Source organism: Streptomyces deserti (genome assembly GCF_054782695.1).
On the sequence record NZ_BAAGRZ010000023.1, the window covers coordinates 1 to 112,969 of the forward strand.

Below are 112,969 nucleotides of genomic sequence, written 5' to 3' on the forward strand. Positions count from 1 at the left end.
CGAGCAGGCCAGACCCTTCAAGTGGACCAAAACCGCAGACCAGATCATCGACCGCATCTGCCGCTACTGCGACAGGATCTCCGGACCGGGACACTAGACGAAGAGCAGCGTCAGTTGACGCGCGCGGGCAACTCGGCGAGACCGGTGTCGAGCATGATGCGCTCAATCGTGTCAGGGAGGGAGCTGTCGGCTCCGATGACGGTCTCCAAGCCACCGGGGAGGAGATCGCGCTCGCGGTACCAGTCACGTAGCTCCCGCTCGGTTACCTGGGACAAATAGTCGGGATCGGCCTTTGAGGCATGTCGGGTCAGCGTCTCCTCGATCGGGATATCGAGGTAGTAGCAACGCGAGACTCCGCGGTGGTCGCCGAGCAAACCCACGAGCATGTCGCCGTATCGGTCGGCGTACAGGATGCCCTCAACCACCACGTGGTAGCCAGCGTCCAGTGCGTAGCGGGCGACCGCGTCGATCAGCCCGATGTTCGCGCCGCCAGGCACGTCACGCTCCCTCAGCACGATCCGCCGCAGGTTGTCCTGGCCGACCAGTGCCAGGCCGCGGCCGAACCGGTCGCGGATACCCGCCGCTACCGAGGACTTGCCCGACGCCGAGTTCCCTCGAATGACCACGAGCCGGGTCTGTTCACTTCCAACGATCATTCGGGGCACGCTATCGGCCCCCAAAGAACTGCGGCGCAGTGTTCGAACGAGGTCAGTGACCACCCGTACACAAGCGCGGGTCTCGCGGGTGAAGAACGTGTCGCTCGGCGAAACCTTCACGTAGCGACGGACACCATGGCCGTACTCCAACGCCCATACACGGGACGGCGGACGGTCGTGGGAGACGTCTTGCACGTCCACGGCCGACCCGATGCGCTGTTCCGCCCAACTCCTGAGCTCGGCGGGGATCGGGTCTGCCGCCCTCATGCCCACCACCTCGCGGATGGGCACGGTGCGAGCGCGGGTCTGGCGCGGCGGCGTGCTGGTACGGCCCGGGCCTGAGCGAGGTGCACGGGTTCTCCTCCTGATGAAGGTGTGAGAGTGGGACTGGTGGCTGCCGACGGCTGGTCAGCGGTCTTGGGACAGCTCCAGCAGCTCGGCGAAGGTTCCGCCGGCGTGTACGAGGTCGTCGTAGAGACTCTGCTCAATGATCCGACCCTGCTCCATGACGACGATGTGGTCCGCGATCTTCGTGTTCTCCAGGCGGTGGGTGACCACAATGGTGATGCGGTCGGCGGCGATGGCCTTGATCTGCTCGAAGATCTGGTGCTCGCCGCGCGGGTCCATCTGGGAGGTGGGCTCGTCGAGGATCAGGAGGCCGGGACGGCGGTACAAGGCCCTGGAGCAGGCGATGCGCTGCCACTGGCCGCCGGAGAGTTCCGATCCGCCGAAGACCTCGCGGGACAGGAGAGTGTCCAGGCCTGTGGGGAGGTCCTCGACGGCTTCGCGCAGCCCGACCGCGTCGATGGCCTCCCACACCGGGGTGTCGTCGTGGGTTCGGGGCTGGCCGAGGGTGACGTTTTCGCGGACACGCAGCGGCCACTGGGCGAAGATCTGCGGCACCAGACCGGTGCAGCGCCAGACGGTCGCGGGGTCGACCTCGGCGAGGTCGGTGCCGTTCCAGGTGACCTTGCCTTTATCAGGCAGGTAGATCCCCGTGAGGAGCCGGGTGAGCGTGGACTTCCCCGAGCCGTTCGCTCCGACGATCGCGAGGATCTGGCCACGCTCCAGGGTGAGGGAGACACCGTCCACGGCGGGCTTGTCCTTGCCCGGGTACTGGTAGACGACCTCGTCGAGCCGGATCTCCTCGACCGGCGTGGTGAGCTTGCGGGGGCCGCGCTTGGGGGCGCGGGCGGCGGCGGCGTCGAGGAAGGCTTGCATGTCGCTCAGGTACAGGCTGGTGTGGAAGACGGCGGCACCGTTGATGACGACCTGGGAAAGAGCGGCGAGGGTGGTCTGTACGGCGATGACGGCCGTGGCGGCGACCGCGAGTGCGATCCGCCCGGTCACGGCCAGCCACGCGAGGGCTCCCCAGGTCGCGACAAGGAAGGCACCGCCGGCCAGCGAGGAGAGCAAGGCGATGCGTAGGGTGCGCGGCGCGGCGGCCAGGGTGCGCCGGTCACATCGATCGGACAGAGCTCGGTACCAGTAGACGAGGTAGTCCGTCATCGAGTTGGCACGGACCTCGTCGCCGTACTTCGGCGTGGTCGCCCACCAGCGCATCATCCCCCTGACATTGCGGTCCGCCACGTTGGCGTAGTGGACCTCGTAGTCGACCCGGGCGGTCAGGACGGCGCCCACACCGGCTGGCAGCACGGCGAGCAGGAGCAGCGGCAGCATCAGCACGTTCAGCACCGACAGCACGCCGCCGGCCGTGATCATGCGGATCATTGCAGACATGAACCGCTGGGCATCGGTGACCATCACGTGGGTGCGGATCACCCCCATCTCGGCCGCCTCGTGCCGGTCCGAGAACCCCTCCTCCGCATACGCGGCGGCCTCGACCCTGCACACTGCCTCAACCAGGGCGGTATCTGTCTCCGTTGTCAGCCGGGGCGTGATCCGCCGCTCGGCGTACGTGGCCACCGCTCCCGCGCCGCGGCCCAGCGCCGCGGCGAGCGCCACCACCAGAAGCGCGGGCAGGGCACTGCGCAGCCGGGCGGCGACGGCATCGTCCGAGAGGATCGGTTCCATGGCCTCGGCGGTCGCGGTCAGCAGGACGGCAGCCGAAACACCGGTGAGCACCTGGCAGCCGAGGAGGAGCTGCACTGCGCGACGGTCGGTCCGCCACGACAGCCGGGCGATTCTGCCCAGGACGGCCGGGATCTGCGCGCACATCCGCCGGAAGGAGACCTCGGCGAGTGGGTTGACGGAGTACTGCCCGCTGTAGGTGATTTCCGCTGGCGGTGGCGGAGGCGGCGCAGTGGCCTGCTGCTCTTGTGTATCGGCCGAGGTCAACGTGGTCCCCCTTGACGGTCGTCCGGCGTGGTCGTCAGGCTCAACGACCCGGCCGTGATATCGAACACATGTATTTCGGTCGCTCTCGAAATCCCGAGATTGAGCGCGTGGCGGAGCGTGGACGATGCATCGACCCGCCTCCGGCCACAGGAGTGCGAGGCATGGGGCTTGGCCGAAACGCCGAGGTTCCTCTCGGCGGCTTACAGAAGGCTCCGAAGCGCGCCCCTCGGCCTTGTCCACGGCTTCGGCGAGGGCAAGCTCGCGGTGCAGCTACGCTCGCCGAGCCAACCCTGCATACCGAGGAGGCGTTCCAGCTCGTGCATCACCTGCCGGCCGTCCTCGTCAGCACCCACTCTCCTGCAGGACCAGGTTCGGGGCTAAGCTCGCGAGCTTCTCATGTCCGAGTCGCCGCCTGTCCGCGCTTCGCCTCCCGTTCGATTCGAAGTTCCAGTTAAGGATGTTCAGGGTGGTGGCCATGTGGCAGTGGTCCCTTCGTCAGTACCGCGGTCTGGGCTTCGCTGGGCTCGTGCGGCCCGGTGTGTGGTCGGTGGGGCCTGCTCCCCAGGCGCCTGCGGGTATAGCCACGGTGCTGCCGTCCGGCCGCGCGGGCATGACCGACTGGGCCGTGGCTTACGAAGCCGGGGCCCAGCGGAGCGGAGCAGATGTATGGGGTCCGGGTAGCGGCAGTGGGCCGCGATCAGGCAGCAGGCAGGCTCGTTACTCGGGGACCTCGAACTCCACGGGGGAGAACCGTCGGCCATTGACCTGGATCGCGAGTGAGTGCGTGCCGGGCTGGATCACATAGTTTGCTGTGGACCGGAACTGGTGTGCCTTGGCCAGGTTGACGTTCTGGCCTGCTGTCACCTCGTATTCGTTGAGGATGTACACCTTCCGGCGCGGCGTGCCGCGCTTTGTCGGCGACGAGATGACGTAGCACACGCGGAGTTTCGCCGCATCGGTCGCCGCGAGGTCAGCGGAGAAGGTCAGGATGTCGCCGTCACGTAGCTGGGTGTTCTCCAGGCGAAGCGGCGAGAGGGAAACGGGGGGATCTGCGGGGTAGCCGAGGAACTCGTACGTGGCCGAGTCGCCCTCCTTCAGCCGGGTTCTCAGCGCCTGGCGCACGATGAAGTCCATCTCCTTGTCCTGCGTGCGACCCGCAGACTTCCACCGCCCGAGCCGGTCCAACACGATGTCCAGACGCGTGAAGGCAATGTCGTGCAGATGGTTGGCCACCGAAGTGGTGACGTACCGGCTGGGGTCGGCGTGGAGCTGGTCGAGCACGGGCAGCGCCACGTCGACGTCCAGTGGGACGCGGATGGATCCGGGCAGCCGGGGCCGGGTGGACTCACTCGCCAGGCGGCGCACCTGGTAGTCGGAATCACGGGCCCAGCCGTCAACGGCCTTGAGTGTCTCCTCGGGGAAGTCGCTGAGGAAGTACCGCACGGCGTCCTCCGCCGTGAAGTACCGGGTGAACCGCGCGAGCGCCGACAGCGCGAAGTCCAGGTCCTCGCCGCAGCGACAGTAGCGGGCGACGAAATCGCTGTGGGGGGAGTAGATGTGCAGGCCGGAGTCGTTCATGATCCCGGCGGCCTCGGGCGTGGGCGGGAGCGAGCGCAGCAAGACGTCGGCAGCCTCGGCGGCGCTCCCCGGGAGATGGGCCCGAAGGGCCTCGCTGGTACGCGCGATGCGAGCCTTCAGCCCCAGGTGCGGCAGGTCGGCGATCACCTCACGCGTGAAAGCCTCGGCGTCGAAGTGGGGGCATACCGCCCTGACCTCTTCGCTGATCCTGGTGATGCGGGCGGCGCTGATCGCCTCTTCCTTCTCGGCCATGCGGGAACCCTAGTGACGTTGTGCCGCCGGCCCTCGCAATCCGGTCGTGCCCGGTGTGAAGGAGCGGAGGGGCGGTGCGGCGCTAGCGGATGGAGGTGCGATACAGCAACCGCTGGTGACAGGTGCTGTCGCAGGGCGAAGCAGTGTGGAGCGTGGCGAAGTTGTCCCAGACGACGAGGTCGCCCTGGCCCCACCGGTGGGAGTACACGTACGGCTCGCCGGTGGTGTGCCGCAGCAGCTCGGCGAGCAGGGTCTCGCTCTCGTCCGGGTCCATACCGGTGATGCCCTTGACGACCATGCTGCCGAGCAGGAGGGAGCGGGCGCCGGTGACCGGGTGGTCGTGAACGAGCGGATGCTCGACCTCGGGCGCGGTGGCGAGTGCGCCGGCTGCGGCTGAGGACTGCCCTCCGCTGGCCTGGGCCTGTAAGGCTCCGAGTTGCTGGATGGAGTGGACCGCTCGTAGTCCCTGGATGCGTTGCTTGAGGGGCTCGGGCAGGTCCTCGTACGCCTGGGTGGCGTTGGCGAATCGGGTCTCTCCGCCTTGGGCCGGGGTGATCACCGAGTACAGCAGGGTGGCGCGGGTCAGTTGGTGGGTGAAGGAGTTGTCGGCGTGCCACTCCTCCTCGTTGTCGCCGTCGTAGATGCCGACGGGTGTCCCGTCCTCAAAAATGTTGCTGACCGTGGTGATCCCGGGGAAGCCCGGGGCGGCGTAAGCGCGGTCGACGTTCGTCTCCACCCGCCCGAAGAGCGCGCTGGCCGCCAGTAGGTCCGCGTGGTTGAGGTGCTGGCTGCGGAAGACGAGAAGCCGGTAGCGGTGCAGGGCCTCGGTCAGCTTATGTGAGAGTCTCCCGACACCGGGTTCGCTGAGGTCGCAGGCGACTTCGGCGCCGAACCCGCCCGGGAGCGGGCGAAGCGGCAGGGCCATTGTGGTCCTCCATGATCGCGGGGCTGGCATCGGTGGTCGGGCGTCGTCGCGCGGACGACTGCTACGCGGGCGGGGAAGTGGATCAGAACTCCGGCGACTGCAGGAAGTACCGGATGTCGTGCACGCCAGTGGCGGCCATGCACAGCCGTTCGATACCGATGCCCAGTCCGACGCTGGCGGCGGGCACGCGGCCGGCGTTGATCAGCTCCCACGCCAGCTGCTGCTCGGCGTCGTACAGGTCCACCGCCTGGGCGCGTTCGGCGAACAGGGCGCCGTCGGTTTCGTCTTCGTAGCCGTGGACCACCTCCAGCCCATCGACGATGACCTCGAAGCGGTTGATCAGGCCGGTGGTGCCGGGGGCGAGGCGAGCGCACGGCTCGTCCCCGCCCACGGGGTAGTCGTTCAGGAACACGGCGCGGCCGACGCTCTGTGTCTCCAGTTCACGTTCCACGAACTGCCCCAACACGGTCGGGAACGGGGTGTCGGCGCTCACGCCGAGCCGGGATGCCATCCGCGTCGGCAGGTCACCCAGGGGCTCGTGCCGCAGATCCGTCCCGAAGACATCGCGGACGTAGTCGGCGATCGAGACGCGCTCCAACTGGTACTCGATGTGGGGGGCCACGAGGCGTTCGGCCAGTTCGAAGAGGAACTCGAAGCTCTCGCGGGCGGCGTAGAGGTCGAGCATCGTGAACTCGGGTGCGTGCAGGGTGTCCGGCTTCTCGGGTCGGAAGCAAGGGCCGATCTCGAAGACCCTCGGGTGGTACTCCAGGTTGGCCCTGAGCGCTGGTCCGATCATCGCCCTCAGGAAGCGGCCGCCGTCCAGGCCCACCGCCGCGCGGCGGCCCGATCCGAGGTCGGCTCGGCGGGCAACCGGGGTGGTCACTTCGAGAAAGCGCTCGTCGCGCAGCGTGTCTCGCAGGCTGAAGAGCACGTTCGACTTCACAGCGATCGGGTCACGCACGCAGCGCTCCTCAAGGCAGGGGAGGGGACGAAGCTCGGCGGCGCCGCGTCCGAGCCGGCGGCGCGCTGTCGGCAGGGGCACGCTAGTGCGGCGCCGGCTGGGAGGAGAACCCCCAGCGCGCGGCGGCGCGCTGCCTGCCGGGCCGGACCTCGTCGTTTCCCCCGCACGACCGCAGGCAAGTTCGCTATTTCCGCAGCTCAGGGCATGTGGGTGTGCAACACCCGTGCAACACCCTCAAGCCTTCGGTGCAACACCGGCGTGAGTCACGTGCAACACCCCAGGCCGTTGCCCGTGTTGTGCGGCCCGCCCTAGCGTGAGTGGCCAAGCGCCCGGCAACACCGCGGCCACGCAGTCCGCTTCTGGCGAAGGGCGCATCCCGCATCAGCGGGCGAGGACCACTTCCGTCGGCTCTCTGCGTGGGCGCACGACCGCGCGCTGCCACGTGCTCAGGGCCTCGGGGGCACCATTCAGCCCCGCGGTTGAGGCACGCGGATCATCACCCAGTTCACCACGGCCGCACGGGGATGGCCCCGTGCCCGAAGGGAGAGCCATGACCGCTTCGCTGAAGACCGGCGTCCGCCCGGACGCCGCGCTGAAGACGGGCGTCCGTCCCGACGCTTCGCTGAAGACCGGTGTCCGCCCGGACGCCGCGCTGAAGATCGGTGTCCGCCCGGACGCCATGACGGCCTGATCAGGCCCGGCACCGCCAGCTTCCTGCTCCGGTAGCGCCACGCTGCACATGTGCGGCCGCGCGGCGCGCCGGGGTTGAGGACGGCTGGTGAGGGGCTCGGTGGCGGTGAGCCGCCGCCGAGCCCCGGCGTGATGGACAGCCAACCCCACCCGTTTGGAGGAATCGGATGACCAGCCGAGCCCCGCGCACCGGGGAGCCGTCCGTGCCTAGCCGCACGGGCCACAAGACCGGCGCCTCGGGTCCCGTGCGCAGGGCGCTGGGTCGTGAACTGATCACCGACCTGGAGGGCCTGTGTGGTCGTCCGACAATCGGGATGCTCGACGTCTTCTGGGACGTTGTATCCATTGCCGCAACAGCTGTGATCGGCTCGTTCATCGGTCACGGCATCGGGCCGCTACTGGCCGTCTGCTACATCGGCGTTCGCCAGCGTCACCTTTCGAACCTCGCTCACGAGTGCGTGCATTCCAAGCTCATGGCAACGCGGAGGGGCAACCGCCTCGTCGGATACGCGTTGACCGCCCTGCTCGGCGAGGGCTTCCTTCCCTACCGCGTCACCCACGGCATCCACCACGCGCGCCTCGGCTGCGATCTGGACCCGATGTTCCAGTCGTACCGCGCCGGCGACATCCGCCGCGCCGTGACGTCACCCACCAAGCGGGCGTTCGTGATGAAGGTGATCGTGCGTAATGCCCTCTGGCGCCTTCCGAGGAATGCCGTCCTCACCCTGGTCACCAAGGCACCCGAAGAGACCTGGAAGGCGGCGGCTGCACGTGCGGCGCTGTGGGCAGGGGCCATCGCCGTGGGCTGGCCATTCGATGCGGTGGCCGCCTTCCTTCTCTACTGGCTCATGCCGCTGATCTTCGTGCGGCCGGTCGTCACCTGGATCACTGACCTCGGCAACCACGCGGGGCTCATCGAGAACGAGGACCCTCTGCTGCAGACCCGCGGCTGGTCCTCTCACTGGCTCACCCGGCACCTGCTCGGCGGCCACCTCGACGATATGTACCACCCGATTCACCACTGGTGTCAGCAGATCCCCTTCCGCCGTCTGCCCGAGGCGGCCGTCATGGTCCGGCAGAAGCTGAAGCGGTGGCCGGAAGTCCCCTGGTGCAGCGGGTACTTCTTCCGGCGCCGCTCCACCCCCGATCAGCCGTGCGTGATCGAGGACATCATCGCCCGCCTCAGCGCGGACACCACCCACTCCGGCAACCGGAGCGCCGCCGGCACAGCCGCTTAGCGGCCTGCGGACACCCAGCCCTTCACTTGACCAGCCGACAACCGAGGCTGCCGCGCGTGCGCGGTGGAGCCTGGCCGTGCCGATGCGCTGAGGAACCGTCGGCACACGCCGCCGAGGAGGGCGGCACACCATGACCCACCACCCTGGGCAAGCGAACAGTTTCGACGAATGGACTCAGCTCCGCGAGGTCATCGTCGGCTGCGCCGATCACTACACCGCGCACCACGTCGATGCCTCGTTCCAGCTGTTCTTCTACGACAACGTCCACCTCGACATCGACGCCGGGGCCGAACAGCCCCTCCTGCAGATCCCCCAGCAGTTGGTCGATGAGCTCAACGAGGACATCGCCGGCCTGACAGACGCCCTGGCCGGGTGCGGCGTCACCGTGCGGCGGCCCGCCGCCCCGGGCAAGGACGTCGACATCCGCTCCCCGTACTGGGACGCCCGGGCCACCCCGCCCCTCAATGTCCGGGACAACACGATCGTCCTCGGGACCACGATCGTGGAGACCGCACCGCACGTGCGGGCCAGGATCTTCGAGAACGACCTGCTCAAGCCGATCCTCCACGAGTACTTCGCGGCCGGATCCAACTGGCTCAGCATGCCGCGGCCCGCGCTCGTCCAGGGCTCCCTCGACGACGCCTACTTCCGCCGCCAGGGCATCGACGTCAGCCACGTTACCGGCGCCGACACCGCCCTGGGCATCGACGGCCTCGGCCTGGAGATGGTCTTCGACGGTGCTCAGTGCATGCGCCTGGGCCGCGACGTCCTGGTGAACGTCGCCAACCACAACCATCACCTGGCCTGGCGCTGGCTGAGGCAGAACTTCCCCGAGCTGCGCTTCCATCGCCTCAACAGCATCGCCGACAACCACATTGACAGCGTCGTAGTGCCCCTGCGGCCCGGCCTGATGCTCCTGCGTGGCCCCGGGTACCTGCCGCGGCTGCCCAAGGCCATGCAGTCCTGGGACGTCATCTACCCGCCGGCGATGGACGAGTCGGCGTTCCCGGACTACAGCGAGTTCGGGTTCAACATCGCCAGCCGCTACATCGACATCAACGTGCTGTCCGTCAGCGAGGACACGGTCGTCGTCAACAGCCTCTACCCCGAGCTCATCCGCGTGCTCGAAGACCGCGGCTTCAGCGTCGTCCCCGTCCGCCACCGGCACCGGCGTCTGTTCGGCGGCGGCTGGCACTGCTTCACCATCGACACGGTCCGCGCCGGCGGCTGCGAGGAGTACCTCGACTAGCCGGCCCGTTCCGATCAGAGCCACGCTTCGATACCCGAGCTGCCCATCGGTAGTCGCCATACCTGACTGTCAGGAGATCGCGTGAACCACGCCTGGCCTCTCGGCCGAGACTTCTGGACCGGCGAGTTCCCCCAGCAGACCAGCGGCAGGACCGCCCCGTACCTGTTCAAGAACATCATCCCGTCCACCGCGGCGTCCCCTGCCGACGTACTGGCCGGACTGGCCACCATGCGCCGGGCGCACGTCGCCGGCACGGCGAGCGCGGCGAAGGCACGCGTCTACGTCGGCGAGGAGCGGCGCGACGAACTCGTCGACACCGTGCTGACCGCGGACGGCTGGGACGACGGCGGCTTCGTCCCCTGGATGCAGTTCCTCGTCAGCGCCGAGCGCTTCAGCTTGGTCCTCAACAATTTGGAGACCGTCAGCCCCCGGCTGTCCGCCGGGCTCGGCGCGTTCCTCGACTCCCTCTTCGACGGCTGGGGCGTGCCCATCGGCGGTGCGGAGCAAGCCGTGTTCCTGGGCAATTACAGCGGCACCGCCTTCGGCGTCCACGAGGGGGCCGAGGACGCGTTCCTCATCCACCTCGGGCCCGGAACGAAGCTGTTCTACTGCTGGCCGGGCGACGAGTACCAGAAGCTCACCGGCGGCAAGGAACCCCTATTGGGGGACTATGGCTGGCTCTTGGAGCACGGCGAGTGCTTCACCATGGAATCGGGCGACGCGCTGTTCCTACCGCGCCGCGTCTTCCACGTCGGCCGACAGGACGACTTCTCGATCTCGGTGGCCGTTCCGCTGTACACGTACCCGGACGCCCGGCTCGTGCGGCTTTCCGTGCTGCCCGAGCTGCTCGACGACGTCCTGGGCGAGAACCCCGACGACGAGTTCGGCACACCGTCGCCCATGCACGATTCCGCGAGCGGCAACGCCGCGGCGGCTCAGCGGCTGACGACCCTGGCCCGCACCGCGCTGGCCAAGGTGGGTGAGCAGCTCGATGCAAGGGTCGCCGAGCACGTGGAGCGCCGGTGGGAGAAGGTGCTGAGCAACGGCGGCTGGGAGCCGCTGGACATCGACCTGGCCCGTGACGAGGCGGCCGCGGCCTTCCGCCCCGAGCACGTCGTGCCCGGCGCCACGGTGGTCATCCCCGACCCGTACCAGCTGCGCATCAGTGGGCCGCAGCGGGCCTTCCTGCGCGGCGTCGAGGTCGGCATCGGCACGGGCTCTCTGGTGGCCGACCTGGTCACTGCGCTCAACACGCACGCCGCGGTCACCCTGCCCGACGACGAGGCCCTGCTCACCGCCGTCCGCGCCTTCGGCACCACGGGCGGCATCCACCTCACCACGACGACCACCCTGGAGGGCGCCGCGTGACCCCCGACAACTCCCTCGTCCAGGCATACCTCGCGGCGAACCCCGAGACCCGCAGCGCCGTCCACGGCACCCTCCTCGGCAACTTCGCCTCCGGTGAAGCCCTGGTCACCAAACACCTCGCTCCGATGATCGACTCAATCTACGAGACGATCGCCGACCAGGTCGGCGCCGCGCAGCTCAACCAGCAGCAGGCCCGGATGTACATCGAGGAGCTCTCGGTGTTCGCCCGCTACAACGCCCAGTTCCTCAAGGCGGCCGCCACCAGCGTCGAGGGATTCTGCCCCGAGCTCGCGCACGAGCTGCGCCGCAACCACCTGGAGGAGGGCGGCGAGCGGGGCAAGGTGCCCGCGCACTACGTGCTGTACACCAACGCGCTCCTGTCTGACCTCGGACTGCTCGTCAACGGCCACGTTCCCGTCACCGAGACCGCCCTGCTGGTCGACCTCCACCAGTGGATGGTCGGCTCCCACATGCCCAGCCTGATCGCCGGCGCCTACTACGCCACCGAGGCCGTGGCCATTGCCGAGACCGAAATCCTGCGGGACATCACCAGCCGCTACGGCGAGCTGACCATCCAGCGCAGCGGCAGCGATCTCAAGAACCTGCACTACTACTACGAGCTTCACCTCGACGACGAACACGAGGCCGCCCAGGTCGACGGCCTGAGCGTCGAGGCCGCCCACATCGAGGGCCTGGCCCGGTTCATCAAGGAGAGTGAACTCTTCCACATCAACCTCCCGCAGGCCCTCGACGGCTTCCTGACGATCACCGAGGGAATGACACACTGGTGGACTCAACTCGCCCACCGCGCACGGGAGATGAACTGATGAACGCCACCCTCGCCGCCGTAGAGGCAGCCCAGGAGCGCACGGGCGGATGCCTGTGCGGCTGGATCCGCTTCACCGTCAAGGGCAAGGCGGTCTACCCCCACACGTGCAGCTGCGAGCACTGCCAGAAACTCGGCGGTGCACCGGTGATGTGGTGGGCCGGTTGGCCCGCGGACGCTGTCGCGTGGACCGGTGAGGGTGGCGAACCGACGTGGTTCGAGACGTTCGAGGGTGAGGCCAAGCGCGGCTTCTGCCCCACCTGCGGCAGCCGCCTCGCGGCAATCGACAGTGACATCCCGGAACTCGGCATCAACGTCACGGCCCTGGACGACACCAGCGGCTCCGACCTCATCCCGGTCAACCAGTCCTTCCGGGACAACGCGGTGCACTGGCTGCCCTCGGTACCGGACACCCAGCACAGCGTCGTCGGCTGAAACCCCGCGGTCCACCCGGGTGGTCGGTCGCCCTGACCCGCCGGCCACCCGGGTCCAGCCTGGCGTGACCTGTGCCGCTTCCGGCTCCACCTCAAGCCCCCAGCCCAGGCACAGGAGACTCCCGTCGTGCTCACCCCGCGCGCCACCAGCGAATACGGCACCCTGCGTCGCGTCGCGATGCGCTACGCCCATGACTTCACCCGCGACCTCGACGGCCCCGACGTACATCCCGTCCTCGCCCGCCAGAAGACCACCAGCACCTGGATGCGGTACCACGCCCCCACGGTGCGTGCGCAGCAGGACGCCCTGATCCGCCTGCTCCGCGGCCGTGGCACTGAGGTGATCCTTTTCGCCCCGGCGCCGGGCTGCTCGGCTCAGCACTACCCTCGCGACATCGCCTTCGTCATCGACCACCTTCTCGTCATGGGGCGGCTCAACTCCGCCCACCGCCGACCGGAGGCTGACGCACTCACCCAGCTCGTCGCTGATGCCCCGAACACCGTCCACCTGGCCGAAGGGACAATCGAGGGCGGCGACGTCATGCTCAACACCGGCTGTGTCCTGGTCGGTCTCAGCGAAGAGACCTCCCCCGACGGCATCAAGGCACTGCAGGCCGCCCTGACCAGTCACGGCATCGACCGCGAGGTCCGGCCCATCCACTTCAGCGTCCCCGGGATCGTCCACCTGGACGACCACTTCACCATCGTCGCCCCCGGCACCGCCCTCATCCACCGCACAGTCTTCCCACCCGATCAGCTCCGCTGGTTCGAGCAGCACCTCGACCTGATCGACGTCAGCGACGACGAGGCGCGGGCCGTCCAAGCCAACGTGCTGGCGATCGCGCCCGGCACGGTCGTCGTCGCCGCCGGCAGCGACCGCATCGCTGCCAAGCTGGCCGCGCGCGGGATCGAGGTCCTCACCATCGACTACTCCGAGGTCACCCGGATCCCCGGCTCCCTGCGCTGCACCACCCTGCCGCTCAACCGGGACTGATCCGCTCCCCGTGCGGCCCAGGGGCCGCGTCTGTCCCGCCCCTTCCGCTGTCCCGGCGGCCGGCACCGACGCGGCTGCCCCGTCCGCACGCTGGAGCACCTCATGTCCACGCCACTGCTGCCCCTGCTCCTCGCCGTTCCCGTCGTAGTGCTGGCCTGCCAGGTTGGCGGTCGCGCCGTTCGGCTGATCGGGCAGCCGCCCGTCATCGGTGAAATCCTTGCCGGGATCCTGCTCGGCCCCTCCCTACTGGGCTGGCTCGCCCCCGGCGTCCAGCACCATCTCCTGCCGCCCTCGGTCCTCCCGGTCACCTCGGCACTGGGCAACCTCGCCCTCTTGACTTTCCTGTTCCTGATCGGCCTCGAACTCGACCTCCGCTCCTTGCGCACCGCCAGACACGCGGTCATCGCCGTCAGCCTGGGCAGCCTCCTGCTGCCCATCGCCCTGGGCGCCGCGCTCGCCTCGGCGATGTACCCGCAGCTGGCCCCGCCCGGCGTGGAACGCCTCCCGTTCACCCTGTTCGTCGCGGTCGCCCTCAGCATCACCGCGTTCCCAGTACTGGCGCGCATCCTCGCCGACCGCGGTATGGAAACGACACGCCTCGGCACGTTCGTCATGGCGTGTGCCGCCGCGGACGACGCCCTCGCCTGGTGCCTGCTCACCACCGTCGTCGCCCTGTGCACCGCCGGGACAGCGCTGTCCGCCCTGACCACCCTGGGCCTGACCGCTGCCCTCCTGGTCGCCCTGACATTCCTGCGCCCCGTGCTGCTCGCATTGCTGAAGCGTGTGAGCCGTACGTCCGACGACCTCGTCCTGGTGCTGCTGTTCTCCGGGCTCTGCCTCACCGCGTACGCCACCGACTTGATCGGCGTCCACCCGGCCTTCGGAGCTTTCCTGTTCGGGGCCGTTGCCCCCCGCACCCTGCCGGCCGTCGAACGCAGCGCCGCCCGCCTCCGTGCCGTGATCCTGCCCGTCCTGCTCCCGCTGTACTTCGTGGACACGGGCCTGAACACCGACCTCTCCCACCTGGCCGTGGGGCAGTGGGGCTGGGGAGTGGCGATTCTGGCAGTGGCCGTCGTCGGCAAGTGGGGTGGAGCGGCGGGCGCGGCACGCCTCACCGGTTCCGATTGGCGGTGGTCTGCCGTGGTCGGCACGCTCATGACCTGCCGCGGCCTGACTGAGCTCGTCGTTCTCGGCATTGGCCTCCAGATCGGCGTCATCACCGAGCAGCTGTTCACACTCCTTGTGGTGATGGCCGTGGTCACCACTGCGGCGACCGCCCCGCTGCTGAACCGCCTGGCCGGACGCGATCCCAGAATGACCCCGCCGACACCAGCAGGCGCGCCGGCGAGCGACGGAGTTCAGGAGGTCACCCGATGACCCTCACCTCGAACCCGGTGCTGAACGCGGTCCTCGCGCGGCACAGCGCCATCCGGCTGACGGCACCCGCACCCACCCGAGAGGAACTGGAAGAACTCGTGCGGGCCGCGGCAACCGCGCCTGACCACGGGCGGCTGCGGCCTTGGCGGCTCATTCCGGTGACCGGGGACGAGCGCGTCCGCCTCGGCGATGTACTCGGCGAAGCAGCCGCAACGCCGGAGCAGGCCCGCCGCGCTGCAGAGAAAGCGCTCCGCGCGCCGCTGCTGCTGTCGATCGCCTTTTGCCCCGTGGGCGATCAGCCGAAGGTGCCCGAGTGGGAGCAGCTGGCCGCCACCGCCGGCATGGTCACCACGCTGCAACTGCTGCTGGATAGCTGCGGCTGGGGCTCCGTCTGGCGCACCGGAGCGGCCGTCGAAGCGCCGCAGGTTCGCAAGCACCTCGGCGTCGACGACGGGGAGCAGCTCCTGGGGTGGCTGTACGTCGGCACCAGGGCGGGGACCGGCACAGTCCGAGAGCGACGGCCTTTTGACGCCCACACCAAGATCACCTGGGCGCACGCGTCCAACGACGTCCCGACGACTCCTTGATGTTGGGCGTCTCTGGTGACCAGCGTCGGCCGCGATCACCGGCTGCTGATGATCTTCGTGTGATGTCGCGTCACGGTTGCCCTTCGCCGCAGGTCAGGGCGCGTGCTCCAGCGACATCACGCGGCGAAACTCAGTAACCGCAGTGGGGGCAGACCGCCCCTGGCGACCCGCTGCGGGCTCGGGCAGTAGGGGGAGGCTCAGAAGTCATCGAGCGGTCGGCGGACGGCGAGTCGCTCGATGCGCGCAGCCAACCTTCTGCTCGTCAGGCCGCGTGCGAGGTCCGCTGCGCGCTGTGCTTGCGCAGCATGCTCCGAGAAGTCTCCCTGGAGGCGCGCGAGTTCGGCAGAGGTGATCAGAAGTTCCACGTTGTCCCGCATGCGGTCACTCGGCATATCCATGGCCGCCTTCAATGCCTGCGCACCCGGCTCGACCAAGCCCGCCACGGCGAAGGCCCACGCTGCCTGCCCCTCAAGTTCGTGCTCGTCGAACCAGGCCAGCCACGGCGGGTCGGTCCTGGGACCGGCCCGGCCGAACGACTCCCGCGCCCGCGCCACCGCGTCCAGGGTCTGGTCCGCGTCTCCGTTGAACGCCCACGCCCGCGCCTCGGTGATGGCGGCATACGACCGCACCAGCGCCGGCGCCCCGTCGCATGCGAGGACGGCGCTGCGTGCATGAGTCAGCACCTCCCGCCGATCCCCCTGGGCGGCGGCGAGCCGAGCCTGATGGATGTGCACCCGCGCGATGCGAGCACGATCACCATTGGCCTGGGCGAGTCTCATCGCCTGCAGGTCGTACCGCTGGGCGAGGCCGGGCAACTGGTCGTCGTACGCCATGCTCGCCATCGCGAGCACGGCATCCGTCACGCTGCCGTAGAGCCGCCGACCCAGCCGGGCAGTGAAGGAGCCGCGAAGAAGCGGGACGGCCTGAGCTGACAGGAACGCGGCGAAGACGCTGCGGAACCGCCCCCCTCCATGCCTGGCGTCCAACCGCCCGTAGAGCGCGGTTTGGTCATCGAGAAGTTCGATGTCGGCGACAGAGACTCTGGAGCCGCCACGCCCGGACAGATCCGCATCGGGCGGCATCACGAGGGCCTCACGTGATGCCGCCCCGAACACACCCGCGAAAAAGGTCTTCTTGACCAGGCGCCGATCGCGCCTGGCGTCAAGATCCCAGAGCTTGGCCAGCACCCGGACCGCGTGCGCCACGTCCAGGTATTCGAGGGACTCGACGGCGATGTCGGGACTGTGTGCCGGCCAGCCGAGGCTCTCCGGCCTGACGGGCTGACGAAGAGCGGCGGACAGGACGTAACAGGCTGCCGTCGCGAGCGGAGGGCTCGGGACGGTCTTATTCGCGCACCATCGGGAAACGGTCCCCGGGTTGCCGGTGTAGTCGATCCCCGCGGCCTGGCAGTACTGGTGCACCCGGCTGGCGAAGCCGCGTACAGACCAATCGAGTTGCTCAAGCAACTTCCACAGCGCCTCATTCCGGCTATGACCATTACCGGATTCAGAGCGTGCCATCACACCACCCTTCGCTGCTGCATGTGCCTGGAGATATGCGAATCAGCGGATTGCGGCCGCAGACATTGGAGGCGTGTCACCTCCTTCAACGTCATGCGAATCGAAGCCCGCGCACGGGAAGGCAAGGCGGCCTAGTTGACCAGGGCCCAGGAGCCAGAGGCGGAAAGCCGTGACGCAGGGCTGCCGGGGACGTGACAGCACGATGAGCTTCCTGCTCGGTGGACGGGTGTCACGCAGCACCAGCCAAGGTGGTGAGTACGACCGTGTCGGTTGTGGTGCTCGCCTGGTTGGGCGGGGCTGCGAGGCGTTGGCGGAGGGTTGCCAGTGCGGTGGAGGCGGGCGGGAGACCCAGGTTCGCTCGGCGTGCGTCGAGAGTGGAGGGCTCGCGGACGGGACACTGTTCCAACCCATCGGGGTGGGCGCAGTACTGCGTTCCGAAGTCCTGCGGCTGCCCGCTGTTGATCAGGGCGCGATCGTGGAGGTGGGCCCACTGCAAGACGGGGGCGTCGTCCGCCTGGACCGCCTGGTGCAGCAGGCGGGTGGCTGCCCGTTGGAGGTCGGGTTCGTCGTCGGCGTGCAGCGCGAGCTGCCAGGCAGCGCGGCAGGCGTCGGGGCCGACGAGACGGTGACCAGGCCAGCCGTGATCGGCCAGGATGCGTCGAAGAACCTTGGCGTTGACATGGTCGGCGTGTCTTCCCTGGCCGAGCTGGATTTGGCTCAGTTCGTTGCGGACGAGCCGTGCCCAGCGTTCGGTCGCCTGCTCGACACGGGCGAGCAGGTCGCGGGCGAGGTCGGGGCGGCGCGGGGGTGCGGTGGTCACGAAGCGCTCCGGTCGGTGCCTGGAGGAAGGGGGATGGTGCAGCGGATGAGGTGCGTGAGGCCGTGGCGAGGTTCGGCGTGCAGCTCAAGTCGGGCGACTTGCTCGCGGGTAGTGCCGGGCCCGGTTCCGCGGATCTCCCATCCCATGTGCTGCAGCCGGTTGAGAAAGCGTGCGATCGGGTCCACGCTGAGGTCGTGCCGGGCCAGGGCCTCAGCGCGGACGTGCGGCAGGCCGAGGCGGGCTGCATGGTCGGAGGCCCACAGGGTGATCAGCCGGACCACGTCGTCCGAGCGCCCGGGGAGGGTGTGGACGTGGCCGACGAACAGGCTTGGGCCAGCTCCGGAGGTGCCCCAATGCGTGAGGTCTGGTTGCCGGTCGAGGATCAGGCAGCCGAGCAGGATGTCGTCCTCGAACAGGCCAGCAGCCTCGTGCTGGTTGTCGCGGAAGAGAGCCGGGATGTCACCGCGGGCGGGGACGGGCAGGCCCCGTCGTGCGAGCCAGCCGAGGCGGTCTTCGACGAGGGCACTGGCCTCTGCTCGCACGGCGTCGGTGCACAACGGCCGCATCTCGTACGCGTAGCCCGTGGGCGCAGAGCCGAGCGGGGTGTCCCGCCCGGGCGCGTGCTGCATTCCAGCGGTGCTCATCGGCCCGCTCCGGTCGCCGCTTTGGCGCTCTGACCGGTCCCCAGCAGGTTCCAGGTGTGTGCCAGGACGATGAGCTGGGTGGCGTCGGCAGCGCCGGTCTTGTCGAGCAGCTCGTCGCGTGCGGAGTGGAAGTCGGCGGGGACGATGCCGGCCGCGAACGCAATGTCGAAGGGCTTGCTCTGCTCGGCGATCGCTTGAAGCAGTCGCTGCTCCGCCGGACTGAGAGTCGGAGCCGACTTGTCCGTGGCGGGAGGGGTTACCTCTCCAGAGTTCAGCAGGGCGTGCACGAGGACGGGGAGCGGACAGCGCGGCGGGCAGTGGAACCTACCGCGCATGCTGCCGAGGTAGGAGTGAGTCGTATTGAGGGACAGCTGTGCTGCGGCAGCGATCTCGCGAGCCGTGAGACCAAGCACGAGGTGCTCGGCGACGCGCCGCTCGGCCGGGGTGAGTCGTGTGGTCGAGGCAGGGCTGGTCATGGTTGTCTTCCTGGTCAGTGTGTGATCAGCGGCTGTCCGGCCGCAGGCGCACGGGCAGGGACACGTGTCCGTTGCTGATCAAGGTGGGCAGCGGCTGCAGCTCTTCGGCGGGAACGGCGAGGCAGATCTTGGGGAACCGATCGAAGAGCATGCGCAGGGCCGTGGCGACTTCGAGGCGGGCGAGTGGGGCGCCAAGACAGAAGTGGACACCGTGGCCGAAGGCCAGGTGGTCCTTCGTTGGGCGGGTGGCGTCGAAGCGGTTGGCGGACTCACCGTGCCAGTCGGGGTGGCGGTTGGCGGCGGCGTAGGAAGCGAGGATCGCGTCGCCCTGGGCGATGGTCTGGCCGTCGGGGAGGGGGATGTCCGTGACGGCGTAGCGCAGGGGCAGGTGCTTTACGGCCGGCTCGTACCGCAGGGTTTCCTCTACGACGTCGCTCCAGTCGGCGCGGCCGGCGCGGAGATGGCCGAGCTGTTCGGGGTCTGTGAGCAGGGCGGTGATCGCCTGGTCGATGACGTTGACCGTGGTCTCGTACCCGGCACTGATCATCAGCAGGAGCGTGTCGCGCAGTTCTCCGTTGGTGAAGCCGCGTCCGTCGCCTTCGTCGTCACGGGCGGCGATGAGGAGCGACGTCAGGTCCTCGCCAGGTTTGGCGCGTTTGGCTTCGATCAGCTGGTCAAGCGCCTCGTACAGAGCGCTCGTGTTCGCCGCAGCCTGCTCGGTTGTGAGGGTGGTGCTGAACACGCCGTCGACCACTGTGCGGAAGCCCTTGCGCTGGCCTTGCGGGACGCCCATGAGTTGGCCGATCACAGCGATCGGTAGCGGGTAGGCCAGGTGTTCACGCAAGTCCACGCTCTCTGCGGCAGACCGGGCGTCGAGGTCGTCAAGGATTCCGTTGATGATCGCTTCCAAGGCCGGTTGCATGGCCTGGATGCGGCGGGCGCTGAACGCTGGCGCGACCATCCGGCGGAGCCTGCGGTGGTCGCTGCCGTGGGCGGTGAACATGTTGTTTACGGCGATCCACAGGGCGAGGGGCCAGGTGGGGACGGTGTCGGAGAAGGCAGGCCAGTGGGCGCGGCCGTCCTTGGAAACGTGGGGGCTGGTGAGGAGCTGCTTGAGCAGCGTGGGATCGGTGACTGACCAGGCGGTCACACCGAGGATGTCCACCGGGGTGGCCGGGCCGCGGGCGCGCAGCGCCTGGTGCTCGGCGTGGTGATCGGAGCCGGTGGGGTCGAGGACGATTATCTGCTGCTCGGACATGAGGGCTCCTTCAGCGGGAGGCGGGGAACAGGACAGGAAGGGCTTCCAGCGCGCGGTGGAATGGGCCGGGGCGCCAGCGCAGCTCGTCGGCCGGGGCGGCGAGGTCTATCTCCGGCAAGGCGTCGAGGAGGTAGGTGATGGCGGTCTCGGCGATGAGGTAGGCGTGGGAGCGGGCCGGGCAGGTGTGAGGGCCGGTGCTCCAGGCCAGATGCGCGCGGTTGCCGATGAGGCTGCCTGTCGAGATGCCGCGGGTGAGTTCGGGGTCGTTGTTGCAGGCCGTCATGGAGATCACCACCGGCTGGTGGGCCGGGAGTAGCTCGCCGTCGACGTCGACCGGGTAGGGCGGGTAGGTGATGCAGTAGTTCGCCAGCGGCGGGTCGGTGTACAGCACGGTGTCGAGGGCGTCACGGACGGTGGACTGGGCGGCGTGCAGGCCGGCGGCGAACGCGGCGTCGGTGAGGATCTTCAGGATCGTGTTGCTGATGAGGTTGGTCAGGGGCTCGATGCCGGCGCCGTAGAGGGTGACGAGCTGATGGGCCATCTCCTCGTCGTTGAGGTGGGCGGGGTGCGCGAGCAGGCGGGAGGTGACGTCGTCGCCGGGCTGCTGCTGGCGCAGGGCGACGAGGTCGGCGACGGCCTGGCCGAGGATCTGGTTGCCGCGAGCGGCCTCGGCGGCCTCGGCTTCGAAGATCTTGGCCATGCCGTCGGCGATGCGCGAGCCGATCTCGTCGGGGCAGCCCAGCAGTGCGCTCAGGACTCGGAAGGCGATCGGCCACGCGTACTGACGCAGGAGGTCCGCGCGGCCGACAGCGCGGAAGTCACCGATGGCGCTGGAGGCGATCTTTTCGACGAGGGCGCGCAGCTCGTGCTGGTCGACGGCGTCGAGGCTGGCGGTGTTGGCCGCCCGGTAGCGGGCGTGCTCGGCTCCGGCGGAGCGCAGGGCGTTGGGGCGCCACTCCATCATCGGCCGCACCGGGCAGGATGGAGGGACGTGCTGCTGCCATACGCGCGGGTCGGCGGGGAAGCGGAGCGGGTCGTTGAGGATCTGGCGGGCCTGCTGGTAGCCGATCACCAGTGTTGCCGGGATGCCGGGGGACAGCTCGACGGGCACCAGGGCGCCATGGGTGCGCCGCATGCGCTCATAGGCGGCGTGCGGGTCGGCGGCGAACTCCAGCTCGTACAGGGCGATCCGGTCCGGTGAGGCCGCTGGACCGGGATTGGGCGGGGTCATCGCAGGGGCTCCAGTGGGGTGGTGGTGCGACGCGCCATGAGGTACTCGGTGAGGGTGATCAAGGCGTGCACGCAGGCGGTGCGTTCGCGGGCGTCACACGTGGTCAGGGGGGTCGTCGGATCGAGAGCGAGCGCCTCGCGCAGCTCGGCGCTGTCATAAATGGGAGCGTCGGGGAAGGTATTGATGGCGACGGCGTACGGAATGACTCTGTCTTCCAGGAGGCTCAGGGCGCCGTGACAGGCATCGAGGTCGCGGGTGTCGGCGAGGACGAGGCAGCCGAGCGCGCCTTCGGTGAGGTCCTCCCACAGGGGCTGGAAGCGGATCTGGCCGGGCAGTCCGAACAGGTAGAGGGCGAGGCGGCCCCCGGCCATGTGGATGCGACCAAAATCCATGGCCACGGTCGTGGTCGTCTTTTCCGGAGTGCCGCGCAGATCGTCCACCCCGACGCTGTCGGCGGTGATGGGCTCCTCCATCCGCAGCGGCGTCACTTCCGACACGCTGCCGATGAAGGTGGTCTTGCCCACGCCGAAGCCGCCGGCGACCACGATCTTGGCGGACTGGGTCACCGTGACCGGCACGTAGGTGACGGGCGGGTCAGACCATGGCGCGCAGTCCATCAAGCACCTCCTGCAGCAATGTGAGGTCGGGCTGGTCATCGGTGGCGGCGACCGGGATGGTCAGGTGACCGCTGTCCACAAGCCCGGAGACGAGAATCCGCGCCGTCGAGGGCGGCAATTCCAGCGCGGCGGCAATATCGGCCACAGCCAGGCCGCCACGGCCGGAGGAGAACAGGCCCATCACCCGGCGGGCATCCGGCCCCAGGGCGGTGGTGGGGCCGGTCGCGGCGATGACCACGCTCTCCAGGCGCACATCCCGACGGGGGCGGACCTGCCCGCCGGTGCGGACGTAGGGCCTGACCATGTCGGGGTCACGCCGCGGCCCGGTCATGCCGGCGAGCCGCTTTCCAGGCTGGGACGGCGTTCGGCGGTGCCCAGCTGCTCGCCCAGCCGGACGGCCAGCTGCGCCATGTGATGGCTGATCAGACCGATGTCCGCGTGGGGACCGGTGGTGCAGACCGACAGCATGGTGTTGTCCCCGGCCGTCGTGGTCAGGCCGAAGCAGCCACCCGACTCGATCAGCACCTGGCGCATGCCCTGGCCGTGGGTGAAGTCGTCCCATGCCTTGCCTGCGGCCCGCAGCGCGGCGGTCAGAGCGGCGAACTTCTCCCCGTCTGTCTGGCTGATGGTCTCGGTGCGGGCCTTCAGCAGCCCGTCGCTGCTCATCAGGACGGCGTAGCGGACGCCTTCGACAGAGCCAATCTGCTCGTCGAGCAGCCATCCCAGTTCGTTGGAGTGTGTGTCGCGCATGATTAATTTCCTTGGTCAGTACGAGATGCGCTCTGGCTGTCTCGGCCTCGCCGTGTGCCTTCCACCCAGGCGGCGGCCACGGCGGGGCTGCCCGGTTCCACGGGGTTGGCAACCCGAGCGCGGGTGGCAGGGGCAGGGCGGGCGGTGCGCCGGCGGACGGTGAGTCCGCTTCCTGTGGTCGTCGGCGCCGCGAGAACTTCCGCCTGTGGCTCAGCAGCGGCTGCCTCGGCCCACACGGGGGCTGGCGCTGTCGGCACGGGTGCGGTCAGCAAGGTCGGCGGCAGGACGATCACCGCTCGTGTGCCCTGGTAGAGGCTGGGCGTGGTGAACTCGACGTGGAAGCCGTAATTCTCGGCGAGCAGGGATGCCACACGCAGGCCGGTTTGTGGATAGGCGCCGAGCTGTGTGATGTCGTCGCGGTGCTTGCCGGACATCACATCGCGGGCCCAGTTCAGCCGCTCGTCCTCCATGCGCAGGCCAGCGTCGTCCACGGCCAGGAAGGTGGCTCGGTGGCCTTGCTCCAGCGAGACATGCACAGGGGCGGCCGGTGGCGAGTAGCGCAGAGCGTTGTCCAGCAGGACGGCCAGAGTGTGTACCAGGGCTTCCACCGCACGGCCTTCCACAGCGACGCTGTCCATCTCGGGGTGCTTGACGCGCTCATAGCCTTCGACCCGGCCCATCGCGGCGCGCACAATGTCGGTCAGAGTGGTGGTCGGCCAGCGACGCGACAGCTTGTCACCCGCGAGCACGGCGTATCCCGAAGCGGTCAGCAGCATCTGCTGGGCCAGGTGATCGATCTCGACCAGCGTCCCGTACGCCTCATCCGACACATGTCGGCGCACGCCCGCGCTGATGGTCGTGCTCAACTTCGACGCCCGCTGCACCGTGTTGGATGCGAAGGCACGCACCGCAGCCCTGGCCACGTCCACCGATTCGCGCCGCGCCTGCGCGACCTGGCGTTCGGCCTCTAGACGCACCTGCGAGATCTGCTGGGTCGAGGCTGCTTGCGTCTGCTGCCCCACCTGGGCGATACAGGAGCCGAGTTGATCGGTCAGGGCGCGCAGCCGGTCTTCGAGCGGTGTGTCCACCAACTGCCACGGCAGGGCCAGTTCGACCTGATGCCCCCCACCGTTCAGCGCAGCAGCGCTCATGGCCGGAATTACGGTGTTCGTCAGGTGCCCCACGTACAGATCGGCGGAGCGCAGCTGCTGGGTGAGCTTCTGGGAGTGATCGTGAAGACGGTCGGCCCGGCGCTGTGCGTGCTGTTGCTTGTATCGAAATTGCCCTGCTGCCCAGATGCCGGCCACCGCCAGTAGCGCGGCCATGGTCAGTATCAGGTCCTTCATCGGGTCCTCGCGGAGATCGGGTCGTGGGCCGGTGTGGAGTCCTTGCGCCGCCGGGTGGTTGGAGCACCGCTTGCGTCTCGGGGCTCGTGGCCTGTCATCACAGAGGGGCTCCATTCGGGGCGGCGCCTACGAGGACAGCGGGCGAGAGCGGGCTGTCCAGAAGGAGGGCGTCGTCACGGGGTTCGACCTCGGTTGACGTGAGGGCGAGCGCGGCGCTGGTGAGGGCGAGATGGGAGAAGCCCTGGGGGAAATTGCCGAGCTGACGCCCGCGGAGCGTGTCGTACTCCTCTGCGAGTAGACCGACGTCGTTGCGCAGGGCGAGCAGGCGCTCGAAGAGACCGCGTGCCTCGTCGGCTCGGCCGATCAGGACCAGCGCTTCGACGAGCCAAAACGAACAGGCCAGGAAGGCCCCTTCGTCTCCGCTCAGCCCGTCTTCGCCCACCTGGTCGCCGCTGGTCGGGTAGCGCAGGACGAGCCCGTCGGGGGGCTGCAGTTCACGCTGGACCGCCTCCACCGTGCCGATGACACGGGAGTCGCTGGGGGGCAGGAAGCCCACCAAGGGGATCAGCAACAGAGATGCGTCCAGGGAGGCCGAACCGTAGTAGCGGGTGAAGGTGTTGCGCCGGTGGTCGAAACCCCGCTCACAGACCTCGGCGTGGATAGCATCCCGCTCCCGGCGCCAACGATCGATGTGGCGGGTATCGCCGCGCGCCTCGGCGTGCTGGATCATCCAATTAAAGGCCGCCCAGCACATGACCTTTGAGTGCACGAAGTGCTGACGGGGCCCGCGCACCTCCCAGATGCCTTCGTCTGCACTACGCCACAGACCTTCCAAGTGGCGGACCAGGTCGACCTGCAGTTCGTAGGCGTCGTCGTGGTGATCCAGTCCGGTCTGGTGCGCAACGAACAGGGTCTCGATGACCTCGCCGTACACGTCGAGCTGCAGCTGCTGGGCGGCAGCGTTGCCTGCACGCACGGGCTGCGATTTCTCGTAGCCGGGTAAGGGGAGTTTGCGCTCGGTCAGGTCGCGCTGCCCTGTAATGCTGTACATGATCTGCAGATCCTCGGGGTCTCCCGCAACGGCCCGAAGGAGCCAAGCGCGCCAGGCGGCAGCTTCCTCGCGATATCCGGTCCGCAGCAGGCAGCTCAAGGTGAGCGCCGAGTCCCGCAGCCAGCTGAAGCGGTAGTCCCAGTTGCGCTCACCGCCGATCTCCTCGGGCAGCGAAGTCGTGGGGGCGGCGACGATGGCGCCCGTCGGGGCATAGGTCAGGGCCTTCAGCGTGATCAGGGAACGGGTGACGGCCTCGCTGTAGGGACCCGTGTACGTCGAGCGGCTTGCCCAGTCGGTCCAGAACCCAAGCGTCCTAGCGAGCGACTCTTCGGGCTCGGGCCGTTGGGGCGAGCCGAGGTGGGATTCCTGCCATGTCAGCGCGAAGGCCACCGACTCGCCGGCACATACGACGAAGTCGGCTCGGCTGGTGCCGTCCTCGTCGCAGCTTGTCTCCACGTCACTGTCGAGCCAGACGGCATCCGGGCCGGCTACCGCCAACAGGCGCGTGGTGCCGAATGCCTGCCGAATACGCGTACAGCGGGCTCTGTATTGGCCGTAGTTGAAGCGCATCCGGAGTCGTGAGGTCATGCGCAGGCGTCCGGTGATGCCCCTCACGATGCGGATGAGCTGTGGCTGGCCGGCACCGTCGTTGCCGCGCGGGGGCATGAAGTCGATGACATGAGCCGTGGCACTGCCCTGGGTCCAGGCGGTCTCGGAGACCAGGGAGTCGCCCAGGTAGCGGCGAGTGCACGAGGCGGATACGTCCTGCGGGGAGATCTGCCAGGCCCCGTGCTCCTCCGAGCCGAGCAGGCTGGCGAAGACGGCGGGTGAGTCGAACCGCGGCAGACACAGCCACGAGGCGGTGCCGCCGCGATCGATGAGGCAGGCGGTCTGTTGGTCTCCCACGAGGATGTGGTCCTCGATTCGCGACACGGCGGGTCCTTCGATGTGGGGAGCGGTCAGGTGCAGATGGACGGGTATTGCCTCATTTGGCCTGTCTGAGCAGGCCGAGGTGGTGCTCGACCACCTTGCGGAGCGGAGGAAGCCCCACCGCTTGGCGGCGTTCGGCGACTTTCTCGGGGTGTTCGATGGGGTAGGGCCGCAGCAGCTTGGGATCGATCTGTGTGCCGTACTTCTGTCGGCGGCCCTGGAGAACAGCACACGCGTCGTCGACGTAAGCCAGGTGGATCGGAGGCGAGGCTGTGGCCTGCACCGCAGAGGAAATCCGCTTTCGGCAGGACGACATGAATTCGAGATCACCGGAATGCAGCAGGATCTGCAGGGCGGCGATGGAAGCCGCTTCTCCGACTGCTGCGCAGGACGGCCAACCGGAAGCCTCCACGATCTCGCGCAATACTCGCCCGTGATCGATGCGGCACCGCACAGCTGCCTCGCGCCGGTAGGCCACTCCGGGCATTTCCAGCGCTTCGCGGGTGAGACGCTCGTCCTCTGCGGCCAGGGCGAGCAGCCGATCGGCAAGGCCGGGCACCGGCCTCGGGTCCGTCGCCACCGCGTTGAGATCCGCCTGCAGCGTGGAAAGGACAGCTAGGGCCGATTCGGTGGTGCGGGGCATGGGACTCCTTTGGTGCGGTTCTGTTCCATCGGGGGAGTTAGGGGACCGGCGGCCGTGGACTTCCGATGTGCGCGGTAGCCGGGAGACAGCGCGAGGTCGCGCCGCGGCTCACCCTCGACTTCCGAGGCCAGCCGGTGACGGCGTGCACACCGTGACTGGCCTCTGTATGGAGGTCGGGGCCCACATCCATGGCCTTTGCCACAAGGTGAAGATCTATGAGTCAGTGCAGTGGCGCCTCCCACTGGCGAGCTGAGGACATGGAGTGGCTTTGGGGTGCGATCACACGGAGTAGCTGAGCACTGGAACGACGCGTCCGGCCACGGACGCCGCCGTCACGCGGTGTGCCTGCATGGTGACTAGCAAAGGGGAAGCGTCCAGGATTCGGGAAGGAAGTTAAGAGGAAGTTTGGCGGCCAAGCCTCCCCGAGCGAGCGCGAGTTAGACGGGGCGAATGCGATGCTGGGCGCATGACTGAACTGGATGGCCGCCCCGTGGACCCTGCGAGCCTGGAGAAGCTGGCGCTCGTGGGATATGGGCACTTCACGTCCATGCGTATCGACAACGGCCGGGTTCGCGGCCTCGCCCTGCACCTCGAACGCCTCGTACGAGACTGCAAGACCGTCTTCGGAGTTGACCTCGACGCCGTACTCGTCCGGGAGTACGTCCGTCAGGCGGTGAAGGACAGGACCGGATCCCTGGTCGCCCGCGTCACCGTTTTCGACCCGAAGCTCGACTTGGGCCGCCCGGCAGACAGCGGGCAGCCGAGCATCCTCGTCACGACCCGCTCCGCCGGCGCCCTGCCTCCGCCCCCACTGCGCGTACAGCCCGTGCAGTACGAGCGAGACCTCCCTCTCGTCAAGCACGTTGGCCTCTTCGGCGCGCTTCATGCTCGTCGCCAGGCCCAACTGGGCGGAGCCGACGACGCTCTCTTTCACAACGCCGACGGCTTCATCTCCGAGGGCGGCACATGGAACGTCGCCTTCATCCGCAACGGTCAGGTGGTCTGGCCTGACGCTGACGTGCTGCCGGGCGTCACCATGGCCCTGCTGCAGCAGAGTGGCCATGACCACATCACTGCCCCCATCCCCCTTGAGACGGCCCGTGGGGCAGAAGCTGCCTTCGCGGCCAATACAAGCATCGGCGCTCGCGCCATCGCGGCGATCGGTGGCACAGAACTCGACATCGATCACCCTCTCTTGCGTGAGCTGCAGGAGGCATACCTGGCCACCGAGGGCGAAGTGCTGTAGGAGCGCCGCATGGCTGTGGTGAGATGGACTGGCCGCGAGACCAAGGCGCTGAGGCAAGCTATGCGCCTCGACCAGAAGGAGTTCGCCGGACGGATTCCCGTCAGTGACCGTATGGTGCGTTATTGGGAGGCCGGGGGCGAAGGTGTTGAACCACGCCCTGCGAAGCAGGCGGCACTGGACACGCTCCTGGCCCGGGCGGGCGCAGAGACCCAAGAGCGCTTCGCCCTGCTCATCACAGCCAGAGCTGCCCAGGAGCCAGATGCGCGCACTGAGCAGCTTCTGACGCGCCAAAGCACGTACTTCGAACACCCCGGCGACGGTCGGCCCATGGTCCGCGTCGAGGAGGGCATTTACCTTTCCGGGGCCGATGGCAAGCCGGTCTGGGTGGAAGAATTCCTTATCGACGTTTACCCCGTGACGAACCGGGACTATGCCGCTTTCGTCGCTGCGACCGGCCACCCTGCCCCCAGCCACTGGACCGACGGGCGCTTCCCAACAGCGCTCGTCGACCACCCCGTAGTGTGGGTCACCTGGAACGACGCACGCGACTACGCCATTTGGGCGGGCAAGGACCTGCCCAGCGTTGCCCAATGGGAGAAGGCCGCCCGAGGCCCGAAAGGTCGCATCTACCCCTGGGGCGACGCTCCGACGGCTGCGAAATGCAACGTCCTGGAGTCCGAGATCGGCTCCACAACACCCGTGGACCGCTACCAGTCCGGGGTCAGCCCCTACGGAGTCTTCGACATGTGCGGTAACACCTGGGAGTGGCTCGCTGACGAAGCTGGTCCTGGGCGCAGGGAACTTCGTGGCAGCGCGTACACGAGTCCCTTCAGCCGAGCAGCACCGCATCTGGCGAACTCCGCAAACGTGCGCATGGCCGACAATGACACGGGTTTTCGAACGGCGAGTGCAAGCTGATCTTTCGTGCCCGAAGAGCGAACTGGTGCAGCGCGTATCCGCCGGTACGGACCAGTAGGCGTGACCCTCATATGGCCGGCTCCACTGTGGCGCTGCCACGTCGAGATAGCAGCTCGACCCGAGATCCTCCACGCCATCGACGGCACGGCCGTTCCACCACTCCAGTCGCGGGGCGCCTGCCGGGACGAGTGCGTAGTGCCGACGAGGGTGGGCGTCCATGCACACGGGACCGTCCAGTGCTGCAGCGAGACAGGCGTCGACCTCACCGGGATCACCGCCGCCGACGGCTGCGTGGACAAGGTCGGCGGGGAACCGGACGGCAGCGTAGATGCCGCCGCATCTCAGGAGTGCGACCCGACCCTCAGCCCACTCGATGCGGGCCTGCTTCCGGTCGTCGGCAGTGGCGAGGAGACAGTGACCAGACGCCAACTCCCGTTCGTGCCGGGTGTGCACCATAACCCCCGACGACGAGGGGGTGTGGGGCGCGGTGCTGGCCGGTTCACCCGAGACGTGCCCGCTGGGCGTCCTCGGGCCAGTCACGACGCCCTCCGCTCCTGCGAGCTCTCGCTCGTGTCCTCGGCGATGAGGAAGTTCGCCCACACGTCTTTGCCGCCCTTGATCGGGGAGCAGCCGAAGTCGTCGGCGAAGGCGATGACGAGGGGCAGGCCTCGGCCGCGCTCGGCGTCAGCATCTGATTGGGCGGGTTTGGGCAATGCCGGCTCGAAGTCGCGCACGCAGACGTTCAGCGCTCCTGGCAGGCGCGTGACCGTGAGCCGCGCATTCCTCGCCCCGGTACGCGCGTCGGGTGGTACGTGTCGCAGGACGTTGGTCAGCAGCTCCGAGACCGCCAACGTCGCGTCGTCGAGCAGACCGGCCAAGCCCCACAGCATCAGATGGGCTCGCACGATGGTCCGGACGATGGGCACGGCCTCGCAGGTGACGTCGAGGTCTATCTCCAGATGTCCCGGCTTGCTGTGCGTCGTAGCGCGCACGCCGGTTGCTGGCGCAGCGGGCAGTTCCAAGAGGTCGGCCATCACAGATCCACTTCGGTCTGGCGGAATCCTCACCAATGAGGCTTGACTGCGGTGTGTACTGGTGTGGAACCGGTCGGCAACTATTCAGTCAGGCCGCGAGACCCGCGTGCAGATCCGGATGCGGAGAGCTGAGATATCCGCATCACGACCCAGGGACCGAGATGCCGCAGCCAGAGAAAGTGCTCAACCCAGACGGCTCACCCCAGGAATGGTTCGGTGCCGAACTGCGGTACTGGCGCAAGCGACGCGCGGGGCTGAGCGCCGCGCAGTTAGGGCCGATGGTGCAGGTCAGCCCGGATGTGATCTCCAAGATTGAGAAGGGCCAGTACAAGTGCCGGCGGGACCTCGCCGAGAGGCTCGACGCGGTTTTGGAGACCGGCGGAGTGCTGACGCGTGCCTGGGGGATGGTGTTCGGCGATGCGGATAAAAGGCGGCGTGATGCGGACAGTGCCCGCAGGGGGCAGGTGGAGGGGACCATTCAGGTCCACCAAGGCCGCATGCTGGGCAGAGACACCCCAGCCCCGCTACCGGAGAGCCTTCCGCCAGTGGACCGACGAGCCTTCCTGGCTGCCACCAGCCTGGCCGCCTTCGCCCCGATAGACCTCGCCCGACTCGTAGCCCCGACTGCATCGCCCGAACTCCCCAAACACATTCGCCCTACGGAGCTCGATCAGCTGCGCCTTGTCGCCGACTCCATCCACCGCTGGGACAATGCCCAAGGCGGCGGCGGCCTGGTCGGTGACTTCGCGAGTCGCTCGATGGAATGGGCCGTGAGGCTGCTCTCCGTCGATTGCCCGGAGCAGCTACGCCCAGAGCTCCTTGGCAGTGTGGCCCGGTTGGGCATCGTGGTCGGCGCGACGCACTTCGATGCCTACGCCCACGACGAGGCCCGCGTCGCGTTCAAGATCTCGTCAGAATGTGCAGAGGAGGCCGGTGACTGGTGGCTGCGGGCTAAGACGTTCTCCTTTCTCTCTCGCCAAGCGACGTGGCTCGGTGATCCGGACGAGGGCCTCACGTATGCCGAAAAGGGCCTCGTCCGTTCCGACCGGCTCACTCCCACGATCCAGGCCATGCTGCACAGCGCCCGAGCTCGCGCCTTTGGGAAGATGCACGACGTACAAGGAACATTGGCGGCAGTCGGCGCGGCCGACGACGCCTTCGCCCGTTCAAACCCCGCTGAAGATCCGCAGTGGATGCGTTACTACGACGAGGCGCAGCACCATGGCGACACGGCCCATGCAATGTTCGACCTTGCCATCCACAAGGACCAGGACCCCGGACGGGCCGCTCAACGATTCGCAACTGCGGTCGCCGGGCACAGCGACGACTACGCTCGCTCGCGAGGGATCTCACGCACGAAGCTGGCGTCACTGATCATGGCAAAGGGAGACCCGATGCAGGCCATCGCGATCGGCCACCAGGCCCTCGACGACGTCGGCCGACTCACCTCGCGCAGGGCAGCCGACGACCTCAAGGAGCTCCGCCGATTCGCCGGTCATCACCGCACATTGGAAGAGGCGGCACACCTGCGCCAGCGGATCGCGACTACCTTGCAGGCATGACGATCTCGGCTGTCCCCGCCCGTGCCGTACTGGAAGAAGCCTGCGCCCTTGCAGGCTTCGACTCGACCAGCGCCGAGCCCGTTCGCCTCGCCGAGAACGAGATCTGGCGCCTCCCCGGGAAGGTGATCGTCCGCATCGCGCGCGCTGGCCAGTGGAAGGCGGCCGTACGTGAGGTCCGGGTGGCCCACTGGCTCGCCGAGAGCGGGGTGCCAGCTGTCCGAGCGCTGCAGGTCGAGCAGCCGGTTGAGGCCACGGGCCGCCCGGTTACATTCTGGGTAGAACTCCCGCCGCACGAGATCGGCACCGTCCGGGACGTCGTCACCCTGCTGAAGCAGCTCCACCCTTTGCCCGTGCCGGACTTCCCGCTCGACAGACTCGACCCGTTCGTAAGGGTCGCCGAGCGGATCCGGGCGTCGACGTCCCTGTCCGAGGATGATCGCGAGTGGCTGCGGCATCGGCATGCGGAACTCCGCGAGTGGTGGGGACACCGGCCCGTGGGCCTGCCTGACTGCGTCGTGCATGGTGACGCGTGGGTCGGCAACGTCGCCCGCACGGCAGCCCGGCCGTTACTCATGGACTTCGAGCGGGTCTCCATCGGACCACCGGAATGGGATCTCGTCTCTACGGCAGTCAAGATGACGACGACCGGCGCGGTCACCGAGGCCGAGTACGCCGAGTTTTGCGAGGCATATGGAACGGATGTCACCGAGTGGGAGGGGTACGAACTCCTTGCCGGGGCTCGCGAGTTGCGCATGGCCACGTACGCGGCCCAGCACGCTGCCACGCGTCCCGAGTGGCGGGCGGAGGCTCAGTACCGTGTCGACTGCCTGCGCGGCCGTGCAGAACCGCGACCTTGGCACTGGAAAGGGATCATGTAGTGCCGTGCCGCTTCGTCCACGTCACGGCCATCGGCAGCGCCGTGTCACGAGTCGTACGCCCAGGCCGCCCGGCCGGTCTGCCGGTACTGCTCGCCGAGGATGGGATCGCCCTCGACCCCTGCCCGCCGGGCCCGCGAACCGTTGCGAACGGGCAGCCGAACTGCACGAGGAGAGGGGTTGCACGGGGCAGCGGCTTGGACGTGACGACCCGAAGCGGCCAGCCAGCAGTGGCGACCGATAGAAGGACGTCGTGATGCCATCGAACGCTTGAGCCAGATGCGACGCGGTCGTAGAGGCCTCCGCGCACGTCCGGGAATCACCGCGGCGTTGGCCAGACCAATGGTCGAGAGGGACGTCAGGCTGTAGCAGCGAATGTCGCTTCCAGGAGAGCGGCAATCTCCCGATCGAACCCCTCAGGTGTCGGCACCAACTGCGTCCCCAAGGCCGCCTTCGACAGGCCAAAGTACGCCTCTACGTGCACCGTCGGCGTTCCGTCCTGCACTACGGCCGCGATTGCCGCTCGGCGTAGATCATGTGTGCGCACATTGAGGCCAGCGTTACGCATCCTCCCCTGAAACAGCCGCGAGAGGAGATACGAGTTTCCGGCCGACTTCAACCCAAGAAGCAACGGTTCATCCAACTCTGCCTCCTCCGCTTCAAGGCAGGCATCCACGGCAGCCGCAGCCGTCGCCGCTACGCGAATGGTCCGAGCCTGCCTCCGCTGCCGTATCGTCACTCGGGGGTCCATCCCCGACGACCAGTCGCCCACAAGCAGGCCCGTCGCCTCGTCCCGCCGCAGGCCGGCCAACAGCAATAGAGAGGTTCCTGCATATAGCAGTTGGTCGTTTCGGGTGGCATCCAAGGCGGCTCGCGCCACGGATACAGGCAGGAGGGGCTTCTGCCCCACAGTCCTCGTCGTCATGGCGCGACCGTATCCTGCAGGCGTCGATGTGCGACGATGAATCCAAGCTCTGTGTCTTTCAGAACGCGTGCCCTTCTTGGCGCCCCCGCGGAACTGCTGAGCTCCCGTCCGCAGACCCAGGATCTATCGGGGTGCGGCCCGAAGCTCACCGCAATTCGTCTACATAACGGTCCGTTCCTGGGGTTGTCGGTATGAACGGTGCGACGAACTCCACGTTGCCCAGCCCCATGGCCGCAACTGCTGTGTCCAGGCCAGTGAAGTGATCCTGCCAGACGTCGCGGGGGTTGTGCTGGAGGAACCACAGTAGCGTCAGTCGGGTTCCGACCCCCTCGACCGGCTTGACGTAAGCCATTCGGTCCAATGGCAGGGCTATAGGCATAAAGACGGTCACCATGGCTGCGGGCGAGCCCGCCAGCCGTTCCGGGAGGTGGTCCTCGAACAGCCACGCGGTTAGGTCCTCGCGCTGATTGAGGGAGCTGGCGTCGATGACCTGGACAATGAGTCCGGCGTAAGGGTAGTCGAGGGCATGGATGTTACGTGGGCCGTGATCTCTATCGCGGTAGACGGTCCCCACGTGGTCCTGGAAGGCCGTGAAGATATGTGTTCGGTCCTGGAAGACGCGGTGGTCGCGGTTGAGGCGCTTGTTGATGCTGATGGTCCACCGCATGTGGTCGGCGTAGCGGCCCGCGGTGATCCAGTAAGTGGATATATAGCACCCTGCCGTGACAGGCTGCGCGACAGCAGACTTCGTGGGGTAGCGCAGTAGTTGTAGTTCGCGGGTCGCGACCCAGCGGCGACCCGCGTACATCCACGGCATCGCCATTGCGCCTGCGATGTAGTGGTCATCTTCGTACCAACGATTGTACTCGCGCTCGTGGCCAGGGTGCGGCTCGACCATGGTGATGAGTGCGTGCCCGAGGTCGGCTCCATAGGGGCCGACGGCGGCTAGTTCCGCGTACATGCGGCTTCGGGTTTCCTCAGCTTGCACTGCGTCGTCCGTCATGTATCAGGTCTAGCTGACGAAGTATCAGATTCGGAAGAGTGCTGCCACCATCGGCGAGCGGACCGCGCCCTGATCGCCCGCGGCAGTCGATCGTGCGGCGTGCGCGGCACCCGTGCTCGTCTTCCGGAATGCCGCCGAGCCCAAGCATGCGCGCTCCGGCGCCAGGCATCGGGCGACCCGATAGGCCGCCGGGCGGCGATACCGACCCAACCGGCCGCGTGGTCTGTGCGTGCAGGACCATGGCGAGCTCAGCCGATCGAGGGGCTGAGCTCGCCCAGTAGGGCTCGGCCGGCAGCGCGACTCGGGTCCGGCAACCTTTGGCGTCACGGCTGACATCCCAACCCGGCGTGTGCCGCCTCCGGCTGGTCTGCGTCATGTCGCCGTCTCACCGCCTGGCCAGACACCTCTTGCGGGCCACGCGGCAGACCTTTCCGCCCGTCTGGCGACGCCTCAATTTCATCAACATGTGTTTACGTCATAACGGGTCAATTATGAGTGAATCGCGCGAATCGCATCTGTTGCGAATGGGGATCTTGAGCTACCGTCGGGCACGTTCATCAACACCTGTAGATGGATGGCTCTGGCGTCCTCGGCATGTAAGCCCTTCGCCTTGCCGTAACCATCTGGGGGTGGAAGCACGTGGCCACAGGAGGCGCAGTCTTGTCCGGCAGCAGCTTCACGTTCGGGGGGCTCCCCACTTCGATTCCACTCGCAATATCCACTCCGGTGCTGCGATGAGTAAAACAAACAATGCACCTGATATCCCGTCTTCTAATTCCCCCGATCGTTATATGATGCCCCGTGAGGTGGAACACCGACTCGGTATTTCGCCTTCAACTCGGCGTCGGTGGACGAATCGCGGTCTACTGCGCGCGTACCCTCTTGGCCCGTACTACCGTCCCGGTCCAGGAGATAATCGGGAGGGAAACAGGAATGGCAGTCGGGTGCGATACAGCGAAAGGCAGGTCAACGACCTGTTCGAGCGTATTAAGAATGGCGAGCTTGCTCGCTCACCGAAGCCACTGGATCCGTAGGGACGTCGGGCTGAGGCAACGTTTGTTTTCTCTCAAGGAAGGGGCACATGGCTGAGTCCGACGCACCGTTTGACCGGTGGCACAAGAAGCATCCGAAGCCGGGCGATGTGCCGTGTAAGTGCGGTACCAAGAAGAACCCACTCTACCCGTCTGCCGACCACGGCCGAGGGCAGCGGTGGCAGGCCCGCTACACGGACCCGAGTGGAAAGCCGCGCCGCCCGGCATTCGACACATGGCAGGAGGCTCGTGACCACCTGGACGAAGTGCGCGTCAAGCTGCGCGATAATTCGTGGGTGGATCCGGAGCCGGGCAGGAAGACGGTCGAGTTCTATGCCAATGAGATGATCGAGCGCAGGCGCAAGAAAAAGAAGAACAAAAACACGATCGACAACTATGCGAGTCATGTGCGCCGACACATCATCCCGTTCGCAGGGAAACGGCCGGCCGGGACCCTCACACGCAGGGACTCCATGGACTTCGTGGACTACATCATGGAGAAGCCCGAGATCAATTCGGCGTACACGGTAGCCCAGATCTTCAAGACCTGGAGGATTCTCGTGAACTACATGATCGACGCGGATGTCCTCCTCCCGGCCAATGTCGTCGCCCGTATCGAGCTTCCCGAGATCGAGGACGAGGACGAGGTTGCCCTCTCGCCCGAGCAGGTCGTGTCACTGGCCGACGCGATGCGCGAGATCGAACCGCGGCTGGAGATAACAGTGTGGCTCGCGGCCTGCGCAGGACTTCGCAAAGGTGAGGTCTTTGGGCTCAAGCGGTCCGCCGTGGACTGGGAGGCGGGCCTGCTCTACATCCGGGAGCAGCGGCAGCACGGGCGGGCAGCGAAGCTCAAGACCAAGGCCAGCTATGCGACGTTGCCCGTCGACCGATTCCTGATCGACCGGCTGACGGAGCATACCGCCAAGTTCCCTCAGGTGGCGCCTGTGTCCAGGGAAGGGGAGCGTCAGCGCCGGGCGCGAGGCTATGTCGCGCCGCCGGACGAGGGCCTGATCGTGACGAACCGGTACGGCCGGCCGCTGCAGCGCAGCTTCAACGAGAAGTGGCGTGCAGCAGTGAAGCTGGCTGGACTGCCCGAGGGGACGCGGTTCCATGCACTCAAACACTTCTACACGTCGCAGTTGGGAGCGTCGGGACAGTTCGATCCGAAAACTGTCCAGGCCCTGTGTCGGCATGCCAAGTTCACCGAGACGTGGGACACCTACGCGCACCCGCCTGTCGCGGTTCAGGGCGTCTCTGTGACTACCTTCGGGGGTCTGTTCGTCTCGGCGGAGGGCGATCGGTCCCAGGAGGCCCGCTCGTCCGGCGGCGCTGATCCGGGCTTGACCCCGGCAGCCCCTCCTGTGCAAGACTCTGAAGCAGCTTGAGGCTAACCACCGCGGCGCGAGGGTGAGCTGGTCCGTGGAACGACCCGCCTACCCAATTCGACCCCGATTCGACCCCATGGGTTCACTCGGAGCGGATCAACGCTCTGACCAGGGCCAAAGGTGGTGCTCCGGACAGACGGCCTATGACCGCTGGTACGAGGACGACCACTACTACGCCGGCGCGATGGCGATGCCCTGGATGTACGCCGGCCGCCGCTGGGTGGCCACCCGGGACCTGCGACTCCTGCGCTACCCGGAGAAGTCGGCCGTCGCCCGGCCCGTCACCACCGGCTGCTACCTGTCCACGTACTGGATCACCGAGGGCCGCCACGCCGACCACATGCGCTGGACGGTCACCATCAACCAGCGCCTCAACCGCGACGGCCGCGTCTACCGCGACCGCACCCACGTGTTCACGGCCTTCCACGACCACGAGACGACCGTGTACCGGGATGGGGCCGCGGGCCCGCGGGACGTCCACGCCCTCGACCATCCCTACGCGGGCCTGGTCCTGGAAGTCGTCGACGCCGAGTCGCCGGAGCAGCGGGCCGAACTGCTGGAGTGGCTGCGCTCCCGTCACCTGCCGAAGCGGCTGGCGCCCGGAGGAGATGTCACGGCCCCGGCCGCGCTGGTGACGGTCTTCCGCCCGACCCCGCTGCCCGGCGACCGCATGTCATACGTCAAGCAGGTCGAGGGCGTCGACACCCGGCTGACCCTGCTGTGGTTCCTCCAGGCCGACCCGCGGGAGCGCTGGGAGCCGTACTTCACGGGCCTGGACACGGCCGTCGCCGAGGCGGGGCTGGGCAGGGTGGAGCTGGTGGCGCCGTTCATCCCCACCGTGCCGGGCACGGACACGTACGTCGACCAGCTCCGCTGACCGGTGGCGTCAGGGCCGCCACTCCTCCGGGCACGGCGTCCCGCGCGGCAGCTGGTACGGCGCCGCCAGCCGGTACGTGCCCGCCTTCGGCGCCAGCAGCACCGTCCACTTGTCGCCCTCGGCATCCTCCGCCGACTCCATCAGGCAGCCGTTGACGTTCTCGTACGTCTTCGGCTCGCCCTCGGGACGGCTCTTGGACGCCTCCGTCTCCTGCGGGGGCTTCAGGCTCTTGCCGTCCGCGTCGACGACGCTCAGCCACGGCGAGTACGGGATGCGGATGAGGACGCGGCCCGCCTTCTTCACGTCGATCGTCATCTCGCCCTGCTCGGCGCGCTGCACGACCGCGTTCGGCTCCGCCAGCGGGGTCGGGTCGGTCACCTTGAACAGCTGCCAGTTGGCGTCGCCCCAGACCTGCTTCAGATACGGCAGGCCGCGCTGCACCAGCTGCCGCTCCCGCTCGCCGCCGTCCCCGTCCGGCTCGTCCTTCGGCACGACCACGAAGTGCACGGCCCAGCGCTTGAGCCACTCGTGGTAGTTCGCCGAGTTCAGCGTGTCGTCGTAGAAGAGCGGGTTGCGCTCCATGTCGGCCTGGCGGTTCCAGCCGCGGGCCAGGTTGACGTACGGGGCGAGGGCGGAGGCCTCGCGGTGGGAGCGGGCCGGGACGACCTCGACGCGGCCCTTCTCGGCGCCGACCTCCTGCAACTCGTTGACGAGCGGTGCCAGCTCGCGCGCCCAGGAGGCGGCCGGGGTGGTGTGGACGATGTCGTCGACCGACTTGTAGCCGATCCAGACGGTGAAGCCGGCGAAGGCGACGACGATCGTGTACCACTTGCGCGTGCGCGGCACCGCGAACGGCAGCGCGGCGACCAGCGCCACTCCGGCGAACAGCATCGCCAGCCGGGTGATGTTGGAGCCGATCTGCGAGCTGATCAGCCACACCAGCACCACCGACAGCCCGTACACGGCCGCCGTCAGCCGGACCGTCCGCCACTCCTTCGGCACGAGGACGAAGACGAGGATCGAGTAGACGAGCGGCAGTATCACCGAGGCGAACGTCATCGGCTGTGTCCCCGAGAAGGGGAACAGCCAGGCCGACACCGCCACCACGGCCGACGGGGCGAGACCGAGCGCCCAGGCACCCGGCAGCCGCTTCTGCAGGAACAGCGCGACGGCCACCAGACCCACGAACAGGCCCGCGACCGGCGACGACATGGTGGCCAGCGCCGCCAGCGGGGCCGCGCACAGGGCCTTCGCCCAGCGCTTGTAACGCCAGCGGTACGGCCAGCAGAACACGACGGCGACCGCGCCCAGCGCGAACATCGTGCCCAGCCCGAAGGTCACCCGCCCGGACGCGGCGTTGCACAGGAGCGCGAAGACGCCCGCCAGCGCCGCCCACAGCGGGTTCCGCACCGACCGGCTGCGCATGAGGAGCAGCGTCAGCAGCGCCGCCGACACCGTCCCCGCGATCATCATCGTCGTCCGGACACCGAGCAGCGACATCAGATACGGCGACACCACGCTGTACGACACCGGGTGCATGCCGCCGTACCAGGCCAGGTTGTACGCCGAGTCCGGGTGCCGGCCGACGAACTCCGCCCACGCGTCCTGCGCCGCCAGGTCGCCGCCGCTGTTGGCGAACGTGAAGAACCAGACGACGTGCAGCGCACCGGCCAGCCCGGTGACGGACAGCACCGGATGCCGCAGCATGCGCGCACGCAGCGCCAGGACGGCGGCCTTCGCGCGGGAGGGCCCGCGGGCCTCTTCAGCCGCGGCCTCGCCGCCTTCTCCCTGTGCCGCGGGCAGCCGTATTCGCGGGCCGGTTCCCGGGCCCGGATCGGCGTCGTCGGTGCGTGTCGGCTCCGCAGTGGCCACCTGAGGCACTCCCCGTGTCCCGTCTTCTGTTCTGGGCCGCGTCCCGTTCGCCCCGTCTTCACAGACGCGTTTCCACGCCCGGTGACCTGTCCCGTTTCGTGACGCTAGCACGCACCCCGCCAGGCGGCTCTCCGGCGGGGTGCGGTCCACGGCGTCGCGCCCGGGCTCAGCCGAGGCGGGTCAGCTTGTCCGCGAAGCCGGGCTCCACCAGGTCCTTCTGGAGGGCGACCGGGACCTTCACGGCGCTGCTCGTACCGTCGCCGACGGTGAGCGTGCCCACCTTGGTGCCGGCCTTCGCCTGGTGCGGCAGGTCGTCCGCGGCGAACGTCAGCTTCACCGTCAGCCCGGCCCAGCCGACCGCCGTGACGTCCTCCGTCGCCACCACCGGCGTCCGCCCGCCGAGCCCGTCGTCCACGTACCCGACGACGTCCCCCTTCTTCAGGATCGTCGCCGACTCCAGCGCGTCCTGCGCCGCCCGGATGAGCTTGTCGCCCTCGTACAGGGCCGCGCCCAGGATGGTGTTGTCCGGCCCGCCCGCGGGCTGGCGCACCACCGCGCCGACGATGGTCCGCGTCTCGCCGCCGACGTCCTTCTTGGCGGCGAACACCAGGTTGCCGAGCGCGGAGGTGGTGGTGCCGGTCTTGATGCCGACCACGTTGTTCCTGCCGACCAGCTGGTTCCAGTTGGAGTGGTTGACGCCCTTGTAGTCGTCGTACGACATCATCGCGGCGACCTCACGGAAGGCGGGCTGCTTCATCGCCGCCTTGGCCAGCTTCACCTGGTCCACGGCCGTGCTGACGGTCGTGTTGTTCAGGCCGGAGGGGTCCGTGTACGTGGTGTTCTTCATGCCGAGGTCCTCGGCGGCGTCGTTCATCTTCGCCACGAACGCCTTCTCGGACCCCGCGTCCCAGCGGGCCAGCAACCGCGCGATGTTGTTCGCGGACGCGATGAGGATGCTCTCCAGAGCCTCCCGCTGGGAGATCTTGTCGCCCTTGGTCACCTTGACCGTCGACTCCTGACCGGCGTCGGACTGGTCCTCGGCGGCCTGGTCGATCTCGATCTTCGGCCCCTCCGCACCGCTCTTGAGCGGGTGGTCGCGCAGGATCAGATACGCCGTCATGACCTTGGCGACACTGGCGATCGGCACGGGCTTCTGCTCACCCGACGAACCGAACGTGCCGATGCCCTGCACGTCCAGCGCGGCCTGCCCGGCGGACGGCCACGGGATGTCGACCTTGCCGCCCTCGAAGGTGTAACTGTCCTCGGCCGTGAGGTCGAGCGTCGGCGCCGGCAGCGGCCGCACACTCTGCACGACCGCGAAGACGATCACCAGCAGCAGGACGAGCGGCGTCCAGATCTTCACGCGCCGCACGGCCGTCCGCAGCGGGGTGTCCGGCGGCGGCGGGGTGTTCGTCAGCTCGGCCAGCAGGTCCAGCGGCGGCTTCGGCGGCAACGGCTGCTGGGTCGTCCGCTCCGGCCCGACCTGCGGCACGGCCGCGGTGGCCTCCGCCGGGGCGGCCTTGGGCATCGCGGTCGTGGCATCCGCCGGGGGTGTCCTGGGCGGAGACACCTTCGGCAGGGCGGTCGTCGCATCGGCCGCCTTCGGCTTCCGCGCCGACGGGTCGTCCAGATCCTTGAGCGCGACGAACTTACTGGTGCGCTCGGCTTCGGACTCGGACTCGGACTTGGGCTCGGGCTTGGGCTTCGGTGGGGTGGCGGGGGTCTTGTCGGTGGCTCCCGTGCCGGTCTTGTCGGTGGCCTTGTCGGTCGCTTCGGCGTCGGCCTTGTCGGCGGCCTCTTCGGCGGGCTTGGCCGCGCCGCCCAGCTTCAGCATGGTGGTGGGCTGGTCGACGGCGGGCGCGGAGGGCCGTACGGCCTTGAAGACGGCGGTGGGCTGATCGACGGGGCGCTCGCCGGGCTCAGGGGAGCCGGCTGCGTCGCCCTTGGGGGAGCCGGCCCTGGAGGAGCCGGCGCCGGCAGCCTGGTCGGCCTCGGTGTCCGGGCTGTCAGCCTTGGGGGCGTGGTCCGCTGCGGCCTTGTCCGGGCTGGTGACGGACTGCGGGGCGTCCCCCGCGCGGGATCCGGCGGCGCCGCCTTCAATGGTGGTCTGCCCCGCGCCGGTCGCGGCGGCACGGGCCTCGGCGTCCTGGTCGGCGTCGGTGTCGCCGTCGGACTGCGGGGCGGGGTCCGTCTCGGGCCCGGCGTCGGACGTGCGCGTGGCGTCGGCCTTCGGGGCGGCGGGCTTGGGAGTGTCGCCCTCGGAGGCCGGTACGTCCGTGTCGCGTCCGGGGGTGCTGTCCTCGGCCGCCTCGTCGTCGGTGTCGTCCTTCCGCGAGGGGGCGGCGGTGTCCACCGGCGCGTCTGCCCGGTCGCCCTCGGTGCCGGCGGTCACGCCGGTGTCCTTGTCCGCCTCGCCCTCGGCGTCCCTCGCGGCGGCACGGTCGCTCGCGGGCTGGGCGACGGGCGTCCTCGCGTCGCTGTCGGCGTCCGTGTTGGTGTCGGTGTCGGCGTCCGGGCCCGTCTTCGACGCCGGCTTCGTGGCGCTCTTGTCGGCGGAAGCCGCGTCCGTGGCGTCCTCGGGCGCGTCTCCGGCCTCGTCGGTGTCCTCGGGCCCCTGAGCCGCTCCAGCGGAGCTCTCGGCGCCCTCCGGCGCGCTCCCGGCCCCGGCGGTGTCCTCCGGCCCCTCCGCGGCAGGTGCGGAGCCCTTGGTGCCCTCACCGTCCCCGGTGTCGTCCCCCGCCCCGTCGGTGCCCTTGTCCTCGTCCGCCGACCGCACCCACGCCGCCACCGCGTCCCGCAGGCGCCCGTCACGAGCCCCACCGGACTCGCCACCGTCACTGTCACCGGAAGAGCCGGAAGAGCCGGAAGAGCCGGAAGAGCCGGAAGAACCCGAAGAGCCCGACGCACCGGGCACGGCCGAGTCGGCCGGCCCCGGCGCGTCATCGCCGCCCGAGCCGTCGTCCTCGGCGGAGTCCTCGCCCTGCCCGGCCGCCCCCGTCACTTCGTGCGCCGACAGCACGCGGGTCGCCGTATCGACACCCCCCCGCGCCACCGCGAGCCGCGGATCGCGCGACGTGCCCGTCCCGCTCGTCGCGCCCGCTGCGCTCGTCTCGTCCCTGGCCTCGGGAACCGGACCCGCGCTCCCCGACGTCGGTTGTGCCGACGACTCGCGCTGCTTCGACCTGTCGGGGGACTCGCCCGCCACCGATGCCTCCTCCATGCGCCGCACGCCACGCGTGCGCCAATCGAACCGTGAATCGCCGCCCGGGACACCGCTCCCCAGACGCTGTCCGAACCATGTACCAGTGTCCTGTGTGCGGGCTCGACTCACGCGGAAGACGAGAACGACATACCTACTGGTTCCACTACGAACCGGTCACGCACCCTCGACAGACCAATGTGAGAGGGGTCACCCTGTCATTCATCCACGCGGGGAGGCATGGATGGGCAGGAGCCGCAGAACACTTCCGGAGGAGCTTCTGCTGCTGGCACTGGACCCGGCCACGGGTACCACTGCACAGCCGCAGTCGCTCGACCTCGGTCTGGCCGGAGCACAGCTAGTGGAGCTGGCGTTGGCCGGACGGATAGCCCCAGACGGGGATCGTATCGCCGTGGTGGTACCACGGCCGACAGGAGATCCGACACTGGACAGCGCGTTGGAGTTGCTGCGCAGGCGCGGTGCTCCCGTACGGGCCGTCCACTGGATCGGCGGACCCCGACTCGGGCTCCGCCAGACCTACCTCTCGCATCTGGAGCGGTGCGGCATGGTGCACGCCGTGGCCGGTCAGATGTGCGGGGTGTTGCCGACGACTCGCTACCAGGCGACGGACAACGCCATCAGCCGGGAGATCAGGGCCCGGCTGGATTCCGCGATCCGCACCGGCGTACCGCCGGACCCGCGGACCGCGGCGCTCGCCGCCCTGGCACACGCGGTCGGCCTCGGCAAGCACCTGTACCCGGGCAACGAGGGACGCTCGTCCCGTTCCCGGCTCAGGGACCTGATCAGGCATGACCCCATGGGCGGCCTCGTGGCGCACGCCGTGATGGACGTCCAGAACGGCGTGGCGGCTCAGCCGCGCCGCAGCCCGGCCCCGTCCGGCCGTCCGGCCGCCGGAGGCAGGGGTGCGGCGGAACCCGCCCGCGGTGTTCCGGCGCAGCCACGCCGTGGCTCCATGGCGCGTGCCGTGGCCCACTGAGCCGCAGATCCCAGGGCAGGGCAGCACCACAACACCGCACCCCGGCAGCACGACGACCGGTACCACGCGCGACAAGACCCCCAAGACCCGGTCACGGGAGCCGCTGTCCGAGCGGGGCGGAAAGGCCGTACGGTCCTTCCGCCCCGCTCGGCGTGCCGGGACAATGTGCGTCGGACGACCGGAACTGGCGTGTACCCGTCGCATATCCGCCGTTTCCCAGCGGTACAAAGCACCTTGGTGGCAGTCTGCTCAACAGCAGATACGCAAAGTAGAGGCACGCAGCCGGAGGTGCACGTCCCGTGGCGTCCAATGTCAATCCCACCGTCAGGCGGCGCCGGCTGGGCCAGGAGCTGCGCAGGCTCCGCGAGCTCAAGGGCATGACGGCCGAGGAAGTGGCGGAACGACTGCTGGTGTCGCAGTCGAAGATCAGCCGACTGGAGAACGGCCGGCGCAGCATCAGCCAGCGCGACGTCCGCGACCTGTGCGGGGTCTACGAGGTCGAGGACCAGCGGATCGTCGAGTCGTTGATGCAGATGGCGAAGGACTCGCGGCAGCAGGGCTGGTGGCACGCCTTCGGGGACATCCCCTACAGCGTCTACATCGGCCTGGAGACGGACGCCGAGTCGCTGCGGGTCTACGAACCCCAGATCATCACCGGCCTGTTGCAGACCCGTTCGTACGCCGAGGCCATCATCCAGGGGGCGTTGCCCGAGACGTCACCGGCGGACATCGACAAGCGGGTCGAGGTCCGTATGCGGCGGCAGGAACGAATTACCACCGACACCAATCCGCTGCGCCTGTGGGTCGTGCTCGACGAGGCGTCGCTGCGCCGGGTCGTGGGAAACCGGCAGGTGATGCGCGAGCAGCTGGAGCACCTCGCCGAGATGTCCCAGCTTCCGCACGTCACCGTGCAGGTGCTGCCCTTCGACGTGGGCGCGCATCCCGGCGTCAACGGGCAGTACGCGATCCTGGAGTTCGCCGATGCGGCCGATTCCAGCGTGGTGTACATCGAGGGCGTCACCAGCGACCTCTACCTGGAGAAGGCGCACGACGTGCAGAAGTACACGGTGATGTACGAGCACCTGCGGGCCCAGTCGCTGAACGTGGACCAGTCGCGGCAGCTCATCGAGGACGTCGCGAAGGACTACGCCCGCTGAGCCGCCGGATAGTACACCCCTGAAGCGCCCGACTGGAAGACTCACCTGGAATATGCCATCCAGTCGAGTGAATGACTGCTCCGGATGCCGCAGGGGGCGAGTAGCGTCGATCACGCCAACCCCCAGCAGACGTTGGCGCAAACCGCTCTTCGGCCCGGCCGGGACGGCAGAGCGGTGACAGCAGCTCAGCAACTGGCTACCGGAGCAAACATGGCAATTCTTCAGGGTGCCGCGGACACGTGGACCAAGTCCTCCTACTCCGCGGGCAACGGCGCATGCGTCGAGGTCAAGTCCCCGTCCGTGGCGGCACTGGACGTACGCGACTCCAAGGTCCCCGACGGTCCCACGCTGGCCTTCCCCGCCGACGCCTGGAACGCCTTCGTGGCATCGGTCAAGGAGTGAGGGGAGAGTCCTCCTGACCCTGGCCGACCACCCGACCGACACCTTCACACGCACCACCGAAAGAGCCCTCTCGACAAGCCCGCCGTCCTTGCCGAGGGGGTTCGGCCTGTGCACGGGCCGAACCCCAACGCCCCGTCAGCTCACGGGAAGGGCCACATCGCACACGGGATCCCCGGCATCGCTTCCCGTGCATCTCGGAGCTCCTCCCCGGCGCGTTCCGCCTGGTCGGCACGGACGCTCGGCCCTGCCCCAAGGGCAAGGTCAAGCAGCCAGCTGACCCTCCACGGCCGCCACGACCTCCGGTGCCTCCGGCTCGGTCTGCGGCGAGAAGCGGGCGACGACCCTGCCGTCCCGGCCGATGAGGAACTTCTCGAAGTTCCAGCGGATGTCCCCGCTGTGCCCCTCGGCGTCCGCGAAGCCGACGAGCCGCTCGTACAGCGCGTGCCGGCCCTCCCCGTTCACCTCGACCTTCTCGGTCATCGGGAAGGTCACGCCGTACGTCGCCGAGCAGAACTCGGCGATCTCCTCGGCGCTGCCGGGCTCCTGCCCGAGGAACTGGTTGCAGGGCACGCCGAGGACGGTGAAGCCCCGCTCCGCGTACCGCTCGTGCAGCCGCTCCAGGCCGGCGTACTGCGGGGTCAGGCCGCACTTGGAGGCCACGTTCACGACCAGCACGACCTGGCCGGCGTACTGGGAGAGGTCGGCGGAACCGCCCTGGAGGGCGCCGATCTCGACATCGAGGGGGGAAGCGGAGGTGTTCTCTGCAGTCGTCATAGGCGGATGCTAGTTCCGGTGGCTGACATCCTCCCGACCGGGGCGTGACGCCTTCACCAGCACCTCCCCGGCCGCCGTCCGCTCGTACAGCACCCAACGCCCCGCCCGGCGCCGCTCCACCAGCCCCGCGTCCCGCAGCACCCGCAGATGCCGCCCGACGGAGCCGAGCCCCTGCCCGGTCACGGCGACCAGCTGACTGGTGCTCAGAGGAGAGCCGAGGAGGAGCAGTACGTCAGCGCGTGCGGCGCCGAGCAGTGCGCCGAGGCTCGCGGGGACGGGCCTGCCGCCGCGGTCGGTGAGGGCGCCCGCGCACGCGTAGACGAGGGCGTAACGGTCGGTGCCCTCCCAGGAGACCCAGCCGATGCGCTGCGGGGTGACCGGGACGAACACCAACTGCGCGCCGGATATCTCGCGCGGCGGATACTCGTGCAGGTTGACCCGCAGCCGGTTCTCACCGAGCCACCGCGTCCCCGGCCCCAGCCCCTCCAGCGCGGCCGCCCAGCCGCCCCGGCTGACCCGCGCGGTCCGCGCGACGACATCGGCCTCCAGGATGCGCCGGCGCCGCGGCCAGTACGGGCGTACGGCCTCCCGCCAGACGTACGTGAGGAGCTCGGCGGCGCGCTCCGGGAGGTCGTCGCGGTCCAGGCGGGCCGGGAGCCGGCCGCGCAGGGAGACGGTGAGATGGGCGCGGGCCGCCTCGGGCGAGGCCGACCGGACGCGCGCGACCTCCTGCTCGAAGGTCTCCCCCTCGCGCGGGGTGGGCGTGAGGAAGTCCGCGATCCACTCCGGTCCGAGCCCCGAGCGGACCAGCAGCGCGGTCACCGGATCGGCCGCCAGGCGGTCGCGGTAGGCGGGCAGATGGGCGGCGAGCCAGGCGCGTTCACCGGGGTGCGTGGCCCGGGCCGTGTGCAGCAGCCCCAGGCTCGCGAAGGTCTCGGCGAGCTGGGAGAGCACGAACCGGCTCCCGGCGAGGGTGTCGGCGTTGACCTGCCACCAGCCCATGAGCCGCCCCTCCGCAGCCGGACGTTTCGCGTGTGCGCGAAACAGTAACGGCGAGTGTCCGGGCCGCCCAAGACTGCGCGCATGCGCAGCTACCGCGACCTCTTCCGCACCCCGGAGTTCACCCCGTTCTTCCTCGCGTCGTCGGCGCAGGCGGTCGCCCAGACGGTGGGCGGCCTGGCCCTGGGCACCCTGGTGTACCGGGCGACGCAGTCCCCGCTGCTGTCGGCGGTGAGCATGTTCGGCCCGTCCCTCGCCCACGTGCTCGGCGCGACGTTCCTGCTGTCGGCCGCCGACCGCCTGCCCCCACGGGCCACGATGACGACGCTCGCGCTGGGCTTCGCGGCCGGTACGGCGGTCCTGGCGCTGCCCGGCCTGCCGGTCCGGGCGATCCTCGCCGTCGTCCTCGCCAAGGGGCTGGCCGAGTCCGTGGGCGGGGGAGTGCGCTGGGGGCTGCTGAACGAGATCCTCACCAAGGACGGCTATCTGCTGGGGCGTTCGGTGTTCAACATGATGAGCGGGGTCATGCAGATCACCGGATTCGCGGCGGGCGGCGTCCTGGTGGCGGTGCTGTCCCCGCGCGTCGCCCTGCTGCTCGCCGCCGCCCTGTACGCCACGGCGGCCCTCGGCATCCGCCTCGGTCTGACCCGCCGCGCACCCCGCGCCGCCGGCCGCCCCTCCGTGGCCGCGACCTGGCGCACCAACGCCGCCCTGTGGTCGTCCCCACACCGCCGCCACGTCTACCTGGCCCTGTGGATCCCCAACGGCCTGATCGTCGGCTGCGAGTCACTCTTCGTCTCCTACGCCCCCGACTCCGCGGGCATCCTCTTCGCGTGCGCGGCGCTCGGCATGCTCGCCGGGGACGTCACGGTGGGCCGCCTGGTCCCGCCCCGGCTGCGCCCCCGCCTGGGCACCCCGCTGCTCCTGCTCCTGGCCACGCCGTACCTGGCCTTCGCCCTGCAGCCCCCGCTCCCGCTGGCCGCGGCCCTTGCCACCCTGGCCTCCGTCGGCTTCGGCGCGAGCCTGGCCCAGCAGGAACGCCTGATGACCCTCACCCCCGGCGAACTCGCGGGCCACGCCCTGGGCTTGCACTCCGCCGGCATGATCACCATGCAGGGCGTCAGCGCGGTCCTCGCGGGCTCCGTGGCCCAACTGACGTCCCCGGCAACGGCGATGACGGCCCTGGCGGTCGCGTCTTTCGGGGTGACGCTGACGCTGGCGGCGGCCGGACGGCACGAGGGGAGGCCGGGCACGGCACGCCGGGGACATGGCCCGGCAGCGCCCTGCCCGGAGGCCGGTCCGGAGGTCACGCGTCCTCCGGGGCCTCACCCTCGATGAGCCGCTCCGCGATGTCGTCCGCCCACGCCTGCGCCCACCGGCGCAGTGCGGCCACGGCCTGCTCGTCGAGGCCGTACGCGCGGAACTCGGCGTCGTCGAGCCAGTCCGTACCCGTCAGCCGCGCCTGGAGGTCGGTGAGGTCGAACGAGTCGGGGGCGTGGCGCCGGCCGAGTTCCTCCAGCTCGGGCCGGGACCAGCGGTCCGAGGCGGCGTGCACGTCGATCAGGTCACCGGGCAGACCACGGTCGGCCAGGGCCCGCACCCGCGTGCCGACCAGGTCCTCCAGGGAGAGCGCCGGACCGAACTCGGTGTCGACGGGCGGCCGCCACAGCACCTCCTTGTGGACCCCCGCCTCGCACTCCTCCCCGCTCACCGGATCGGTGACGGCCAGCCGGGCGGACAGCGGAAGCACCTCGGCCACCCGCACCACCCAGCCGCGCGCCTCCAGTCCCGTCCGCACGGTGACGACGATGTCCGCCATCGCGGCCGCATGCTCGGTGGCGACGTCCACGCTCCGGCTGAGCCGGTCCACCAGACCGTGCGCCAGCACCGCGTACCCACCGGCGAGCACGACCCCGTACGGCTCACCCGCGGCAAGCAGATCGCCCAGCAACCGCCGGTGCGCGTCGCTCGGCTTCACGCAACGACCCGCACGGATGTCGTACGGCACGGCTGGGGGAGGGGTGAGGGTGCGGCCATGCCCCGATTATCGCCCGCGCCCCGCACACGGCGCCGACGACCGGCGCGGACGGGTGACGGCACACCCGGACCTCACGCCTGCTACCGGACCCTTCCTAGACCTTGCGCCCGACACCGCAGTAGGCATCCACGGGAGCGCCCGAACCCGCCGCAGCGCCACCCTCCGGACGCCACTCGGGCACCCGGACAACCCCGGGCTCCACCAGCTGGAGCCCGTCGAAGAACCCGCGGATCTCCTCGACACCACGCACGTAGTACGGCACCGCCCCGCTCTCGTTGTACGCCTCCGACGCGGCGATCATGCCCTCGCTGGTGGCCGTACTGTCACTGATCACCAGATGGCTGCCCGGGGCGAGGCCCGCCATGAGCCGCCGCACCAGGTCACGCGCCTGCTCGTAGTCGGCGACGTGCCCCAGCGTGTTGAGGATCATCAGCGCGACGGGCGCGGAGAGGTCGAGCGTGCCCGCGGCGGCCTCCAGGACGGCCTCCGGGTCGTACAGGTCGGCGTCCAGATAGGCCGTCCGGCCCTCGGGCGCGCTGGTGAGCAGGGCGTTGGCGTGGGCCAGCACGATCGGGTCGTTGTCGACGTACACGATCCGGGCGTCCGGCGCCACCCGCTGGGCCACCTCATGGGTGTTGTCGGCGGTCGGCAGCCCGGTCCCGACATCCAGGAACTGCCGGATGCCCCGCTCACCGGCCAGATACCGGACAGCACGCCCCAGGAACCGCCGACTCGTCACCGCCACGTCCACGAGCCCGGGGAAGATCTCCTTGATCTGGTCCCCGATCTCCCGGTCGACCTCGTAGTTGTCCTTGCCGCCGACGAAGTAGTTCCAGAAACGGGCCGAGTGCGGCTTGGAGGTGTCGATCCGGGCACGTATCTCCGCACCGGCCGGCTGCGAAATGTCGTCGGACATGGCGGGGCCTCCCGGGAGGTGGGGGTCGGTGATCACGCCCCAACCTAGGCGAACCCGCCGAGGCTCCAGGGAAGTCGAGCGATCTCCCGCCTGCGCGGCGGAAGTTTTCGGCCACGCACATCCGAGGGCCGCGGACAAGCTCGGCCGTGCAAGCCCCTTCAGCACGACAGACGACTGGCCATCGAGGGGATCCTAAGTCGCCTGCCTACAGGCAAGGTTGGGCTTCCGGCTCATGACATGGCGACCAGCACGCGCCCCCGGCTGCCGGCGTCGACGTGGTCGTGTGCCTTGGCGATGTCGTGGAGCGGGTAGCGGGCGGCGATGTCGGCGGTGAGGGCGCCGACGGCCGCCGCGGCGGTGAGGTCGCGGGCGGCCTGGCGTTTTGCCTCGGCGGGGACGTCGTCGCTGCCGATCAGGCGCAGCGTGACGTTGTTGAATGCCGTACCGCGGCCTGATGCCTGAACCCGGGTGCTGCAACTGATCTGGACCGCTACGCGCCAGGAGCCCGGTACTGGACCTGCTCGGCTCTGCGTAGGGCTTCCATTGTTTCATCGACGGTCAGGAGAACAGTTGTCTCAAACGAGCTGAGCGCGCCGCCTCCGCTGATCGCCAGCGCAACCGCAGCCATGGACACGTTGTCCGGAGCCTCCCACAGGCTGTAGCCGTCGTGCGTGCCGAAGGCATACCAGAAGCCATGGAGCTTCCCACCGACGGATTCGATGTACGTCTGAGCAGCTTGTGCTCGGTCCTCCGGGTGGCCGATTAGCCTTGCCCAAGTCTCCGGCGTGTAGCTGAACCTCGACAGGTAGAGCGGCATCATGTCTCCCTTTCGTTCCAGCAAGGGATGCCCCCGCAGGGCGGGAAAGGTGCCGGCGGAGACCCGCGCATCCCCCAAACGGCCGGGGACGAGGAACGAACTCGTGAAGAGTTGACCTCAACACGCTCGACGGCAAGCCGTACTAGGGCCCGTATCGGGTCGTGATCAATGAGCACCGCAGCTTCCGGGGCGGGTGTCCGTCTGGGGTACGGGGCCCGGCGATCTGCGGCTGCGCCGTGTGGGCGAGTGACCGGAAGCGATGCCGCAGGCAGGCAGCGGCGGGGTCCGAGGGCCCCAGCTGCGTGCCCGCCGGGATGGCGTGTCAGACCATGGTGATGGCGAGCCGGTCCACCAGCAACTCCACCCTCGACTCGGTGCACTCCGGCGGCAGCCGTCCCGAACGGGTCAGGGTCGCCACCCCGTGTAGGGACGCCCAGAACACCTCGGTGAACAGCCCCGGGTCGACGCCGTCCCCGGCGACCTCGCCCAGGCACTCCAGCAGCGCGGCGAAAGCGTCCTTGAGAGGTTTCGGGGTGTCCTCCTGTGCGTACGCCAGACCGCCGTCGAGCTGGAAGATGGCGTCGTAGACCGCCGGGTTGCGTTCGGCGAAGTCGAGGTAGGCGCGCGCGAGGGCGGCGACCCGCTCGCGCGGGCCGTCCACGGCGGCGGTCGCGGCCCGCACCGCGGCGGCCATCTCTGTGGCGCCTTGGAGGGCGACGGCGCCGATGATCTCGCGTTTGCCGCGGAAGTGGCTGTAGAGGACGGGCTGGCTGTATTCGATGCGTTCGGCGAGCCGGCGGGTGGTGACCGCGTCCCAGCCCTGCTGTTCGGCGAGTTCGCGGGCTGTCGCCACGATGAGGCGTTCGCGCTCCGCCCGCTCGCGCTGCTTGCGTTCCTGTACCGACATGATTCGATCCTAGCACTGCTAGACAAGAGAGCGGCAGCAGTACTAGCGTTGCCTCATCATCTAGCAGCACTAGATACCAAGAGGGTCATCATGCTCAACGCACTCGAGGTCGTCACCACCGTGGTCGTCGGCGTGATGGTGGGGGTGGAGTTCTCCGTCGCCTTCGTCATGAACCGGATCCTCAACGCCCTCCCCGAGGACAGCGGCCAACTCGGCCACGCCCACGGGGGCCGGATGCTCGGCGCCGTGATGCCGGTCTGGTACATCGGCTCGCTCGTCCTCGTCGGCATCTGGGCTGTCGCCGGGTGGCACCACGACGGCACCGGACTCGTCGTCACCGCCGCCGGACTGCTGATCCTCAGCGTGGTCATGTCGCTTCTGCTGCTCGTCCCGATCGCCAACCGGGGCAAGACGTGGACCCCTGACAACCGGCCTGCCGACTGGAAGCAGCAGCTGAACCGCTGGGAGCGCTACCACTACATTCGCGTCGCCGTCATCATCGCCGCCTTCGCCCTGCTGGTCACCGCCCTCACCTGAGCCCACGGGCTCACCCGCCCGGTCGTCAGCCGCAACTCACGAAGACTCGCAAGGAGAAGAACAGTGTCGCTGAAGAAGATCAACACCGTCCTGGCCGCCGCCTTCATCCTCTTCATCCTCTGGTTCGGGACGGAGTTCATCCTGAGCCCGCAGACGACGGCGCCGGGCTTCGGCCTGCCGAGCTGGCCGTCCGGCGACGGCGAGGGCTTCCTGATCATCAAGGGAATCCGCGACGTCGTCTTAGCCCTGGTCCTGGGCATCCTGCTGGTGACGGGCCACCGCCGGGCGCTGGGCTGGGTGCTGCTGGTGGAGGCCCTCGCCGCCTACGGCGACATGACCACAGTGCTGGCCCACCACGGCTCCGTGGCCACCGCGCTCGGCGTCCACGGCCTGACCGCGACGCTGATGGTGGTCAACGGCCTGCTGATGATGCGCGAGACCCGCAAGGTGGCGGCCGCTCCGGCGACGCCCGCCCCGCAGTCCGCCTGATCCCATCGGTCCAAGGTGGCCCGGACCTCCGTCGGGACACCTTGGCGCGTGCCGGTATTCGCGTGTCAGCGCCCGCCGGGAAAGGCACGTTCGGTTGGCATGTGCATAAAGTGACGTACGGGGGTCGGGAGACATGTCAGACTGCAGAAGGAAGCCGCCTCGCTGCACAAGGCAGCGTCCAGGCTGCGCAAGGTGGGGGAACCACACGGCGAGCCGTTGCAGGAGTGCATAGCCGTCTCGCACGACCTGTCGGCCCTCGGCGCCCTTCAACACCCCCGTCCGCCCGAGCCTCCCGGCTCCCGGCTGACTCTGTCATGCGACGACGAGACAGATGGCGCGATCCGCATCACCGACCCCGGTACCGGCCTGGCCCACATATTCCACACCCCGTGCCGGCGGCCGACGACACGGCCTTCACATTTTGGACGCGCTCACCAACCAGCGTATGGGCAATCAAATCTGGACCCGGATCAGGAACCTTCCGGATGATACTCCACTGAAGAATAGAATCGAGAGCCCCGAATGATCTCCCAGGAACTGGAAGAAGCCTTGGCGGCTGCGCGGTCCCTGCTTTCCGAGGACTTCGAACTGGGCATGATGAACGATGTCCCTGCCGGTTACTCCGGAGGCCCTCTCCCCTCTGACGTTCCTGCCGACTACGTGGACTTTCTGAACGGGGCGGACGGGGGGATCTTCGGCCGAGTAGTGCTCTTCAAGCCAAGGTCGTGGTCGACTCGCAGTTCTACGCGGAACCCGGGGAAGGGACTCCGGTACAGCTGAATCGGCAAGACTGGTTCTGCATCGGAAAGATCGACGAGGATCCCGTTTTTCTGCATAGGCCGACCGGCGAGATCTGGGGATTCCCTGACACCGGTGTGATCTGGTGGCAGAGCGAGATCTTCGAAAAGTTTGCCGACGACCTCAACACCTTCCTGCTCGACAGCGCATTCGGTAGCGGGTATCAGGAGATCTCCGGAGATGATCCTGATGACGCCTGGCTGACGGTTCTGCGGCAACTGCATCGCATTTCGTAGCTGCAACGCGCAACTCGCACGACCGATGTCCCGGTCCGTAACGTGGAAGCGACCAAGCCCCACGGGGCTTCCCATGTTGTCTAAGGGCTGTCCCGTAAATGATCTCTGTCGTGTCTGGTGGCCTGCTGGTTTCTGCGTCAACCGGCCAGGACGAGGTTGTGCAGCCGGGCAATGCCGAGCATGGCGTGGTGGACGCCGTCACCTTTCACGCGGCAGTCGCGAAGGATCTTCCAGCCCTTCATCCGGGCGAAGACGTGCTCCACGCGGGCGCGGACTTTGCGGTGGGATGCATTGTGCTGCTCCTTCCAGGCCGGGAGGTCGGCCTGGCCGCGTTCGCGGCGGTGAGGGATGACCAGGCCGGTACCGCGGTAGCCGCCGTCCGCGATGACCGTGGTCCTGCCGACAGCGTCTTTCGCGCCGGACAGCTCCCACGCCTTGCCGTCGTTGCGGTTGCCGGCGACTGGTCGGCCGACCGCGACGACGAGCCGAGTGTCCGCGTCGATGACGACCTGGTGGTTGGTGGAGTACCGGTAGTTCTTCGACCGCTCGGCGATGGTGTGGTCGCGGGTAGGGACCAGGGTGCCGTCCACGATCAGCACAGTGGCCTTGCGGAACCGCTTGCGCTGCTGGAGCGCGAGCGCGGGCCCGAGGTCGTCGATGATGCGGCCGGCCGCCGACTTTTCTGCTCGGTCTCTTCGTGCCTTGAGCTGCGGCATCAGGGGTGAGACACAGTCTCACAGGAGATAAATCAGAGCTCGATAATTTATAAATCCATACTGTGAAATCGCAAGCCTGATTTCTTTTCGCGGCGATGGCCAATTGATGCCGGAGTGATTAGAGATCGGGCTTTTCTTATTTCCCCGTTAGAAGCTCTATTCGGGAGCCACAATGTAATGGAGGGCGCCAATGCGCGAGTTTTTAAGCAAGTTGGGCGGACGATCCGGTTCGCAATTGCCGACGAGTCCCGGACCGCCCGCCTCAGGTCCCTGATCACGACGACGGCCATCGTCGTGACTGTGGGCCACTCCGTCCTGTTCGTCAGGTAGACGCCTCGCAGGACAACTCAAAGAGTACGGCGGGCTGCGTCCTCGTGGCTACAGCCCGCCGCACTCGGCCACGGCCCCTGCTCACGCACCGAAGCATTACTCAACGGCATGCCTTACCACCACTTCAACTGGCCGTGGAGAGGATGCTTCTGATGCCCCGCCGTCCTGGGTATGGCTCGTGCCGCGGCGCTGAGTGGGACGACATCTGACCCAGTTCGATCACGAGTCGGTGCCTTCGACAGGATCGGCCTGCTCAGCTAACGACAGTCAGCCACGGCGCAGAGGCGTCGACCGATCAGGCGCGCGTGTGCCTCGGCCGACCTTACCGCGCTGTCGGGGCTCGTCGTTAACCACAGCAAGTCGCGACGGCCGGCCCGTGACGGCGACATCTGAGCTCTCAGCTTGGGAAGCTGCGGGCTCCCGGTACCGAGCTGACCTGGGTTTACGCCCGGGTCGTGGCCTCGTTGGACGTAACTGGAGTCCCGTTATTCCCTGCCATTCCTCGCCGATCTGGGTGCCCTTGTTCTTCGGCTTGGTGGACTCGTCACGGCTTGCCGTTTATTTACCCTCTACGAAGCCTCTCTTTTATGTCTGCATATATTTCCATAGTTTTCCCCATGGGGCTAACAATAATTCCGACGTTATGGCTTGAAAGGGTTACAGTAATCCCTCCCAAGGTTGACGCGTCGAGCCCCACGATGCGCTCATAAGCGATGCGGTCAACTGGCTCACGCTGCCTGCGCGGCACATACATTATGGCATGAGCGGTCACGGCTAGTAGGCCATATGGTGGCGTGACGGGCTTTGCCGCATCCCATGCCTTTTTCAGGTCAGACTTCTCCTTCTCTACCTCATAATTCGAGGAAACAAGGAAACGCCCAATCGCCAAGTTGATGATCTCAATTTCCTGATGCTTGCCCAGAGAAGCGACTAGACGATCTAGTTCTTTCCTCCTGTATGTGGCCGTGTACTTGTCCGGAATTCTCCCCATAAAATTGGGAACCTGGACCTTTTCGCGGAAGATGCGCTCGACTTCGATAAATCGAGCAGTCTGGTCCTTTGTCACTCCCTGATGAACGTCATTTTGTGGCCCTGTCAGCAGTCTTATTGCTGACAGGATGCGGCGAAAGTCGTCATCAAAGCTATCTGCGCTCAGCGTGAGTGCTTGTTTAGAGAGAAGGCCTTGCAAGCTTTGAGGAAGGGTGCCCGGCGATGGAAGTTTGGCGCCCTCGACCAAGATAGGAATTATTTCTTTGCCTTGACTCAACGCCGACTCAATCTCTTTGCGGACCCAGTTGTTTCTATCATGCAAGGAGGGAATTCCGTCAGCGTTTGGAGCATTCCAATTGGCGCCGACTAGCGCCAACAATACGTCGCACTTCGCGATTGCTTCCGCTATGTGATTCGTGAAGTCTGTTCCAGCGGGCACGCTGTCAAGGTCTTTGAATATGTTTGGAGCCCCGAAGTGGCCTATCAGGCGGTGATGAAGCCATCCGGCATAGGCGGAAGTGTCACGCCGCCGGTAGTTGATAAAAACGAATGCCTTCTTATTTTCCACACGGCACCCCGTATCGGCCTATGACTCGGCGATGCGCACCACGCCGGACCATGCTCAAGTCTTAAGCACTTCGCCCGATGGTACCGTGGCTGGCTAAATAATGTCTATATGCCCTAGTCCTAGGTCAGCTGATCGCCACTCAAGCTCGATCGCGTGTTCGACGTAGCCGCCAATGTAAGGCTTGATCTTTCGCATCTAGCTCTTGAATTGACAGTAGAATTCGCGTGCTAGTTCGGTACGGTTGATCGCGCCTGGCGCCTACTATGAACCGATTTAAGCATCAACGTCGCTGATTGATGCGGCATGCACCGATGACCCGCGATTCGGGCGTCGTCGGCGGCGCTGCGCGCGCATGGGAGTCAGCGCTGCCGTCGCGTCAGGCAGTCAGTAGTGGTTCTGCCGGCCTCCGCGTGATCCGGCTGCACGACGCCCGCCATGGCACGGCCACCCTGCTCACGGCGGCCGGAGTCGCGCCCCGCGTGGTGATGGAGATCCTGGGCCACTCCCAGATCAGCATCACCATGGACGTCTACACGCACGTCGTCCAGGACACGCAGCGCGAGGCCATGAGCCACATGGACCGGCTACTCAGGAAGAGGCGCCCCGGTCGTCAGTGACCGCGCTCGTTGATGTCAGAAGTGGATGTCAAAGGCCACCTAGGAACGTTCCTAGGTGGCCTTTTGCCTGGTCCCCCGGCAGGATTCGAACCTGCGACACCCGCTTTAGGAGAGAGGGTGGGTGATCTCGGGTCTGATCTGCGGCTTCACCGGCCGAGGAACCGAGCGGCTACTCGACTATGGGACACCGGTGTTGACCGTGGCTGACCGTCGCAAGGGTTCGCCAGGCCGGGCGGCTGTAGTGTTTGGCTCGTAGGTCGTGTAGGCCGTCTGATCTCAGCGCGACGGACGCTTTGGAGGGACCGGTCCCGGGATCACGTCCTTGCCTAGGTGTTCCTTGATCAGGTACTTGAGCTCCGGTCCTTCGATGAGCTGAAGCCGACCATGCTGACGGGCGAAGTCGTGGCTGGCCCTGCCGAACCATGAAGTCGTGATCAGGATGCCCTTGGCGGCGCGCTTGTGCTCCACAACGCCGGCCAGCGCCTGGACTGCCTCGACACCTACGAGCTTGCTGTAGCGCTTGGCTTGGATGATGCACTCGCCGTTGAAGACTGGGTCTTTGCTGACGGCCACCGCATCGACACCTTCGTCTTTTGAGGCCTGGGTGTTCCATGCCTCCATCCCGATCGCTTCGAAGAGTTGGCGGATCAGGTGTTCGAACTCGGTGGGGGTCAGCTTGACCAGTACGGGCCTGCTGTCGAGGTCAGCTACCACGTCCATGCTGTCCATCAGGCGGTACTTGGTCAGATCGAACTCGATGATGGGCCGGATGGGTTCGAGGTCGTAAGGGTTGGGAGAGACAAGGGCATTGAGTCCCTTGAGACAGGCGGCTGGATCGACCTGGCTGAGGCGCAGCTTGCCGAACTGTTCCCTGCTGGCGCTCAGTGTGACGAGACAGGGTGAGACCTCCTGACCAGTAGCTCGGTCGATGGTCTTGACGCGACCGTTCAGGATGACGCCGTTGACTACCCGGTCGGGGTCGCTAGCCAGGATTTCGTGGACAGTCCGTAGAGCGACCTGTGCCAAGACCGACGAGTAGATCTCCTTGCGTTCCTTCTCCGGCCGAGGTACCGCGGTCGTCTCGTCCCGGCTCTTCACATACCTGTAGCCGCGCGCGGCGGGCACGATCGTCTCCGGCGGCAGCTGAACCTCGACAAGGACGTCCCCTGTAGCGGGCCGGAAGGCGATGCGGTGCTCGTGCGGGAAGCCCATCGGGTACGACGAAGCATCGAGGACGGCCCCCAGGTGCGCTTCCACTACTTCAGGATCGCCAGCGCGGTACGCCTCGCGCTGCTCATCCAACTGCCTGTTGAAGGCCTCGACCTCCTCAGCGGCCCGCTCCTCCGCCTGGCGGTGCTCCGCGCGCTTCTGCTCCAGCGTCACCCGGCGCTTTTCCTCAGCTCGCGCGTGCGCTGCTGCGCTTCGCTGAATCGTTCACGGGCCTCGGCGACCTGTGCCTCGTATCGCTTCCTGCCAATGCCCCAGAACGGCAGCGAGCCCGCCGGGCTCTGGGGGTGCGAAGTCTTCCCACCGTGGTGAAGGCTCCGGTCGGGACCAAGGGCGTTCATCTAACACTGTCGGCGTATGAGTCCTCCGCCGGCGCTCGAACGTTGTGGGCGGGTCACCGACCAGAGCATCACGCAGCAACTGGCTCAGCTGCTCGACCTCGTGTGCGACCCCGATCGTCTGCACCTTGGCCTGTTCGGCTTGCTGCTCCCGATACGCAGCCTTCCGCTCTTGCTCCCGCCGTTTGCTGGCCGCTTCAGCAGTCTTGCGGGCCCGCTCCGCTTGGCGGGCCTGTTGCTCCTGGGCCCGCCGCAAAGCCTGTTGCTGCCGCTGGTACTCGTTGCCTCGGCCACCACTGCGCTGCGTCACTCGCTAGCCCCCTTGGCTCGGCTCCCCAGAGCTGCATTCCCCTCTCATCGCTCAGAATCACGCACCTTGGGGGACGTGGAACCTCGCGAGGTGCGGCAGTTGCGACACGGCAACGAGCCTAGGGACGAGCTCCGAGCCATCAGCTTGGGAAGCTGAGGTGATCTAGAGCCGATCGCCCTGCTGACCTGCGGCGGAGCGGTGTCGGCGTGCGGTCGATCGCTGGCTCAGTCCCAGGTATTCCCCGCTGTTCCCCGCCCGACCTGGCACGGATCTGGCACGTCCAGCGGCGGCACCAACTGTGGCCTCAAGCCCATTGTCAGCGGCGGGTGTTAGCTTCCCAAGCAGAGATGGGCCGGTTCGATGCCCTCGCTGAGGGACACGGCGGCCAAGGGGGGTGGCCGGATAGGAGTCTCCGGACCGGCACGGTCCCGGGACGCCGAATGGATCCGTACCCACCCCCCTCACACCTTCTGATCCGTAGCTCTACAGAGATCGGTCAGCGAAGGTCATACCGGTCGTGCTTCGGCCCTGGGAAGACGCTACCCGACAAGGCCGGTTGGTGTGGTTGCTGTACTTCGCTGCTGTACAGCAGCGGCTCCGGAGGCCCGTTGCCTGTCCGGCATCTCGGCAGGTCAGCGCTTTCCATTGACGTCCACCGGTACGGCCGACGTGTGGCGAACGTCCGTGAAAAATGGTGAGCGGGCGGGGCAACCCTGCCCCCGCCTCATGAGTCACACAGGCGTCGCCGTTTCACATGCTTACCCTTGGTCCAGAAGGGGCCCACTCTCTGTGATGACTCGTACCCGGCTGTCCGCGCTGGCCGCGACGGCGGCGCTCGCCACCACCGGCGGCCTGATCACCGCCGCCCCCGCCTCCGCGGCGGTCACCTGCACCTCTCCCGTCTGGAGGGCGCAGTACTTCGGCAACTCCACCTTCAGCGGCACGCCGAAGCTCACCGCCTGCGACACCGCCATCAGCGAGAATTACGGGTACGGCGACCCGGCCGGCGTCACGCTGCCCAAGGACAACTTCTCCGTCCGTTGGTCCCTCACCCGTGACTTCGGCTCCGGCGGCCCCTTCCGGCTCTCCGCCGCCACGCAGGACGGCATGCGCGTCTACGTCGACGGTGTGCGGAAGATCGACCTGTGGAAGAACGTCTCCACCACCGCCCGCAAGACCGTCGACCTGACCATCCCGGCCGGCAAGCACACGATCCGCGTGGACTACGTCGCATGGACCGGCGTCGCCAACGCCGCCTTCACCTACACCCCGCGCACCGAGGCCGCCGTCGACACGGTCAAGCCGCTCGCCCCGACCGGCCTCACCGCCGCGTACGACTGGACGACGGCCAAGACCACCCTGCGCTGGACCGCCAACAAGGAGATGGACCTCGCCGGGTACCGCGTGTACCGCCGGCTGAGCGCCACCAGCTGGGCCAAGGTCAGCGGGACGTCCCTGCTGACCACCCGGTCCTTCGTCGACGCCCCGCCCGCCACCGGCCAGACCTTCCTGTACGAGGTCCGCGCCGTCGACAAGGCCGGCCGCGAGTCCACCGGCAGCCCGGACGTGACGGCGACGACCGTCGACCGCACCGGGCCGGCCGCCCCCACCGGACTCACGGTCGCCACCGGCGACGGGTGGTGGGACACCCTGAACTGGCAGGGAGTCGCCGACACGGCGAAGTACGAGGTGTACGCCTCGTCCGCGGCTGCCGGACCGTTCGAGCTGCGCGGTACGACGACCACGACGTCGTACCGGACCAGCGGCGCCGTGAACACGAACACGTACTACCGGGTCCGGGCCCTCGACGCAGCCGGCAACCCGGGGGCGTACGCGACGGTCACCAGCGACGGCGTCGACCGGATGCCACCGAAGTCCCCGACCGGCGTCACCGCCAGCGCCCGTCCCGGCTACACCAACGTGCACTGGAGCCAGCCCGACGGTTTCTACGAGGACTGGGACAACGGCGGGCACTACCGCGTGTACCGCTCGCCCGGCAAGACGTTCGACCCGACCGCGCGCACCCAGGTGACCTGCGTCGCGGAGGAGAGCCACGAGGCGAGCAACGGCGGCAACTGCTACGACGTGGACATGCCCGCGAACACGTACGTGACGTACGCCGTCACGGCGGTGGACCCGTACGGCAACGAGTCGGCGTACTCCGCGCCGGTCGTCGTCCGCACCGGCGACACCGTGGCGCCCGGCCCGGTCACCGGCGTGAAGGTCACCCCGCGCAACGACGGCATGCTGGTGAGCTGGGCCGCCTCGCCCGAGGACGACATCGACGAGTACGTGGTGTGGAAGGGCGTCCGGCAGGCCGACGGTACGGTCAAGTGGCTCGGCCCCGACACCTGCTCGGATGGCACGAGCAACTGGCTCGCGATCCTCTGCGGCAACCTGCCGGACGGCGAGGCGCATGTGTACGCGGTGATGGCCAAGGACCACTGGGGCAACACGCTGCACCCGAGCGACCCGAAGGTCACCGTGGTCGAGGCCACCGAGCTCGACGTCCGGCCGTCCGTGACCGTCACCCGGGACTGGAGCCTCGGCAGCCTGGGCCACAACCGGACGGCCACTCGTCCGTCCGTTGACTGGCAGTGCACCGACACGTCCCGCTGCGCCACGGTCACCGGCTACCGCGTGAGCCGGTGGAACCCGGTGACCAAGGCGTACGAGCCCCAGCACGACGGACTGCTCCCGGCGGACGCCCGGACGTGGGAGGACGCCACGGCGACGAAGGGGAACACATACTTTTACACGCTGGAGGCCGTGACGGCCGACGGCGCCGTGGTGGGGACGTACCCCTGGTACACCGTCTTCCAGGACCGCGTCTAGCTAGAGGTCATTCACCTAAAGTCTTGCTAATTCGTGACCCAGTGGCGGTGGGTTGCTGACGCGAAAGGTCGGCGGAACGAATTTGGCCGGGAGCTGCTTTGGGGCGAGTGATCATGGCCTCCGGCGCGTCGGGCAGTCTGTTGACCTGCCCGTTAAAGCACGACGTTGGGGCCATGATCTTCGAGGCTCGCCCCAAAGTGGCTGGCTAAAGTCGTGGAGCCGACCGCCCCAGCCACAGCGGGTTTCTCCCCCTCTCATGGCCGCGCTCGCTGTCCGGCCGGTGGCCCGGCGCGGGATCAGCGGGCCGTACGAACGCCCGCGCTTCAGGCAGCGTCGGCCCGCATGCCGCCACCACGATCCGGCCTCCTTCGGTAACACAAAGCGTCTTTGACCTGCACTGTTGGGGATCATCGTTCGTCCCCGTGCCCGTGTTGGAATGTGGCCGCTGCGTGCGGCGACGGGCGGGCGGCGACGTGCGCATCGCGCCGCGCTTCCGGCTGCTCGTCCTCCTGGCGGCCTTCACGACTCTTTTCTTCGGCGAGCTAGCGGCCCTGCGGCGCCGAGACATCGACCTGGAGGCGCTGACAGTCACCGTCCGCCGTGCGCAGGCCGAGTTGCAGAACGGACGGCTCTTCGACAAGGCGCCGAAGTCTGCGGCCGGGGTGCGTACCGTCTCCTTCCCGGCCGAGCTGCTCGACGAGGTCACCCGCCACCTGGAGCAGTTCGCCGCTCCCGGCCGGGAAGGGCACGTCTTCGTCGGGCCGCAGGGTGGGCAGCTGCGACGGAGCAACTTCCGGGACGACTGGGTCAAGGCACGGAAGGCGGCGGGCGTCAGCCCTGAACTGCACTTCCACGATCTTCGACACACCGGCAACACCCTGGCCTCGACCGCTGGGGCCAGCACCCGTGAGCTGATGACCCGCATGGGCCACAGCAGCTCCCGCGCCGCGCTGATCTATCAGCACATGACCAGCGACCGTGACCGGGCCATCGCCGATCGCCTCGGGGCCATGATCCGCGAGGGCGGGGGAGGGGCCACGAGCTAGGGGATGTGGACTCCGCGTGGACTCTAGTGGCACGCGTGTGGCACGACCCCGAACACGACGAAGGGCCAGCCTAGGAGGAAACCCCTCCTGAGCTGGCCCTTCTGGCTGTGCCCCCGGCAGGATTCGAACCTGCGACACCCGCTTTAGGAGAGCGGTGCTCTATCCCCTGAGCTACGAAGGCACCGCCGCTGCGGCGGCGGTCCCTGACAGGGTAGCGGATCAGGGCTGGGAGGTGGGGCTGAGGCTGGGGCCTGGGCCGGGTGCATGACTGGCGGGGTGGCTGCGCGGTCGGGACGGACTGCCTCGAGCGCCTTGAGCGCCTTGGGCGCGCAGCGCGGGGTGCCACGCGCTCATGCTCGTCTCCCGGCCGGGGAGACGCAGCGGGAGGGAGAGAGCCACCGCGTTGTACGGCGCTCCCGGGTCGGCGGGGGCGGGACCGCGAGGTCGGAGCTTCTTGGTGCGTACAGGGTGCGTCCTCGTACGAGGATTCCGTTGGTGGTGGGCAGAGCGGGGCCGAAATGGGCATACGGTGCCGCGCCGATGCTGAGAAGGACCCAAGTCCGGCCAGCGCCGCTCTCGACTCGTTGACAGCGCCTGGAAATGATCGTTTTAATATCGGGCGTGGCGCGTGGCGTCGGCCAAAGAGCGGTGGGCCGGCCGGCGATCGGGCGACCACCTGTCCGTTCAGGGGCCACCCCATGAGCTCAGTCATCACAGGCAACGCCTGATCCGGGCGCGTTCGCGCGTCTTCCCGCCTCTGCGGTTCTTCCCGCCTCTGCGGTTTTGCCGTCGTGCCGGCGCGTCGCGCCGCTGCCGGGCCCGCCGATGCGGCCCGGTCCTCCTCAGGAAGAAGACGCGCGCGTACGCGTGAGTGCCGATCGTTCGTCGGCTCATGAGCGCTGCGCCCATTCCCCTCGTCGCAGGACTGCGCTCCGCCATCACCCGCACTGCGGTCGGCGGATCTCGCGACCTCGTTCCGCCGTATCTCACGACCGCATCTCAGGAACCGCATCGCACGCAGCGCATCCCACGGACCGCTCTCACAAACCGCATCTCATGAACGGCATCTCATCAACCGCATCTCACCACCGCATTCACAGCCAAAGGAGACCCGAGTCCCTGTGTCCACGTCCTTCAATGAATGGGTCATCGAGGAATTCCGAGCCAATGGAGGAAAAGTCGGAGGTCCCTTCGAGGGCAGCGACCTGATTCTGCTCACCACCACCGGTGCCAAGTCCGGCAAGGAACGCACCACGCCTCTGGGCTGTGTCCCCCATGAGGACGGGCTGCTGATCATCGGGTCCAATCTCGGCGGGTCCCGCCATCCCGACTGGTACTACAACCTGCTGGCCCATCCGCTCGTAGGGGTGGAGACCGGCACCGAGGAGTACGAGGCGGTCGCCGTCCCGGCCGAGGGAGAGCGCCGCGACCGGCTTTTCCAGCACGTGGTGGAGGCCGAGCCCGGCTACGGCGAGTATCAGGCCAACACCTCCCGGCTCCTGCCGGTCGTGGTTCTCGAGCGCAGTGATCCGGCGGTCGGGGAGGGACCGGCAGAGATCAGGAGCCTGGCCGACAAGCTCGTCGAGGTGCACGTCTGGCTGCGCGCGCAGCTGCGGCACGTCAGTTCCGAGGTCGACGCGTACTTCGCCGCTCGTTCCGCGCACGATGGTTCCGGCGAGGCCCCGGCGCCCGGGCTGGGACTGCAGATCCGGCAGCACTGCCTGGCGTTCTGCCAGACGCTGGAGTTCCATCACATGAGCGAAGACGCGCACGTGTTCCCCGCTGTCGAGCGTGCGCATCCCCACCTCAAGGACGCCTTCGAGCGGCTCTACGCCGAACACCGCACGGTCGCTCGCCTCCAGCAGGAACTGAGCTCGCTGCTGGCCGACATCGCCGACGCCGATCCCGAGCGGTTCCGGGTGGAGCTGGGGCGGATGTCCAAGGAGCTGACGGCGCACCTCGACTACGAGGAGGAGCAGCTCCTTCCGGCCCTGGCCGAAGTGCCGTTTCCGCCGGGCCCGCCGGGCCCGCAGGCCTGAGGGACGTACCCGCGGGCCGTACGGTGCTCCGCCGAGGCCCCGCCCCAGATCGGCTCACCAAGCTCACAAACTCAGCAGGCTCAGCAAGTTCAGCAAGGTCGGCAGGCTCAAGAGCTCAGAAAGCTCGGCGAGCTCAGAGAGGCGGGACGTGGGTGAAGCGGGTCGCGGTGTGCAGGTCCTCCTCGATGCGGCCCGCGGTGCCCGTGAGTTCGGGGAGGACCTCCGTGACGCACTCCTCGGCGGTGCGGCGGGTCGCGTGCATCGCCACGTTGAGGGCCGCGACCACCCGGCCCGCGCGGTCGCGGACGGGGACCGCGATGGAGCGCAGGCCTTCCTCCAGCTCCTCGTCGACCAGGGCGTAGCCCTGGGAGCGCACCTCCGCCAGGATCCCGGCCAGAGCCGTCGGGTCCGTGACCGTGTGCGGGGTCAGCGGGCGCAGCGCGCCGAGGCGGCGCTCCGGTTCCGGGACGTCCGCCAGCAGGACGCGGCCCAGGGAGGTCGCGTACGCGGGCAGGCGGGTGCCGACGGTGATGTTCACGCTCATGACGCGGCTCGTCGCCGCCCGGGCCGTGTACTGGATCTCCTCGCCCGACGGTGTCAGGACCGCGAGCGAGGCCGACTCGTGGACGCGGTCCGCGAGCGCCGCCAGGTGCGGCTCGGCGATCCGGGCCAGGGACGTGCGCGACAGCGGCGGGAAGCCCAGTGACAGCACCCTCGGCGTCAGCCCGAACGCGCGGTCGCCGGTCGCCGCCACCAGGCCCAGATGCTCGTACGTGATCAGCGCCCGGCGGGCCGTCGCCCGTGCCAGGCCCGTCGCCCTGGCCACCTCCGTGAGTGTCAGCTCCGACCGGCCCTCTCCGAAGGCGGTCAGCACCGTCAGGCCGCGCGCCAGGGATTCGACGAACTCCCTGCCCAGCTCCTGCTTGGACGCGCCCGTCCAGATCGCCAGGCCCGCGGGCGGGGGCCCGGGCTCCGGCGGCGGGGCCCGGCGCAGGGCGCGTTCCATCTCCGCCACCGCCGACCGCAGCCTCGGCAGCAGGGCGGCGCGCAGGTCCCGCGCCGTGTGCCGGCTCGTGTGGCTCACCACGCTCGCCGCGCACGCCACCCGTCCGGTCCCGGGCTCCCGTACCGGTACGGAGACGGCGACCAGACCCGGTTCGATCAGCTGGTCGTCCAGCGCCCAGCCGTCCTCGGCCGCCCGCGCGGTGCGGCGTACGAACTCCTCGTCGTCGCCGGGTGTGTGGGCGCGTGCTGGTACGGCCGGGAAGGTCCGGTCCTCCGGGTCCGCCGCCCGGCGTTCGCGCCAGCGGTGCCAGTCGGTGTCCGTCCACTCGGTCGCGAACAGCGGGCCCGGTGCGGTGCGTTCGGCCGGGAGCAGGTCGCCGATGCGGAAGCTCAGGGACATCGCGCGGCGCCGGGTCGCCTGGTGGATGAAGCGGATGCCGTCCCGGTCGGCGACGGCGAGGGACACCGACTCGTCCAGTTCGTCGGCCAGGGCGTCGGCCCGCCGGGACAGCAGCGCCGGCAGGCGCAGGGCGGCCAGGTAGGCGTTGCCCAGTTCCATCAGGCGGGGGGCGAGGGTCACGTCGCGGCCGTCGAGGCGGACGTAGCCCATGCGCCCGAGGGTGGCCGTGATCCGGTCGACCGTGGAGCGGGCCAGACCGGTGGCCCGCTCCAGCCCGCTCAGGCTCAGCGTCCCGCCGGCCTCGGTCAGCCGCCGCAGGACGGCGATCCCACGCATCAGCGGCGCGACCGCCTCCGCCGGTACGGCAACGCCCTCGGGCGCGTCGTGCGTGGTCTTCGCGGGCATCGGCTCTCCGGTACGGCGGGTGGGGCAGGTCCCGGTACGGCGGGTGGGGCAGGTCTACGGTAATCCGGGCCACCAACACCACCGCCGGAGGCATACGCGCTACCCCCGGCTCACCCGCACCCGATACGCCCCCGCCGGATCCACCCCGTCCACAGTGATCCGGATCCCCCTGCGCGGATCCGCGAACGTCTCCCCGGGCGTGAACGTCGCGTCGGAGAGTTCCGCGTGGACGTTCGGGCTGCGGGTGCAGCCGCCGCTGTCGCGTCGGGAGTCGTAGACCGTCACCGGTCCCATGCCGGTGTCGACGTCCGCTTCGACGCGGTAGATCAGTACGCCCGGCCGGCACACGGCCTCGTCGTTGCCCGCGCGGGTGCGTAGTTCGACGGCGTACGCGGTCGTCCGGTCCAGGGGGACGACGACGAGTTTCGGGCCGCCCGCGCGGGCCAGCGGGGTGAGGGTGTACTCGGACGTCCCCCGCGCCGCCGCGCAGTGCACCTGCGGCGCGTCCAGCCAGCCCAGCTTCCACTTGTGCCAGCCCAACAGGTCGTTGTTGGCCCCCCAGTCCTCGCTCATGATGTCCCAGTGGCCGACGGCGCCCCCGCCCTCCTGGGTGTACAGGTCGGGTAGGCCGAAGACATGGCCGTTCTCGTGGGGCAGGACGCGGTAGCCGGTGCGCTCGTAGGAGCCGGAGCCGTCGTCCTGGCGGGAGTAGACGAAGGAGGCGTTGGCCACGGGGACGCCGTCAGCGGTGGGGGCCTCGGGGTTGCCGGCGAAGGTGACGGACAGCACCGTGTCCAGGGCGGAGGGGCCGGCGTTCGGGGTGACCAGCACGTTCATGAGGTCGTACGAGCGGAAGTCCACCTTCGGGTCGGCCGCGGCCACGATGTCCTGCACCAGTTCGCGGTAGCCGGGGTCGAAGGGCGCGCCGCGCTCTATGCCGTACTCCCGGAAGGACTTCGGCATCCGCAGCCAGGTCGGGACCGGGGTCTCGGGGCGGTAGTCGAGGCGGCCGTAGGAGCTGGTGCGGAACCACTGGCGGGTCTGCGGGAAGAACTCCCGGAAGCGGTCCAGGGCGCTGCCCTCGCCGGGCGCGTCGGAGAAGTCGATCATCAGGGTGAGGGCGCGGACGGTTCCGGTGGAGCGGGTGTAGCCGGCGGGGGTCGGGATGCCCTCGGACATCTGGACGTCGCGGTCGCCGCTGATCATGCAGGGGCCATGGGTGGCGGAGCGGGCCAGGCCGATGGGGCCCGCGCCGGCCGGCGTGGCGCCGGGGGGGAGGTGTCCGGAGCCGGCCGAGGTGCTGACGGCGAAGGTCAGCGCGGTCACGGAGGCCAGCGCGGCCAGGCGGCGCGGGCGTATGCGACGGCTGCTCGGCGGCTGCTGCATGCAGGGACCCTCCGCTCCACGGCAGCCGCCGGTCGCCGGCTGCACCCTTGCGATCACCCTGCGTCGGGGAGGGGAAGGGGCGCGCGTTGGAGGAGACCGATCGTGGGTTTCCTGCAGGTAGCCCCATGAGGCGCCTGTGGCGCAGGTCACAGGAAAGTTCTTCGGCGTTCGGGAAATAACCGGGGATCACTTCCCCGTTTAGTCCTGTGTCCGAGCGAAACGGGGACCCGCTCCCCGGATCGCGCATCGTTCGCATCGCCGGAGCCCGAGCTTTCGCCCGAGCTCCGTCCGAGTCTTCATCCGAGGAGTACGCCGTGCAGACCGCGACCCCCGTGCAGCGCAAGGCGACCCGGCCGCGCGCCGACGCCCAGCGCAACCGGGAGCGGATCGTCGCCGCCGCCCGGGAGATGTTCGTCGAGCACGGCCCCGACGTGCCGCTCGACGAGATCGCCCGCCGGGCCGGCGTGGGCAACGCCACGGTGTACCGCAACTTCCCGGACCGCGACGCCCTGGTCCGCGAGGTCGTCTGCTCGGTCCTGGACCGTACGGTGCGGGCGGCCGAGCACGCGCTCGCCGAGAACGGTGACGCGTTCCGGGCGCTGGAGCGCTTCGTGCACACCGCCGCCGACGAGCGGATCAGCGCACTGTGCCCGATGGTCGCCAGCACCTTCGACCAGCACCATCCCGATCTGGAGGCCGCGCGCGAGCGGGTCGAGCAGATCGTCGCGGGGGTCATGGACCGGGCCAGGGCGGCCGGGCAGCTCCGCACCGACGTCGGCGTCGGCGACCTGATGGTCGCCGTGGCACAGCTCAGCCGGCCCCCGGCCGGTACGGGGTGCCTGAGCGCCGACCGCTTCGTCCACCGTCATCTGCAACTGTTCCTGGACGGGCTGCGGGCCCCGGCCCGCTCCGTCCTGCCGGGTACGGCCGCGACCATGGAGGATCTCCGCCGAGCCTGACCGATTAGTCCCGACCGATCAGTCCTGACCGATTAGTTCAGCGCGCCACCTCAGTCACCACTCGCACGTCACCACTCGCACGTCACCGCTCGCACGGAGCTTCCGGCCGTCGGCGATGGCGAGCGGATCCCTTTTCGTTTCCTTTTCCTTTTCGTTCCTTTCTCCTTCGTTCCTTTCTCCGGCACCAAGTCCCGAAGTTCGCTTTTTCCGTCACGAAGTCCCGAAGTGGGTACCCCCATGTCTGAAACAGCCTCAAAGGCTCCCGGCGTCCGTGAGAACGCCCCGGACCCCGGCCGCTGGAAAGCGCTGCTCTTCATCGCGCTCGCCCAGCTGATGGTCGTCCTCGACGCCACCATCGTGAACATCGCGCTGCCGTCCGCCCAGCAGGACCTGGGCATCTCCGACGGCAACCGCCAGTGGGTCGTCACGGCCTACGCACTCGCCTTCGGCGGTCTGCTGCTGTTCGGCGGCCGCATAGCCGACCTGTGGGGCCGCAAGCGCACCTTCGTCCTCGGTCTGGCCGGCTTCGCCGCCGCCTCCGCGCTGGGCGGCGCGGCCACCAACGAGGCGATGATGTTCGGCTCCCGCGCCCTGCAGGGTGCCTTCGGCGCGCTCCTCGCGCCCGCCGCGCTCTCGCTGCTCGCCGTGATGTTCACGGACGCCAAGGAGCGCGCCAAGGCGTTCGGCATCTACGGCGCGATCGCCGGTGGCGGCGGCGCCGTCGGCCTGATCCTCGGCGGTTTCCTCACCGAGTACCTGGACTGGCGCTGGACGTTCTTCGTGAACATTCCGTTCGCCGTGCTCGCCGCGGCCGGTGCCTGGTTTGTCATCCGTGAGCCCGAGGGCAGCCGCAACCGCTCGCCGCTCGACATCCCGGGTGTCGTCCTGTCCACGCTCGGCCTGGTCGCCCTGGTCTACGGCTTCACCCGCGCCGAGTCCGACGGCTGGAGCGACTCCGTGACCGGCACCATGTTCGTGGCGTCCGTCGTCCTGCTCGCCGCCTTCGTGTTCGTCGAGTCCAAGGTCAAGGCCCCGCTGCTGCCCCTGCGCGTCATCACCGAGCGCAACCGCGGTGGTGTCTACCTCTCCCTGGGCCTCGCGATCATCGCGATGTTCGGCCTGTTCCTCTTCCTGACCTACTACCTGCAGATCGTGAAGGGCTACTCGCCGGTGAAGACCGGCTTCGCCTTCCTGCCGATGATCGCGGGCATGATCACGGGCTCCACCCAGATCGGCACCCGCCTGATGACCCGGGTCGCACCGCGCCTGCTGATGGGTCCCGGCTTCCTGGTCGCCGCCCTCGGCATGCTGCTGCTGACCCAGCTGGAGATCGACTCCTCGTACGCGGCCCTGCTGCTGCCGGCGATGCTGCTGCTCGGCCTCGGTATGGGTACGGCGTTCATGCCGGCCATGTCGCTGGCCACCCAGGGCGTCGAGCCGCGGGACTCCGGTGTCGCCTCCGCGATGGTCAACACCTCCCAGCAGGTGGGCGGCGCGATCGGCACGGCCCTGCTGAACACGATCGCCGCCTCGGCGACCACGTCCTACATCACGGACCACATCACCGGGGCGACGAGCCGGTCCCAGCAGCAGCTGGTCCAGCTGGAGGGCATGGTGCGGGGCTACACCAGCGCGATCTGGTTCGCCGTCGGCATCCTCGTCGTGGCCGCGGCCATCGCCGTGACCTTCATCAACGCCGGCCGCCCGGGCGGCACCACGGTGACCGGGTCCGGCGAGACGGCCGAGGACGAGCCGGCCGTCCCGGTGGTCGTCCACTGACGGCGCCCGCCGCGCCGTACCCCTTCGGGCCCTGTCGTACGGACGGGGATGGGGACGCCCCGTCCGTACGGTTCCCAGGACCTGCCCTGGCTCCGCCGATGAGCGGTCAGCGGAGCCAGGGCAGGTCCGCACCCGCTTCGTTGGGCTGGAGTCCCTCGGCGACGATCCGCATGATCTCGCCGAGGGACTTCTGCTGTTCCGGTGTGAGCCGGTCGAAGACCGCCTGGCGCACGGCGGCCACATGGCCGGGCGCGGACCGTCGCAGCACGTCGTAGCCCTCGTCGGTCAGGACCGTGAACTGGCCGCGCTTGTCGGAGGGGCAGTCCTCGCGCCGGACCCAGCCGTTCTTCTCCAGCCGGGCGACGGCGTGGGACAGCCGCGAGCGGGTGATCTTCGCGTGCATGGCCAGCTCCGTCATCCGCAGGCGGCGGTGCGGAGACTCGGCGAGCTTGACCAGGAGGCCGTAGTAGACGTGCGGCATGCCCGCGTCACGCTGGAGCTGCCGGTCCAGGTGGTCTTCGAGCAGCGTCGTGGCCTCGATGTAGGAGCGCCAGACGCGCTGCTCCTCGTCGCTGAGCCAGCGGGGTTCGTCGGCCGGCGCCGGCTGCGGTGCCGGGGCCGTGACCGGTACGGATGAGGGTGCCTTCATGTTCTCCACTCTACGACGGCTCTCCTTTAAGATTAAACAAATGGGGTGTACAGTTGGTTTCGAGAAGAGCTTGAGGATTCAAGAAGCTTTGGCGATCAAGAAGCTTTGAGGAGTCAAGTTCGATCGATCTGCTGTTCCGGAGGGAGTTGCCGCCATGTCCGCCGCCACCCAGGAGCGCATGCCCGCCCTGTACCTCAGCCACGGCGCCCCGCCGCTGGCGGACGACCCCGTCTGGCCCGGCGAGCTCGCCGCCTGGTCCGCCGCTCTGCCGCGCCCGAAGGCGATCCTCATGGTCTCCGCCCACTGGGAGGAGGCCCCGCTCGCCCTCGGCGCCACCGAGACGGTCCCGCTCGTCTACGACTTCTGGGGCTTCCCCGAGCACTACTACCGGGTGACGTACGAGGCCCCCGGCGCACCGGAGCTCGCCGAGTCCGTACGCAAGCTGCTGCGCGCCCCGGGCGTGCCCGTGCAGGACATCCCGGACCGCGGCCTCGACCACGGCGCCTACGTCCCGCTCGTCGAGATGTACCCCGAGGCCGACATCCCCGTCCTGCAGATCTCCATGCCGACCCTCGACCCGGTCAAGCTCATGGAGATCGGCCGCAAGCTGGCGCCCCTGCGGGACGAGGGCGTGCTGATCGTCGGCTCCGGCTTCTTCACCCACAACCTGGCCGCGCTGCGCCAGGGCGGCATCCCCGCCTGGTCGGCCGAGTTCGACGACTGGGGTCGGCGGGCGCTGGAGGCCGGTGACGTGGACGCGCTGCTCGACTTCACCCGCAAGTCCCCGGCGGGCCGGCTCGCCCACCCCCGCACCGAACACTTCGCCCCGCTGTTCGTGACCATGGGCACCGCCGACGCGGCCGGTGAGCTGGACCTGCACCAGTCGGTGATCGAGGGGTTCTGGATGGGGCTGGCGAAGCGGTCGGTGCAGTTCGGCTGAACCGCGCCGGTCACAGCTCCTTCTCGCCGCTCACAGCTCCTTCTCGTGCCAGGCCACGTCCCAGTACCGGTCGAACTTGCGGCCCACCTCCCGGTACGTGCCGACGTACCGGAAGCCGAAGCGCTCGTGCAGCCGCGTCGACGCCTCGTTCGGCTGCGCGATGCCCGCGTAGGCACGGTGCAGGTCCTCGCCCGCCAGGGCCTCGAAGAGGGCCTTGTACAGCAGCGTGCCGATGCCGCGGCCGCCGGCGTGCGGGGCGAGGTAGACCGACGTCTCCACGGAGGTCGCGTAGGCGGGCTTCGCCCGGAAGGGGCTGGATGTGGCGTAGCCCAGAATCCCCTGTGAGATGCCTTCAATCCCCTGGGAGATCCCTTCGGAGTCCGCCTCCGTGGCAACCATCAGCCGGTACGGGCCGTCTTCCGGGTGGGAGAGCAGCCAAGGGCGGCGCTCTTCCGGAGTGAAGACCGCGGTGTCGAATGTGATCGCTGTCTCACGTACGTAGTGGTTGTAGATGTCGGTGAGGGCTTCGAGGTCGGCCTCGACTCCCGGTCTGACCTGGACCTCTGTACGTCCCGACGGCATCACGCCTCCTCGTGTGGCGGGACAGGGTACTGCATGATCAGAAAAATTGAGGGACGGGTTGGGAATTCTGTCCGGATTCCAGTCGTTGTTTCCCACGGATGCAGGGCACTCGACCAGAGTCCGGAGGGGTCTGAAGAGCGCCGAGCGTCTGAAGGACCACCCGCTGACCTCACCATCGCAAGGGAGCACGCATGGCAACCCGTGCCGTCGCCCGTCGTCAGTCCGCCAACGGTGAGACGGTCGACGCGGCAAGCAGTGTTCGCGCCCATGGCGGCGAGATCGCCGACCGCGACCTGGTCGGCATGTACCTCGACGAGATCGCGCGTACACCGCTGCTCGACGCCGCCAAGGAGGTCGAGCTGTCCCAGGTCATCGAGGCGGGTGTGTTCGCGCGGCAGATCCTCGACGGCTACGAGGAGACGAAGTCGGACGCCACCCGCGAGGAGCTCGAGGCCCTGGTCGCCGAGGGTGAGCGCGCCAAGGACGTCTTCATCCGTTCCAACCTGCGCCTGGTCGTCGCCGTGGCCCGCCGCTACCCCCGCAGCGGACTGCCGCTCCTGGACCTGATCCAGGAGGGCAACGCCGGCCTGGTGCGCGCGGTGGAGAAGTTCGACTACCGCAAGGGCTTCAAGTTCTCCACGTACGCCACGTGGTGGATCCGCCAGGCCATCACGCGCTCGATAGCCGACCAGTCGCGCACCATCCGCCTGCCCGTCCACCTGGTGGAGGAGCTGGGCCGGATCCGCCGCGTGCAGCGCGAGTTCAACCGTGAGCACGGCCGTGACCCGGAGCCCGCGGAGATCGCCGCCGAGCTCGGCTCGACGCCGGAGCGCGTCATCGACGTCCTCGACTGGGCCCGCGACCCGGTGTCGCTGAACATGTCGGTCGACGACGAGGGCGAGACCCAGTTCGGCGACCTCCTGGAGGACACCTCGGCGGTGTCGCCGGAGCAGTCGGTGCTGACGCTGCTGCGCAGCGAGGAGCTGGACGACCTGATCGGCCGCCTCGACCAGCGCACGGCCTCCATCATCAAGATGCGGTACGGCATCGAGGACGGTCGCGAGCGCACGCTGACCGAGGTCGGCAAGGAGCACGGCCTGACCCGCGAGCGCATCCGCCAGATCGAGAAGCACGCGCTGCTGGAGCTGAAGAAGCTGGCCCGGTCCACCGGGTTCGACGCGGCCGCGTGAGGCGAGCCGCTGTGCGGGCGCCCCTGTGCGAGCCCCTGCCGGGGGCTTGCGCGCGGGGCCCGGTGGCGGCCGAGTGTGCCGTGGCGCGCGGGTCCGTGTGCGCCGGGCGGTGACCGCGTACGCCGGGTGGCGGAAGACCGCGCAAACATGGCGGCGGAACGCCGCTTCAAGTGCCGGGGCCCTGGGAACAAGAATTCAGGGTCCAGGAGTTCGGGCGGCCGGGGCGGTCCCCGAGCCCTCCCGAACCCCTCTGGTCCCGGCACCCTCTCGAGCCAAGTCCCGCCGCACTCCCCCCGGCGCCGGGACTCTCCCCGAGCCGGGCTTCGGCGCCCCTTCCCCCCGGGCGCCGAAGCCCGGCCGTTTCGTTTCTGCGGGAGCTCTGCTGAGGGCGGCTCTGCTGGATGCCGTCCCTGCTGGAGGGCGGCTCTGCTGGAGGGCGGGCCACCCCGAACCTGAACCCCGGGGTGGCCCGCCAGATGACAGATTGTGCCACAGCGGCATAGCCTGCCGAACGTGAGCAGCACCACCCCGACCCCTCCCTCCCCGCAGGGCTCGCTGACCGAGCGGCGGAAGGCCGAGACCCGCATGGAGATCGCCCGGGCGGCGGCCGGCCTCTTCGTACGGCACGGCCTGCGGGCCACCCGCGCCGAGGACATCGCCCAGGCCGCCGGCATCGCCCCGCGCACTTTCTACCGCTACTTCGCCACCAAGGAGGAGGCGGTGGCCCCCCTCTACGCGGCGGGCGCCCAGCGCTGGGTGGAGGCGGTGCGCGCCGCCCCGGCGGAGGCCTCCGTGCCGCAGGCCCTGGAGAACGCCGTCCGTCACACGCTGACCCCGGGCCTCGGGGTGTCGGCGTCCTCCTGGGAGTGGGTCCGCACCCTGGTCCGCCTGGCCATGGAGAACCCGTCCCTGCGGAAGGTGTGGGCGGAGGTGCACCAGGCGACGGAGCGGACGCTGGCGGAGGTGCTGGCACAGCGGCTGGCGAGTGGTCAGCTGACGGAGCCTCAACCGCCGGCCGCCGCCGACAACGTTGCCGCGCCGGCGCCGCCGCACTTCGCCGCAGCCGTCGTCGGCGCCGCCGTCCGCGTGGCGGTGGAGAGCTGGGCGGCCGGGGACGCCCCGGTGGAGGGTCCGCAGGGCCCGGTCGAACTGGCCCTGCGGAACCTGTCGGCGCTGCGGGACTTTCCGTGGGAGGGCCTGGACGGCCACGGCGTGGGCTGACCCCTCCAGGGGCGGCCGCTCCCGGCTGCCCGGCTCAACCCGGGAGGCTCAGCTCCCGGCCGCCCGGCTCAACCGCGTCCCCAACTCCCGTACACACCGCACCAGTTCCTCCGGCTCCCGCACCGTGAAGTCGTACCCCAGCATCGCCAGCCGGACCGCCAGCCACTCCACATGGTCCGCGACCGTGGCGCGCAGGCGGCAGCTGTGGTCGTCGAGCGGTTCCGGTGAGCCGAGCCAGCCGGGCAGGCGTGCGGCGACGGCGTCGGCGGGTGCGGCGAAGGTGACCTCGATGTCGTACGTCTCCTGCCGCCGCTGCATCGACTGGCGCAGGTACTCCGCCGCGCTGCCCGTCGGCAGCTCGCGCGGCGTGAACCGCGCCCCGGTCGCGAACGGCTCGCTCACCCGGTCGACGCGGAACGTGCGCCAGTCGGCTCGGTCGAGGTCGTAGGCCACGAGATACCAGCGGCGTCCCGTCGACACCAGCCGGTACGGCTCGGTGACGCGTCGGGACTCCGTCCCGTCCGCCGCGCGGTAGGCGAACCGCAGCCGCTCCCGCCCGGCCACCGTGGAGGCCATGACGGTCAGCGTCTCGGGCGCGATGTTCGGCCCGTCGCCGCTGGTCAGCGGGGTCGTGGCGGCCTGGAGGGTGGAGACCCGGTGGCGGAGGCGGCTCGGCAGCACCTGCTCCAGCTTGGCCAGGGCGCGTACCGACGCCTCGTCGACGCCCTCGACCGCGTGGCCGGCCCCGGCGCGCAGGCCGACCGCGATCGCCACCGCCTCCTCGTCGTCGAGGACGAGCGGGGGCATGGCTTTGCCCGCGACCAGCCGGTAGCCGCCGTCGGCGCCCTTGGTCGCCTGCACCGGGTAGCCGAGCTCGCGCAGCCGGTCGATGTCGCGGCGCACCGTACGGCGGGAGACGCCGAGCCGGTCGGCGAGCTCGCCGCCGGGCCACTCGCGGGGCGTCTGGAGGAGGGAGAGGAGCTGGAGGAGCCGGGCCGGGGTGTCCGTCGTCATGCGATCGAGGATGCCCCACAGATAGGACAAGATCTGGCCTATTGGGTTCCTACCGTCGGGGCATGACCTTCACGGAGACCACGCACACCCCAGCTCAGCCAGGCGCGGGCGACCGCCGCCGGTGGTTCGCGCTCGCGATCGTGATGACCGCGGCCTTCATGGACCTCGTCGACGTCACGATCGTCAACATCGCGATCCCATCGATCCGGCGGGAGGAGGGCGCCTCCTTCAGCCAGATCCAGTGGATCACCGCCGGGTACGCCCTGGCCTTCGCCGCCGGGCTCATCACCGGCGGGCGGCTCGGCGACATCCACGGCCGCAAGCGGGTGTTCCTCCTCGGCATCGGCGGCTTCACCCTCGCCTCCGCGCTGTGCGGCTTCGCGGTGAACCCGGAGATGCTGGTTGCCTCCCGCCTGCTGCAGGGCGCCATGGCGGCGCTGATGGTGCCGCAGGTGCTGTCGATCGTGCACGCGACCTTCCCGGCCCACGAACGGGGCAAGGTGTTCGGGCTGTTCGGCGCGATCGTCGGGCTCGGCGCGGTCTCCGGGCCGCTGCTCGGCGCGCTGCTGACCGAGTGGAACCTGTTCGGGCTCCAGTGGCGGCCGATCTTCCTGATCAACCTGCCGGTCGGCATCGCGGGCCTGATCCTCGGCAGCCGCTTCATCACCGAGTCCAAGGCGCCGCGGGCCCTGAAGCTGGATCTGGTCGGCGTCGCGCTCGTGACGCTGGGCCTGCTCATGTTGATCTACCCGCTCACCCGCGGCCATGAGCTGGGCTGGCCGCTGTGGGGGCACGTCTCGATGGCCGGTTCGCTCGTCGTCCTCGCGGCGCTGGTGGCGTACGAGCGGCGCAAGAGCGCGCGGGACGGGTCGCCGCTGGTCGAGCCGTCGCTGTTCAAAGTGAAGAGCTTCGCGGCGGGGATCGCCGTGCAGACCGTCTTCGGGATAGGGCTCGGCGTGTTCTTCCTGGTCTGGACGCTGTACATGCAGACGGGCCTGGGGTGGGGCCCGATGAAGGCCGGGCTGACCGGTGTGCCCTTCTCGATCGCCGTCTCGACGGCGGCCGGGCTGTCGGTCCAGAAGCTGGTCCCGCGCTTCGGGCGCAAGGTGCTCCAGGCGGGCGCGCTGGTGCTGGCCGCCGGAGTCCTGCTCTACCTCTGGGAGTCCGAGCGGTACGGCCTCGGGATCACCCCCTGGCAGATGGCGCTCCCGCTGGTCGTCATGGGCGTCGGCATGGGTCTGATCTTCGCGCCGTTGACCGACGCGATCCTGTCCGAGGTGCCGCGCGCGCACGCCGGGTCGGCGTCCGGGCTGATCAACACCGTGCAGCAGATGGGCAACGCGCTGGGGCTCGGGCTGGTGTCGGTGGTGTTCTTCGGGGTGATGAGCGACCACCTGCGCCCGGCCGAGGTGGGCCCGGCCTTCGTGGACGCCTTCCAGCACGCGCTGGGCTGGGTCGCCGCGGTGATGGGTGTGATCTTCCTGCTGATGTTCGCCCTGCCGAAGCGGCCGGCGCAGCACGTGGAGGGCGCCGAGCAGGACGTTCGGGCGGCTGAGCGGGAGCCGGAGCTCGTTTCCTGAACACCCGGACCGATCCGGAAAGGGGCCCGGCACCTGATGTGCCGGGTCCCTCCGGCATGTCACGTGGGCCCCTCCGGCATGTCAGACGGGCCCCTCCGGCAGAAGCCCGATCATGCCCGATTGGGCCCGAAGCCGTTTACTTTCCGGAAATCTCGGCGTAGCCTCCCGCTGAAACCACACGTTCGGGCACAGGTCGGAGGCGATCGGACATGTACGCACCGGAGCGCCAACAGGAGATTCTCCGGCTCGCCCGCGACAGCGGACGAGTGGACGTGATCTCGCTCGCCGAGGAGTTCCAGGTGACGGCGGAGACGATCCGCCGCGACCTGAAGGCCCTCGACCGCGCCGGCCTGGTACGCCGCGTGCACGGCGGCGCCATCCCGGTCGGCCGCCTCGACTTCGAGCCGGACCTCGCCGAGCGCGAGTCGACGGCCGCAGACGAGAAGGACCGCATCGCCAAGGCGGCCCTGGCGGAACTGCCGAGCCAGGGCACGATGATCCTCGACGCAGGTACGACGGTGGCCCGGATGGCCGCCGCCCTCCCGCTGGAGACCTCCCTCACCGTCGTCACGCACAGCCTCCCCATCGCCGCCCGCCTCGCCGACCACCCCGGCATCCAGCTCCACCTGGTCGGAGGGCGCGTACGGCACCGCACGCGCGCCGCCGTGGACGCCTGGGCGCTGCGCGCGTACGGCGAGATCCGCGCCGATGTGCTGTTCGTGGCCGCCAACGGCTTCTCCGCCGAGCACGGCCTGACCACCCCCGACCTCGCCGAGGCCGCCGTCAAGCGCGCGGCCGTGGCCGCCGCCCGCCGCGTGGTGCTGCTCGCCGACTCCTCCAAGCACGGCCAGGAGCACTTCGCCCGCTTCGGCGACCTGAGCGATGTGGACCTGCTGATCACCGACAGCGGGCTGAGCCCTGAAGACGCCGTCGCCATCGAGCGCGGCGGCACGGAAGTAGTGCGCGCATGATCCTCACCGTCACCCCGAACCCCTCCCTGGACCGCACCTACGAGGTCCCGTCCCTCGACCGCGGCGAGGTCATCCGCGCCACCGGCGAGCGGATGGACCCGGGCGGCAAGGGCGTGAACGTCTCGCGGGCGGTCGCGGCGGCGGGGCAGCGCACGGTCGCCGTGCTGCCCCTGGGCGGGGCGCCGGGCGCGGTCGTCGCCGACCTGCTCGACGCGCAGGGCATCGAGGTCGCGCCGGTCCCGGTCGCCGGGGCCACCCGCTCCAACATCGCCCTCGCGGAGGCGGACGGGGTCCTGACGAAGATCAACGCACCCGGTCCCGAGCTGTCCGCTGCCGAGCAGGAGCTGCTGCTGGAGACGGTGCGCCGGCAGTCCCGGGACGCCGACTGGATCGCCTGCTGCGGCAGCCTGCCGCGCGGGCTCGCCCCGTCCTGGTACGCCGAACTGGTCGCCCGGACGCACGCCGCCGGCGCGCGCATCGCGCTGGACACCTCCGGGCCCGCGCTGCTGGCGGCGCTGCGCGAGCGGCCCGACGTGGTGAAGCCGAACGCCGAGGAGCTCGCGGAGGCGGTCGGGCGCCCCCTGGTCACCGTGGGCGACGCGGTGAAGGCGGCCGAGGAGCTGCGCGAGATGGGCGCGCGGGCCGTGCTCGCCAGCCTGGGTGCCGATGGGCAGCTGCTCGTGGACGACGCCGGCGCCTGGTTCGGCAGCGCGCGCGTGGACGTCGTACGCAGCAACGTCGGGGCCGGTGACTCCTCGCTCGCCGGTTTCCTGATTGCCGGCGGCCGTGGCCCGGAGGCTCTCGCTTCGGCGGTCGCGCACGGCGCGGCGGCCGTCCAGCTGCCCGGCAGCGTGATGCCCACGCCGGGTGACCTGGACCCGGCGGCGGTGACGGTCACGGGCCAGGTGCCGGTGGACCGCGTACTGAAGGAGCCGGTGACATGACGTACCCCACGCTTGTCCCTGTTGATTCCGTTCATCCGGTTCTTGTCGAAATGGCCCCTGAGCGGCGAAGCTCACCGTTACTCGCCGCTCTCGACGGACGGCAGGGCTTCCTGAGCCGCTCTGCCGCCCGGGGAAGGCGGGGTTCCCCCGGCCCCGCCTTCCCCGCCTCCATCCACACCCCCACCCCCCACCGCATCCCCGTCCCCCTTTCCGCCCACCCCACTGACCGGGCGATACGCGTGCGAAGGAGCCCGCGATGAGCGACATGATCACCGCGGACCTGGTCGACCTCGACCTGTCCGCCGACACCAAAGAAGCGGCGGCGCGTGCCCTCGCCGAGCGCATGGTCGCCCTGGGCCGGGTGACCGACCTGGAGGGCTTCCTCGCCGACGTGGCCGCCCGCGAGGCGCAGATGCCGACCGGCCTCGACGGCGGCATCGGCATCCCGCACTGCCGCAGCGAGCACGTCACGGAGCCGACGCTCGCCTTCGGGCGCAGCGCGAACGGCATCGACTTCGGTGCGGCGGACGGCCCGGCCGACCTCATCTTCCTGATCGCCGCACCGGCCGGTGCCGACGACGCCCACCTGACGATCCTGTCGTCGCTGGCCCGGCAGCTGATGAACGCCGAGTTCACCGACGCGCTGCGGTCGGTGGGCGACGCGGCGGCCGCGGCGGCGCTGATCCGCGGCGACGAGCCCGCCGAGGCCGGTTCCGAGGGTGCCTCCTCGGGCGGCTCCGAAGACACCGTGGCGTCGGCGGGAGCGGCCTCTTCCGCCGACGCCACGGGTACCACCGGGACCTCCGGCGAAGGGCAGCGCCCCTTCCGGATCGTCGCCGTCACCTCCTGCCCCACCGGTATCGCACACACCTACATGGCGGCCGAGTCGCTGGAGAACGCCGGACGTGAGGCGGGCGTCGAGATAGTCGTCGAGACGCAGGGCTCGGCCGGCTTCACCCGGCTCGACCCGGCCGTGATCGCGGCGGCGGACGGCGTGATCTTCGCCCACGACGTGGCCGTACGGGAGAAGGACCGGTTCGCCGGGAAGCCGACCGTGGACACCGGCGTGAAGGCGGCCATCAACCGGCCCGCCGAGCTGATCGCGGAGGTCCGCGCCAAGGCCGAGCGCGGCGAGGTCACGGCCGCCGCCCGGCCCGGCACCCCCGTCGAGCGGGCGGGCGAGCCCGGCGAGGGCTACGGCACCAAGCTGCGCAAGTGGCTGATGTCCGGCGTGAGCTACATGGTCCCGTTCGTGGCGGCGGGCGGTCTGCTGATCGCGCTCGGTTTCGCGATCGGCGGCTACCAGATCAACGAGGCCAAGTCGGTCACCGAGCACTTCGACTGGAGCCAGGCCGACAGCTGGGCCGCCATGCTGTTCCAGATCGGCGCGGCGGCCTTCGGCTTCCTCGTCCCGGTCCTCGCCGGATACATCGCGTACGGCATGGCCGACCGGCCCGGACTCGTCCCCGGCTTCGTCGGCGGCGCGATCTCGGTGACGATCGGCGCCGGCTTCCTCGGCGGCCTGGTCGCCGGTCTGATCGCCGGTAGTGTGGTCCTCGCGATCCAGCGGATCAACATCCCGCCGGTGCTGCGCGGCATCATGCCGGTGGTGGTGATCCCGCTGGTCTCCTCGGCGGTCGTCGGGTTCCTGATGTTCGTGGTCATCGGCAAGCCGATCTCCGAGGCGCAGAAGGGCCTGACCGACTGGCTGAACGGCCTGTCCGGCACCAACGCCATCCTGCTCGGCGTGCTGCTCGGCCTGATGATGTGCTTCGACCTCGGTGGACCGGTCAACAAGGTCGCGTACACCTTCGCCACGGCCGGCATCTCGGTTGCGGCCCCCAGCGACTCGGCGATGAAGATCATGGCCGCGGTGATGGCCGCCGGCATGGTCCCGCCGCTGGGCATGGCCCTGGCCACCACGGTCCGCAAGAAGCTGTTCACCCGCGCCGAGCGCGAGAACGGCAAGGCGGCCTGGGTGCTCGGCGCCTCCTTCATCTCCGAGGGCGCGATCCCGTTCGCCGCCGCCGACCCCCTGCGCGTCATCCCGGCCTCCATGGCGGGCGGCGCGGTCACCGGCGCGCTGACCATGGCCTTCGGCTCGACCCTGCGCGCGCCGCACGGCGGCATCTGGGTCACCTTCCTGATCGGCAAGCCGTTCCTCTACCTGCTGGCCATCGCGGTCGGTACGGCGGTCACGGCGGGCCTGGTCATCGTCCTGAAGGGCATGCGCAAGACCCAGCCGGGCGTCACGGCCGCCGGGACACCGGAGGGCCAGGCCGCCTCGACGGCGGAGGCGAAGCAGCCGGTGGCGGCGTAGCACAGCAGCCGCTTGCCGCCCTTTTGGTGGCCTGTGAGCCGTTCACCTGCACGGTGAGCAGTTCACTCCCACCTGCGAGATGGATCACGCTCATCACGGTCCGGGACCCAAAGTCCCGGACCGTGCTGTCTACTGGGCACATGCCTGAGCACGACTCGATCCTGCAGCTGACGGGCGTGGTCCTTCTCGCCCTGGCGGCCGGGGCCTGGACGGTCGGCCTGATCCGTGTCCTGCGCCGCGGCCGTGCCGAGGCCTCATGGCCCGCCGCCCATCGCTTGTCCGGCCTTCCGCGGCAGCAACAGGCAGGGCCCGACCTGGAGGCCGTCGAACTGACCCCGGCGGAGCGGGCCGCGTTCGCGGGCCTGGTACGACGGCTCAGCGACGGTCACTGAAATCCCCTCCGGGCCCCCGGGGCAAGTCAGGACACCTGCGCCGCCCGCCGCTCCATCGCCTCCCGGGCCGCGTCCTCGCTGACGTACACCTCGCACATGTGCCGTCCGTCGGGCGTCGCCGTGTGCTCGACCTCCCAGAGCGAGACCTCCTGGCCGTCACGCAGCAGGAACGCGTGCTCGTAGAGCGAGAAGCACAGCCCGGCCCGCGCAGCCCGGCCAGGGCGGCCGAAGGCCTGGGTGATCTGGTGCGCGGACGCCGTGGCCAGCAGCGCGGCCGTGTCGGCGCCCGGCCGGTCCGGGTTCTCAGCCCGGCGCAGTAACCGGCGCGCGTGGTCCGCCGAGTCGTCGGGCGTGTAGGCGTGCCGCGGCGTGGGGATCGGCGACAGCTGCACCGTCACCGGCAGTTCGAAGTCCGGGGCGTCCGGCGGCAGCGGCAGCCGGGCGGTGGCGGCGCGCAGCTCCTCCTCGTCGGCGTACACCTCGTGCTGCGGTTCGCTGCCCGGCGCCGTGTTGTGGACGAGCTCCCACAGGGTGAGCGCCGAGCCGTCTGCGAGCAGCCAGGTGTGCCGGTAGGTCTCCCGGTGCAGGCCAGCGCTGTGGTGCGCGGAGTGCAGCGAACTGTCGTGCGCCAGCGCGCAGTCCAGCCGCCCTATCGTCTCGTCGGGCAGTTCGAAGGAGTTCAGGGCACGGCCGAGGAGTCGCGCGAGGTGCTCCTCCGGAGACTCGGGCGAGTCGTGGGGTTCGTACGCTGCCGTCTCGTACGGAACGCTCAAGGTTTCTCCCGGCGTTGCTGCATGTCACCTTGTGGGTGCATACCGTAGCCCCTCGGTCGGACATCATGTCCGGGAACCGAGAAAACGTACGTCCGGAAAAACGCGAGGGCCGCGCGAAAAGTTCCCGCGCGGCCCGATGTGCCGTCAAAAATCCCTGAGGCGAAGATACTTCGCCGAGGTCAGGAGGCGCTGCCGGCGACCCACTGGCTCCACGCCATGTTCCAGCCGTTGAGTCCGTTGTCCGGTGCCACCGTCGCGTCGGGGGAGTTCTTGACGATCACGACGTCCCCGATGAGCGAGTTGTCGTAGAACCACTTGGAGGGGGTGTCGCCCCGCGCCCCCTGCACGTCCTGCAGGCCGACGCAGCCGTGGCTGGTGCCCTGGCGGCCGAAGGGCGGATTGCCCTTGTTGTACCAGTAGTTGCCGTGGATAAAGGTGCCGGAGGTCGTCAGCCGCATCGCGTGCGGCACGTCCGGGATGTCGTACTCACCGCCGAAGCCGACCGTCGAGCCGTTCATCCGGGTCTGCACGAACTTCTCGGAGATCACCATCTGCCCGTTGTACGTGGGGTTCTGCGGGCTGCCCGCCGAGATCGGGATCGTCTTGACCGTCTTGCCGTCGCGCACGACCGTCATCGTCTGCGTCCTGACGTCCACCGTGGAGACCTGCGAGCGCCCGACGGTGAAGATGACCGTCTTCTTCTGCACCCCGAAGACGCCGTTCGCGCCCTTCACGCCGTCCAGGTCGATCTTCATCGTGACCTTGGAGCCGGCCTTCCAGTACTCCTCGGGCCGGAAGTCCAGCCGCTGCGCGCCGAACCAGTGCCCGGTCACCTTCTGCCCGCTGCTGGAGGTGACCGAGATGTGCGACTGCACGTCCTTCTTATTGCTGATGGCCTTGTCGAAGGTGAACGACACCGGCATCCCGACGCCGACCGTGGTGCCGTTGTCCGGGGTGTACGTCCCGATGAAGCTGTTCGCCGACGACACGGTCGTGAAGATGGAGTTGGCGGCGGCGGTCCGGCCGTCCGCGTCCTTGGCGGTCGCCGATATCTGGTACTTCGTCCCGCGCTCCAGCTGCTCCTTCGGCTTCCAGACGGTGCCGTTCGCGGACATCGACCCCGCCACGGCCTCGCCCGTGCCCGCCACCGTCATTTTCACGTCGGTCAGCTTGCCGTCGCTGACCTTCACGCCGGTGGTGTTGATGGAGGCGCCGGTCGAGCCGTCCTTCGCCGAGATGACGATCTTCGCGACGGACGTGTCGGCGGAGGAGTTCTTGCCGCCCCTGTCGTCGTTCTTGGCGTTGGCGCTGCCACCGCAGGCGGTGAGGGTGAGGGCGCCGACCACCAGGACGGCACAGGCCCCCAGTACGCGCCGCGCTGCAATGTCCGGCGTTGTCACGGGCTGCTCCAGTTCGTGTGTTGTGCGTGATCCGCTCCAGTACGTGAAGGAAGAGGGGCATGGCGGCCGGTCGGGTTCCTTCCGGCCGCCGTTGACGCCATCGCGTGACAGAACCCGGACAATCGCCCGTGGGAGGCCCTGCGGGCGTTGTCAGCGGCTCCCGTACAACTCCTCGTACGACGGCCACGCTCCGCCCGGCCCGTCCACGGGCTCGGCGGCGCGCACCGCGTGGACGAGGGCGCGCGTCACCATGTCCGCGCCCGCCGCGAGGATCTCGTTGAGGGCGAGGGGACTGCCGGGGTCGAGCGGGCGCTGCCCGGTCGCCAGGGCGAACACGGTGTCCCCGTCGTTGAGGAGGTGCACCGGCCGCACGGCACGCGCGATGCCGTCGTGCGCCGTGCCCGCCAGCTTGCGCGCCTGCGCCTTCGACAGGTCGGCGTCGGTGGCGACCACCGCGAGCGTGGTGTTGAGCGGGGGAGGGGCGTGCCGCGCGGCGACCTCGGCCAGACGCCGACGCGCGGCCTCGTGGACGTGCGCCTCCGGATAGCGCACACGCCCCTGGAACAACTCCCCGTACAACACGCCGGTTTCCGGATCCACCGCCGACCCCGCCGCGTTGGCGACCACCAGCGCGGCCACGGTGATCCCCGAGTCGCAGACGGTGCTCGCGCTGCCGACCCCGCCCTTCACCGTCCCGACGACGGCCCCCGTACCGGCGCCCACGCACCCCTGCGGCACCCGCGCCCCCGGCTCGCCGGCCGCGGCCGCCTCGACCGCGGCCCGCCCGGTGGCCGCGTCCGGGCGGGCCCGGAAGTCCCCGCCCCGCCCGAGGTCGAAGACGCAGGCGGCGGGCACCACCGGCACGACGTGCGCGGGATCCACGCCGACGCGCACCCCGCGACCCCGCTCCTCCAGCCAGGCCATCACCCCGGACGCGGCGTCCAGCCCGTAGGCGCTGCCGCCGGTCAGCACGATCGCCTCGACCTTCTGCACCACGTTGCGCGGATCGAGGGCGTCGGTCTCCTTGGTGCCGGGGCCGCCGCCGCGCACGTCCACGGCGGCGACGGCACCGCCCTCCGGAGCGAGCACGACCGTCGTACCGGTCAGCCAACCGCCGCCGGTACGTGTCGCGTGCCCCACCCGCACGCCGGCGACATCCGTCAGTGCGTCAACTGTCATGGCGCCAGTCTCGTGCAGACGCGGATGTCCTACGGCGGTGCGCGGTGCCGTGGCGCTGGTCTTGGTCGGCGTCGGCCTCTTCGCGGTGTCAGGTGTCCGACGGGGGTGCGCGGTGCCGTGATGCCGGTCTTGGTCGGCGTCGGCCTCTTCGCGGTGTCAGGGTGTCCTACGGCGGTGCCCGGTGCCGTGGCGCCGGTCTTGGTCGGCCGTCGGCTCCTGCGTGTGGTCTCAGGCGGCCGGTGCTGTCGGTCTGCTCGCCCGGGCCGCCCTGCGCGCGGTCAGTGTGACCCCGGTCGCCACCGCCAGCGCGGAGACGAGGCATGCCGCGAGCACCGCCCAGTCGCCCAGGAACGTGCAGCAGATCACCAGTAATGCCGTGGTCGGCAGCACGAGCTGCTGGGCGATGCCCACCTTGAAGTGCCGAGAGTGCAGCGCCCACACGGTCAGCAGATACAGCGCCGTCGGCAACGTCACGGCGGCCGAGGCGGCCAGCGTCGACAGGTGCGCCTTGCCGACCGCCTGCTCCACCGCCACCTCCAGCCCCGCACCGATCGCCGCGGCGGAGGCGAACACCAGATAGTGCCCGTAGCCCCACAGGAACGCCTGTCTGTTGGAGCGCAGTTGGCCGTGGATGGGCACCACGAAGTAGATCCACCAGGCGGCGAAGATGACCAGCAGTCCGCCCCCGGCGATCGGCAGCAGCTCGTCCAGCGCGTCGTTCTCGTCGATGCCGGACTTCACGGCCACCGTGGCCGCGGCGATCGTCTCGCCGAGCACGATGATGGTGAACAGCCCGTAGCGTTCCGCGATGTGGTGCGGATGCCACGACGTGGGCCGGTCCTTCTCCGCGTACAGCGGCACGCACAGCTCCAGCAGCGCCATCACCAGGAACACCCAGGGCCGCGCGTCCTCCGGGAAGAACAACAGCCCCAGCCAGCCGATCTGGAGGATCAGCACGCCACCGGCGTACCGCAGGGCCGTCGTCCGCTCCGGGGGCTCGCTGCCGCGGGCCGCGCGCAGCCACTGCGTCGCCATGGCGAGCCGCATGATCAGGTAGCCCAGCCAGACGACGAGGAAGTCGTGGTCCTCGAAGGCCCGCGAGACCCCGGCGGAGAGCACCAGGACGCCCGCGATCTGCACGAGCGTGACGACCCGGTAGAGCACGTCGTCGTTGTCGTACGCCGAGGCGAACCAGGTGAAGTTCATCCACGCCCACCAGATGGCGAAGAAGACCATCGCGTAGTTGAGGATCCCCTCGCCCGCGTGCTGTTCGGCCACGGCGTGCACCAGCTGGATGCCCGCCTGCGCGACGGCCACGACGAAGCACAGGTCGAAGAAGAGCTCCAGCGGCGTGGCGGCCCGGTGCGCCTGGTCGCGACCGCGGGCCCTGAGCGGGCGCAGCGGTCTGCGGCTCTCCGGTACGCCTGAGGAGGCGGAAGCGGGGGTGGGGCTGGGCGTCATGACTCCCAGCACAACAGATGGTGCGGGGAATTTCTCCGCGACCGTACCCTGGACGCATGAGCACCGCCCCCGACCCCGAGCCACGCGAGCCGAAGCCGGCCCTGTTCTTCGACGACCCGCTGGACCAGCAGTCCTCGGACGACACCGACCGCGGGTGGGGCGAACGCACGGACGGCGACGGCGCGTCCGACTTGAAGCGGTTCCTGGACGAGAAGCCGCCCCACCACCTGTGAGCCGGCCGGGCAGCGGCCGCTACGGCCGGTCGTGGCCCGAGCCCCGCTGGGCGACCAGAGCGTCCCGGATCTCCTTGAGGACCTCCAGCTCGGTGACATCGACGATCTCCTGCGCGCCCTCCCGCTCCTTCCTGCGGGCCTCCTGGCGGGCCAGGTACTTGGACATGGGCAGCACCATCAGGAAGTAGACGACCGCCGCGGTGATCACGAAGCTGAGCGTGGCGCCGAGGACGGAACCCCACAGGATCCGCACCCCTGTCGCGCTCTCGCCGGTGCCGGTGCAGGGGCCCTTGAGGCACGAGCTGTAGCTGTCCAGGTTCTTGGTGCCGAACGCTCCGACCAGTGGATTGATGATCCCTTTCACCAGCGAGTTCACGATGTTGGTGAAGGCGGCGCCGATCACCACCGCTACTGCCAGATCGACGACGTTCCCGCGCATCAGGAAGGCCTTGAAGCCCTGCCAGACGCTCGGATCCTTCTTCTCGCTCACCTCGGGGCCTCTTCTCGTACAAGCAGCTTGTGGAACGAAACGCTCCGCAACCTACGTCAGCACTGGGCCGACCTGTCCAGTCGGGTCCCTTGAACGAGGGCCTTGACAGGGAGGCTGCCGGAGCCCGGCTCACCACAGCGTCACCGCCAGCCGTGCTGTCGTACTCGCGCCCGCGAGGCGGGCCGCCGTGGCACGCGGCACCGAGAGCACGACCAGCGCCCCGCTCTCGGCCGCACCCTCCACGGGTTCCGGCACCTTCGTCACCCGTGCCCCGCGCGCGACCACTCGGGCCTCGCCGCCCGTCACGGCCTCCTCGGCGGCGATGACGTCGACCCGGTCGCCGGGCCGCAGCAACCGGACGGTGGCCGCGTCGGCGATCCGCACGGGCGCCGTCACCCTCCCTACCGCACCGCGCATGCGGACAGAAGGGTCCCCGGCCGCCGCCGAGGAGGCACGGGCGGGCGGGGGACCTTCCGGATGCCCGCGGGCCCGGTCGGTGCCCTGCGGGCCGGCCGCCACGAGCGCGGCCGCGGTGACGGCGAGCCCGGCCGCCACGGCCCGCCTGCGATGCCGTACGAGTCGGCCGCGCGCCCGCCACCCGCCCCGCACCCGCACGGGAGCGAAGTGCGGCACTTCGCGGGTAGCAGGCACCTCGGCGCCGGGCGGGCACGGAAAGGAAGCGGACCGAGGGAAGGAAGCGGACAGAGATGGGGAGGAAGGCGACGGGGAGGAAGGCGACGGGGAGGAAGACGACGGGGACGAAGACGACGGGGACGAAGACGACGGAGAGGAAGACGACGGGGAGGGAAGCAGCGACACGAGGACCACCACCTGCGACGAGGGACCGGTTGGCGACGAGCCCACGACGAGCTCGCGACCCCCACGATGAGGCCTCGCGCCGCCGCCCGCTGCGGCCTGTGGATCTACTCGCCGGTTGTGGACAACTCCCTCACCCGAAGGTGGCGTTCCGCCATGCCGGCCGGAACTACGGCCCCGCCGACCCCGCCTACGGCAGCGGGAACCCGGGATCCATCCCGCCCAGCGCCGTCGCGCACAGGCAGTCCCGCTCCCGCGTCGAGGGCAGTGCCGCCACCGCGTCGAACAGCACGCCCCGCAGCCGGTCCACGTTGGCCGCGAACACCCGCAGCACCTCCTCGTGGGAGACGCCCTCGCCGGTCTCGGCGCCGGCATCGAGGTCGGTGACCAGGGTCAGCGAGGTGTAGCAGAGCTCGAGCTCACGGGCGAGCGCCGCCTCGGGATGCCCGGTCATGCCCACCACCGACCAGCCCTGCGCCTGGTGCCACAACGATTCGGCACGGGTCGAGAAGCGCGGCCCCTCGACCACGACCAGCGTGCCGCCGTCCACCGGTTCCCAGTCCCGCCCGCGCGCCGCCTTCAGCGCGACCGTCCGCCCGGTGGGGCAGTAGGGGTCGGCCAGCGACACGTGCACCACGTTCGGCACCGTGCCGTCCGGCAGCGGCAGCCCGTCGAAGTACGTGTTCGCCCGGGACTTCGTACGGTCGACCAACTGGTCCGGCACGAGCAGCGTGCCCGGCCCGTACTCGGGGCGCAGACCGCCCACCGCGCACGGCCCGAGGACCTGACGCACACCGACCGAGCGCAGCGCCCACAGGTTGGCCCGGTAGTTGATCCGGTGCGGCGGCAGGTGGTGGCCGCGGCCGTGCCGGGGCAGGAAGGCGACCCGCCGGCCGGCGACCTCGCCGAGGAAGAGGGAGTCGCTGGGCACCCCGTACGGGGTGTCCACCTGGATCTCGGTCACGTCGTCGAGGAAGGAGTAGAAGCCGGAGCCGCCGATCACGCCGATCTCGGCGTTCGCCTTGTTCGCCATGCTCCGCACCCTAGCCGCATCCGGAGACGCCGAAGACCCTGTCGTCGGACGACGACAGGGTCCCGTAAGAAGTCGGCGTTGCCCGCCTTACGCGGCGCTACCCGCCTTACGCGGCGGTGCTGCTGCTGGTCGAGCTGCCGGAGCTCGACGAAGAACCCGACGAGCTCGAGTCCGAGGACGACGACGAGGAGCCCGACGACTTCGACGACGCCGGCGAGCTGCTCGACGAGGAGCCGCGGCTGTCGTTGCGGTAGAACCCGGAGCCCTTGAAGACGATGCCGACCGCCGAGAACACCTTCTTCAGGCGGCCCTTGCAGCTGGGGCACTCGGTGAGGGCGTCGTCGGTGAACTTCTGCACCGCCTCGAGGCCCTCGCCGCACTCGGTGCACTGGTACTGGTAGGTCGGCACTGTCTTCCTCCTGGCACTCTCACTCAATGAGTGCTAACGACGATCCATAGTGACCTATTCCTTGCGTTCAGTCCACTGCGACGGGGACGCGGTGACCGACGCCACGTGCGACGGTACGGCTCCGGGGGTCCGCCACCAGCCGGGAGCGCAGCGCCAGCAGGGTGACCAGGGCGAGCAGTGTGCCGCCCATCGGCACCAGGAAACCGGCGCCGCCCCAGAAGCGGTCCTCCAGCTGTCCGGCGACCGTGACGGCGGCCGCCTGGCCGAGCGCGACCGCGCCGGTCAGCCAGGTGAAGGCCTCCGTGCGGGCACCGGCCGGAACCAGCCCCTCGACGAGGGTGTAGCCGGTGATCAGGGCGGGCGCGATGCACATGCCGACCAGCAGGCCGAGGCCGGCCAGGAGCAGCACGGAGTGCGCGGCCCACAGGCCGGAGGCGGCCAGGGCGAGGGCGGCGTACCCGACGACCAGGCGCCGGTGCGGGGCCGCCTTCCAGGCGATGGCGCCGCAGACGATGCCGGAGAGCATGTTGCCCGCGGCGAAGACGCCGTACAGGACGCCGTTCAGGCCGGGCTCGCCGATCGACTCGGTGAACGCGGCCAGCGAGACCTGCATGCCGCCGAAGACGGACCCGATGCCCAGGAAGGTCACGATCAGGACGCGCACCCCGGGGATGCGCAGTGCGGAGGTGCGCTCCACGCGCGCGTGCCCGGCCACCGGCGTGACCGACGGCTGGGTGCCCTTCTGCGCGGCGAACAGCAGACCGCCGAGCAGCGTCAGGGAGGCCTCCGTCACCAGGCCGGCGGCCGGGTCCACGGCCGTGCACAGGGCGGTGGCCAGCAGCGGGCCCACGACGAAGGTCAGCTCGTCCGTGACGGACTCGAAGGCCGCGGCCGTGGTCATCAGGGGCGAGCCCTTGAGCCTCTCGCCCCAGCGGGCGCGCACCATGGGGCCGATCTGCGGCACCGAGGCGCCCGTGGGCACGGCCGCCGCGAACAGTGCCCACAAGGGCGCGTCCGCCAGCGCGAGGGCCGTCAGGGCCAGGCCCGACAGGACGTGCAGCAGGATGCCGGGGACCAGGACGGCGCGCTGGCCGTAGCGGTCGGCGAGGCGACCGCTATAGGGCGCGAACAGCGCCATGGAGACGCCGGTGACGGCCGCGGCGGCGCCTGCCACGCCGTACGAGCCGGTGGTGTGCTGGACGAGCAGCACGATGGAGAGGGTGAGCATCGCGAACGGCTGGCGCGCCGCGAAGCCGGGGAGCAGGAACGTCCAGGCGCCGCGGGTGCGCAGCAACTGTCCGTATCCCGGGCGGGAGGGCGCCGCCGAGTTCTTCGACGAGGTGACCGTGGATGCCACGGCCCGTGCCTTTCTGCCGCCTGGTAGCGCGGCCCGTTCACGTCACGGGAGCGCCGAGAGCTGTCCTCTTGCGCGGACTGCGGTAGATACCGGCGCCCTCTGCGTCTGTGGGAGGGGCGTCCCGGCCGCCATACGGTCGCGCCAGCTCTGCGTCAGGCAGAGTTGGTTCGATCTGGGTGACGCCTGCATCTTACAGGGATCAGGCGCGGCGCACCTGTGAAACCGAGCACCATGAGTGTCGTCACCTGCGATTGGCGAGACGTCTACTCCTGCGTCCCGTTCACGCCCAGCCACCCGGCCAGCTTGCCGCCGCGTCCCACCGCGCGCAGCCGCCGTTCGGCCGCGTCCCTGACGGGGTCCGTGGCGACCACCAGCAGCTCGTCCCCGCGCCGCAGCACCGTCGTCGGCAGCGGCACGAACGACTTCCCCTCCCGTACGACGAGGGTGACGGCGGCCCCGGCCGGCAGCCGCAGTTCGTTGATCTCGACGCCGTGCATCTTCGACCCCTCGGGGATCGTGACGGACAGCAGGTGCCCGCGCAGCCGTTCCAGGGGCGCCGACTCGATGCCGAGGTCGGCGGCCGCCTGGTCCTTCCCCAGGTGCAGCCTGCGGGCCAGCCAGGGCAGCGTCGGCCCCTGGATGAGGGTGTAGACGACGACCAGGACGAAGACGATGTTGAAGATCCGGCGGCTGGCCTCGACGCCCTCCACCATGGGGATGGTCGCCAGGATGATGGGCACGGCGCCGCGCAGCCCGGCCCACGACATCAGGGCCTGCTCCTGCCATGCCACCCGGAACGGCGTCAGGCAGAGGACGACGCTGAGCGGACGGGCCACCATGGTCAGCACCAGCCCGATGAGCAGCGCGGGCACGAAGTCGTCGAACAGCTCGCTCGGGGTCACCAGCAGGCCGAGCAGGACGAACATGCCGATCTGGGCGATCCAGCCGAGCCCGTCGGCGAATCCGCGGGTGGCGGGCCAGTGCGGCAGCCTGGCGTTGCCCAGCATCATCGAGGCGAGGTAGACGGCGAGGAAGCCACTGCCGTGGACCAGGGCGCCCGCCGCGTACGCCGTGACGGCGATCGCCATGACGGCGATCGGGTAGAGGCCGGAGGCGGGCAGCGCCACGTGCCTGAGGCCCCAGGCGCCCAGCCAGCCCACCGCGAGCCCGATGGCCGCGCCGATGGCCAGCTCCAGGATGATCTTGCCCAGCAGCAGGTACCAGTGCTCGACCGGGCCGGCCATGGAGAAGGAGACCACCAGGATGACCACGGGGGCGTCGTTGAAGCCGGACTCGGCCTCCAGCGTGCCCGTCACGCGCGCGGGGAGGGGGATTTTCCGCAGGACCGAGAAGACGGCCGCCGCGTCCGTCGAGGACACCACCGCGCCGATGATGAGCGCCTGCCGCCACTCCAGCCCGATCAGGTAGTGCGCGGCCGACGCCGTGACCCCGACGCTCACCGCGACCCCGGCCAGCGCCAGCGCGGTGGCAGCAGGCAGCGCCGGCTTGACCTCCTTCCACTGCGTGCCCAGACCACCCTCGGCCAGGATCACGACCAGGGCCCCGTATCCGATGACCTGGGTCAGCTCGGCGTTGTCGAAGTGGATGCCGCCGATGCCGTCCTGGCCCATGAGGACGCCGATGCCCAGGTAGACGAGCAGGCTGGGGAGCCCGCTGCGCGAGGAGATCCGGACCGCTGCGACGGCGACGAGCAGGACGAGCGAGCAGACGAGCAGGAGCTGGTTGAGGTGGTGAACAGTCAGCGGGCGTTTCCTTCCCTGGCTCACACGCACCAGCGCGGGAGCTCACGTACCAGGTACATCGCACACGAAGCCGTTACGCTTCGCAGCAAACTACTTTGTTACCTTACCTAACTCTTGACGATTTCTTGACGATCGACCGGGCGGGATCGAACGCCCGTACGCGCCGGTTCCCGACTCCGCGTCAAGTGGTGTCGGGCCCTGCGCCTATCGTTGCTCCAGCGCTCAGTTAAAAGCACAGCCGAACCTGCCGCTCGCGTTAGGACAGCAAGGACAGCGATGCCCCCCAACACCACCGCCTCCACGGGTCAGCAGCCCGGCAAGTCCGGCAGGAAGAAGGGGCGCAGAGCCCGACTGATCGTGCTCGTACTGGTGCTCGCCCTCGTCGGCGGCGTCGCCTACGGGGCGTACTGGTCCGTCAGCACCGTCCGCGCCTCCTTCCCGCAGACCAAGGGCTCCCTCACGCTGGAGGGCCTGTCGGGACCCGTCGACGTCAAGCGCGACTCCTACGGCATCCCGCAGATCTACGCCTCCTCCGACGAGGATCTGTTCATGGCGCAGGGCTACGTCCAGGCGCAGGACCGGTTCTACGAGATGGACGTGCGCCGCCACATGACCGCCGGCCGTCTGTCGGAGATGTTCGGCAAGAGCCAGGTCGACAAGGACGAGTTCCTGCGCACCCTGGGCTGGGACCGGATCGCGAAGGAGGAGTACGACACCAAGCTGTCGGCCTCCACCAAGAAGTACCTCCAGGCGTACGCCAAGGGAGTCAACGCCTACCTCGAGGGCAAGGACGGCGAGGACCTCTCCCTGGAGTACGCGGCCCTGGGGTTCACCAACGACTACAAGCCGGAGAAGTGGACCCCCGTCGACTCGATCTCCTGGCTGAAGGCGATGGCCTGGGACCTGCGCGGCAACATGAAGGCCGAGATCGACCGTGCCCTGATGACCAGCCGCCTGGGCCCGAAGCAGATCGCCGACCTGTACCCGGAGTACCCCTATAGCCGCAACAATGTGATCGTCCAGGACGGTCAGTACAGCGAGCTCACGCAGACGTTCGACGGAGGCGACGGCGCGAGCGGGACGAACGGCTCGTCCACAGGCACAGGCACAGGCACAGGCACGGGAACCGGCACCGGCACGGCGGGCACGTCCACGGGCGGTGGCACGGGCACGCAGACGTCCTCGGGCACCTCGGCCCTGCAGAGCCAGCTCGCGGGCCTGAACAAGGTCCTGGACGACCTCCCCACGGCCGTCGGCATCAACGGCAACGGCATCGGCTCCAACTCCTGGGTGATCGGCGGCGAGCACACCATCACCGGCAAGCCGCTGCTGGCCAACGACCCGCACCTGTCGCCCTCGCTGCCGTCCGTCTGGTACCAGATGGGCCTGCACTGCCGCAGCGTCTCCAGCAAGTGCCAGTACGACGTCACCGGCTACACCTTCGCCGGCATGCCCGGCGTGATAATCGGCCACAACCAGAACATCGCCTGGGGCATGACCAACTCCGGCGTCGACGTCACCGACCTCTACCTGGAGAAGATCACCGGCGACGGCTACCTGTACGACGGCAAGGTCAAGCCGTTCACCACGCGCGAGGAGACCATCAAGGTCGCCGGCGGCGCACCCAAGAAGATCGTCGTCCGGGAGACCAACAACGGGCCCCTGCTGTCCGACCGCAGCGACGAACTGGTGAAGGTCGGCAGGAAGGCCACCGTCGACACCGCCGCCCCCGACCGGGGCGACGGCTACGGCGTCGCCCTGCGCTGGACCGCGCTGCAGCCGGGCACCACCATGGACGCCATCTTCGCGATGGACAGGGCGAAGAACTGGAGCGACTTCCGCGCGGCGGCCGCCCTGTTCGACGTGCCCTCGCAGAACCTGATCTACGCCGACACCGAGAACAACATCGGCTACACGCTGCCCGGAAAGATCCCCACGCGCGCGGACGGCCACGACGGCTCCATCCCGGCGCCCGGCTGGGACCCCAAGTACCGCTGGACCGGTTACATCGAGAAGGACCGGCTGCCCTACGAGTACGACCCGGAGCGCGGCTACATCGTCACCGCCAACCAGGCCGTGGTCGACAAGGACTACCCCTACACGCTCACCACGGACTGGGGCTACGGCACCCGCAGCCAGCGCATCACCGACCTGATCCAGTCGAAGATCAAAAACGGCGGCAAGATCTCCACCGACGACATGCGCCAGATGCAGCTCGACAACAGCAGCGAGATCGCCAAGCTGCTGGTGCCCCAGCTGCTGAAGATCGACACCGAAGACAAGGACGTGCGCGAGGCGCAGAAGCTGCTGGAGGGCTGGGACTACACCCAGGACGCCGACTCGGCGGCCGCCGCCTACTTCAACGCCGTCTGGCGCAACATCCTCAAGCTGGCCTTCGGCAACAAGCTGCCCAAGGAGCTGCGGGTCAAGGGCCAGTGCCTGTGGGTCGAGCCGGTCAACACCACCGGGCCCGTGGACGCCGACGACAAGGTGCGCGAGTGCGGCCAGCGCGACGCCGACCAGGCACAGCCCGACGGCGGCGACCGCTGGTTCGAGGTGGTCCGCACGCTCATGGACGACCCCGACAGCGACTGGTGGAAGACGGGCGAGGTGGGCAACAGGGACGGGGCGGACAACCGGAACGATCTGTTCAAGCGCGCCATGGTCGACGCCCGCTGGGAGCTGACCGCCAAGCTCGGCAAGGACATCGACACCTGGAGCTGGGGCCGGCTGCACCGCCTGTTCCTGAAGAACAAGACCCTGGGCACCGACGGCCCCGGCTTCCTGCAGTACGTCCTCAACCGCGGCCCCTGGAAGCTCAGCGGCGGCGAGGCGGCGGTCAACGCGACCGGCTGGAACGCGGCCGGCGGCTACGGCGTCGTATGGGTGCCGTCGATGCGGATGGTGGTCAACCTCGGCGACCTCGACAAGTCGCGGTGGATCAACCTCACCGGCGCCTCCGGGCACGCCTACAGCGCCCACTACGTCGACCAGACGGACAAGTGGGCCGACGGCGAACTGCTGCCCTGGGCCTTCTCGGACCAGGCGGTCGACAAGAGCACGAGCGACACCCTGGTGCTCAGGCCGTGACCCACTGACGGAAAAGGGGCCTCCACGCGCGCGTGGAGGCCCCTTTTCCGTATCCGTCAGCGGAACCTGCGTACCCCCGACGGCGTCACCACCGCGTGCACCGGCCGGTCGTGCTCCTCCTCGGGGACGCGCTCGACGACCTCGGAGTCGTAGAGCAGCACCACCAGCGCGGGATCCGCGCCCGCGCGTTCCAGCCGGGCCAGGACGCGGTCGTACGACCCGCCGCCCCGCCCCAGCCGCATCCCGCGCGCGTCCACCGCCAGCCCCGGCAGCAGCACGACGTCGGCGCCGGTCACGGCGTCCGGCCCGAGACGCTCCCCGGCCGGCTCGAACAGGGTCATCTTGCCGCCGTGTTGCACGCGCGCGAGGGAGCCCTCCCCGCCGTACACGCCCCAGTCCAGGTCGTTGTCGGGCAGCAGCACCGGAAGCAGGACGCGAACGCCCCGCGCGCGCAGCGCGTCCAGCAGCGCGAGCGTGCCGGGTTCGCTCCCCACGGAGACGTACGCCGCCACCGTGCGCGCCCGCGCCAACTCCGGCAGCCCGAGCGCCCGCCCGGCCAGCGCGACGGCGGCTTCCCGCACGTCACCGGCCGTCAACCTGCTCCTCACCGCGAGGAGCTCTCGCCGCAACATCCGCTTGTCAGGCTCGCCCGCACGTCCGTTGTGTCTCAAGATCGTTCCCGTACCGTTCCAATACGCTCATATGAGAGCCAAATAACCGGAGCCTCAGATTCCCTGCAAAGGCACCGGATAAGGTGTCGGGCATGACTCAGTCGCACCCTCGGATCAGCAAGGCTGTCATTCCCGCAGCAGGCCTCGGCACCCGGTTCCTTCCGGCCACCAAAGCCACTCCCAAGGAGATGCTGCCGGTCGTGGACAAGCCCGCGATCCAGTACGTGGTCGAGGAGGCCGTGGCCGCCGGTCTCGACGACGTCCTCATGGTCACGGGCCGCAACAAGCGGCCCCTGGAGGACCACTTCGACCGCAACTACGAACTGGAGTCCGCTCTCGAGAAGAAGGGCGACGCCGAGCGCCTGGCCAAGGTCCAGGAGTCCAGCGACCTCGCGACCATGCACTACGTCCGCCAGGGCGACCCCAGGGGCCTCGGTCATGCCGTGCTGTGCGCCGCCCCGCACGTCGGTGACGAGCCCTTCGCGGTCCTCCTCGGCGACGACCTGATCGACCCGCGCGACCCGCTGCTCAAGCGCATGGTCGAGGTCCAGGAGCAGCGCGGCGGCAGCGTCATCGCGCTCATGGAGGTCGCCCCCGAGCAGATCCACCTCTACGGGTGCGCCGCGGTGGAGTCCACCGAGGACAGCGACGTGGTGAAGGTCAGCGGTCTGGTCGAGAAGCCGGACCCGTCCGACGCGCCGTCCAACTACGCGATCATCGGCCGCTACGTCCTCGACCCGCACATCTTCGACATACTGCGCAAGACCGAGCCGGGCCGCGGCGGCGAGATCCAGCTCACCGACGCCCTCCAGCAGCTCTCGGCGGACGAGAAGATCGGCGGCCCGGTGCACGGCGTCGTCTTCAAGGGCCGCCGCTATGACACCGGCGACCGCGGCGACTACCTGCGTGCCATTGTCAGGCTCGCGTGCGAACGTGAAGATCTGGGCCCGGACTTCCGGTCCTGGCTCCGCCGTTACGTCACCGAGGAGATGCAGCAACTTTGAGCACCGCCGCGCCCCGCACCGCAGGCCCGGACCACCTCTGGTCGGTGGACGAGCACCTGGAGGACATCCTCGCGACCGTCCGCCCCCTCGAACCCATCGAGCTGAACCTCCTCGACGCCCAGGGCTGCGTCCTGGTCGAGGACGTCACGGTGCCGGTGTCCCTGCCCCCGTTCGACAACAGCTCCATGGACGGGTACGCGGTGCGGGTCGCGGATGTGGCGGGCGCGAGCGAGGAGTTCCCGGCGGTCCTGGAGGTCGTCGGGGACGTCGCGGCGGGCCAGGCCGAGCTGCTCCACGTGGGTCCCGGCCAGGCCGCCCGCATCATGACCGGCGCCCCGCTGCCGCCCGGCGCCGAGACGGTCGTGCCCGTCGAGTGGACCGACGGCGGGCTCGGCGAGGGCCCGGCCAGCGGCATGCGCGCCCGTAGCCTCGCCCCCGAGGGCGCCGAGGGCCACGTGCACGTGTACCGCCCGGCCGAGGCACGCGCGCACGTGCGCGCCAAGGGCAGCGACGTGAAAGCTGGCGACCGCGCCCTTCACGCGGGCACCGTCCTCGGTCCGCCGCAGATCGCCCTGCTCGCCGCGATCGGCCGCGGCACGGTCCGCGTACACCCACGCCCGCGCGTGGTCGTGCTCTCCACCGGCAGCGAACTCGTCCAGCCCGACGAGGAACTGGGCACCGGCCAGATCTACGACTCCAACAGCTTCGCCCTCACCGCCGCCGCGCGCGACGCCGGCGCCATCGCCTACCGGGTCGGCGCTGTCGCCGACGACGCCGAGACGCTGCGCTCCACCATCGAGGACCAGCTCGTCCGCGCCGACCTGATGGTCACCACGGGCGGCGTGAGCGTCGGGGCGTACGACGTCGTCAAGGAGGCCCTCGCGCACGTCGCCGACGAGGACGAGCCGGGCAGCGGCGTGGAGTTCCGCAAGATCGCCATGCAGCCGGGCAAGCCCCAGGGCTTCGGCTCCATCGGCCCCGACCACACCCCGCTGCTGGCCCTCCCCGGAAACCCGGTCTCCTCCTACGTCTCCTTCGAGCTGTTCGTCCGCCCCGCCATCCGCGCCCTCATGGGCCTGGAGGACGTCCACCGGCCGCGCACCCGGGCGACCCTGACCGCCGACAAGGCGCTGACCTCGCCCAAGGGCCGCCGCCAGTTCCTGCGCGGCACGTACGCCGACGGCACGGTGCGTCCGGTCGGCGGCGCCGGCTCCCACCTGGTCGCCGCCCTGGCGCACGCCGACGCGCTGATCGTCGTCCCCGAGGACGTGGAGTCCGTCGAGCCCGGCACCGAGGTCGAGGTCGTCCTGCTCGGCTGAGTCCACGCGCGCGTGCCCGCCCGCAGGGCAGGGCGGTCCTGCCGGGCCGAGAGCACCTGGTTGGCGGTACCGTGTCGCGCACAGCAGGCCCGTGCGCCGCACCGCTACGGGCCCGGACCGGGAGCGCCACACAGCATGAGTACGCAGGACCCAGGCACGCGGGACGCAGGTACGCACGACGCAGGTACGCACGACGCAGATACGCGGGAGCGGCTGACGCACCTCGACGACGCGGGTGCCGCCCGCATGGTCGACGTATCGGAGAAGGACGTGACCGCGCGCACCGCCCGCGCCAGCGGCCGCGTGCTGGTCTCGCCCCGCGTGGTCGAGCTGCTGCGCGGCGAGGGCGTTCCCAAGGGCGATGCCCTGGCCACCGCGCGGATCGCGGGCATCATGGGCGCCAAGCGCACCCCCGACCTCATCCCGCTCTGTCACCCATTGTCGGTGTCCGGTGTGAAACTGGACCTGTCGGTCGCGGACGACGCGGTGGAGATCCAGGCCACCGTGAAGACGACGGACCGCACGGGCGTCGAGATGGAGGCGCTCACCGCGGTCTCCGTCGCCGCGCTCACCGTGATCGACATGGTCAAGGCGGTCGACAAGGGAGCGGTCATCACGGACGTACGGGTGGAGGAGAAGACGGGCGGCAAGTCGGGAGACTGGAGCCGGGCATGACGTATCGCGCTCTTGTGATCACCGCCTCCAACAGGGCTGCCGCCGGGGTCTACGAGGACAAGGGCGGCCCGCTGATCGCCCATGGCCTCAAGGGCTTCGGGTTCGACGTCGACGGCCCGCAGGTCGTCCCCGACGGCGATCCGGTGGAGGCCGCCCTGCGCGCCGGCGTCGAGGCCGGCTACGACGCCATCGTCACCACCGGCGGCACCGGCATCTCGCCCACCGACCGCACCCCCGAGGCCACCCGCCGGGTGATCGACCACGAGGTGCCGGGCATCGCGGAGGCCATCCGGGCGTTCGGACGTCAGAAGGTGCCGACCGCGGCGCTGTCGCGGGGCCTGGCCGGAGTGGCGGGACGCACGCTGATCGTGAACCTGCCGGGTTCGACGGGCGGCGTGAAGGACGGCCTGGCCGTCCTGGAGCCCCTGCTGGCGCATGCCGTCGACCAGATCCGCGGCGGTGACCACCCCAGACCCAGCGGTGGGGGTGCGAGCTGAACAGCCCATCCTGGCCCGTCGAGCTGGTGGACGGCGATGTCCTCCTCCGGCCGATAAAGCTGCGCGACCAACGGGCCTGGCGCGAGGTCAACCGGCGCAACCGCGACTGGCTGCGTCCCTGGGAGGCCACCATTCCGCCGCCCGCGCCCGGCGGCCCGCTCGCGCACCGGCCCACCTACCGCCAGATGGTCCGCCACCTGCGCTCCGAGGCGAACGCGGGCCGGATGCTGCCCTTCGTCATCGAGTACCAGGGGCGACTGGTCGGGCAGCTCACGGTCGCCGGAATCACCTGGGGTTCGATGTGCTCCGGGCACATCGGCTACTGGGTGGACGAGGCGGTCGCCGGCCGGGGAGTGATGCCGACGGCCGTGGCACTCGTCGTCGACCACTGTTTCCGCACCGTCGGACTGCACCGCATCGAGGTCTGCATTCGCCCCGAGAACGCACCCAGCCGCCGGGTCGTGGAGAAACTCGGATTCCGCGATGAGGGCCTCAGGCCGCGCTATCTCCACATCGACGGAGCCTGGCGCGACCACCTCGTCTTCGCGCTCACGGCGGAAGAGGTCCCCGAGGGGTTGCTCAGGCGCTGGCACCGGGCACGCTCCCAGAACGAGCCGCGCAACCCGGGAATCCACCACAGCCCGGGAAATTGAATGGATGTTCGAAATTGATCGGCCGGTGACCGCCTCGCGGCATTGAATTCCCGGCCCCGGTGGTCTGCTGATCGGATCCGTCACAAAAAAAGTTCGAAATATCAGCCAGATCGTGCGACACACCGGCTCAATTGGCAGATGGCCTCACGCAAACCCCTCTACCGTGTGAGGCGTGAGCAGCAGCGGCCTCATCTACGCAGTCATTGTCGGGGCCTGGGCCGCCTACTTGGTGCCGATGTGGCTCCGTAGGCAGGACGAGCTGAACGAGGCCCGTCCGACGGAACGCTTCAGCACCGCCATCCGGCTCCTGTCCGGAAAGGCGGCCATGGAGCGCCGGTACGCCAAGGACCTGCGGGCGCGCTCCGCCGACGAGGGGGAGCCGGGCGCCGTCGACCCGGACGCGGTCACCGACTCGGTGGACGTCCGGGCCTTCGCCGTATCCCAGACCCGTCCGCAGACGCGGGTGCCCGTACCGTCGCACGCCGCGGAGCGGCCGGAGCCGGAGCCGGAGCGCGGGCACGGCGACGGGCCGGTGCCCGAATCCGCCGAGGCGAGGGCGCGCCGCCGGGTGCCCGCCGCCCGGCGCGCTCCGTCGGCACAGGCGTCCCAGGCGGCGCAGGCGGCCGCCGCGCGCGCCCGGCGCTCGAAGGTCCTCGCACGCCGCAGACGCACCACCATCGTGCTCTTCCTCGCCTTCACGCTCGGCGCGATCGTCGCCGCCGTCGGAGGGCTCGCGTTCCTGTGGGCGCCCGGCGTGCCCGCCGTGCTGCTCAGCGCGTACATCGCCTACCTGCGCTCGCAGGAGCGCCGTCGCTTCACCTACCAGATGGACCGCCGCCGGGCCGAGGCCGCGGCCCAGCGGCTGCGGGAGCGCCAGCGCCAGCCGCGCCGCCGCACGTCCGAGGCGCCCCTCGGCGAGGACGCCGACGAACCGGACGCGGCCCCCGAGCCGATGACCGACCCCGGCCTGTCGGCGCTCGCGGCGGACCGGCGCGCGCTCGTCGAGCAGACCGACCACGCCGAGTGGGTCGACCAGCAGCGCGAGCGGCAGCGCCGCCCGGGGCAGGGCGACAGCTGGGAGCCGGTACCGGTGCCGTTGCCGACGTACGTCACCGCCCCGGTCGCCCCCCGGGCCACACCCGACGTGGACCTCGGCGCCCCGGACGCGTGGAGCTCGGCACGGTCGAGCTCCGTCGCACCGGACCGGGAGGAGGCAGCCGGCGCCGCGGAGGATGCGGACCCGGCGGACGCCGGATCCCACACGGAGGCGGACGACACCGGGCGCACGGACGCCCGCCGGGCGGCATCGGCCCGGCGGGCCAGAGAACGCGGCCGCACGCCCCTGTTCGACCAGTTCGAGGACGGCGACCGGCCCCGGGCCGCCAACGAGTAGCCGCAGGCACCCCACCTGCACCGCCCCCGCCCCGGGCGCCGGGAACGGATTTCCAAGCAGGCCGATCGGGGTGCTAAAGTTTCACTCGTTGCAAGGGCCTGTGGCGCAGTCCGGTAGCGCACCTCGTTCGCATCGAGGGGGCCAGGGGTTCAAATCCCCTCAGGTCCACGCAGCATAGAGCCCCGTCGGGATTCCGACGGGGCTCTGTCGTGCTCTCACCGTGCTGTCGGCTCTCACCGTGCGGCCGGCCGGTGACTGGTCCTCAAGTGGCTCAGCTCACAGCGCCTTGGCGAAGCAGCGGCTCGACTCGTAGAAGCGGTAGTAGCCGAACTTCGCGCACGGCTCGTAGCCGCTGGAGGAGTACAGGGCGATGGCCTCGGGCTGCTCGGTGCCGGTTTCCAGGACCATGCGGGTGCGGCCGGCCACGCGGGCGTTCTCCTCCAGGGCGGCGAGCATGCGCCGGGCGAGGCCGCGCCCGCGCATCTCCCTGACGACGTACATGCGCTTGAGCTCGGCGTCGCCGTCCTCGTTGCCCTCGTCGTTCTTGTCCTGGCGGCGCCAGCCGCCGCTGGCGACGGGTCTGCCGGTCTCGTCGTACGCGATCAGGTACACGCCGTTCGGCGGTTCGAAGTCCGACGGGTCGAGGGGCGTGGCGTCGCCGCCGTCGCCGTAGCGCTCGTGGTACTCGGCCTGGACCTCGTCGTTGAGCTTGACGGCGTCGGGGTGGTCGAAGGCGACTCGGTGTATATCCATGCTTCCGATCGTACAACTATGCATAGCCGGAATCCGGGACTCGCCCATTCTGCCGGTATCGTGCCCGCGTGCTGACAGTGACCTCCGTGAACGTGAATGGACTGCGCGCCGCCGCGAAGAAGGGTTTCGTGGAGTGGCTCGCGGAGACCTCCGCCGACGTGCTGTGCCTGCAGGAGGTGCGTGCCGAGCCGCAGCAGCTGCCCGAGCAGGTCCGCACGCCCGACGAATGGCACGTCGTGCACGCTCCCGCCGCCGCCAAGGGACGTGCGGGTGTGTCCCTGTACACCCGGCGGGAGCCCGACCGCGTCCAGGTCGGCTTCGGGTCCGCGGAGTTCGACACCAGCGGGCGGTACGTCGAGGCCGACCTGCCGGGTGTCACGGTCGCCTCCCTCTATCTCCCCTCCGGCGAGGTCGGCACCGAGCGGCAGGACGAGAAGGTGCGCTTCATGGGCGAGTTCCTCGCCTATCTGAAGGGACTGCGCGAGCGGGCCGCCGCCGACGGCCGTGAGGTCCTCGTCTGCGGTGACTGGAACATCGCCCATCGGGAGGCCGACCTGAAGAACTGGCGCGGCAACACCAAGAACTCCGGCTTCCTGCCCGAGGAGCGGGAGTGGCTGGGGCGAGTGCTCGACCCGGCGGACGGCGGGTACGTCGACGTCGTACGGGCGCTGCATCCGGAGGCGGAGGGGCCGTACTCGTGGTGGTCGTACCGCGGGCGGGCCTTCGACAACGACACCGGATGGCGTATCGACTACCACGTGGCGACGCCCGGGCTCGCCGCGCGGGCCGTGAAGGGGTTCGTGGAGCGGGCGGCCACGCATGCCGAGCGCTGGTCGGACCATGCGCCGGTGACGGTGGTCTACGACCGTTAGGGCGGTGGTCTGCGGCCGTCAGGCGGTGGTCTACGTCCGTCAGGGCGGTGGTCTACGTCCGTCAGCACGGCGGTCTGCGACCGTCAGGACGGCGGTCTGCGACCGTTGGCCGGTCGTCAGTCCGCTTTCGGGTGCTTGCGCATCCGCCGGTCCAGGGCCAGGGACAGTTCCGCCTCCACCACGCTGCGCGCCAGCGGGCGCAGGCGTTGGAGGTCCTCCTCGGGGGCGTGGCGCAGGATCAGGTCGGCGAAGAGTCCGGCGAGGGCATCGGCGTGCCGACGGACCTGTTTGCCGGCCGCCAGGACCTCCGCGAGCGGGATGCCCTCGCGGACCAGCGCCGACGACACGTCCAGCAGGCGGCGGCTGATGTGGACGATCTCGTCGCCGTCGGTGCCGAGGTAACCGAGTTCCATCGCGGCGGCCAGGTTCTCGGGGGTGGCCTCGCCCTCGAAGCGGGCCGCGAGTTCCTCGGGGGTGAGGCGGACCGGCTCCTCCTCGGTGGGGGCGCCGACGCCGAGCAGGTCGGCGACGTCCCGGCCGTGGTCGAAGGCCTCCGCGAGTTCCGCGATGCCGCTGAGCGTGTGGCCGCGTTCCAGGAGCGCGCTGATCGTGCGCAGGCGGGCCAGGTGGTGGTCGTCGTACCAGGCGATACGGCCCTCGCGGCGCGGTGGCGGGAGCAGCTTGCGTTCGCGGTAGAAGCGCACGGTGCGCACCGTGATGCCGGCCAGGCGGGCCAGCTCTTCCATGCGGTATTCACGCTTCTCGGCCACCACCGCACCTTAAGTCGTACCGGCGGTAACTTTCCTCGCCCGCCCCCTACCGGTCGGTACGGACCTCCTCTACCCTCCCCATTGCGCCAGTGTTCACTGGCGTGGTTCCGGGTGGTCCGTGGAGGCGTACGCATGACCGAACACGAACATGTACGGGTCGCGGTGGTCGGGTCCGGGTTCGGCGGGCTGGGGGCCGCCGTGCGGCTGCGCCGCGAGGGGGTCACCGACTTCGTCGTCCTGGAGCGGGCGGACAGTGTCGGCGGCACCTGGCGGGACAACAGCTATCCGGGGTGCGCGTGTGACGTGCCGTCACATCTGTACTCGTTCTCCTTCGCTCCCAACCCCGACTGGCCGCGCGCCTTCTCCGGGCAGGAGCACATCCGCGCCTACCTGGAGCACGTGACCGACGTCTTCGGGCTGCGGCCGCACATCCGCTTCAACTCGGAGGTGACGCGGATGACCTGGAACGGCGAGCGGCTGTGCTGGGACATCGAGACCACCGGCGGGAACCTGTCCGCCGACCTCGTCGTGTCCGCCACCGGGCCGTTGTCCGAACCGAAGATCCCGGCCATCCCCGGGCTGGACTCCTTCCCGGGCAAGGTCTTCCACTCCGCCCGCTGGGACCACGACTACGACCTCACCGGCAAGCGGGTCGCGATGGTGGGGACGGGGGCTTCCGCGATTCAGATCGTGCCCTCCATCCAGCCCGTGGTCGGCCGCCTCACCCTCTTCCAGCGCACCCCGCCGTGGGTGCTGCCCCGCGTCGACCGCGCCATCAGCGGCGCCGAGCGCTGGCTGCACCGGCGGCTGCCCGCCACCGCCCGGTTGCGCCGCGGACTGCTGTGGGGCATCCGGGAGTTGCAGGTCCAGGCGTTCACCAAGCACCCCAACGAGCTCGGCTTCGTCGAGCAGTTGGCCAAGCGCAACATGGGCCGCGCCATCAAGGACCCGGCCCTGCGTGCCAGGCTCACCCCCGACTACCGCATCGGCTGCAAGCGGATCCTGCTGTCCAGCGACTACTACCCGGCGCTCGCCCGGCCGAATGTGGACGTCGTCGCGAGCGGGCTCTGCGAGGTCAGCGGCTCGAAGGTCGTCGCCTCGGACGGCAGCGAGGCCGAGGTCGACGCGATCGTCTTCGGTACGGGCTTCCACGTCACCGACATGCCCATCGCCGAGCGGGTCGTCGGGGCGGAGGGCAGGACCCTCGCCGAGGTCTGGAAGGGCGGGATGGAGGCCCTGCGCGGTGCCAGTGCCGCCGGTTTCCCCAACTGGATGACGATCATCGGGCCCAACACCGGCCTGGGGAACTCGTCCATGATCCTCATGATCGAGTCCCAGCTGAACTACCTGGCCGACTTCGTCCGGCAGCTCGACGTCCTCGGCGGCCGGGTCGCCCTCGACGCCCGCCCGAGCGCCGTACGGGCCTGGAACCACAAGGTGCAGGAGCGCATGAAGCGCACCGTGTGGAACACCGGCGGCTGCACCAGCTGGTACCTCGACGCGAGCGGCCGCAACACCACCATCTGGCCCGGCACGACGAGCGAGTTCCGCCGGGCGACGCGGCGGGTGGACCTGACGGAGTACGACGTCCTGCGCGCCCCCGCCAGGCGGAACACTCCGGCGGAGGTGGGTGCGTGAGCCGCCTCATGCATGTGGCCTCCGGCCCGTACGCCCCGCCCGCCCCCGCCCGCGAACTGACCGCCGTCTCCGCCGACGGCGCCCGGCTGCACGTCGAGGTGCACGGGCCCGAGGGAGCGCCCGCGGTCGTCCTCGCCCACGGCTGGACCTGCTCGACCGCCTTCTGGGCGGCCCAGATCCGGGACCTGGCCGCCGACCACCGGGTCATCGCCTACGACCAGCGCGGTCACGGCCGCAGCCCGGCCAGTCCCGCGTGCAGCCCAGAGGCGCTCGCCGACGACCTGGAGGCCGTACTGGAGGCGACGCTCGCCCCCGGCGAGAAGGCCGTCGTCGCCGGGCACTCCATGGGCGGGATGACCGTGCTGGCCGCCTCCGCCCGGGCCGGCTTCCGCGCACACGTGGCAGCGGTTCTGCTGTGCAGTACGGGCAGTTCGCAGCTGGTGGCCGCCTCGACCGTCGTACCCCTGGGGGCCGGGCGGCTGCGGACCTGGCTGACCCGGCGGATCCTCGGCTCCCGCGCGCCGCTCGGGCCGGTCACACCACTGGCCCGCCGGATCCTCAAGTACGGGACCATGGGCCCCGCTTCGGCCCCGCACATGGTCGAGGCCTGCGCCCGCATCGTGCACGCCTGCCCCCGCAAGGTGCGCCACGCCTGGTCGCACGTCCTCGACCTGCTCGATCTCGACCACGCTGTACGGCAGTTGGCGGTGCCGACGGAGGTGGTCGTCGGTACGGCCGACCGGCTCACCCCGCCGGTGCACGCGCGCTCGATCGCCGCCGCACTGCCGCACTGCGCCGGACTCACCGAGCTGCCCGGCATCGGCCACATGACGCCGGTCGAGGCGCCGGAACTGGTCAGCGGGAAGATACGCGAACTCGTCAGCGCCTACCTCAAGATCAAAGAGGTCAAAGAGGTCAACGAGATCGACGAGATCGACGAGACACAGCAGCTCGACGTGATCGACGAGACCCACGCGATCGATGAGTCGGACGCGATCGACGAGACCGACGACATCAAGGAGAGCGCATGAGCCGGGTGAGTCTCGAAGGGCGGGTCGCCGTCGTCACCGGAGCGGCGCGGGGCGTGGGGGAGTTGCTGGCCCGCAAGCTCTCCGCGCGCGGGGTGAGGGTGGCGCTGGTCGGGCTGGAGCCGGACGCGCTCAAGCAGGTCTCCGAGCGGCTGCACAGCGACAGCGCGCACTGGTACGCCGACGTCACCGACCACGAGGCGATGGCCCAGGTGGCCCGGGAGGTCAAGGACCGCTTCGGCAGGGTCGACATCGTCGTCGCCAACGCCGGTGTGGCCACGGGCGGTCCGTTCGCCGACTCCGACCCCGAGGCCTGGCGGCGGGTCATCGAGGTGAACCTCATCGGATCGGCGGTGACGGCCCGCGCCTTCCTGCCGCTGCTGAGGGAGAGCCGGGGGTACCTGCTCCAGATCGCCTCGCTCGCAGCGATCACCCCGGCGCCGATGATGACCGCGTACTGCGCGTCCAAGTCCGGCGTGGAGGCGTACGCGCACAGCCTGCGGGCCGAAGTCGGGTACCAGGGCGTGAAGGTCGGCGTCGCGTATCTGTCCTGGACCGACACCGACATGGTGCGCGGGGCCGACCAGGACGACGTGATGCGGGAGTTGAGGCAGCGGCTGCCGTGGCCGGCCGGCAAGACCTATCCGCTGGGGCCGGCGGTGGACCGCATCGTGGCCGGGATCGAGCGGCGGTCGAGCCATGTGTACGGGCAGTGGTGGCTGCGGGGCATGCAGGGCGTGCGCGGGTATCTGCCCGGGCTCGTCGGGACCGTGGGGCAGCGGGAGATGCGGCGGTTCGCGGACCGGCTGAACGGCGTGCGTACGGGGTTGGTCGGGGCGGGCGGTGCGGCCGATGAGCAGCACCGAACTACGTACCGTGACTGATCGACATGCGTACGGTCACCCCCCGTGTGAATCTGGTCGAGCCAGATCCCCTCACCCCCACGGGAGTGAACCCACATGGGCATGAAGGACCAGTTCCAGGAGAAGTCCGAGCAGTGGCAGCAGCAGGCCAAGCAGAAGGCCGAGCAGGCCAAGGAGCGGCTGCAGGAGCGCGGCGAGCGCGGTGAGCGCGGTGAGCGTGGCGAGCGCGGCCGTCGTCGTGAGGACGAGATGGACCCGTCGCAGCGGGAGGCCGAGGAGCGGCTCGACCGGGATTACGACCGGGACTACGAGTAACCGCTGCGAAACGCTGCGCTTGGCTGAGCCGGTGAGTGTGGGGTGCCCTCCTTCTGGAGGGCACCCTGCGTTTTTGTCATGGTTGGCGAATGCCTTGTCGGGTGCGGGTGGGTGGAGGCTTGTCGCGCAGTTCCCCGCGCCCCTTTGGGGCGTTGCCCTGCCGGCGGTTACATCCTCGGCGGCAGCTTCGGGCGGGAACGGTCCGGTACGTCGCTGTACGTGGGCGGGATCGCCGGAGGGTTCGTCTCCAGGAGTTCCAGGGCGAGTCGGACCGCGTCGTCGAGTTGGGCGTAGCGGCCTTCCGCCCAGTCCAGGGGGGTGCGCAGGACGTCGACGTCGGGGGTGACGCCCTTGTTCTCGACGGACCAGCCGTACGCGTCGAACCAGGCCGCGTTCATCGGGACCGTGATCACCGTGCCGTCGCCCAGGCGGTGGCGGCCGGTCATGCCGACCACGCCGCCCCAGGTGCGCTGCCCGACCACCGGGCCGAGTTTCAGCAGCTTGAAGGCGGCTGTGATCATGTCGCCGTCGGAGGACGTCGCCTCGTCCGCCAGAGCCACCACCGGACCCCTCGGCGCATTCGACGTGTACGACACCGGCTGGGCGTTGCGGGTGAGGTCCCAGCCCAGGATCGTGCGGGTCAGTTTCTCGATGACGAGTTCGCTGATGTGGCCGCCGGCGTTGCCGCGTACGTCCACGATCAGTGCCGGGCGGGAGACCTCCATGCGCAGGTCGCGGTTGAACTGCGCCCAGCCGGAGCCGCCCATGTCCGGGATGTGCAGATAGCCGCAGCGGCCGCCGCTCAACTCACGGACGACGGCACGGCGTTTGGCGACCCAGTCCTGGTAGCGCAGGGGGCGTTCGTCGATGAGCGGGACGACGGCGACCCGGCGGGGCGGGCCCTCGCCCTCCGCAGGGGCGAAGGTCAGCTCGACCGTCGTACCGCCGGAGCCCGCCAGCAGGGGGTACGGGCCCGCCACCGGGTCCACCGGGCGGCCGTCGACGTGGGTCAGGATCGCGCCCTCGCGGATGCCCGTGCCGGCCAGCGGGGAGCGGGCCTTGGAGTCGGAGGATTCGCCGGGCAGGATCCGCTTGACCATCCAGCCCCCGTCCCGGTGGACGAAGTTGGCGCCCAGCAGGCCCTGCCAGCGCTGGTAGTGCGCCGGGCCCTCGTTGCGGCGGGCGGCGGCGACGTACGCGTGTGAAGTGCCCAGCTCGCCCAGGACTTCGCGCAGGAGGTCCGCGAACTCGTCGGGGGAGGCGACCCGTTCGACCAGCGGGCGGTACTGGTCCAGCACCGCGTCCCAGTCGATGCCGCACATGCCGGGTTCCCAGAAGTAGGCGCGGATCAGGCGCCCGGCCTCCTCGTACGCCTGGCGCCACTCGGCGGCCGGGTCCACCTGGTGCAGGATGCGGCGCAGGTCGATCCAGGTGGTGGAGTCGCTGTCGCCGGGCTCGGTGGTGGGCACCGCGCGCAGGTCGCCCTCGTCGAGCAGGACCAGCCGGGTGCCGTCGCCGCTGACCGCGAACCAGTCCAGGTGGGCGACGAGTTCGGACTTCTTGGCCTTGGACAGGTTGAAGTACTCCAGGGTCGGCCGTTCGCTCGGGTCGTCCGGGTTGGCGAAGGTCTCGCCCAGCGCGCCCGAGATCGGCCAGCGCAGCCAGACCAGACCGCCGCCCGCGACCGGGTACAGCGCCGAGTACTTGGAGGCGGTGACGGGGAAGGGAGTGACCCGGCTCTCCAGGCCCTCGACCTCGACGGTCACCGCACCGGCCTCGCCGGTCTCCTCCTCGTCCAGCGGGTCCAGACCGCCGGCGGCCGGGCGGCCCTCGGGGTTGAGGGCGAAGGGGGACGGGGTCGCCGACGACAGCGGCACCAGGTACGGCCGGCAGCCCAGCGGGAAGGACAGGTCGCCGGTGTGAACGTCGTACACCGGGTCGAAGCCGCGCCACGACAGGAAGGCGAGGTAGCGGCCGTCCCGGGTGAACACCGGGTTCTCGTCCTCGAAGCGGCCGTTGGTGACGTCGACGATGAACCTGTCCTTGATGCGGGCCAGTTTGATCTGCCGCAGGGAGCGGCCGATCCCCGGGTGCGACCAGGTCAGCCACGTCCCGTCCGGGGAGAAGGCCAGGTCGCGCACCGGCCCGTTGATCGACCGGATCAGCTCGGTGACCTCGCCGTCCGGTGCCTCGGTGTCGGCCTCGCCGTCCGGTGTCTCGTCGGCCTCGCCGTCCGGTGTTTCGTCGACGTCGCCGTCCGGTGTCTCGTCGCCCCTGCCCTCCGGCTCCTCGCCGACGTCGCGTTCCGGCGCCTGGCCGGCCCCGCTCTCCGTTGCCTCGCCGATGTCGCCTCCCGCTTCCCCGCCGCCCGCGGCGGAAGCCGCGTCATCGGAGGGCACGGTGATCAGCAGCAGCCGCCCGTCGTGCGAGGCGACCGCCAGCCGCTCGCCCTCCGGGTCCGCCACCAGCTCCAGCACCCGGCCCAGCCGCCCCGAGGCCAGCCGCCGGGGCGGCTGGGCGCCGGTCGCCCGGGGCAGGTGGGCGATCTCGATCGCGTCCTCGCCCTCCGCGTCCGTCACATACGCCACCTGCCCGCTCTCGCCGAGCATCTCCGGCATCCGCACCCGCACGCCCGGGGTGTCGGTGAGCGTGCGCGCCGGCCCGTCCCGGTGGGTCAGCCAGTACAGGCTGCCGCGTACGACGACGGCGCTCGCGCGGCCCGTGTCGTCGACGGAGATCCCGTCGACGTGCTGCGCCGCGGGCACCTGATACCTGCGCCGTCCCGCGCGCGGCCCGCTCAGCCGTACGTCGATCCGCCGGGGCCGGGAGTCCGGGGCCAGGTCGTCGACGATCCACAGGTCCCCGGCGCACTGGTACACCACGCGCGTGCCGTCACTGGAGGCGTGCCGGGCGTAGAAGGCGTCGTGGTCGGTGTGGCGGCGCAGGTCGGAGCCGTCGTAGGCGCACGAGTAGAGGTTGCCGACGCCCTCGTGGTCGGAGAGGAAGGCGATCCGGCCGCCGACGAACATGGGGGAGTGCAGGTGGCCGTGCAGATCGGCCAGGAGCCGTTGCCCGTGCAGCCACAGGCGGCCCATGGCGCCGCCCCGGTAGCGCTTCCAGGCGGCCGGTTCGTGCGGTGGGGTGCCGGTGAGGAGCAGGGTCTTCCGCTCGCCCTCGATCTCGGCGACCTGGATGTCGGCGACCGGCCCCCAGGGGAGCTTGCGGCCCGGGTCGCCGTCGGGGGAGACCTTGTAGGCCCAGGTGAAGTAGGAGAAGGGCTCGCCGTGCGAGGCCACGGCGAGGATGGCCCCGTCCGGGTCCCAGCCGCACACGCGCGTGTCGGCGCTGCCCCAGTAGCTGAGCTGGCGGCCCGGGCCGCCGTCCACCGGCACCAGGTGGACCTCCGGCACCAGGCTGCGCCAGCTCGTGTACGCGAGGTGGCGGCCGTCGGGGGAGAAGCGGGGGTGGCCGGCCTTGGTGCGGTCGACAGTGAGCCGCCAGGCGCGGCCGGGCCCGTCGAGGGGCGCGAGCCAGAGGTCGTCCTCGGCCACGAAGCACAGGAGATCGCCATGAAGGTGCGGGAGGCGCAGATAGCTCACCTCACCATGCTTTGCCTGGGGACGGGCCGGGGCAAATCGTGCCGAAGTGGACGGCGTGAGGCGGCGTGACACGGCACACGTACGAAACAGTTTCGTTTTCATCGAGGGTGCGCTACATTCGTGACGTACGAAACCGTGTCGTTCGGAGCAGGAAGGTGAGAGGGATGACTGAGGTCGCGACGCCGCGTCGCAGTCGGATCACTCCCGAGCGCGAGGCCGAGCTGTACGAGGCCGTGCTCGACCTGCTCCGCGAGGTCGGCTACGACGCCCTCACCATGGACGCCGTGGCCGCCCGCACCCGGTCCAGCAAGGCGACGCTCTACCGCCAGTGGGGCGGCAAGGCCGAGCTGGTCGTGAAGGCCATCCGGCACAGCAAGCCCGGCAAGATCGACGAGATCGACACCGGGTCCCTGCGAGGCGACCTGCACGCTGTGCTGACGCAGGACGAC

At 69.5% G+C, this 112,969-nt stretch carries 97 protein-coding genes, 2 tRNA genes and 4 pseudogenes (1 of these 103 cut by a window edge); 51 read left to right on the forward strand and 52 right to left on the reverse strand.

What is annotated here, in order from left to right; all coding sequences use genetic code 11:
• Positions 1-110: 110 nt before the first annotated feature.
• The 5 genes from ACYVMZ_RS28840 to ACYVMZ_RS28860 form a co-directional block, all read right to left on the reverse strand.
• The gene (locus ACYVMZ_RS28840; protein ID WP_461084937.1) at positions 111-656 is read right to left on the reverse strand and encodes an AAA family ATPase; all 546 of its coding nucleotides are present in this window, start codon (positions 654-656) and stop codon (positions 111-113) included.
• 408 nt (positions 657-1,064) lie between these two features.
• The gene (locus ACYVMZ_RS28845; protein ID WP_461084738.1) at positions 1,065-2,954 is read right to left on the reverse strand and encodes an ATP-binding cassette domain-containing protein; all 1,890 of its coding nucleotides are present in this window, start codon (positions 2,952-2,954) and stop codon (positions 1,065-1,067) included.
• 717 nt (positions 2,955-3,671) lie between these two features.
• Positions 3,672-4,784, reverse strand: coding sequence for a hypothetical protein (locus tag ACYVMZ_RS28850; protein ID WP_461084740.1), 1,113 nt, complete (start codon positions 4,782-4,784; stop codon positions 3,672-3,674).
• 82 nt (positions 4,785-4,866) lie between these two features.
• Entirely contained in the window at positions 4,867-5,709 is an 843-nt protein-coding gene (locus ACYVMZ_RS28855; RefSeq protein WP_461084742.1) for a TauD/TfdA dioxygenase family protein, read from the reverse strand.
• Between the two features lie 82 nt (positions 5,710-5,791).
• Positions 5,792-6,670, reverse strand: coding sequence for an amino acid--tRNA ligase-related protein (locus ACYVMZ_RS28860; protein WP_461084744.1), 879 nt, complete (start codon positions 6,668-6,670; stop codon positions 5,792-5,794).
• Positions 6,671-7,220: 550 nt separating this feature from the next.
• Between ACYVMZ_RS28860 and ACYVMZ_RS28865 the strand changes: the two genes are divergently transcribed.
• The 9 genes from ACYVMZ_RS28865 to ACYVMZ_RS28905 all read left to right on the forward strand — a co-directional run bounded on the left by ACYVMZ_RS28865 (position 7,221) and on the right by ACYVMZ_RS28905 (position 15,433).
• Entirely contained in the window at positions 7,221-7,361 is a 141-nt protein-coding gene (locus ACYVMZ_RS28865; RefSeq protein WP_461084746.1) for a hypothetical protein, read from the forward strand.
• Between the two features lie 202 nt (positions 7,362-7,563).
• On the forward strand, positions 7,564-8,598 hold the full coding sequence (locus ACYVMZ_RS28870) for a fatty acid desaturase family protein (protein WP_461084748.1): 1,035 nt from the start codon (positions 7,564-7,566) through the stop codon (positions 8,596-8,598).
• A gap of 130 nt (positions 8,599-8,728) precedes the next feature.
• A complete protein-coding gene (locus ACYVMZ_RS28875; protein WP_461084750.1) occupies positions 8,729-9,847 on the forward strand; it encodes an inosamine-phosphate amidinotransferase 1 in 1,119 nt (372 codons plus the stop codon).
• An 81-nt stretch (positions 9,848-9,928) separates the two neighbouring features.
• Positions 9,929-11,215 carry a hypothetical protein gene (locus ACYVMZ_RS28880; protein WP_461084752.1) on the forward strand — a complete coding sequence of 429 codons (1,287 nt, stop codon included), beginning with the start codon at positions 9,929-9,931 and terminating at the stop codon, positions 11,213-11,215.
• A complete protein-coding gene (locus ACYVMZ_RS28885; RefSeq protein ID WP_461084754.1) occupies positions 11,212-12,042 on the forward strand; it encodes a DUF3865 domain-containing protein in 831 nt (276 codons plus the stop codon). Before ACYVMZ_RS28880 ends, ACYVMZ_RS28885 begins: the two co-directional genes overlap by 4 nt.
• Positions 12,042-12,476 (forward strand): GFA family protein, encoded by a 435-nt coding sequence (locus tag ACYVMZ_RS28890; RefSeq protein WP_461084756.1) that lies wholly within the window; start codon positions 12,042-12,044, stop codon positions 12,474-12,476. The genes ACYVMZ_RS28885 and ACYVMZ_RS28890 overlap by 1 nt, the downstream gene beginning before the upstream one ends.
• A 126-nt stretch (positions 12,477-12,602) precedes the next feature.
• Positions 12,603-13,469, forward strand: coding sequence for a dimethylarginine dimethylaminohydrolase family protein (locus ACYVMZ_RS28895; RefSeq protein ID WP_461084758.1), 867 nt, complete (start codon positions 12,603-12,605; stop codon positions 13,467-13,469).
• 102 nt (positions 13,470-13,571) lie between these two features.
• On the forward strand, positions 13,572-14,846 hold the full coding sequence (locus ACYVMZ_RS28900; protein WP_461084760.1) for a cation:proton antiporter: 1,275 nt from the start codon (positions 13,572-13,574) through the stop codon (positions 14,844-14,846).
• Positions 14,843-15,433 carry a nitroreductase family protein gene (locus ACYVMZ_RS28905; RefSeq protein WP_461084762.1) on the forward strand — a complete coding sequence of 197 codons (591 nt, stop codon included), beginning with the start codon at positions 14,843-14,845 and terminating at the stop codon, positions 15,431-15,433. The genes ACYVMZ_RS28900 and ACYVMZ_RS28905 overlap by 4 nt, the downstream gene beginning before the upstream one ends.
• A 197-nt stretch (positions 15,434-15,630) precedes the next feature.
• Here ACYVMZ_RS28905 and ACYVMZ_RS28910 read toward each other — a convergent pair whose 3' ends face one another.
• The 12 genes from ACYVMZ_RS28910 to ACYVMZ_RS28965 all read right to left on the reverse strand — a co-directional run bounded on the left by ACYVMZ_RS28910 (position 15,631) and on the right by ACYVMZ_RS28965 (position 26,719).
• Positions 15,631-16,953 carry a transcriptional regulator gene (locus ACYVMZ_RS28910; RefSeq protein ID WP_461084764.1) on the reverse strand — a complete coding sequence of 441 codons (1,323 nt, stop codon included), beginning with the start codon at positions 16,951-16,953 and terminating at the stop codon, positions 15,631-15,633.
• 229 nt (positions 16,954-17,182) lie between these two features.
• Positions 17,183-17,773, reverse strand: coding sequence for a DUF6624 domain-containing protein (locus ACYVMZ_RS28915; protein ID WP_461084766.1), 591 nt, complete (start codon positions 17,771-17,773; stop codon positions 17,183-17,185).
• On the reverse strand, positions 17,770-18,417 hold the full coding sequence (locus ACYVMZ_RS28920; protein ID WP_461084768.1) for a hypothetical protein: 648 nt from the start codon (positions 18,415-18,417) through the stop codon (positions 17,770-17,772). Before ACYVMZ_RS28920 ends, ACYVMZ_RS28915 begins: the two co-directional genes overlap by 4 nt.
• Positions 18,414-18,893 carry a helix-turn-helix domain-containing protein gene (locus ACYVMZ_RS28925; protein WP_461084770.1) on the reverse strand — a complete coding sequence of 160 codons (480 nt, stop codon included), beginning with the start codon at positions 18,891-18,893 and terminating at the stop codon, positions 18,414-18,416. Before ACYVMZ_RS28925 ends, ACYVMZ_RS28920 begins: the two co-directional genes overlap by 4 nt.
• A gap of 25 nt (positions 18,894-18,918) precedes the next feature.
• Positions 18,919-20,151 (reverse strand): cytochrome P450 family protein, encoded by a 1,233-nt coding sequence (locus ACYVMZ_RS28930; RefSeq protein WP_461084772.1) that lies wholly within the window; start codon positions 20,149-20,151, stop codon positions 18,919-18,921.
• Between the two features lie 10 nt (positions 20,152-20,161).
• Entirely contained in the window at positions 20,162-21,382 is a 1,221-nt protein-coding gene (locus ACYVMZ_RS28935) for a cytochrome P450 (protein WP_461084774.1), read from the reverse strand.
• Positions 21,379-21,999 carry a GTP-binding protein gene (locus ACYVMZ_RS28940; protein ID WP_461084939.1) on the reverse strand — a complete coding sequence of 207 codons (621 nt, stop codon included), beginning with the start codon at positions 21,997-21,999 and terminating at the stop codon, positions 21,379-21,381. Before ACYVMZ_RS28940 ends, ACYVMZ_RS28935 begins: the two co-directional genes overlap by 4 nt.
• Positions 21,977-22,330, reverse strand: a complete 354-nt coding sequence (locus ACYVMZ_RS28945; RefSeq protein WP_461084776.1) for a DUF742 domain-containing protein — start codon at positions 22,328-22,330, stop codon at positions 21,977-21,979. Before ACYVMZ_RS28945 ends, ACYVMZ_RS28940 begins: the two co-directional genes overlap by 23 nt.
• Positions 22,327-22,749 carry a roadblock/LC7 domain-containing protein gene (locus tag ACYVMZ_RS28950; RefSeq protein WP_461084778.1) on the reverse strand — a complete coding sequence of 141 codons (423 nt, stop codon included), beginning with the start codon at positions 22,747-22,749 and terminating at the stop codon, positions 22,327-22,329. Before ACYVMZ_RS28950 ends, ACYVMZ_RS28945 begins: the two co-directional genes overlap by 4 nt.
• Before the next feature lie 2 nt (positions 22,750-22,751).
• On the reverse strand, positions 22,752-24,095 hold the full coding sequence (locus tag ACYVMZ_RS28955; protein ID WP_461084780.1) for an ATP-binding protein: 1,344 nt from the start codon (positions 24,093-24,095) through the stop codon (positions 22,752-22,754).
• A 97-nt stretch (positions 24,096-24,192) separates the two neighbouring features.
• Complete coding sequence (locus ACYVMZ_RS28960; protein ID WP_461084782.1) at positions 24,193-26,079, reverse strand: glycoside hydrolase family 15 protein; 1,887 nt, start codon at positions 26,077-26,079, stop codon at positions 24,193-24,195.
• A gap of 52 nt (positions 26,080-26,131) precedes the next feature.
• Complete coding sequence (locus ACYVMZ_RS28965; protein ID WP_461084784.1) at positions 26,132-26,719, reverse strand: DUF6624 domain-containing protein; 588 nt, start codon at positions 26,717-26,719, stop codon at positions 26,132-26,134.
• A gap of 466 nt (positions 26,720-27,185) precedes the next feature.
• On the opposite strand from ACYVMZ_RS28965, the gene ACYVMZ_RS28970 reads away from it, so the two are divergent.
• Together ACYVMZ_RS28970 and ACYVMZ_RS28975 are read left to right on the forward strand one after the other, a co-directional pair.
• Positions 27,186-27,965 carry an aminotransferase class IV family protein gene (locus tag ACYVMZ_RS28970; RefSeq protein WP_461084786.1) on the forward strand — a complete coding sequence of 260 codons (780 nt, stop codon included), beginning with the start codon at positions 27,186-27,188 and terminating at the stop codon, positions 27,963-27,965.
• Between the two features lie 9 nt (positions 27,966-27,974).
• A complete protein-coding gene (locus ACYVMZ_RS28975) occupies positions 27,975-28,883 on the forward strand; it encodes an SUMF1/EgtB/PvdO family nonheme iron enzyme (protein WP_461084788.1) in 909 nt (302 codons plus the stop codon).
• A gap of 536 nt (positions 28,884-29,419) precedes the next feature.
• Here the strand turns inward: ACYVMZ_RS28975 and ACYVMZ_RS28980 are convergent.
• Positions 29,420-29,917 carry an ATP-binding protein gene (locus ACYVMZ_RS28980; RefSeq protein ID WP_461084790.1) on the reverse strand — a complete coding sequence of 166 codons (498 nt, stop codon included), beginning with the start codon at positions 29,915-29,917 and terminating at the stop codon, positions 29,420-29,422.
• A 161-nt stretch (positions 29,918-30,078) separates the two neighbouring features.
• Here ACYVMZ_RS28980 and ACYVMZ_RS28985 point away from each other — a divergent pair, with 161 nt between their 5' ends.
• Entirely contained in the window at positions 30,079-31,479 is a 1,401-nt protein-coding gene (locus ACYVMZ_RS28985) for a helix-turn-helix domain-containing protein (protein WP_461084792.1), read from the forward strand.
• Positions 31,476-32,357, forward strand: a complete 882-nt coding sequence (locus ACYVMZ_RS28990) for an aminoglycoside phosphotransferase family protein (RefSeq protein WP_461084794.1) — start codon at positions 31,476-31,478, stop codon at positions 32,355-32,357. Before ACYVMZ_RS28985 ends, ACYVMZ_RS28990 begins: the two co-directional genes overlap by 4 nt.
• Before the next feature lie 355 nt (positions 32,358-32,712).
• On the opposite strand, the gene ACYVMZ_RS28995 is transcribed toward ACYVMZ_RS28990, so the two are convergent.
• Together ACYVMZ_RS28995 and ACYVMZ_RS29000 are read right to left on the reverse strand one after the other, a co-directional pair.
• Positions 32,713-33,279 carry a hypothetical protein gene (locus ACYVMZ_RS28995; RefSeq protein ID WP_461084796.1) on the reverse strand — a complete coding sequence of 189 codons (567 nt, stop codon included), beginning with the start codon at positions 33,277-33,279 and terminating at the stop codon, positions 32,713-32,715.
• Positions 33,280-33,424: 145 nt separating this feature from the next.
• The gene (locus ACYVMZ_RS29000) at positions 33,425-34,282 is read right to left on the reverse strand and encodes a hypothetical protein (RefSeq protein ID WP_461084798.1); all 858 of its coding nucleotides are present in this window, start codon (positions 34,280-34,282) and stop codon (positions 33,425-33,427) included.
• Positions 34,283-35,363: 1,081 nt separating this feature from the next.
• On the opposite strand from ACYVMZ_RS29000, the gene ACYVMZ_RS29005 reads away from it, so the two are divergent.
• Complete coding sequence (locus ACYVMZ_RS29005; RefSeq protein ID WP_461084800.1) at positions 35,364-36,698, forward strand: site-specific integrase; 1,335 nt, start codon at positions 35,364-35,366, stop codon at positions 36,696-36,698.
• A 76-nt stretch (positions 36,699-36,774) separates the two neighbouring features.
• Complete coding sequence (locus ACYVMZ_RS29010) at positions 36,775-37,575, forward strand: hypothetical protein (RefSeq protein WP_461084802.1); 801 nt, start codon at positions 36,775-36,777, stop codon at positions 37,573-37,575.
• Between the two features lie 9 nt (positions 37,576-37,584).
• On the opposite strand, the gene ACYVMZ_RS29015 is transcribed toward ACYVMZ_RS29010, so the two are convergent.
• Positions 37,585-39,447, reverse strand: a complete 1,863-nt coding sequence (locus ACYVMZ_RS29015; protein WP_461084804.1) for an MFS transporter — start codon at positions 39,445-39,447, stop codon at positions 37,585-37,587.
• A gap of 166 nt (positions 39,448-39,613) precedes the next feature.
• Positions 39,614-42,667: a D-alanyl-D-alanine carboxypeptidase gene (locus ACYVMZ_RS29020; protein ID WP_461084806.1), complete on the reverse strand. Its 3,054-nt coding sequence runs from the start codon at positions 42,665-42,667 to the stop codon at positions 39,614-39,616.
• 223 nt (positions 42,668-42,890) lie between these two features.
• On the opposite strand from ACYVMZ_RS29020, the gene ACYVMZ_RS29025 reads away from it, so the two are divergent.
• From ACYVMZ_RS29025 to ACYVMZ_RS29035, 3 genes are all read left to right on the forward strand, one after another.
• On the forward strand, positions 42,891-43,643 hold the full coding sequence (locus ACYVMZ_RS29025; protein WP_461084808.1) for a GOLPH3/VPS74 family protein: 753 nt from the start codon (positions 42,891-42,893) through the stop codon (positions 43,641-43,643).
• A 299-nt stretch (positions 43,644-43,942) separates the two neighbouring features.
• Entirely contained in the window at positions 43,943-44,800 is an 858-nt protein-coding gene (locus ACYVMZ_RS29030; protein ID WP_461084810.1) for a helix-turn-helix domain-containing protein, read from the forward strand.
• A 210-nt stretch (positions 44,801-45,010) separates the two neighbouring features.
• Positions 45,011-45,202, forward strand: a complete 192-nt coding sequence (locus ACYVMZ_RS29035) for a DUF397 domain-containing protein (RefSeq protein WP_461084812.1) — start codon at positions 45,011-45,013, stop codon at positions 45,200-45,202.
• A 261-nt stretch (positions 45,203-45,463) separates the two neighbouring features.
• On the opposite strand, the gene ACYVMZ_RS29040 is transcribed toward ACYVMZ_RS29035, so the two are convergent.
• A complete protein-coding gene (locus tag ACYVMZ_RS29040) occupies positions 45,464-45,976 on the reverse strand; it encodes a glutathione peroxidase (protein ID WP_461084814.1) in 513 nt (170 codons plus the stop codon).
• A 9-nt stretch (positions 45,977-45,985) separates the two neighbouring features.
• On the reverse strand, positions 45,986-46,978 hold the full coding sequence (locus ACYVMZ_RS29045) for an ArsR/SmtB family transcription factor (protein WP_461084816.1): 993 nt from the start codon (positions 46,976-46,978) through the stop codon (positions 45,986-45,988).
• Positions 46,979-47,059: 81 nt separating this feature from the next.
• Here ACYVMZ_RS29045 and ACYVMZ_RS29050 point away from each other — a divergent pair, with 81 nt between their 5' ends.
• Complete coding sequence (locus ACYVMZ_RS29050) at positions 47,060-48,313, forward strand: MFS transporter (RefSeq protein WP_461084819.1); 1,254 nt, start codon at positions 47,060-47,062, stop codon at positions 48,311-48,313.
• Here the strand turns inward: ACYVMZ_RS29050 and ACYVMZ_RS29055 are convergent.
• The 5 genes and pseudogenes from ACYVMZ_RS29055 to ACYVMZ_RS29075 form a co-directional block, all read right to left on the reverse strand.
• Positions 48,282-48,953 (reverse strand): nucleotidyl transferase AbiEii/AbiGii toxin family protein, encoded by a 672-nt coding sequence (locus ACYVMZ_RS29055; protein WP_461084821.1) that lies wholly within the window; start codon positions 48,951-48,953, stop codon positions 48,282-48,284. The two genes, ACYVMZ_RS29050 and ACYVMZ_RS29055, sit on opposite strands and share 32 nt — an antisense overlap.
• A 154-nt stretch (positions 48,954-49,107) precedes the next feature.
• A complete protein-coding gene (locus ACYVMZ_RS29060) occupies positions 49,108-49,929 on the reverse strand; it encodes an SAM-dependent methyltransferase (protein ID WP_461084823.1) in 822 nt (273 codons plus the stop codon).
• A gap of 230 nt (positions 49,930-50,159) precedes the next feature.
• Positions 50,160-50,366, reverse strand: a pseudogene (locus tag ACYVMZ_RS29065) (NADPH:quinone reductase); the annotation flags it as partial.
• A 53-nt stretch (positions 50,367-50,419) separates the two neighbouring features.
• Positions 50,420-50,746, reverse strand: coding sequence for a GYD domain-containing protein (locus tag ACYVMZ_RS29070; protein ID WP_461084941.1), 327 nt, complete (start codon positions 50,744-50,746; stop codon positions 50,420-50,422).
• A 322-nt stretch (positions 50,747-51,068) separates the two neighbouring features.
• Positions 51,069-51,653: a TetR/AcrR family transcriptional regulator gene (locus ACYVMZ_RS29075; RefSeq protein WP_461084825.1), complete on the reverse strand. Its 585-nt coding sequence runs from the start codon at positions 51,651-51,653 to the stop codon at positions 51,069-51,071.
• 90 nt (positions 51,654-51,743) lie between these two features.
• Between ACYVMZ_RS29075 and ACYVMZ_RS29080 the strand changes: the two genes are divergently transcribed.
• The 3 genes from ACYVMZ_RS29080 (at position 51,744) to ACYVMZ_RS29090 (ending at position 53,713) form a co-directional block, all read left to right on the forward strand.
• Entirely contained in the window at positions 51,744-52,190 is a 447-nt protein-coding gene (locus ACYVMZ_RS29080; protein ID WP_461084828.1) for an anthrone oxygenase family protein, read from the forward strand.
• A gap of 63 nt (positions 52,191-52,253) precedes the next feature.
• Entirely contained in the window at positions 52,254-52,679 is a 426-nt protein-coding gene (locus tag ACYVMZ_RS29085) for a DUF4267 domain-containing protein (RefSeq protein ID WP_461084830.1), read from the forward strand.
• A 725-nt stretch (positions 52,680-53,404) separates the two neighbouring features.
• Positions 53,405-53,713, forward strand: coding sequence for a hypothetical protein (locus ACYVMZ_RS29090; protein WP_461084832.1), 309 nt, complete (start codon positions 53,405-53,407; stop codon positions 53,711-53,713).
• A gap of 137 nt (positions 53,714-53,850) precedes the next feature.
• On the opposite strand, the pseudogene ACYVMZ_RS29095 reads toward ACYVMZ_RS29090, so the two are convergent.
• A pseudogene (locus ACYVMZ_RS29095) lies at positions 53,851-54,393 on the reverse strand (transposase); the annotation flags it as partial.
• A 928-nt stretch (positions 54,394-55,321) separates the two neighbouring features.
• Entirely contained in the window at positions 55,322-56,317 is a 996-nt protein-coding gene (locus ACYVMZ_RS29100) for a toll/interleukin-1 receptor domain-containing protein (RefSeq protein WP_461084834.1), read from the reverse strand.
• A 395-nt stretch (positions 56,318-56,712) separates the two neighbouring features.
• Here ACYVMZ_RS29100 and ACYVMZ_RS29105 point away from each other — a divergent pair.
• Positions 56,713-56,934 (forward strand): annotated as a pseudogene (locus ACYVMZ_RS29105) (tyrosine-type recombinase/integrase); the annotation flags it as partial.
• 276 nt (positions 56,935-57,210) lie between these two features.
• Here ACYVMZ_RS29105 and ACYVMZ_RS29110 read toward each other — a convergent pair.
• Complete coding sequence (locus tag ACYVMZ_RS29110) at positions 57,211-58,317, reverse strand: restriction endonuclease (protein WP_461084836.1); 1,107 nt, start codon at positions 58,315-58,317, stop codon at positions 57,211-57,213.
• A gap of 1,284 nt (positions 58,318-59,601) precedes the next feature.
• On the opposite strand from ACYVMZ_RS29110, the gene ACYVMZ_RS29115 reads away from it, so the two are divergent.
• Positions 59,602-61,644, forward strand: a complete 2,043-nt coding sequence (locus ACYVMZ_RS29115) for a PA14 domain-containing protein (protein WP_461084838.1) — start codon at positions 59,602-59,604, stop codon at positions 61,642-61,644.
• Between the two features lie 479 nt (positions 61,645-62,123).
• Positions 62,124-62,690, forward strand: a pseudogene (locus tag ACYVMZ_RS29120) (tyrosine-type recombinase/integrase); the annotation flags it as partial.
• A 108-nt stretch (positions 62,691-62,798) separates the two neighbouring features.
• Here ACYVMZ_RS29120 and ACYVMZ_RS29125 read toward each other — a convergent pair.
• A tRNA-Arg gene (locus tag ACYVMZ_RS29125) sits at positions 62,799-62,871 on the reverse strand.
• Positions 62,872-63,811: 940 nt separating this feature from the next.
• On the opposite strand from ACYVMZ_RS29125, the gene ACYVMZ_RS29130 reads away from it, so the two are divergent.
• Complete coding sequence (locus tag ACYVMZ_RS29130; RefSeq protein ID WP_461084840.1) at positions 63,812-64,729, forward strand: nitroreductase/quinone reductase family protein; 918 nt, start codon at positions 63,812-63,814, stop codon at positions 64,727-64,729.
• A 133-nt stretch (positions 64,730-64,862) separates the two neighbouring features.
• Here ACYVMZ_RS29130 and ACYVMZ_RS29135 read toward each other — a convergent pair whose 3' ends face one another.
• Both ACYVMZ_RS29135 and ACYVMZ_RS29140 read right to left on the reverse strand, forming a co-directional pair.
• Positions 64,863-66,539 (reverse strand): IclR family transcriptional regulator domain-containing protein, encoded by a 1,677-nt coding sequence (locus ACYVMZ_RS29135; protein WP_461084842.1) that lies wholly within the window; start codon positions 66,537-66,539, stop codon positions 64,863-64,865.
• 99 nt (positions 66,540-66,638) lie between these two features.
• Positions 66,639-67,925 (reverse strand): M6 family metalloprotease domain-containing protein, encoded by a 1,287-nt coding sequence (locus ACYVMZ_RS29140; RefSeq protein WP_461084844.1) that lies wholly within the window; start codon positions 67,923-67,925, stop codon positions 66,639-66,641.
• Positions 67,926-68,239: 314 nt separating this feature from the next.
• Between ACYVMZ_RS29140 and ACYVMZ_RS29145 the strand changes: the two genes are divergently transcribed.
• Together ACYVMZ_RS29145 and ACYVMZ_RS29150 are read left to right on the forward strand one after the other, a co-directional pair.
• A complete protein-coding gene (locus tag ACYVMZ_RS29145) occupies positions 68,240-68,884 on the forward strand; it encodes a TetR/AcrR family transcriptional regulator (protein WP_461084846.1) in 645 nt (214 codons plus the stop codon).
• Between the two features lie 237 nt (positions 68,885-69,121).
• Complete coding sequence (locus tag ACYVMZ_RS29150) at positions 69,122-70,663, forward strand: MFS transporter (RefSeq protein WP_461084848.1); 1,542 nt, start codon at positions 69,122-69,124, stop codon at positions 70,661-70,663.
• 106 nt (positions 70,664-70,769) lie between these two features.
• Here ACYVMZ_RS29150 and ACYVMZ_RS29155 read toward each other — a convergent pair whose 3' ends face one another.
• Entirely contained in the window at positions 70,770-71,312 is a 543-nt protein-coding gene (locus tag ACYVMZ_RS29155; RefSeq protein ID WP_461084850.1) for a MarR family winged helix-turn-helix transcriptional regulator, read from the reverse strand.
• A gap of 154 nt (positions 71,313-71,466) precedes the next feature.
• On the opposite strand from ACYVMZ_RS29155, the gene ACYVMZ_RS29160 reads away from it, so the two are divergent.
• A complete protein-coding gene (locus ACYVMZ_RS29160; protein WP_461084852.1) occupies positions 71,467-72,252 on the forward strand; it encodes a dioxygenase family protein in 786 nt (261 codons plus the stop codon).
• A 30-nt stretch (positions 72,253-72,282) separates the two neighbouring features.
• On the opposite strand, the gene ACYVMZ_RS29165 is transcribed toward ACYVMZ_RS29160, so the two are convergent.
• On the reverse strand, positions 72,283-72,834 hold the full coding sequence (locus ACYVMZ_RS29165; RefSeq protein WP_461084854.1) for a GNAT family N-acetyltransferase: 552 nt from the start codon (positions 72,832-72,834) through the stop codon (positions 72,283-72,285).
• Positions 72,835-73,025: 191 nt separating this feature from the next.
• On the opposite strand from ACYVMZ_RS29165, the gene ACYVMZ_RS29170 reads away from it, so the two are divergent.
• Entirely contained in the window at positions 73,026-74,024 is a 999-nt protein-coding gene (locus ACYVMZ_RS29170; protein WP_461084856.1) for a sigma-70 family RNA polymerase sigma factor, read from the forward strand.
• Between the two features lie 513 nt (positions 74,025-74,537).
• Positions 74,538-75,245 (forward strand): TetR/AcrR family transcriptional regulator, encoded by a 708-nt coding sequence (locus tag ACYVMZ_RS29175; RefSeq protein WP_461084857.1) that lies wholly within the window; start codon positions 74,538-74,540, stop codon positions 75,243-75,245.
• A 48-nt stretch (positions 75,246-75,293) separates the two neighbouring features.
• Here ACYVMZ_RS29175 and ACYVMZ_RS29180 read toward each other — a convergent pair whose 3' ends face one another.
• Entirely contained in the window at positions 75,294-76,259 is a 966-nt protein-coding gene (locus ACYVMZ_RS29180) for a helix-turn-helix transcriptional regulator (protein ID WP_461084858.1), read from the reverse strand.
• Between the two features lie 62 nt (positions 76,260-76,321).
• Here ACYVMZ_RS29180 and ACYVMZ_RS29185 point away from each other — a divergent pair, with 62 nt between their 5' ends.
• From ACYVMZ_RS29185 to ACYVMZ_RS29205, 5 genes are all read left to right on the forward strand, one after another.
• Positions 76,322-77,839, forward strand: a complete 1,518-nt coding sequence (locus tag ACYVMZ_RS29185) for an MFS transporter (protein ID WP_461084860.1) — start codon at positions 76,322-76,324, stop codon at positions 77,837-77,839.
• A 209-nt stretch (positions 77,840-78,048) separates the two neighbouring features.
• Positions 78,049-78,810 carry a DeoR/GlpR family DNA-binding transcription regulator gene (locus ACYVMZ_RS29190; RefSeq protein ID WP_461084862.1) on the forward strand — a complete coding sequence of 254 codons (762 nt, stop codon included), beginning with the start codon at positions 78,049-78,051 and terminating at the stop codon, positions 78,808-78,810.
• Positions 78,807-79,754, forward strand: coding sequence for a 1-phosphofructokinase (pfkB, locus tag ACYVMZ_RS29195; protein ID WP_461084864.1), 948 nt, complete (start codon positions 78,807-78,809; stop codon positions 79,752-79,754). Before ACYVMZ_RS29190 ends, pfkB begins: the two co-directional genes overlap by 4 nt.
• Before the next feature lie 256 nt (positions 79,755-80,010).
• On the forward strand, positions 80,011-82,074 hold the full coding sequence (locus ACYVMZ_RS29200) for a PTS fructose transporter subunit IIABC (RefSeq protein WP_461084866.1): 2,064 nt from the start codon (positions 80,011-80,013) through the stop codon (positions 82,072-82,074).
• A 140-nt stretch (positions 82,075-82,214) separates the two neighbouring features.
• On the forward strand, positions 82,215-82,466 hold the full coding sequence (locus ACYVMZ_RS29205) for a hypothetical protein (RefSeq protein WP_461084868.1): 252 nt from the start codon (positions 82,215-82,217) through the stop codon (positions 82,464-82,466).
• Positions 82,467-82,492: 26 nt separating this feature from the next.
• On the opposite strand, the gene ACYVMZ_RS29210 is transcribed toward ACYVMZ_RS29205, so the two are convergent.
• From ACYVMZ_RS29210 to ACYVMZ_RS29225, 4 genes are all read right to left on the reverse strand, one after another.
• Entirely contained in the window at positions 82,493-83,239 is a 747-nt protein-coding gene (locus tag ACYVMZ_RS29210) for a DUF6227 family protein (protein ID WP_461084870.1), read from the reverse strand.
• A 179-nt stretch (positions 83,240-83,418) separates the two neighbouring features.
• A complete protein-coding gene (locus ACYVMZ_RS29215; RefSeq protein WP_461084872.1) occupies positions 83,419-84,639 on the reverse strand; it encodes a L,D-transpeptidase in 1,221 nt (406 codons plus the stop codon).
• Between the two features lie 150 nt (positions 84,640-84,789).
• On the reverse strand, positions 84,790-85,818 hold the full coding sequence (locus ACYVMZ_RS29220; protein WP_461084874.1) for a P1 family peptidase: 1,029 nt from the start codon (positions 85,816-85,818) through the stop codon (positions 84,790-84,792).
• 228 nt (positions 85,819-86,046) lie between these two features.
• Positions 86,047-87,279 carry a low temperature requirement protein A gene (locus ACYVMZ_RS29225; RefSeq protein ID WP_461084876.1) on the reverse strand — a complete coding sequence of 411 codons (1,233 nt, stop codon included), beginning with the start codon at positions 87,277-87,279 and terminating at the stop codon, positions 86,047-86,049.
• 56 nt (positions 87,280-87,335) lie between these two features.
• On the opposite strand from ACYVMZ_RS29225, the gene ACYVMZ_RS29230 reads away from it, so the two are divergent.
• The gene (locus ACYVMZ_RS29230; RefSeq protein ID WP_461084878.1) at positions 87,336-87,512 is read left to right on the forward strand and encodes a hypothetical protein; all 177 of its coding nucleotides are present in this window, start codon (positions 87,336-87,338) and stop codon (positions 87,510-87,512) included.
• Between the two features lie 19 nt (positions 87,513-87,531).
• Here the strand turns inward: ACYVMZ_RS29230 and mscL are convergent, their stop codons facing one another.
• The 6 genes from mscL to ACYVMZ_RS29260 form a co-directional block, all read right to left on the reverse strand.
• Entirely contained in the window at positions 87,532-88,002 is a 471-nt protein-coding gene (gene mscL / locus ACYVMZ_RS29235) for a large conductance mechanosensitive channel protein MscL (RefSeq protein ID WP_461084880.1), read from the reverse strand.
• Between the two features lie 129 nt (positions 88,003-88,131).
• Positions 88,132-88,635 (reverse strand): hypothetical protein, encoded by a 504-nt coding sequence (locus ACYVMZ_RS29240; protein ID WP_461084883.1) that lies wholly within the window; start codon positions 88,633-88,635, stop codon positions 88,132-88,134.
• A gap of 373 nt (positions 88,636-89,008) precedes the next feature.
• Positions 89,009-89,851 carry an S-methyl-5'-thioadenosine phosphorylase gene (locus tag ACYVMZ_RS29245; protein ID WP_461084885.1) on the reverse strand — a complete coding sequence of 281 codons (843 nt, stop codon included), beginning with the start codon at positions 89,849-89,851 and terminating at the stop codon, positions 89,009-89,011.
• Positions 89,852-89,957: 106 nt separating this feature from the next.
• Positions 89,958-90,260, reverse strand: coding sequence for an FmdB family zinc ribbon protein (locus ACYVMZ_RS29250; RefSeq protein WP_461084887.1), 303 nt, complete (start codon positions 90,258-90,260; stop codon positions 89,958-89,960).
• A gap of 67 nt (positions 90,261-90,327) precedes the next feature.
• Entirely contained in the window at positions 90,328-91,617 is a 1,290-nt protein-coding gene (locus tag ACYVMZ_RS29255) for an MFS transporter (RefSeq protein ID WP_461084889.1), read from the reverse strand.
• A gap of 263 nt (positions 91,618-91,880) precedes the next feature.
• Positions 91,881-93,410 carry a potassium/proton antiporter gene (locus ACYVMZ_RS29260; RefSeq protein WP_461084891.1) on the reverse strand — a complete coding sequence of 510 codons (1,530 nt, stop codon included), beginning with the start codon at positions 93,408-93,410 and terminating at the stop codon, positions 91,881-91,883.
• Positions 93,411-93,656: 246 nt separating this feature from the next.
• On the opposite strand from ACYVMZ_RS29260, the gene ACYVMZ_RS29265 reads away from it, so the two are divergent.
• Positions 93,657-96,470 (forward strand): penicillin acylase family protein, encoded by a 2,814-nt coding sequence (locus ACYVMZ_RS29265; protein WP_461084893.1) that lies wholly within the window; start codon positions 93,657-93,659, stop codon positions 96,468-96,470.
• A 56-nt stretch (positions 96,471-96,526) separates the two neighbouring features.
• Here the strand turns inward: ACYVMZ_RS29265 and ACYVMZ_RS29270 are convergent, their stop codons facing one another.
• Positions 96,527-97,102, reverse strand: coding sequence for a 5-formyltetrahydrofolate cyclo-ligase (locus ACYVMZ_RS29270; RefSeq protein WP_461084943.1), 576 nt, complete (start codon positions 97,100-97,102; stop codon positions 96,527-96,529).
• A gap of 131 nt (positions 97,103-97,233) precedes the next feature.
• Between ACYVMZ_RS29270 and galU the strand changes: the two genes are divergently transcribed.
• From galU to ACYVMZ_RS29305, 7 genes are all read left to right on the forward strand, one after another.
• Complete coding sequence (gene galU / locus ACYVMZ_RS29275) at positions 97,234-98,145, forward strand: UTP--glucose-1-phosphate uridylyltransferase GalU (protein ID WP_461084895.1); 912 nt, start codon at positions 97,234-97,236, stop codon at positions 98,143-98,145.
• Complete coding sequence (glp, locus tag ACYVMZ_RS29280; RefSeq protein ID WP_461084897.1) at positions 98,142-99,464, forward strand: molybdotransferase-like divisome protein Glp; 1,323 nt, start codon at positions 98,142-98,144, stop codon at positions 99,462-99,464. The genes galU and glp overlap by 4 nt, the downstream gene beginning before the upstream one ends.
• Positions 99,465-99,599: 135 nt before the next feature.
• A complete protein-coding gene (gene moaC, locus ACYVMZ_RS29285; RefSeq protein ID WP_461084899.1) occupies positions 99,600-100,139 on the forward strand; it encodes a cyclic pyranopterin monophosphate synthase MoaC in 540 nt (179 codons plus the stop codon).
• On the forward strand, positions 100,136-100,636 hold the full coding sequence (locus ACYVMZ_RS29290; RefSeq protein WP_461084901.1) for a MogA/MoaB family molybdenum cofactor biosynthesis protein: 501 nt from the start codon (positions 100,136-100,138) through the stop codon (positions 100,634-100,636). Before moaC ends, ACYVMZ_RS29290 begins: the two co-directional genes overlap by 4 nt.
• Before the next feature lie 26 nt (positions 100,637-100,662).
• Positions 100,663-101,289 (forward strand): GNAT family N-acetyltransferase, encoded by a 627-nt coding sequence (locus ACYVMZ_RS29295; RefSeq protein WP_461084903.1) that lies wholly within the window; start codon positions 100,663-100,665, stop codon positions 101,287-101,289.
• 172 nt (positions 101,290-101,461) lie between these two features.
• Positions 101,462-102,682: a divisome protein SepX/GlpR gene (gene sepX / locus ACYVMZ_RS29300; protein WP_461084905.1), complete on the forward strand. Its 1,221-nt coding sequence runs from the start codon at positions 101,462-101,464 to the stop codon at positions 102,680-102,682.
• Positions 102,683-102,776: 94 nt separating this feature from the next.
• A tRNA-Ala gene (locus tag ACYVMZ_RS29305) sits at positions 102,777-102,850 on the forward strand.
• A gap of 108 nt (positions 102,851-102,958) precedes the next feature.
• Here the strand turns inward: ACYVMZ_RS29305 and ACYVMZ_RS29310 are convergent.
• Positions 102,959-103,435: a GNAT family N-acetyltransferase gene (locus tag ACYVMZ_RS29310; RefSeq protein WP_461084907.1), complete on the reverse strand. Its 477-nt coding sequence runs from the start codon at positions 103,433-103,435 to the stop codon at positions 102,959-102,961.
• Between the two features lie 68 nt (positions 103,436-103,503).
• Between ACYVMZ_RS29310 and ACYVMZ_RS29315 the strand changes: the two genes are divergently transcribed.
• Positions 103,504-104,307 carry an exodeoxyribonuclease III gene (locus tag ACYVMZ_RS29315; RefSeq protein WP_461084909.1) on the forward strand — a complete coding sequence of 268 codons (804 nt, stop codon included), beginning with the start codon at positions 103,504-103,506 and terminating at the stop codon, positions 104,305-104,307.
• Positions 104,308-104,423: 116 nt separating this feature from the next.
• On the opposite strand, the gene ACYVMZ_RS29320 is transcribed toward ACYVMZ_RS29315, so the two are convergent.
• Complete coding sequence (locus tag ACYVMZ_RS29320; RefSeq protein ID WP_461084911.1) at positions 104,424-105,077, reverse strand: MerR family transcriptional regulator; 654 nt, start codon at positions 105,075-105,077, stop codon at positions 104,424-104,426.
• A gap of 132 nt (positions 105,078-105,209) precedes the next feature.
• On the opposite strand from ACYVMZ_RS29320, the gene ACYVMZ_RS29325 reads away from it, so the two are divergent.
• The 4 genes from ACYVMZ_RS29325 to ACYVMZ_RS29340 all read left to right on the forward strand — a co-directional run bounded on the left by ACYVMZ_RS29325 (position 105,210) and on the right by ACYVMZ_RS29340 (position 108,921).
• Positions 105,210-106,715, forward strand: a complete 1,506-nt coding sequence (locus ACYVMZ_RS29325; RefSeq protein WP_461084913.1) for a flavin-containing monooxygenase — start codon at positions 105,210-105,212, stop codon at positions 106,713-106,715.
• Positions 106,712-107,746, forward strand: coding sequence for an alpha/beta fold hydrolase (locus ACYVMZ_RS29330; protein ID WP_461084915.1), 1,035 nt, complete (start codon positions 106,712-106,714; stop codon positions 107,744-107,746). Before ACYVMZ_RS29325 ends, ACYVMZ_RS29330 begins: the two co-directional genes overlap by 4 nt.
• A complete protein-coding gene (locus tag ACYVMZ_RS29335; protein WP_461084917.1) occupies positions 107,743-108,627 on the forward strand; it encodes an SDR family oxidoreductase in 885 nt (294 codons plus the stop codon). The genes ACYVMZ_RS29330 and ACYVMZ_RS29335 overlap by 4 nt, the downstream gene beginning before the upstream one ends.
• Before the next feature lie 75 nt (positions 108,628-108,702).
• The gene (locus tag ACYVMZ_RS29340; protein ID WP_461084919.1) at positions 108,703-108,921 is read left to right on the forward strand and encodes a hypothetical protein; all 219 of its coding nucleotides are present in this window, start codon (positions 108,703-108,705) and stop codon (positions 108,919-108,921) included.
• A gap of 167 nt (positions 108,922-109,088) precedes the next feature.
• Here ACYVMZ_RS29340 and ACYVMZ_RS29345 read toward each other — a convergent pair whose 3' ends face one another.
• Complete coding sequence (locus ACYVMZ_RS29345; RefSeq protein WP_461084921.1) at positions 109,089-112,520, reverse strand: S41 family peptidase; 3,432 nt, start codon at positions 112,518-112,520, stop codon at positions 109,089-109,091.
• 164 nt (positions 112,521-112,684) lie between these two features.
• Between ACYVMZ_RS29345 and ACYVMZ_RS29350 the strand changes: the two genes are divergently transcribed.
• Positions 112,685-112,969, forward strand: the 5' end (the start) of a protein-coding gene (locus tag ACYVMZ_RS29350; protein WP_461084923.1) for a TetR/AcrR family transcriptional regulator. It continues 315 nt past the right edge of the window; 285 of the gene's 600 nt are visible here — the first part of the coding sequence; its start codon is at positions 112,685-112,687; its stop codon lies off the right edge, out of view.

What these genes read in the sequence shown, in the direction of transcription:
- ACYVMZ_RS29185 (WP_461084860.1), top strand. Translation starts at nt 76,322, where the DNA reads ATGACCTTCACGGAGACCACGCACACCCCAGCTCAGCCAGGCGCGGGC.
- pfkB (WP_461084864.1), top strand. Translation starts at nt 78,807, where the DNA reads ATGATCCTCACCGTCACCCCGAACCCCTCCCTGGACCGCACCTACGAG.
- ACYVMZ_RS28980 (WP_461084790.1), bottom strand. Translation starts at nt 29,917, where the DNA reads ATGGCCGACCTCTTGGAACTGCCCGCTGCGCCAGCAACCGGCGTGCGC.
- ACYVMZ_RS28970 (WP_461084786.1), top strand. Translation starts at nt 27,186, where the DNA reads ATGACTGAACTGGATGGCCGCCCCGTGGACCCTGCGAGCCTGGAGAAG.
- ACYVMZ_RS28875 (WP_461084750.1), top strand. Translation starts at nt 8,729, where the DNA reads ATGACCCACCACCCTGGGCAAGCGAACAGTTTCGACGAATGGACTCAG.
- ACYVMZ_RS29020 (WP_461084806.1), bottom strand. Translation starts at nt 42,667, where the DNA reads ATGGAGGAGGCATCGGTGGCGGGCGAGTCCCCCGACAGGTCGAAGCAG.
- ACYVMZ_RS28910 (WP_461084764.1), bottom strand. Translation starts at nt 16,953, where the DNA reads ATGGCACGCTCTGAATCCGGTAATGGTCATAGCCGGAATGAGGCGCTG.
- ACYVMZ_RS28900 (WP_461084760.1), top strand. Translation starts at nt 13,572, where the DNA reads ATGTCCACGCCACTGCTGCCCCTGCTCCTCGCCGTTCCCGTCGTAGTG.
- ACYVMZ_RS29155 (WP_461084850.1), bottom strand. Translation starts at nt 71,312, where the DNA reads ATGAAGGCACCCTCATCCGTACCGGTCACGGCCCCGGCACCGCAGCCG.
- ACYVMZ_RS28865 (WP_461084746.1), top strand. Translation starts at nt 7,221, where the DNA reads ATGACCGCTTCGCTGAAGACCGGCGTCCGCCCGGACGCCGCGCTGAAG.
- ACYVMZ_RS29075 (WP_461084825.1), bottom strand. Translation starts at nt 51,653, where the DNA reads ATGTCGGTACAGGAACGCAAGCAGCGCGAGCGGGCGGAGCGCGAACGC.
- ACYVMZ_RS29220 (WP_461084874.1), bottom strand. Translation starts at nt 85,818, where the DNA reads ATGACAGTTGACGCACTGACGGATGTCGCCGGCGTGCGGGTGGGGCAC.
- ACYVMZ_RS28920 (WP_461084768.1), bottom strand. Translation starts at nt 18,417, where the DNA reads ATGAGCACCGCTGGAATGCAGCACGCGCCCGGGCGGGACACCCCGCTC.
- ACYVMZ_RS29070 (WP_461084941.1), bottom strand. Translation starts at nt 50,746, where the DNA reads ATGCCGCTCTACCTGTCGAGGTTCAGCTACACGCCGGAGACTTGGGCA.
- ACYVMZ_RS29325 (WP_461084913.1), top strand. Translation starts at nt 105,210, where the DNA reads ATGACCGAACACGAACATGTACGGGTCGCGGTGGTCGGGTCCGGGTTC.
- ACYVMZ_RS28940 (WP_461084939.1), bottom strand. Translation starts at nt 21,999, where the DNA reads ATGGACTGCGCGCCATGGTCTGACCCGCCCGTCACCTACGTGCCGGTC.
- ACYVMZ_RS28905 (WP_461084762.1), top strand. Translation starts at nt 14,843, where the DNA reads ATGACCCTCACCTCGAACCCGGTGCTGAACGCGGTCCTCGCGCGGCAC.
- ACYVMZ_RS28975 (WP_461084788.1), top strand. Translation starts at nt 27,975, where the DNA reads ATGGCTGTGGTGAGATGGACTGGCCGCGAGACCAAGGCGCTGAGGCAA.
- ACYVMZ_RS29245 (WP_461084885.1), bottom strand. Translation starts at nt 89,851, where the DNA reads ATGGCGAACAAGGCGAACGCCGAGATCGGCGTGATCGGCGGCTCCGGC.
- ACYVMZ_RS29040 (WP_461084814.1), bottom strand. Translation starts at nt 45,976, where the DNA reads ATGACGACTGCAGAGAACACCTCCGCTTCCCCCCTCGATGTCGAGATC.
- ACYVMZ_RS28990 (WP_461084794.1), top strand. Translation starts at nt 31,476, where the DNA reads ATGACGATCTCGGCTGTCCCCGCCCGTGCCGTACTGGAAGAAGCCTGC.
- ACYVMZ_RS28930 (WP_461084772.1), bottom strand. Translation starts at nt 20,151, where the DNA reads ATGTCCGAGCAGCAGATAATCGTCCTCGACCCCACCGGCTCCGATCAC.
- ACYVMZ_RS29230 (WP_461084878.1), top strand. Translation starts at nt 87,336, where the DNA reads ATGAGCACCGCCCCCGACCCCGAGCCACGCGAGCCGAAGCCGGCCCTG.
- ACYVMZ_RS29165 (WP_461084854.1), bottom strand. Translation starts at nt 72,834, where the DNA reads ATGCCGTCGGGACGTACAGAGGTCCAGGTCAGACCGGGAGTCGAGGCC.
- ACYVMZ_RS29080 (WP_461084828.1), top strand. Translation starts at nt 51,744, where the DNA reads ATGCTCAACGCACTCGAGGTCGTCACCACCGTGGTCGTCGGCGTGATG.
- ACYVMZ_RS28925 (WP_461084770.1), bottom strand. Translation starts at nt 18,893, where the DNA reads ATGACCAGCCCTGCCTCGACCACACGACTCACCCCGGCCGAGCGGCGC.
- ACYVMZ_RS29170 (WP_461084856.1), top strand. Translation starts at nt 73,026, where the DNA reads ATGGCAACCCGTGCCGTCGCCCGTCGTCAGTCCGCCAACGGTGAGACG.
- ACYVMZ_RS29025 (WP_461084808.1), top strand. Translation starts at nt 42,891, where the DNA reads ATGGGCAGGAGCCGCAGAACACTTCCGGAGGAGCTTCTGCTGCTGGCA.
- moaC (WP_461084899.1), top strand. Translation starts at nt 99,600, where the DNA reads ATGAGTACGCAGGACCCAGGCACGCGGGACGCAGGTACGCACGACGCA.
- ACYVMZ_RS29045 (WP_461084816.1), bottom strand. Translation starts at nt 46,978, where the DNA reads ATGGGCTGGTGGCAGGTCAACGCCGACACCCTCGCCGGGAGCCGGTTC.
- ACYVMZ_RS29180 (WP_461084858.1), bottom strand. Translation starts at nt 76,259, where the DNA reads ATGACGACGGACACCCCGGCCCGGCTCCTCCAGCTCCTCTCCCTCCTC.
- ACYVMZ_RS29160 (WP_461084852.1), top strand. Translation starts at nt 71,467, where the DNA reads ATGTCCGCCGCCACCCAGGAGCGCATGCCCGCCCTGTACCTCAGCCAC.
- ACYVMZ_RS29335 (WP_461084917.1), top strand. Translation starts at nt 107,743, where the DNA reads ATGAGCCGGGTGAGTCTCGAAGGGCGGGTCGCCGTCGTCACCGGAGCG.
- ACYVMZ_RS29200 (WP_461084866.1), top strand. Translation starts at nt 80,011, where the DNA reads ATGAGCGACATGATCACCGCGGACCTGGTCGACCTCGACCTGTCCGCC.
- ACYVMZ_RS29150 (WP_461084848.1), top strand. Translation starts at nt 69,122, where the DNA reads ATGTCTGAAACAGCCTCAAAGGCTCCCGGCGTCCGTGAGAACGCCCCG.
- ACYVMZ_RS29265 (WP_461084893.1), top strand. Translation starts at nt 93,657, where the DNA reads ATGCCCCCCAACACCACCGCCTCCACGGGTCAGCAGCCCGGCAAGTCC.
- ACYVMZ_RS28995 (WP_461084796.1), bottom strand. Translation starts at nt 33,279, where the DNA reads ATGACGACGAGGACTGTGGGGCAGAAGCCCCTCCTGCCTGTATCCGTG.
- ACYVMZ_RS28855 (WP_461084742.1), bottom strand. Translation starts at nt 5,709, where the DNA reads ATGGCCCTGCCGCTTCGCCCGCTCCCGGGCGGGTTCGGCGCCGAAGTC.
- ACYVMZ_RS29010 (WP_461084802.1), top strand. Translation starts at nt 36,775, where the DNA reads ATGGGTTCACTCGGAGCGGATCAACGCTCTGACCAGGGCCAAAGGTGG.
- ACYVMZ_RS29035 (WP_461084812.1), top strand. Translation starts at nt 45,011, where the DNA reads ATGGCAATTCTTCAGGGTGCCGCGGACACGTGGACCAAGTCCTCCTAC.
- ACYVMZ_RS29340 (WP_461084919.1), top strand. Translation starts at nt 108,703, where the DNA reads ATGGGCATGAAGGACCAGTTCCAGGAGAAGTCCGAGCAGTGGCAGCAG.
- ACYVMZ_RS29000 (WP_461084798.1), bottom strand. Translation starts at nt 34,282, where the DNA reads ATGACGGACGACGCAGTGCAAGCTGAGGAAACCCGAAGCCGCATGTAC.
- ACYVMZ_RS29115 (WP_461084838.1), top strand. Translation starts at nt 59,602, where the DNA reads ATGACTCGTACCCGGCTGTCCGCGCTGGCCGCGACGGCGGCGCTCGCC.
- ACYVMZ_RS28985 (WP_461084792.1), top strand. Translation starts at nt 30,079, where the DNA reads ATGCCGCAGCCAGAGAAAGTGCTCAACCCAGACGGCTCACCCCAGGAA.
- ACYVMZ_RS29135 (WP_461084842.1), bottom strand. Translation starts at nt 66,539, where the DNA reads ATGCCCGCGAAGACCACGCACGACGCGCCCGAGGGCGTTGCCGTACCG.
- ACYVMZ_RS29225 (WP_461084876.1), bottom strand. Translation starts at nt 87,279, where the DNA reads ATGACGCCCAGCCCCACCCCCGCTTCCGCCTCCTCAGGCGTACCGGAG.
- ACYVMZ_RS29050 (WP_461084819.1), top strand. Translation starts at nt 47,060, where the DNA reads ATGCGCAGCTACCGCGACCTCTTCCGCACCCCGGAGTTCACCCCGTTC.
- ACYVMZ_RS28965 (WP_461084784.1), bottom strand. Translation starts at nt 26,719, where the DNA reads ATGCCCCGCACCACCGAATCGGCCCTAGCTGTCCTTTCCACGCTGCAG.
- ACYVMZ_RS29205 (WP_461084868.1), top strand. Translation starts at nt 82,215, where the DNA reads ATGCCTGAGCACGACTCGATCCTGCAGCTGACGGGCGTGGTCCTTCTC.
- ACYVMZ_RS29290 (WP_461084901.1), top strand. Translation starts at nt 100,136, where the DNA reads ATGACGTATCGCGCTCTTGTGATCACCGCCTCCAACAGGGCTGCCGCC.
- ACYVMZ_RS28935 (WP_461084774.1), bottom strand. Translation starts at nt 21,382, where the DNA reads ATGACCCCGCCCAATCCCGGTCCAGCGGCCTCACCGGACCGGATCGCC.
- ACYVMZ_RS28890 (WP_461084756.1), top strand. Translation starts at nt 12,042, where the DNA reads ATGAACGCCACCCTCGCCGCCGTAGAGGCAGCCCAGGAGCGCACGGGC.
- ACYVMZ_RS29005 (WP_461084800.1), top strand. Translation starts at nt 35,364, where the DNA reads ATGGCTGAGTCCGACGCACCGTTTGACCGGTGGCACAAGAAGCATCCG.
- ACYVMZ_RS29270 (WP_461084943.1), bottom strand. Translation starts at nt 97,102, where the DNA reads ATGTTGCGGCGAGAGCTCCTCGCGGTGAGGAGCAGGTTGACGGCCGGT.
- ACYVMZ_RS29190 (WP_461084862.1), top strand. Translation starts at nt 78,049, where the DNA reads ATGTACGCACCGGAGCGCCAACAGGAGATTCTCCGGCTCGCCCGCGAC.
- ACYVMZ_RS29140 (WP_461084844.1), bottom strand. Translation starts at nt 67,925, where the DNA reads ATGCAGCAGCCGCCGAGCAGCCGTCGCATACGCCCGCGCCGCCTGGCC.
- ACYVMZ_RS28850 (WP_461084740.1), bottom strand. Translation starts at nt 4,784, where the DNA reads ATGGCCGAGAAGGAAGAGGCGATCAGCGCCGCCCGCATCACCAGGATC.
- galU (WP_461084895.1), top strand. Translation starts at nt 97,234, where the DNA reads ATGACTCAGTCGCACCCTCGGATCAGCAAGGCTGTCATTCCCGCAGCA.
- ACYVMZ_RS28840 (WP_461084937.1), bottom strand. Translation starts at nt 656, where the DNA reads ATGATCGTTGGAAGTGAACAGACCCGGCTCGTGGTCATTCGAGGGAAC.
- ACYVMZ_RS29310 (WP_461084907.1), bottom strand. Translation starts at nt 103,435, where the DNA reads ATGGATATACACCGAGTCGCCTTCGACCACCCCGACGCCGTCAAGCTC.
- ACYVMZ_RS28955 (WP_461084780.1), bottom strand. Translation starts at nt 24,095, where the DNA reads ATGAAGGACCTGATACTGACCATGGCCGCGCTACTGGCGGTGGCCGGC.
- ACYVMZ_RS28950 (WP_461084778.1), bottom strand. Translation starts at nt 22,749, where the DNA reads ATGCGCGACACACACTCCAACGAACTGGGATGGCTGCTCGACGAGCAG.
- ACYVMZ_RS29060 (WP_461084823.1), bottom strand. Translation starts at nt 49,929, where the DNA reads ATGTCCGACGACATTTCGCAGCCGGCCGGTGCGGAGATACGTGCCCGG.
- ACYVMZ_RS28945 (WP_461084776.1), bottom strand. Translation starts at nt 22,330, where the DNA reads ATGACCGGGCCGCGGCGTGACCCCGACATGGTCAGGCCCTACGTCCGC.